The organism is Phocaeicola faecium (genome assembly GCF_014837055.1).
Taxonomy (GTDB): domain Bacteria; phylum Bacteroidota; class Bacteroidia; order Bacteroidales; family Bacteroidaceae; genus Phocaeicola; species Phocaeicola gallinarum.
On the sequence record NZ_JACSPQ010000001.1, the window covers coordinates 1,212,673 to 1,313,273 of the forward strand.

At 45.0% G+C, this 100,601-nt stretch carries 76 protein-coding genes, 2 tRNA genes, 1 rRNA gene and 1 pseudogene; 44 read left to right on the forward strand and 36 right to left on the reverse strand.

Translation table 11 applies throughout. The features are described 5' to 3' along the window. Nucleotide 1 precedes the first annotated feature (1 nt). Nucleotides 2-1,945, forward strand: coding sequence for a RecQ family ATP-dependent DNA helicase (locus tag H9626_RS05260; protein ID WP_191709783.1), 1,944 nt, complete (start codon nucleotides 2-4; stop codon nucleotides 1,943-1,945). Here H9626_RS05260 and H9626_RS05265 read toward each other — a convergent pair. Further along, entirely contained in the window at nucleotides 1,896-2,414 is a 519-nt protein-coding gene (locus H9626_RS05265) for a hypothetical protein (RefSeq protein WP_191709784.1), read from the reverse strand. The genes H9626_RS05260 and H9626_RS05265 overlap by 50 nt on opposite strands. Nucleotides 2,415-2,709: 295 nt before the next feature. Between H9626_RS05265 and H9626_RS05270 the strand changes: the two genes are divergently transcribed. From H9626_RS05270 to mnmA, 6 genes are all read left to right on the forward strand, one after another. Then, the gene (locus H9626_RS05270) at nucleotides 2,710-3,522 is read left to right on the forward strand and encodes a helix-turn-helix domain-containing protein (RefSeq protein ID WP_178256034.1); all 813 of its coding nucleotides are present in this window, start codon (nucleotides 2,710-2,712) and stop codon (nucleotides 3,520-3,522) included. Nucleotides 3,523-3,926: 404 nt separating this feature from the next. After that, on the forward strand, nucleotides 3,927-4,598 hold the full coding sequence (locus H9626_RS05275; protein ID WP_191709785.1) for a RibD family protein: 672 nt from the start codon (nucleotides 3,927-3,929) through the stop codon (nucleotides 4,596-4,598). Between the two features lie 60 nt (nucleotides 4,599-4,658). Continuing rightward, complete coding sequence (locus tag H9626_RS05280; RefSeq protein WP_191709786.1) at nucleotides 4,659-5,273, forward strand: flavodoxin family protein; 615 nt, start codon at nucleotides 4,659-4,661, stop codon at nucleotides 5,271-5,273. A gap of 15 nt (nucleotides 5,274-5,288) precedes the next feature. Further along, entirely contained in the window at nucleotides 5,289-6,365 is a 1,077-nt protein-coding gene (locus H9626_RS05285) for an alpha/beta hydrolase (RefSeq protein WP_191709787.1), read from the forward strand. A 6-nt stretch (nucleotides 6,366-6,371) separates the two neighbouring features. Continuing rightward, the gene (locus H9626_RS05290) at nucleotides 6,372-7,199 is read left to right on the forward strand and encodes an aldo/keto reductase (RefSeq protein ID WP_191709788.1); all 828 of its coding nucleotides are present in this window, start codon (nucleotides 6,372-6,374) and stop codon (nucleotides 7,197-7,199) included. 95 nt (nucleotides 7,200-7,294) lie between these two features. Next, a complete protein-coding gene (gene mnmA, locus H9626_RS05295; protein WP_191709789.1) occupies nucleotides 7,295-8,356 on the forward strand; it encodes a tRNA 2-thiouridine(34) synthase MnmA in 1,062 nt (353 codons plus the stop codon). A gap of 26 nt (nucleotides 8,357-8,382) precedes the next feature. Here the strand turns inward: mnmA and H9626_RS05300 are convergent, their stop codons facing one another. Beyond that, the gene (locus tag H9626_RS05300; RefSeq protein WP_178255993.1) at nucleotides 8,383-8,982 is read right to left on the reverse strand and encodes a MarC family protein; all 600 of its coding nucleotides are present in this window, start codon (nucleotides 8,980-8,982) and stop codon (nucleotides 8,383-8,385) included. 187 nt (nucleotides 8,983-9,169) lie between these two features. Here H9626_RS05300 and H9626_RS05305 point away from each other — a divergent pair, with 187 nt between their 5' ends. The 6 genes from H9626_RS05305 (at nucleotide 9,170) to H9626_RS05330 (ending at nucleotide 15,221) form a co-directional block, all read left to right on the forward strand. Beyond that, complete coding sequence (locus tag H9626_RS05305) at nucleotides 9,170-9,868, forward strand: Crp/Fnr family transcriptional regulator (protein WP_178255992.1); 699 nt, start codon at nucleotides 9,170-9,172, stop codon at nucleotides 9,866-9,868. Nucleotides 9,869-9,929: 61 nt separating this feature from the next. Beyond that, nucleotides 9,930-11,969, forward strand: a complete 2,040-nt coding sequence (locus H9626_RS05310; protein WP_191709790.1) for a M3 family metallopeptidase — start codon at nucleotides 9,930-9,932, stop codon at nucleotides 11,967-11,969. A gap of 10 nt (nucleotides 11,970-11,979) precedes the next feature. Then, the gene (locus H9626_RS05315) at nucleotides 11,980-12,441 is read left to right on the forward strand and encodes a DUF4847 family protein (protein WP_178255990.1); all 462 of its coding nucleotides are present in this window, start codon (nucleotides 11,980-11,982) and stop codon (nucleotides 12,439-12,441) included. Nucleotides 12,442-12,444: 3 nt separating this feature from the next. Next, entirely contained in the window at nucleotides 12,445-12,885 is a 441-nt protein-coding gene (locus H9626_RS05320; protein WP_178255989.1) for a dCMP deaminase family protein, read from the forward strand. 1 nt (nucleotide 12,886) lies between these two features. Next, a complete protein-coding gene (locus tag H9626_RS05325; protein WP_178256033.1) occupies nucleotides 12,887-14,530 on the forward strand; it encodes a S41 family peptidase in 1,644 nt (547 codons plus the stop codon). A 130-nt stretch (nucleotides 14,531-14,660) separates the two neighbouring features. Further along, nucleotides 14,661-15,221, forward strand: a complete 561-nt coding sequence (locus H9626_RS05330) for a 5-formyltetrahydrofolate cyclo-ligase (protein ID WP_178255988.1) — start codon at nucleotides 14,661-14,663, stop codon at nucleotides 15,219-15,221. On the opposite strand, the gene H9626_RS05335 is transcribed toward H9626_RS05330, so the two are convergent. Together H9626_RS05335 and recF are read right to left on the reverse strand one after the other, a co-directional pair. Beyond that, nucleotides 15,208-15,498, reverse strand: coding sequence for a DciA family protein (locus tag H9626_RS05335; protein WP_178255987.1), 291 nt, complete (start codon nucleotides 15,496-15,498; stop codon nucleotides 15,208-15,210). The two genes, H9626_RS05330 and H9626_RS05335, sit on opposite strands and share 14 nt — an antisense overlap. Next, nucleotides 15,485-16,609 carry a DNA replication/repair protein RecF gene (gene recF, locus H9626_RS05340; RefSeq protein ID WP_191709791.1) on the reverse strand — a complete coding sequence of 375 codons (1,125 nt, stop codon included), beginning with the start codon at nucleotides 16,607-16,609 and terminating at the stop codon, nucleotides 15,485-15,487. The genes H9626_RS05335 and recF overlap by 14 nt, the downstream gene beginning before the upstream one ends. 150 nt (nucleotides 16,610-16,759) lie before the next feature. Between recF and H9626_RS05345 the strand changes: the two genes are divergently transcribed. The 9 genes and pseudogenes from H9626_RS05345 to H9626_RS05385 all read left to right on the forward strand — a co-directional run bounded on the left by H9626_RS05345 (nucleotide 16,760) and on the right by H9626_RS05385 (nucleotide 24,791). Beyond that, the gene (locus H9626_RS05345) at nucleotides 16,760-17,437 is read left to right on the forward strand and encodes a tetratricopeptide repeat protein (protein ID WP_178255985.1); all 678 of its coding nucleotides are present in this window, start codon (nucleotides 16,760-16,762) and stop codon (nucleotides 17,435-17,437) included. Between the two features lie 106 nt (nucleotides 17,438-17,543). Continuing rightward, a complete protein-coding gene (ribH, locus tag H9626_RS05350) occupies nucleotides 17,544-18,038 on the forward strand; it encodes a 6,7-dimethyl-8-ribityllumazine synthase (protein ID WP_191709792.1) in 495 nt (164 codons plus the stop codon). Nucleotides 18,039-18,100: 62 nt separating this feature from the next. Then, nucleotides 18,101-18,183 (forward strand) — tRNA-Tyr (locus H9626_RS05355). 19 nt (nucleotides 18,184-18,202) lie between these two features. Continuing rightward, nucleotides 18,203-18,275 (forward strand) — tRNA-Gly (locus H9626_RS05360). 145 nt (nucleotides 18,276-18,420) lie between these two features. After that, a pseudogene (locus H9626_RS05365) lies at nucleotides 18,421-19,020 on the forward strand (putative polyvalent protein kinase domain-containing protein). An 80-nt stretch (nucleotides 19,021-19,100) separates the two neighbouring features. After that, a complete protein-coding gene (locus H9626_RS05370; protein WP_191709793.1) occupies nucleotides 19,101-19,598 on the forward strand; it encodes a GNAT family N-acetyltransferase in 498 nt (165 codons plus the stop codon). An 88-nt stretch (nucleotides 19,599-19,686) separates the two neighbouring features. Continuing rightward, nucleotides 19,687-21,252, forward strand: a complete 1,566-nt coding sequence (locus H9626_RS05375; RefSeq protein ID WP_438616937.1) for a dipeptidase — start codon at nucleotides 19,687-19,689, stop codon at nucleotides 21,250-21,252. Between the two features lie 103 nt (nucleotides 21,253-21,355). Beyond that, nucleotides 21,356-22,540, forward strand: a complete 1,185-nt coding sequence (locus H9626_RS05380; RefSeq protein WP_191709795.1) for a C1 family peptidase — start codon at nucleotides 21,356-21,358, stop codon at nucleotides 22,538-22,540. A 16-nt stretch (nucleotides 22,541-22,556) separates the two neighbouring features. Next, nucleotides 22,557-24,791 (forward strand): S9 family peptidase, encoded by a 2,235-nt coding sequence (locus H9626_RS05385; protein WP_191709796.1) that lies wholly within the window; start codon nucleotides 22,557-22,559, stop codon nucleotides 24,789-24,791. A gap of 235 nt (nucleotides 24,792-25,026) precedes the next feature. Here the strand turns inward: H9626_RS05385 and H9626_RS05390 are convergent, their stop codons facing one another. Continuing rightward, on the reverse strand, nucleotides 25,027-26,550 hold the full coding sequence (locus H9626_RS05390) for a DUF4301 family protein (RefSeq protein ID WP_191709797.1): 1,524 nt from the start codon (nucleotides 26,548-26,550) through the stop codon (nucleotides 25,027-25,029). 131 nt (nucleotides 26,551-26,681) lie between these two features. Here H9626_RS05390 and H9626_RS05395 point away from each other — a divergent pair, with 131 nt between their 5' ends. Continuing rightward, the gene (locus tag H9626_RS05395) at nucleotides 26,682-28,898 is read left to right on the forward strand and encodes a RelA/SpoT family protein (RefSeq protein WP_178255884.1); all 2,217 of its coding nucleotides are present in this window, start codon (nucleotides 26,682-26,684) and stop codon (nucleotides 28,896-28,898) included. A gap of 76 nt (nucleotides 28,899-28,974) precedes the next feature. Then, nucleotides 28,975-29,376, forward strand: a complete 402-nt coding sequence (locus tag H9626_RS05400) for a DUF1573 domain-containing protein (protein ID WP_178255885.1) — start codon at nucleotides 28,975-28,977, stop codon at nucleotides 29,374-29,376. 256 nt (nucleotides 29,377-29,632) lie between these two features. Here the strand turns inward: H9626_RS05400 and purN are convergent, their stop codons facing one another. The 7 genes from purN to H9626_RS05435 all read right to left on the reverse strand — a co-directional run bounded on the left by purN (nucleotide 29,633) and on the right by H9626_RS05435 (nucleotide 37,120). Beyond that, on the reverse strand, nucleotides 29,633-30,196 hold the full coding sequence (gene purN / locus H9626_RS05405) for a phosphoribosylglycinamide formyltransferase (protein WP_191709798.1): 564 nt from the start codon (nucleotides 30,194-30,196) through the stop codon (nucleotides 29,633-29,635). A 132-nt stretch (nucleotides 30,197-30,328) separates the two neighbouring features. Next, nucleotides 30,329-31,099: a phosphate ABC transporter ATP-binding protein PstB gene (gene pstB / locus H9626_RS05410; protein ID WP_178255887.1), complete on the reverse strand. Its 771-nt coding sequence runs from the start codon at nucleotides 31,097-31,099 to the stop codon at nucleotides 30,329-30,331. Next, complete coding sequence (pstA, locus tag H9626_RS05415) at nucleotides 31,087-31,956, reverse strand: phosphate ABC transporter permease PstA (RefSeq protein WP_178255888.1); 870 nt, start codon at nucleotides 31,954-31,956, stop codon at nucleotides 31,087-31,089. Before pstA ends, pstB begins: the two co-directional genes overlap by 13 nt. A 21-nt stretch (nucleotides 31,957-31,977) precedes the next feature. After that, entirely contained in the window at nucleotides 31,978-32,835 is an 858-nt protein-coding gene (gene pstC, locus H9626_RS05420; protein ID WP_178255889.1) for a phosphate ABC transporter permease subunit PstC, read from the reverse strand. 19 nt (nucleotides 32,836-32,854) lie between these two features. Continuing rightward, entirely contained in the window at nucleotides 32,855-33,910 is a 1,056-nt protein-coding gene (gene pstS / locus H9626_RS05425) for a phosphate ABC transporter substrate-binding protein PstS (RefSeq protein WP_178255890.1), read from the reverse strand. Nucleotides 33,911-33,938: 28 nt separating this feature from the next. Further along, nucleotides 33,939-34,931: a hypothetical protein gene (locus tag H9626_RS05430; RefSeq protein ID WP_178255891.1), complete on the reverse strand. Its 993-nt coding sequence runs from the start codon at nucleotides 34,929-34,931 to the stop codon at nucleotides 33,939-33,941. Nucleotides 34,932-35,581: 650 nt separating this feature from the next. Beyond that, the gene (locus tag H9626_RS05435; protein WP_178255892.1) at nucleotides 35,582-37,120 is read right to left on the reverse strand and encodes an alpha-N-arabinofuranosidase; all 1,539 of its coding nucleotides are present in this window, start codon (nucleotides 37,118-37,120) and stop codon (nucleotides 35,582-35,584) included. Between the two features lie 93 nt (nucleotides 37,121-37,213). Here H9626_RS05435 and H9626_RS05440 point away from each other — a divergent pair, with 93 nt between their 5' ends. Next, on the forward strand, nucleotides 37,214-37,351 hold the full coding sequence (locus H9626_RS05440; RefSeq protein ID WP_191709799.1) for a hypothetical protein: 138 nt from the start codon (nucleotides 37,214-37,216) through the stop codon (nucleotides 37,349-37,351). Between the two features lie 36 nt (nucleotides 37,352-37,387). Then, on the forward strand, nucleotides 37,388-38,401 hold the full coding sequence (mltG, locus tag H9626_RS05445) for an endolytic transglycosylase MltG (protein ID WP_191709800.1): 1,014 nt from the start codon (nucleotides 37,388-37,390) through the stop codon (nucleotides 38,399-38,401). 24 nt (nucleotides 38,402-38,425) lie between these two features. On the opposite strand, the gene H9626_RS05450 is transcribed toward mltG, so the two are convergent. The 7 genes from H9626_RS05450 to H9626_RS05480 all read right to left on the reverse strand — a co-directional run bounded on the left by H9626_RS05450 (nucleotide 38,426) and on the right by H9626_RS05480 (nucleotide 53,276). Continuing rightward, nucleotides 38,426-42,487: a hybrid sensor histidine kinase/response regulator transcription factor gene (locus H9626_RS05450; RefSeq protein WP_191709874.1), complete on the reverse strand. Its 4,062-nt coding sequence runs from the start codon at nucleotides 42,485-42,487 to the stop codon at nucleotides 38,426-38,428. Nucleotides 42,488-42,618: 131 nt separating this feature from the next. Then, nucleotides 42,619-43,941, reverse strand: coding sequence for a Na+/H+ antiporter NhaA (gene nhaA / locus H9626_RS05455; protein WP_178255894.1), 1,323 nt, complete (start codon nucleotides 43,939-43,941; stop codon nucleotides 42,619-42,621). Between the two features lie 229 nt (nucleotides 43,942-44,170). Next, nucleotides 44,171-45,061, reverse strand: a complete 891-nt coding sequence (locus H9626_RS05460; protein ID WP_191709801.1) for a carbohydrate kinase family protein — start codon at nucleotides 45,059-45,061, stop codon at nucleotides 44,171-44,173. Between the two features lie 12 nt (nucleotides 45,062-45,073). After that, nucleotides 45,074-46,237 (reverse strand): MFS transporter, encoded by a 1,164-nt coding sequence (locus H9626_RS05465; protein WP_191709802.1) that lies wholly within the window; start codon nucleotides 46,235-46,237, stop codon nucleotides 45,074-45,076. Nucleotides 46,238-46,258: 21 nt separating this feature from the next. Next, on the reverse strand, nucleotides 46,259-48,013 hold the full coding sequence (locus H9626_RS05470) for a glycoside hydrolase family 32 protein (protein ID WP_225230896.1): 1,755 nt from the start codon (nucleotides 48,011-48,013) through the stop codon (nucleotides 46,259-46,261). A 344-nt stretch (nucleotides 48,014-48,357) separates the two neighbouring features. Next, a complete protein-coding gene (locus tag H9626_RS05475) occupies nucleotides 48,358-50,127 on the reverse strand; it encodes a RagB/SusD family nutrient uptake outer membrane protein (RefSeq protein WP_191709804.1) in 1,770 nt (589 codons plus the stop codon). 23 nt (nucleotides 50,128-50,150) lie between these two features. Further along, the gene (locus H9626_RS05480) at nucleotides 50,151-53,276 is read right to left on the reverse strand and encodes a SusC/RagA family TonB-linked outer membrane protein (protein WP_191709805.1); all 3,126 of its coding nucleotides are present in this window, start codon (nucleotides 53,274-53,276) and stop codon (nucleotides 50,151-50,153) included. Nucleotides 53,277-53,550: 274 nt separating this feature from the next. Between H9626_RS05480 and radA the strand changes: the two genes are divergently transcribed. Genes radA through H9626_RS05495 form a run of 3 tightly spaced genes read left to right on the forward strand, consistent with a single transcriptional unit; the run spans nucleotide 53,551 to nucleotide 57,053 of the window. Next, nucleotides 53,551-54,924, forward strand: a complete 1,374-nt coding sequence (gene radA, locus H9626_RS05485) for a DNA repair protein RadA (RefSeq protein ID WP_191709806.1) — start codon at nucleotides 53,551-53,553, stop codon at nucleotides 54,922-54,924. 57 nt (nucleotides 54,925-54,981) lie between these two features. Beyond that, the gene (locus tag H9626_RS05490) at nucleotides 54,982-55,362 is read left to right on the forward strand and encodes a GxxExxY protein (RefSeq protein WP_191709807.1); all 381 of its coding nucleotides are present in this window, start codon (nucleotides 54,982-54,984) and stop codon (nucleotides 55,360-55,362) included. 44 nt (nucleotides 55,363-55,406) lie between these two features. Further along, nucleotides 55,407-57,053 (forward strand): NAD(P)/FAD-dependent oxidoreductase, encoded by a 1,647-nt coding sequence (locus H9626_RS05495; protein ID WP_191709808.1) that lies wholly within the window; start codon nucleotides 55,407-55,409, stop codon nucleotides 57,051-57,053. Between the two features lie 110 nt (nucleotides 57,054-57,163). Here H9626_RS05495 and cydB read toward each other — a convergent pair whose 3' ends face one another. The 3 genes from cydB to H9626_RS05510 are packed head-to-tail and all read right to left on the reverse strand — an operon-like array spanning nucleotide 57,164 to nucleotide 60,075. Then, nucleotides 57,164-58,315 (reverse strand): cytochrome d ubiquinol oxidase subunit II, encoded by a 1,152-nt coding sequence (cydB, locus tag H9626_RS05500; protein WP_191709809.1) that lies wholly within the window; start codon nucleotides 58,313-58,315, stop codon nucleotides 57,164-57,166. Between the two features lie 37 nt (nucleotides 58,316-58,352). Further along, complete coding sequence (locus H9626_RS05505; RefSeq protein WP_191709810.1) at nucleotides 58,353-59,843, reverse strand: cytochrome ubiquinol oxidase subunit I; 1,491 nt, start codon at nucleotides 59,841-59,843, stop codon at nucleotides 58,353-58,355. 16 nt (nucleotides 59,844-59,859) lie between these two features. Then, nucleotides 59,860-60,075, reverse strand: coding sequence for a DUF4492 domain-containing protein (locus H9626_RS05510; RefSeq protein WP_178255905.1), 216 nt, complete (start codon nucleotides 60,073-60,075; stop codon nucleotides 59,860-59,862). Between the two features lie 146 nt (nucleotides 60,076-60,221). Here H9626_RS05510 and H9626_RS05515 point away from each other — a divergent pair, with 146 nt between their 5' ends. The 6 genes from H9626_RS05515 to H9626_RS05540 all read left to right on the forward strand — a co-directional run bounded on the left by H9626_RS05515 (nucleotide 60,222) and on the right by H9626_RS05540 (nucleotide 66,875). Next, nucleotides 60,222-61,565, forward strand: a complete 1,344-nt coding sequence (locus H9626_RS05515; protein WP_178255934.1) for a TolC family protein — start codon at nucleotides 60,222-60,224, stop codon at nucleotides 61,563-61,565. Nucleotides 61,566-61,584: 19 nt separating this feature from the next. After that, entirely contained in the window at nucleotides 61,585-62,814 is a 1,230-nt protein-coding gene (locus H9626_RS05520) for an efflux RND transporter periplasmic adaptor subunit (protein ID WP_191709811.1), read from the forward strand. Nucleotides 62,815-62,833: 19 nt separating this feature from the next. After that, nucleotides 62,834-63,580: an ABC transporter ATP-binding protein gene (locus tag H9626_RS05525; protein WP_178255907.1), complete on the forward strand. Its 747-nt coding sequence runs from the start codon at nucleotides 62,834-62,836 to the stop codon at nucleotides 63,578-63,580. Nucleotides 63,581-63,717: 137 nt separating this feature from the next. Next, nucleotides 63,718-64,938: an ABC transporter permease gene (locus H9626_RS05530; protein WP_191709812.1), complete on the forward strand. Its 1,221-nt coding sequence runs from the start codon at nucleotides 63,718-63,720 to the stop codon at nucleotides 64,936-64,938. 160 nt (nucleotides 64,939-65,098) lie between these two features. Next, nucleotides 65,099-66,154: a sensor histidine kinase gene (locus H9626_RS05535; RefSeq protein WP_178255909.1), complete on the forward strand. Its 1,056-nt coding sequence runs from the start codon at nucleotides 65,099-65,101 to the stop codon at nucleotides 66,152-66,154. Nucleotides 66,155-66,158: 4 nt separating this feature from the next. Next, nucleotides 66,159-66,875 (forward strand): LytR/AlgR family response regulator transcription factor, encoded by a 717-nt coding sequence (locus tag H9626_RS05540; RefSeq protein WP_178255910.1) that lies wholly within the window; start codon nucleotides 66,159-66,161, stop codon nucleotides 66,873-66,875. 462 nt (nucleotides 66,876-67,337) lie between these two features. Here the strand turns inward: H9626_RS05540 and dnaA are convergent, their stop codons facing one another. From dnaA to gdhA, 9 genes are all read right to left on the reverse strand, one after another. Further along, nucleotides 67,338-68,744 (reverse strand): chromosomal replication initiator protein DnaA, encoded by a 1,407-nt coding sequence (gene dnaA, locus H9626_RS05545; RefSeq protein ID WP_178255911.1) that lies wholly within the window; start codon nucleotides 68,742-68,744, stop codon nucleotides 67,338-67,340. Between the two features lie 470 nt (nucleotides 68,745-69,214). Further along, nucleotides 69,215-70,474 (reverse strand): ABC transporter permease, encoded by a 1,260-nt coding sequence (locus H9626_RS05550; RefSeq protein ID WP_191709813.1) that lies wholly within the window; start codon nucleotides 70,472-70,474, stop codon nucleotides 69,215-69,217. A gap of 12 nt (nucleotides 70,475-70,486) precedes the next feature. Then, nucleotides 70,487-71,662, reverse strand: coding sequence for an ABC transporter permease (locus tag H9626_RS05555; RefSeq protein ID WP_178255913.1), 1,176 nt, complete (start codon nucleotides 71,660-71,662; stop codon nucleotides 70,487-70,489). Nucleotides 71,663-71,668: 6 nt separating this feature from the next. Then, nucleotides 71,669-72,655, reverse strand: coding sequence for an HlyD family secretion protein (locus H9626_RS05560; protein WP_178255914.1), 987 nt, complete (start codon nucleotides 72,653-72,655; stop codon nucleotides 71,669-71,671). Nucleotides 72,656-72,664: 9 nt separating this feature from the next. Beyond that, entirely contained in the window at nucleotides 72,665-74,161 is a 1,497-nt protein-coding gene (locus H9626_RS05565) for a TolC family protein (protein ID WP_178255915.1), read from the reverse strand. A 341-nt stretch (nucleotides 74,162-74,502) separates the two neighbouring features. Next, nucleotides 74,503-75,894, reverse strand: coding sequence for a S41 family peptidase (locus H9626_RS05570; protein WP_225230882.1), 1,392 nt, complete (start codon nucleotides 75,892-75,894; stop codon nucleotides 74,503-74,505). A gap of 7 nt (nucleotides 75,895-75,901) precedes the next feature. Beyond that, on the reverse strand, nucleotides 75,902-76,774 hold the full coding sequence (locus H9626_RS05575) for a DUF8429 coiled-coil domain-containing protein (RefSeq protein ID WP_178255917.1): 873 nt from the start codon (nucleotides 76,772-76,774) through the stop codon (nucleotides 75,902-75,904). A gap of 89 nt (nucleotides 76,775-76,863) precedes the next feature. Beyond that, nucleotides 76,864-78,603, reverse strand: a complete 1,740-nt coding sequence (locus H9626_RS05580) for a hypothetical protein (protein ID WP_191709814.1) — start codon at nucleotides 78,601-78,603, stop codon at nucleotides 76,864-76,866. 158 nt (nucleotides 78,604-78,761) lie between these two features. Next, nucleotides 78,762-80,099 (reverse strand): NADP-specific glutamate dehydrogenase, encoded by a 1,338-nt coding sequence (gene gdhA / locus H9626_RS05585; protein WP_191709815.1) that lies wholly within the window; start codon nucleotides 80,097-80,099, stop codon nucleotides 78,762-78,764. A 236-nt stretch (nucleotides 80,100-80,335) separates the two neighbouring features. On the opposite strand from gdhA, the gene H9626_RS05590 reads away from it, so the two are divergent. Continuing rightward, nucleotides 80,336-83,293 (forward strand): PEP/pyruvate-binding domain-containing protein, encoded by a 2,958-nt coding sequence (locus tag H9626_RS05590; protein WP_178255920.1) that lies wholly within the window; start codon nucleotides 80,336-80,338, stop codon nucleotides 83,291-83,293. Between the two features lie 659 nt (nucleotides 83,294-83,952). Here the strand turns inward: H9626_RS05590 and H9626_RS05595 are convergent. Next, nucleotides 83,953-84,798, reverse strand: coding sequence for a helix-turn-helix domain-containing protein (locus tag H9626_RS05595; protein ID WP_191709816.1), 846 nt, complete (start codon nucleotides 84,796-84,798; stop codon nucleotides 83,953-83,955). 219 nt (nucleotides 84,799-85,017) lie between these two features. Here H9626_RS05595 and H9626_RS05600 point away from each other — a divergent pair, with 219 nt between their 5' ends. From H9626_RS05600 to H9626_RS05630, 7 genes are all read left to right on the forward strand, one after another. Further along, nucleotides 85,018-85,797 (forward strand): DUF4493 domain-containing protein, encoded by a 780-nt coding sequence (locus tag H9626_RS05600; RefSeq protein ID WP_191709817.1) that lies wholly within the window; start codon nucleotides 85,018-85,020, stop codon nucleotides 85,795-85,797. A 27-nt stretch (nucleotides 85,798-85,824) separates the two neighbouring features. After that, nucleotides 85,825-87,129: a DUF4493 domain-containing protein gene (locus H9626_RS05605; protein ID WP_191709818.1), complete on the forward strand. Its 1,305-nt coding sequence runs from the start codon at nucleotides 85,825-85,827 to the stop codon at nucleotides 87,127-87,129. Between the two features lie 21 nt (nucleotides 87,130-87,150). Then, nucleotides 87,151-88,935, forward strand: a complete 1,785-nt coding sequence (locus tag H9626_RS05610; RefSeq protein ID WP_191709819.1) for a DUF4493 domain-containing protein — start codon at nucleotides 87,151-87,153, stop codon at nucleotides 88,933-88,935. A gap of 105 nt (nucleotides 88,936-89,040) precedes the next feature. Further along, on the forward strand, nucleotides 89,041-89,787 hold the full coding sequence (locus H9626_RS05615; protein ID WP_178255925.1) for a hypothetical protein: 747 nt from the start codon (nucleotides 89,041-89,043) through the stop codon (nucleotides 89,785-89,787). A gap of 18 nt (nucleotides 89,788-89,805) precedes the next feature. Then, nucleotides 89,806-91,458, forward strand: a complete 1,653-nt coding sequence (locus H9626_RS05620; protein ID WP_191709820.1) for a PCMD domain-containing protein — start codon at nucleotides 89,806-89,808, stop codon at nucleotides 91,456-91,458. Then, the gene (locus tag H9626_RS05625) at nucleotides 91,451-93,643 is read left to right on the forward strand and encodes a DUF4493 domain-containing protein (protein WP_191709821.1); all 2,193 of its coding nucleotides are present in this window, start codon (nucleotides 91,451-91,453) and stop codon (nucleotides 93,641-93,643) included. Before H9626_RS05620 ends, H9626_RS05625 begins: the two co-directional genes overlap by 8 nt. A gap of 11 nt (nucleotides 93,644-93,654) precedes the next feature. Then, nucleotides 93,655-94,341 carry a DUF4493 domain-containing protein gene (locus H9626_RS05630; protein ID WP_191709822.1) on the forward strand — a complete coding sequence of 229 codons (687 nt, stop codon included), beginning with the start codon at nucleotides 93,655-93,657 and terminating at the stop codon, nucleotides 94,339-94,341. A 67-nt stretch (nucleotides 94,342-94,408) separates the two neighbouring features. Here H9626_RS05630 and H9626_RS05635 read toward each other — a convergent pair whose 3' ends face one another. Further along, nucleotides 94,409-95,110: a Crp/Fnr family transcriptional regulator gene (locus H9626_RS05635; protein WP_178255929.1), complete on the reverse strand. Its 702-nt coding sequence runs from the start codon at nucleotides 95,108-95,110 to the stop codon at nucleotides 94,409-94,411. 118 nt (nucleotides 95,111-95,228) lie between these two features. Here H9626_RS05635 and H9626_RS05640 point away from each other — a divergent pair, with 118 nt between their 5' ends. After that, nucleotides 95,229-97,424, forward strand: coding sequence for a DUF5686 family protein (locus tag H9626_RS05640; protein ID WP_191709823.1), 2,196 nt, complete (start codon nucleotides 95,229-95,231; stop codon nucleotides 97,422-97,424). A gap of 210 nt (nucleotides 97,425-97,634) precedes the next feature. On the opposite strand, the gene lysA is transcribed toward H9626_RS05640, so the two are convergent. The 3 genes from lysA to rrf form a co-directional block, all read right to left on the reverse strand. After that, nucleotides 97,635-98,795 (reverse strand): diaminopimelate decarboxylase, encoded by a 1,161-nt coding sequence (lysA, locus tag H9626_RS05645; protein ID WP_178255931.1) that lies wholly within the window; start codon nucleotides 98,793-98,795, stop codon nucleotides 97,635-97,637. 3 nt (nucleotides 98,796-98,798) lie between these two features. Then, nucleotides 98,799-100,121: an aspartate kinase gene (locus tag H9626_RS05650; protein WP_178255932.1), complete on the reverse strand. Its 1,323-nt coding sequence runs from the start codon at nucleotides 100,119-100,121 to the stop codon at nucleotides 98,799-98,801. Nucleotides 100,122-100,352: 231 nt separating this feature from the next. Further along, nucleotides 100,353-100,461 (reverse strand): 5S ribosomal RNA (gene rrf, locus H9626_RS05655). Nucleotides 100,462-100,601: the final 140 nt, after the last annotated feature.

Consider the following 100,601-nt stretch of genomic DNA (forward strand, 5'->3'; position numbering starts at 1 on the left):
CATGGACTACAAAAGCATCTTAAAGCAATATTGGGGGTACGATAATTTCCGGGGGATACAGGAAGACATCATCCGGAGCATCGGAAGCGGAAAAGATACACTGGGACTTATGCCTACGGGAGGGGGCAAATCCATAACTTTCCAAGTACCGGCACTTGCACGTCCGGGCTTGTGTCTGGTCATTACTCCGCTCATTGCTTTGATGAAAGACCAAGTGCGCAACCTGCGGGCAAGGGGCATTAAAGCTACGGCGGTGTATTCGGGCATGACGCGCGAGGAAATTATCATTGCGCTCGAAAACTGTATCTTCGGAGATTACAAATTCTTATACATCTCACCCGAACGGCTGGGGACGGAAATCTTTCAAATCAAGTTACGCAGCATGAAGGTAAACATGATTACCGTCGACGAATCTCACTGTATTTCGCAATGGGGGTATGATTTCCGTCCGGCATATCTGAAGATTTCCGATGTCCGTAAGCTCCTGCCCGACGTTCCCATCCTTGCTCTCACCGCCACGGCTACTCCGGAAGTTGTCAAGGATATCCAACTGAAACTGGCTTTCCGCGAAGAAAACGTATTCCGCATGAGTTTCGAGCGGAAGAATCTGGCGTATATCGTGCGCCGTACAGAAAATAAAGCCGAAGAGTTACTTCATATCCTGAATAGCGTACAAGGTTCAGCTATCGTTTATACGAGGAACAGGAAGAAAACCAAAGAAGTTTCTCTGTTCTTGAATGACCACGACATTACATCGACTTTCTATCATGCCGGATTAAGCAACGAGACTAAAGACCAGCGGCAGAAAAGTTGGCTTACAGGAGAGCACCGTGTCATGGTGGCTACCAATGCGTTTGGTATGGGTATTGACAAGCCGGACGTGCGCATTGTGATTCATGTGGATTTTCCCGATTCGCCGGAGGCTTATTTTCAGGAGGCAGGACGTGCAGGGCGCGACGGACAGAAAGCCTACGCTGTACTTCTTTATGCGCGAAACGACAAGACTGTTCTTCGGAAACGGATTTCGGATACCTTTCCCGAAAAAGACTATATCCGCAAAGTTTACGAGGACATTAATTTCTACTACCAGATGGCAATGGGCGACGGATTGGGATGTACTTATGCGTTTAACATCGACGAGTTTTGTCATAACTTCAAGCATTTTCCCATTCAGGTAGACAGCGCGCTGAAGATTCTCACACGCGCCGGATATCTGGAGTATACTGACGAACAAGATAATGCATCGCGCATCATGTTTACCTTACGGCGCGACGAGTTATACCGCATCCATGAAAACAGTCCGGAGACAGAAAATCTTATCCGCAACATTTTGCGGCTTTATACCGGAGTGTTCAGTGATTATGCCTATATCAACGAAGAAACGCTGGCTCTGCGCACAGGGATTACCCGCCAGCAGGTATACGAAACGTTGGTGCTGCTTACCAAGCGCAGGATTTTGCATTATATTCCGGGGAAAAAGACACCGTATATCATTTATACGCGCGAGCGGCAGGAAACCGAACGCATCCATCTGAGCCGCGAGGTATACGAAGACCGGAAAGAGAGTTACATCCGCCGCATCGAGGCGATGTTGGAGTATGCCGATACAGACAACAAATGCCGTAGCCGGATGTTGCTACATTATTTCGGAGAGAAAAATGAGCACAACTGCGGACAGTGTGACGTGTGCCTCAGTAAGCATCGGTCGGGGTTGCGGCAAAACACATATTCTGAACTTGCAGACCGCATTTGCCAACTGTTATCCAATGCTCCCCTTTCTGCCGGGGAATTAGTTGCCGCATTGGGAGATGCCGAAGAAACAGACCTCAGGCAGACACTCTCCTATCTTCTTGCCGAAGAGCAAATACGGCAAGAAGACGGAAAGCTGTATCTTGTTACTTCGCCGGCTCGGAAGGAGCAGGACAAAAGTCATGACAATGCATAAACTGTCCGGGACATGCATCCGGTCTTCCCGGACGGAATTTGTTATTCCGTGCAAACGGCATCGGGCGGCGATGTCCGGCTTTAAAAACTTCCGCCAGTTGGCGTGCCGTCAATATTTCAGAAAATTTATCCAGATACTTCTCTTTCGTTTCTACCACTGCACGCTGCGTTTCCAGTCGCTTTTTCAGATTCTCTTTTATCTGCGCGTCAGTCAGTTCACCTTTTTGTCCGTCCTTCTGAGGAGTTTGACGGCACGACTGCAAGGCTTGCAGGTATTCTTTATAAAGCGGAATGAACTTGGCAGACGTGTTTTCGTCTAACATCAGGCGCTGTTCCATGCGTTTTGCCTGCAACTCAATCCGCTGTTCGGGTGTCAGCTTTTTCTTTTCCGGTTGGTTATTTTGCGCAAAAACATTGCTTCCACTCATCACAATCGCTACGGCTATTGCCAAAAATAAATGTTTTTTCATCTTCGTAATACTTTTAATTGTTTTACTTTTCTTTTTCAATACAACTTGTACAAGTATTGTCTTTGTTGGGTTAGAGCTGAGAAAAAGGAAATAGTTTATCCGCTTTTCTTTGATTTAACATTTTCACAACGGCTTGCGAAGAAATCTTAAACACCGGCATACGTTCCGTAAACGAATGTAAAACCGTGAGCTTTTGAGAAAGATTCCACTTTCTTTCACTATCTTTGTCTGCCGTAAAACCATTAGTAATCAAGCCGACATGAAACAAACGCAAACCAATGAGCCAACCGACCCGATGAAGGTTATATTTAACTATAACAACGTGTTTTTCAGTTTCTTTTACGATGACAACAGCCTGTGTGTACACCGTTCGCGCGAGTTTGCCATGAATTATGTGTATTCCGGCGAAATGATTCTCGACAATGGGGGCGAGCCTATCCACGTGGGCAAGGGGGAATGTGTGTTCATCCCGCGCGACCATCATATCACGATGCGCAAACAGTCGTGTAACGGGGAGCGTTACTGCGGTATTTTCCTGAGTTTTACCCGCAACTTCCTGCGCGAGATGTACGGACGGTTTGAGCAATACCGCGTTCCGGCAGACACCCCCAAGCTCGATGCAGGAGTTATCAAACTGCCGAAAACCGCCGAAATAGCCAGCCTCTTTGCTTCGATGACTCCTTATTTCGACCCCGAAGTGAAGCCGCAAGATGATTTCATGCAGCTCAAGTTACAGGAAGGGTTGCTTGCCTTGCTTCATATCGACCGGCGTTTCGCTCCCACGCTCTTCGATTTCAACGAACCGTGGAAAATAGACATCATGGAGTTTATGAATCAGAACTATATGTATGAGTTCACGCTCGAAGACCTCGCCCACTACACAGGGCGCAGCCTTGCCACATTTAAGCGCGACTTTAAGAAGCTGAGCGACCTCACGCCCGAAAAGTGGCTGATACGCAAGCGGCTCGAAGTGGCATACGCGCTGATGAAGGAAGGCGGCAAGAAGATAGTCGACGTGTACGCCGAAGTGGGCTTCAAGAATCCGTCCCACTTTTCCACGGCATTCAAGCGGCAGTATGGCATCCCTCCCACCGCTGTCTCTGCCTAATATTCGTCTGATTATACATTTTCCTCATGGAAAAAAACAGAAAAGAGCCCACGTTTTTAAGAAGAAATTTTCCGCCAACATACCCCCGAGTAACGCTACCGTTAGCGTTACTCAGTCCATGCGGATGCGTTGACCATTTCTTCCCATAGTGTTGACGGGTTCTACCGTTAGCGTTTTCTAAGTCCCAAGCCAAACCGGAAAAGGCTTTAAATAAGCTCTTTACAATTTTAGAGGCTGTTTTAAATTTCCCAATAAAATAAGAGTTAAATTTAACAGGCTCTAAGGTATCTCCTTAATAAATGCGCCGTGAACTTTTCAGAAACATGCTTTTGAGCTTTTCAGTAACGTCTTTATCCGCATTTCGCCCTATCTTTGCTATCGTAATCGAAATAACATATTATCTTATGAAACCATATATTATTTGCCACATGATGGCATCTGTAGACGGTCGTATCGACTGCGACATGACCGAACGCATCGGCGGTAACGAGTATTACGATGCATTGGAACAGCTTCATTGCGATTCTGATATATCCGGACGGGTTACGATGCAGAAACATTTTGCCCTGCCCGAACTTTTCGAGGCTAAAGACTTTACTCCGATAGGCAAACCGTCATTTTACAAGGCGTGCGACGCTGAGGGATATACCATCGCTGTCGACTCGAAGGGACGGTTGCGCTGGCCTGCCAACTGTTCGGAAGGACGACCGCTGTTGGTCATCACGGGCGAAAATGCTCCGAAAGAGTATGCAGAGGCGTTGCGCCAACAGGGTATTTCGTGGATAGCCGCCGGAAAAGATGAAACCGACCTTACGCAAGCCGTAGAGATATTAAGCAAGGAGTTCGGCGTACAGAGGCTTGCCGTGGTAGGAGGCGGAATAATCAACGGGGCGTTCCTCAAAGCCGGACTGCTGGACGAGGTGAGTGTTGTAGTGGGTGCGGGAATTGATGGACGCAAAGGGATGACGGCTGTGTTCGACGGTATCGACGACCCTTCTTTCCCTACTACCATCTTAAAGCTGAACAGCGTAGAACGCATCGGCGATAACTCTGTCTGGCTGCGTTACTCTTTTTAGAAACAAAATATTTTTGGCTGCGTTATATATACACTTTAACCAACTAAAAGACATAACATCATGAAAGTATTATTAATCAATGGAAGTCCGCGCAAAGAGGGAAATACGTACCTCGCCTTGTCGGAAGTGGCATCGGCTTTACAGGCTAACGGAGTCGATACGGAAATCGTTTCTATCGGAGCAAAAGCGGTTCAGGGATGTATCGCTTGCGGACGGTGTGCTGAATTGGGACGGTGCGTATTCAAGGATGCACTTTACGAGAAAGTGAGGGCAGCGATAGAAACAGCGGACGCACTGGTGGTAGGCTCGCCGGTGTATTACGCCGGACCTAACGGCTCGCTGTGTGCCTTGCTCGACCGTTTGTTTTATTCTTCTTCGTCTTACCTGCAATACAAGCCTGCGGCAGCCGTGGCTGTCTGTCGGCGGGGCGGCGCAAGTGCCACGTTCGACCGCTTAAACAAGTATTTCACGATAACCAACATGCCCGTAGTGTCTTCTATCTACTGGAACAGCGTACACGGACGCACGCCCGGCGAAGCCTTGCAAGATGCCGAAGGGCTTCAGGTGATGCGGACGCTGGGGAACAACATGGCGTGGCTGCTGAAGAACCTGAAAAACGGAGGACAGCCCGTACCGGAAGCAGAACAGCGAATCATGACAAATTTTATCCGATAACATCAGTTTCAAGCCATGAAAAACATTATCTGTCAGTTACATATCATTCTACTGGCTGCCTGTATGTTTGGTTCAGGCAGCCTCAACGCTGAAAATAATCTTTCTAAAAATCATAGCACCATGAACGAGAATTTGAACTTAACACAAGAATGGGACAAAGTTTTCCCGCAGAGCGACAAAGTGAACCACTGCAAAGTTACCTTTCATAACCGCTATGGTATTACGCTGGCGGCAGACTTATACGTGCCCAAGAACGCAACGGGCAAACTGGCGGCTATCGCAGTCAGCGGCCCGTTCGGAGCTGTAAAAGAACAGGCTTCGGGACTGTATGCGCAAACACTGGCAGAACGCGGATTTCTGACTCTTGCATTCGACCCCTCGTACACCGGAGAAAGCAGCGGAGAGCCCCGTTATGTGGCTTCGCCCGACATCAATACCGAAGATTTTTGTGCAGCCGTCGATTACCTCTCTACCCGTGCTGACGTAGACCCCGAACGCATCGGAATCCTCGGTATTTGCGGATGGGGAGGCATGGCTATCAATGCGGCGGCAATCGACACGCGCATCAAAGCCACGGTAACAGCCACAATGTACGACATGAGCCGTGTAACGGCAAACGGCTATTTCGATGCTCTGGATGCCGACGGACGTTATGAACTGCGCAAACAACTGAACGCACAGCGCACGGAGGATTATAAAAACGGCACGTATGCTCTTGCCGGAGGTGTAGCAGACCCGCTGCCTGCCGATGCTCCCCAGTTTGTAAAAGACTACCATGCGTATTACAAAACGTCTCGCGGTTATCACAAACGTTCGTTGAATTCGAATGGCGGGTGGAACAAAACGTCGTCACTGTCGTTCCTCAATATGCCTATTCTGACGTACAGCGACGAAATCCGCAGCGCGGTACTGGTTATCCACGGCGAAAAGGCTCATTCGCGCTACTTCAGCGAAGATGCTTTCAAGAAACTGAAAGGCGACAACAAGGAGTTGCTTATCGTTCCGGAAGCCAACCATACCGACCTTTACGACAACCTTGACAAGATTCCGTTCGACAAAATCGAACAGTTCTATCACACTTACCTGAAATAGCGTAGTATGGAACGGACTATCACGTTTGCCGATGGAGTGAAGGTATGTACACTCGGACAAGGAACGTGGAAAATGGGACAATCAGCCTCACGGCGCAACGAAGAATTAAAAGCCTTGCGCCGGGGGCTTGACTTAGGGTTAAGCGTTATTGACACCGCAGAAATGTACGGCAATGAAGAGTTTGTAGGCGAAGCGATACGGGGACAGCGCGATAAAGCATTCATCGTGAGCAAGGTGCTGCCAAGTAATGCAAGTTATAAAGGTACGAAGCTGGCTTGCGAAAGAAGCCTCCGGAAATTGGGGATAGAATGTATCGACCTCTATCTGCTGCATTGGATAGGGCATCACCCTTTCGCAGAAACCGTACGCGCGATGGAAGAACTCCGGCAAGCAGGTAAAATAGCACGCTGGGGCATGAGCAATCTGGATGTAGCGGACATGGAACGGATTCTTTCGCTGCCGGGAGGAACGCATTGCGCTGCCAATCAAGTGCTTTATAACCTGAAAGAGTGGGGTGTAGAGTTTGACCTGCTTCCGTGGAGTATGCGTCATGCCATGCCCGTCATGGCATATACGCCCATCGGCGAAGGCAGTCTCCGGAATCACCCTCTTTTAAAACGGATAGCCCAAAAACACAACGCCACGCCTACGCAAATTGCCCTTGCATGGGTTATGCGCAATCCGGGGGTTATGGCTATCCCCAAAGCCTCCGGCATCGGACATGTGGAGGAAAATTTCCGCAGCCTTTCCATCTCGCTGTCGGAAGACGACTTGGATGAACTGGATTCGGTATTTCCTGCACCTCAACACAAAATTCCGCTGGCAGGATGGTGAAATAACAGATTAATGCCATTATACCTCAAATAAGGTATTCCAAAACCGGAAGAAAGGCTGTAACTTTGTGCGCAAAACTAAACGATTACAGACTTATGGAGATAGCTGCTTTAATTTCGGGAGGTGTAGACAGTGCCGTAAGTGTACACCTGCTTTGCGAACAAGGTTACAAGCCTCATCTTTTTTACATCAAAATAGGGATGGATACCGACGACGGACTAACCTGTACGGCGGAAGAAGACATCGAACTGGCAGAAGCCACTGCACGGAAATACGGGTTGGATTTTGACATCATCGACTTACAGAAAGAGTATTGGGAACGGGTGGTGGCTTATACCATCGATAAGGTGAAACAAGGACTTACTCCCAATCCCGATGTAATGTGTAACAAACTGATAAAATTCGGATGTTTTGAGGAAAAAGCGGGATATGCTTACGACAAGATTGTAACAGGGCATTACGCTTCGACCCGCATCATCGACGGACAGACGTGGCTGGCTACGGCAAAAGACCCGGTAAAAGACCAAACCGACTTCCTTGCCCAAATCGACTATTTACAGGTATCCAAACTTATGTTCCCGCTGGGAGAGTATATGAAAGAAGACGTGCGCCGGATAGCCAAAGAAGCCAAACTGCCCAGCGCACTGCGGAAAGACAGTCAGGGTATCTGCTTTTTAGGCAAGATAAACTACAACGACTTTATACGCCGGTTCTTGGGTGAGCAGACGGGAAAAATTATAGAAATAGAAAGCGGACGGATTATCGGCACGCACCGGGGCTTCTGGTTTCATACCATCGGACAGCGCAAAGGACTCGGACTGAGCGGAGGCCCGTGGTTTGTAATAGATAAAGATGTAGAGCAAAACATCGTTTATGTTTCACGGGGATATGACACCGAAAAGCAATATGGGAATACATTCCGGCTGGCAGGTTTTCATTTTATCACTGCCAATCCGTGGACAGAGGGAAAAGAAACCGAAATCCGTTTCAAGATACGCCATACCGACACGTTCGGCACGGGGTATATTGTGAAAGAGAACAATCATTACCTCGTAACAAGCAATGAAAAAATACAAGGCATAGCTCCGGGACAATTCGGGGTTATCTACGATAAAGACGCACAATTATGCATCGGCAGCGGAGAGATACGGCGATAAGCCTATCTCCCCGCTTTCCGTTTTGTTTATTTTACAGCTTGAAACTGCTCTATCAGTGAAGTAATGTTGGCTGTAAACAAGCGGGCAGCAATCGCCAACAAAATGATTCCGAAAAATTTGCGGATAATATAAATTCCTCCCTTACCTAAAAGCCGTTCCACACGGTCGGTCATCTTCAGAACAATAAATACCCACACCATATTCAGCGTTAAGCCTATCAGAATATTAAGAGTAGAATACTCGGCACGCAGCGAAAGCAATGTGGTAAACGAACCGGCACCCGCCAGCAAAGGAAACACCAACGGAACCAATGTCGCCTCTTTGATAGGACCCAAGTTCTTAAATATCTCTACATCGAGAATCATCTCAAGCGCCATCATAAATAAGATAAATGCACCCGCCACAGCGAAAGAAGCAATATCTACCTGAAACAAACGCAATATCATATCGCCCGCAAAAAAGAACGCCAACAATAAAGCGAAGGCTATCAACGTAGCTTTCATGGGATTTACCGAACGACCTTTCTGCTTTAAATCTAACACAATAGGAATTGCTCCTATAATATCAATGACAGCGAACAATACGATAAATGCACTCAGCATCTCTTGAAAGTCAAATCTTCCCATAAGCCTATAATTTTAGTTTCTAATGCAAAGTTATCGTTTTTTTATTCACCACACAATATTCCGGCAAACATTATCAGACTGTAAGAAACAATAAAAAAGTTAAAACAAAAAGAAGCATGATACAGGCTATCGAATTTAATCATTACTTTTGTTTGTTAATAAGGTAACTTAATAAAGTTAATAGAACATGGAAACGACAATGTACGATAAGCTTTTACAGCTCCCTCTCTTTCAAGGATTATGCAAGAGCGACTTTACCAACATTTTAGAGAAAGTTAAGTTGCATTTTCATAAATACAATAAAGGAAGCCGCGTAGTAAAACAAGGAGATACGTGTAATCAACTGATTTTTATCCTCGGCGGACAAATCATGTCTGAAGCAATCGATGAAGGACATTTGTATGTGCTAAACGAAATACTCGACAGTCCGAGTATCATAGAACCTTATTCGCTTTTCGGTATGCACACACATTATACGGCTTCTTATTGGGCTGCTACCGACATACACGTATTGAGCATCGATAAATCGTATATTCTTTCCCAACTGACAAAATATGAAATATTCAATCTGAATTATCTCAATATGCTCAGTAACCGTGCTCAAACGGTATATTACAAATTATGGAATACCCATATAGGCAATACACAAGAAAAAATAGCCAACTTCTTACAACTGAGATGCAGTGTTCCCATGGGCACCAAAACTCTGTCTATCAAAATGGAGGATTTGGCACAACTCATTGACGACACACGTATCAATGTATCGAAGATTTTAAATGACTGGCAAAATAAAAAACTGATAAAATTAAGCCGGAAAAAGATTATTATCAATGACCTCAAAGCATTGATAGAAAACATTGATTCCAATTCGCCAACCGAATTGTGATTGTTATCGAAAACGTTTTTTTAGTTACAACTGTTATATTTCGAGATAAAGAGAAACAAATATGACACAGAATCCATTTTTACATACTTACCATACCCCACATCAAACCACTCCGTTCAACCTCATCCAACTATCCGACTATGAGCCTGCCATCCGAGAAGGCATGAAAATAGAAGATGAAGAAATCAAAGCCATCACCGATAACCCGGAACCTCCCACGTTCAGTAATACAGTGTTGGCACTCGAACGGGCCGGACAATTACTTGATCGCGTTACAACCGTTTTATTTAATCTGATGAGTGCCGAAACTTGCGATGAAATGGAGGCTATTGCTGAAAAAATGATGCCCGAACTTTCGGAACACAGCAACAATATCAGCCTCAACGAAAAGTTGTTCGAACGAATCAAATGTGTATATACACAGCGAGAATCACTCAACCTCACTCCGGAAGAACGCCGATTGTTGGAGAAAACATACGATGGCTTCATACGTAACGGTGCGAACCTCTCGGATGCCGACAAAGAAACATTCCGTAAGTTAAGCATGGAGCTGAGTACGCTGACGCTTCGCTTTTCACAAAATCATCTGAAAGAAACCAATAAGTATGAACTGGTTTTAACCTCTGAGGCAGAACTGGAAGGATTACCGGAAAGCATTATAGAAGCTGCAGCTCATACGGCTAAAGAAAAAGGTAAAGAAGGGTGGATTATCACATTACAGGCTCCAAGCTATGTGCCTTTCATGAAATACAGCAGCAACCGAAACCTGCGTAAAGAACTGTATATGGCATATAATACCCAATGTACGCATCGTGACGAACTGGATAACACGGACATCGTGAAGCAGTTGGTTAACCTGCGCATGGAACTTGCACAACTGTTGGGATTTACCGATTATGCCGATTATGTTTTACGGAAACGCATGGCTGAAAACAGCGAGCATGTATACCAATTACTGAATCAGTTATTAGACGCTTACACACCCACAGCCCACAAGGAGGTAGCCGAAATCGAAGCATTGGCGCAAGAGATGGAAGGTAAAGATTTCCGACTCATGCCGTGGGACTTTTCTTACTATGCCGAAAAACTGAAGAACAAGAAATTCAATTTAGATGAAGAAGCCTTGCGCCCGTACTTCGAACTGAGTAAGGTGAAAGAGGGAGTATTCGGACTTGCCACGAGGCTGTATGGCATCACGTTCCGAGAGAATAAAGACATTCCGGTTTACCATCCCGACGTCCAAGCATACGAGGTATTCGATAAAGACGGAAGTTACCTTGCCGTACTTTACACCGATTTCCACCCGCGTGCAGGAAAACGTTCGGGAGCATGGATGACCGAATATAAAGAACAGTGGATAGACGAAAACGGAAATAACAGCCGGCCGCACGTATCGGTTACCATGAACTTCACCAAACCTACTGCCGAAAAACCGGCATTGCTGACGTTCTCTGAAGTTACCACTTTCCTGCATGAATTCGGACATGCTCTACACGGTATGTTTGCCAATACGCATTTCCAAAGCATGAGCGGAACAAACGTTTACTGGGATTTTGTTGAACTTCCCTCACAAATCATGGAAAACTTTGCGGTAGAAAAAGATTTTTTAAATACCTTTGCCCGTCATTATCAAACAAATGAGCCTATTCCGGAAGAGCTGGTTAAGCGAATTGTAGATGCTTCTAACTTTAATGTAGCTTATGCTTGCTTGCGCCAAGTCAGTTTCGGACTGTTGGATATGGCATGGTATACACGACGCACTGCTTTCGACGGGGATGTGAAAGAGTATGAAAAAGCATCATGGACACGTGCCCAAATTCTTCCGCAAATAGACGAAACGTGTATGAGTGTTCAGTTTGGTCACATTATGTCTGGAGGTTATTCTGCCGGATATTATAGCTATAAATGGGCTGAAGTGTTAGATGCTGACGCTTTCTCGGTATTTAAAGAAAAAGGGATATTCAATACGGAAGTGGCACAGTCGTTCCGCGACAATATTCTGTCGAAAGGGGGTACTGAACATCCCATGACGCTTTATAAGCGTTTCCGAGGACAAGAACCGACCATCGATGCACTGTTAATCAGAAACGGAATTAAATAACATACATTATATGAAACGACTTATATACTTGATACTTGTCGCCTTTCCTCTGATGTTCTGCGGCTGCCAAGACGACGATGTTTTTGAAATTTTTGCAAGCGGGCAATGGAGGGTGGTAAACTATTACGTAGAAGCTGATTGGAATGCAACTTACGACAATCATGCCAAAGCGCTTTATACTCCGACAAGTGATGAGTTGAGAAACCTCCAAGACTTTACGATTACTTTCAACGAAGACGGAAGTCTGACCGGCTATTTGGATAATCAGTCATTTACCGGGCGATGGTCTGCCAACCCCAAAGACCGCTCGGTTTCTATCACCCAACTAAGTGTTTCTTCGGCAAACCTTAGCGGTATGAGACGAGACTTTATACAAAAGTTAGAGAATGTGCGCTACTACCGGGGCGACAGCCGGACGCTGCAACTGGCTCCCGAATCAAGAAACAATTTCGTGCAATTTACACATTATTAATATATGGACACTTCTGAACATAAACAAGAAATACTTGACCGACGCTACATGCGCATGGCTTCCATCTGGGCGGAAAACTCTTACTGCACGCGCCGCAAGGTGGGAGCACTGATTGTGAAAGATAAAATGATTATCTCTGACGGTTATAACGGTACACCGTCGGGGTTTGAAAACGTATGCGAAGACGAGAACGGGCTTACAAAACCTTACGTGCTTCATGCCGAGGCAAACGCCATTACCAAAATAGCACGCTCAAGCAACAGCAGCGAAGGGGCTACCATGTATGTCACGGCATCGCCCTGTATCGAGTGTGCGAAACTGATTATCCAAGCGGGTATCAAGCGGGTGGTTTACGCAGAGAAATATCGGCTGGAAGACGGTTTGAATTTATTGAAACGTGCCAATATTGAAGTGGTTTACATTAATCCTAACGACGAAGAATAGCATTATGAAAAATAATACTCGATTTATCCCTTTCCTTTTAGCTATTTGCTTAGTGGCAGGTATCGGTATCGGTACATTTTACGCCAATCATTTTTCGGGAAACAAATTAGGCATCATCAACACATCGTCTAACAAACTGAATGCTTTGCTGCATATCATCGACGACCAGTATGTAGATACGGTAAAAGTCAATGATTTGGTGGAAGAAACCATGCCTTTGATACTTTCCGAGCTCGACCCGCACTCGTCTTACATCCCTGCCAAAGACCTTGAAGCTGTTAATTCGGAACTGAAGGGTAGCTTCAGCGGCATCGGAATCCAGTTTACCATTCAGGATGATACCATCCACATCAACAGTGTGATAAAGGGAGGTCCCTCGGAAAAAGTGGGACTGATGGCAGGCGACCGCATCGTGGAAGTGGACGACTCGGCTTTCGTGGGTAAAATAGTGACCAACTTCGAAGCAATGAAACGTCTGAAAGGCGAAAAAGGAAGCAAAGTGAAGTTAGGCATTTTCCGTCCCGGCGAAAAAGAAATACTTGATTTTACCGTCATACGCGGGGATATCCCTGTCAAGAGCATTGATGCCGCTTACATGATTAACGATAAATTCGGATATGTAAAGGTCAACAAGTTTGGAGAGACCACTTACCCCGAATTGCTGATAGCACTTGCCAAGCTGAACCAAGAAGACTGCAAAGGAATGATTATCGACCTGCGCGGAAATACCGGAGGTTATATGGCTGCTGCCATCCAGATGATTAACGAGTTCCTGCCCGGAAACCGACTGATAGTTTACACACAGGGACGCAAATCGCCACGCGAAAACTATACGTCGAACGGTTCGGGAAGCAGCCAGCAAATGCCGCTTATCGTGCTGATTGATGAGATTTCGGCATCGGCAAGCGAAATCTTTGCCGGAGCCATTCAAGACAATGACCGGGGTACGATTATCGGACGACGTTCGTTCGGGAAGGGACTGGTTCAACAGCCCATCGAGTTCAGCGACGGTTCTGCTATCCGACTGACCATCGCGCGTTACTACACCCCCTCCGGACGCTGCATCCAAAAGCCGTACGAAAAAGGCAAAGACGAAGAATATGAATTAGATTTGCTTACGCGCTACGAACACGGAGAGTTTTTCTCGGCAGACAGCATCAAGCAAAACGAAAACGAGGTTTACCATACCAGTTTAGGACGTCCGGTATACGGCGGAGGAGGCATCATGCCCGACATTTTTGTACCTCAAGACACTACGGACATGACTTCGTATTTCCGCATGGCGGCAAATCGCGGTTTGATTATCCGTTATAGTTTCGATTATACAGACCAAAACCGCAGCGATTTACTGCAATATGAAACGCCCGACCAATTAGTAGATTACCTGAAGACTCAAAAACTACTCAACAAATTTGCTGCATGGGCAGAGAAAAAAGGACTGAAACGCCGTAATAACCTGATGCAGAAATCTAAAAAATTATTTGAACTGAGCCTGTACGGAAACATTATCTATAACATGCTGGGAATGGAAGCCTATATACAATACCTGAACCAAACAGACAAAACGGTTTTAAAGGCATTGGAAGTGCTTGAAAAAGGAGAGTCGTTCCCGAAAGCTCCCGAAGAGACGGAAAGCCCCCAATAAGCCTTTCCGACATGCTTCTAAACTCTATGGGATGAAACGTCTGACACAAGCCGATGCGTTCAGTAACATATCGGCTTGTGTCAGTTAACACATGCGGATAAGTTTTTCATTTACCAAATCCCTGTTTATCATGCTATTAACAAAACAACAAATTCGCACTCACATAGCCCGAAAGAAAAAACAGCAAAACGGGTTTCAACTCAGCCAATGGTCGGTCAATCTCCTGAAAAAACTGGAAGAACATCCGCGTTTTCGGCAGGCAAAAACCCTTTTACTTTATTATTCTTTACCCGATGAAGTACAAACACACGACTTTGTAGAACGTTGGAGTAAGAGCAAACAGATTATTCTGCCGGTTGTGAAAGGAGATGAATTGGAGTTACGCCAATATACCGGAAAACAGGATTTACAAAAAAGCAGTTACAACATTTACGAACCTACCGGAAAAGAGCTGACACAGGTAAACGAAATAGACCTTGCGCTTATCCCCGGTGTGTCATTCGACCTGCAAGGGAACCGGCTCGGCAGAGGGAAAGGTTACTATGACCGCCTGCTTCCACGCCTGCGTTCTTATAATATAGGTATTTGTTTCGGCTTCCAGATCAGCGAAGCAATCCCCACAGAAACATTCGACCGTCCGATGGACGAAATATGGACGGAGAACGGGTGTGTTTACGTCAACGAAAAATAATATTCACTATCACCTGCGAACCAACACGGGCATTCAGGTTACGTACAAGCATCTCGCGCCCCATCATCAGTTCCTGACGGATAACAGACGAAGCCAGGTGAACGTATAATATTTGATTTTTAATATACAGATTCGTGGTATACCGGGCTATCACCTCTCCCACCACGTCTTTCCAAGCATCGACCAGCCGATACTCGTTCAGCGGCGTTTCTAATCCCTCCTGACGGAGAAACTGGCGGATAACGTCGCCTATCAGTTCCGTGTTATTCCGCTTCATCGTCCGCCTCCTTCCGTTCCGATACCTCGCCGTTGTCTACCTCAAACAACTTATAATCGCCCTCTATCTTGCGCAGAATTTTATCTAAATGGTCGCGATTGGTATCGGTGATGAAAATCTGTCCGAAATTATCGCCCGCCACCAACTTTACAATCTGTTCTACCCGCGAAGCGTCCAACTTGTCGAATATATCGTCGAGCAAAACCAGTGGAGTAGTACGACTGCCCGTACGTTTCAAGAACTCGAACTGAGCCAGTTTCAAGGCAATCAGATAAGTCTTATTCTGTCCCTGCGAGCCTTCACGCTTGATGGGGAAATCGCCCAACAACATCAGCAAGTCATCTTTATGCACTCCCTTCAGCGAATATCCCATAATGCGGTCTCGCTGACGGCTTTCGCGTAACAAAGCCAGCAAGTCCCCCTCTGCCACATGCGACTGGTAGGTCAGGCTAACCTGCTCTCTATCTTGCGAGATATAAGAATAATAGGACTGGAAAATAGGAATAAACTCTTCGATAAACGCAAGGCGTTTACGATAAACCGTTTCACCGGCAGAAGCCATCATTTCTTCCCACACCTCCATCAGTGCGTCTTCAGGTTCTGCCTCCGATTTAAGCAACGTGTTACGCTGCACCAAAGCCTTGTTGTAACGAATCAGCGCATCCAAATATTCGCGGTCGAACTGCGAAATCACCACATCCATAAAACGCCTGCGCTCTTCGCTTCCGCCGGCAATCAGCAGCGAGTCTGCCGGCGAAACCATCACCAGCGGAATCAGCCCGATATGGTCGGAAAGACGGGTATATTCTTTCTTGTTCCGCTTAAACTGCTTCTTCTGCCTGCGCTTCAGTCCGCAATACACTTCTTCCGGCTCGCCGTCATCGGTTTCATAAAAACCCTGAATAACAAAAAAATCTTGCTCGTGACGGATATTCTGCGAATCGATGGGATTGGTAGAACTTTTACAAAACGAAAGATAATACACCGCATCCATCAGGTTGGTTTTCCCCATCCCGTTCTTGCCGATGATACAATTCATTTTGTGCGAAAAGGCAAGCTCTACTTGCTCTAAATTCTTATAATTTAATATGGAAATGCGTTTCAGCCACATAAATCAGTCTGTATTTCAAGCACAAAATTAGTAATAAAAGCACGATTGCTAAAAAAACCTGCCCGCAAATTTCATTTATAAACATAAATAAATTACTTTTGCTGTCCAAAATGCACATCCAACCGGAAATAATAAAAAAACGATATAAAAATGACTGAACAGAAACACACTCATGAGCCAATGAATGTAGACGAAGCACTGATTACTTCGGAAGCATTTTTAATTAAGTACAAAAACGTAATGTTAGGGGCGGTAGTCGCATTGATAGTAATCGTTGGCGGCTATTTGGGATACAAACATTTCATTTCTGATCCGAAAGAAGCAAAAGCGTCGGAAGCCATCTTCAAAGGCGAACAGTATTTTGGAGCTTCCAATTACGAAGCAGCCTTAAACGGAGACAGCCTCGGCTATGCAGGATTTATCAAACTGGCAGATGAATTCAGCGGAACAGATGCCGGAAATCTGGCAAATGCATACGCCGGAATTTGCTATGCCCAGTTAGGCAAATACGAAGACGCTACAAAATATTTGGATAAATTCAGCGCAGACGACCAGTTGGTGGCTCCTGCCATCTTGGGAACAATGGGAAACTGCTATGCACAGATGAATCAGCTTGACAAAGCTGCCGCTACATTGCTGAAAGCAGCCGACCGTGCCAACAGCAATGCGCTCAGCCCGGTTTACCTGATTCAAGCCGGTCAGATTTTAGAGAAACAAGGCAAAAATGCAGAAGCATTAGAAGCATACAAACAGGTAAAGGTTAAATATCCGAACTCTTTCCAAGCTATGGATATTGACAAGTACATCGACCGCGCTTCTATTAAATAATAATTTTTTATTCACCTTTAGGCACGCATTCCGCCACAGTCACGGACAACGCTTTATCTCCGTGAAAAGACAACGGAGTACGTGCCTAAACTATTTTTTAACGACTATGGCAACAGCTTTCCACAATTTATCCGATTATGATTTCAACTCCGTCCCCGACGCATCCGGTATGCGTTTCGGCATCGTAGTATCCGAATGGAACGAAAACATTACAGGCGCACTGCTGAAAGGAGCTGTCGATACGCTGAAAAAACACGGGGCGAAAGACGAAAACATTCTGGTGCAAACCGTACCGGGCAGTTTTGAACTGACTTTCGGCTCGGCTCAAATGATTAAGAGCGGAAAAGTAGATGCAGTCATCGCATTGGGATGCGTAGTACGCGGCGACACTCCTCACTTCGATTACGTATGCGCCGGAGCCACGCAAGGCATCGCCTATCTGAACGCAACGACCGATACGCCTGTTATTTACGGGCTGATAACGACCAATGACATGCAGCAGGCGGAAGACCGTGCAGGCGGAAAATTGGGGAACAAAGGCGATGAATGTGCAATAACAGCAATAAAAATGATAGACTTTGCTTGCAAATTAAAAAAATAATCGTACCTTTGCAGCGCATTTGAGAAAACAAGTCGCCAAAAGCGATATATTTAGATGCGAAAGGGCAAGTACCAGAGTGGCCAAATGGGGCAGACTGTAAATCTGCTGGCTTACGCCTTCGGTGGTTCGAATCCATCCTTGCCCACAAAAAACTTTAAACTAATGCGGAAGTAGCTCAGTTGATAGAGCATTAGCCTTCCAAGCTGAGGGTCGCGGGTTTGAGTCCCGTCTTCCGCTCTAAGAAAATCCTGAAAGTCGAATCGGCTTTTAGGATTTTTCTTTTATGCCACTATTGGAATTGGATATTTGCAGCGGATTGGCTATTTTTGCTTTAAACTTATATCACTCGATTTATGGAATACATCTATGAATTTCACAAACAATGGATGGAGAAAACATGCCAATCAATAACCTCTTGGAGCAAACAGCCTGTATCGTCAGAAAATGTAAAAAAACAACAGGAGAAATTGAACAAACAGAGGGCTATAAGAGAAGGCAAATCAAAAAACTTATAGAATTTGCCAATGATAAGAATCTATGGATTGACTTATCACGCCTCAACCTAACTTATATGGATAAAGGTGGTGAGAATGAAGTGTCTCATGACGGCAATGTATCCGTCATAAAACTGAATAACTTTGAATATGCTGGTGATGACTTAGAAAATTTCTTCATCCGCATTGATACACACAATAAGTTTTTTGGCAATGTGCCTTACCAGTTGATAGGGCTTTCTTACAACAGTCAACAAGAGTTTTGTGCAGTTCTTTACACAACCTTATGTCTTAGCCGAACGAGAAGCCACAGAAGAAGAAATAATGATTTATATGCAAGCATTAGGTTTTGAAATGGATTATTACGATGAATGTCACAATGCGATTATGAAGTGTTTGATGTAGTCCCCAATAATATACTCTACGGCATTGATAAAAATTTATACTTCATCAATACACAAATAAAATTGAGAATACAAGAATTATAAAAAACTCAGATAAAAATATCCATTTATACATACATACTTATTCAATGTTTTTGTCTAAGTTTGCAAGAAAATAAAGACCTATGTTTACTATCAGAAAAGCAACTACAGCCGATATTCCGGTTATCAACAAACTGGCATGGGAAATTTTTCCCGAAACTTACAAAAACATTCTTACAAAAGAGCAGACTGAATACATGATGGAATGGATGTACTCGCCGGAGAATCTGCACAAACAGATGGAGGAAGAGGGACACATTTATTATATAGCCTACGAGGAATGTGAACCTGCCGGATATGTTTCCATCCAGCAAGAGGGAGAGCATCTTTTTCATCTTCAGAAAATCTATGTCTTGCCGTATTTCCAGAAGTATGGGTTAGGAAAACTTTTGTTCCGCAAAGCCATGTCTGCCATCAAGGAATTGCATCCCGCTCCTTGTCGCATGGAGCTGAATGTAAACCGCAACAATCCGGCTTTGGGATTTTATAAGCACATGGGGATGGAAAAGGTACGCGAGGGAGACTTCCCGATAGGCAACGGATTTTATATGAATGACTATATCATGGGGATAGAACTTTAAACAAAAGGAAATATTTATTACTTTTGGGCCATTATTACACTTTAATACTTTAATCATGAAAATACATAGCACTTTGTTTGTCATTGGGATGGCTTTTTCTCAAATCATAACTGCACAAACAAACTTATTTCACGACCCGGACTGCTGTACCAGTATCATGGTAGGACGAGAGGCTTCTGCCGATGGTTCGGTCATGACAAGCCACACTTGCGACAGTTGGTATCGGACTTGGGTTAATGTAGTTCCGGCACGGACTTACGAGCGAGACACGACCATGAACATCTATAACGGACGGATGCACACGGAGTTTCCGGAAGACCAGACAAACCTGACCGTAAAGGGTACAATCCCTCAGACTAAACATACCTACGCATTCCTTGATACGTCTTATCCGTGTCTGAATGAAAAACAGTTGGCTATGGGAGAAACAACCATCAGCGGACGCGACACGCTGCGCAACGAAAAGGGGATGTTTATGATTGAAGAGTTGGCACGGGTAGCATTGGAGCGTTGTTCTACTGCCCGACAGGCTATCCGGCTGATGGGCGAACTGGTCAAAGAATACGGCTATGGCGATTACGGAGAATGCCTGACCATCGCCGACCCGAAAGAAGTATGGCATTTCGAAGTATTCGGAGAAGGTCCGGACAAAGTGGGCGGCGTATGGGCTGCGGTACGTATCCCGGACGGAGAGGTAGGCATATCTGCTAATATTTCACGCATCAGTACGTTGAATTTGAAGGATAAAGACAATTACATGGCTTCGGACAACGTATTTGATGTGGCTCGGAAGCTGAAACTATGGGATGGCAAAGAACCGTTCAAGTTCTGGCGAGCTTACGGAGGTCCGAATTATGCCGGCAAGTGGCAATCGTTCAGCATCCGCGAATATTTCGTACTCAGCCGGCTGGCACCGTCATTAAAACTGAGCATGGATTCGGAGGAGCTTCCGCTCAGTGTTAAGCCGGAAAAGAAACTCAGCGCGGCGGATGTCATGGCTCTTTTACGTCAGACGTATGAAGGAACGGAATGGGACGTTACACGCAACTTGAAAGTGGTGAAAAAAGACTACAAGACAGGACAAACCGATACGATTATCAGTCCGAGGGCCAACCCGTGGATGCGTTCCGACGAAGTGCAAATGCTGAATGGCATTAAGAATGGGGCTGTTACATCATATCGCAATATCTCTGTACCGCAATGTGCATATTCTACCGTCATTCAGCTCCGCAGTTGGTTGCCCGACGCCGTGGGAGGTGTATGCTGGTTCTCTATGGACAATCCGGGACAAAGTCCGCGTGTACCTATCTTCTGCGGAACAACCGACCTGCCTGCCATTTATAAAATCTGCGGAAACCATCGTTACCGCGAAGATTCGGCTTTGTGGCATTACCGCCGCGCGAACAAACTGGCTACGGTACGCTGGGGAAACGCACGCGGTATCATGGAGGCAAACATCCGTCACTTCGAAGAAAAAGGATTCAACGAACTGCCGATGGTAGAAGCACGTTATCAAGATTTGCTGAAAGCCAAAGGAGAAGAAGCTGCAAAGGCCTATCTCACCGATTATACCAAAGACTTTATCGGAGCCACTATTTTGCGCTGGGATGAAATGGCGGCTAAATACTGGAACGATTACCGTTTCGGATTTTGACAGTGTTTGTCGGAGTCCGGATGAAACGTCGCTTGCTGCCCGTGTGTATGTAAGCGGAGGGTTTCGTTTATTCGTCTTAATATAAAATCACTATCATAAAACCATGAAAACAAGAGCTATAACTTTTGCCGTTTTATTGGCAGCATCAGCCTCACTTGGGGCACAACAGACCGACGGATATCAATTCACTACCGTTGTTAATCAGAAAGTAACTCCCGTAAAAAACCAAGCTGCATCCGGAACATGCTGGTGTTTCGCCACTACTTCGTTCATCGAAGCCGAATTGTTACGCATGGGCAAAGGTGAATACGACCTTTCGGAAATGTTTATCGTCCGTCAAAAATACATGAACCAGTTGGACGACAACTACCTGCGTCACGGACGGGGAAACATCGGTCAGGGAAGCATTTCCCCCAGTTGGTTTACAGCGTTTAATCAGGTAGGTATTGTCCCCGAAGAGGTTTACTCAGGAATCAATTACGACTCAAAGACGCATAATCACACAGAACTGGAAAGCTATATGGCTGCCATAGCCGGACAAGCTGTGAAGTTACGCAAACGCAGTCCGGAATATAAAGAACTCATCAACAGCTTATTCGATATTTATATGGGCAAATTACCTGAAACTTTCGTCTACAAAGGGAAGGAATATACGCCGAAATCGTTTGCCGAAAGTCTGGGTATCGATGAAAACAATTATGTGATGATTACCAGCTTTACGCACAAACCTTATTACCAGACATTCGAATTGGAAATTCCCGACAACTGGGAACATGCGCAGATGTATAATTTACCGCTCGACGAGATGATGGCTGCTGCCGACCATGCGCTGCAAAACGGTTATACCGTGGTATGGGACGGCGATGTAAGCGAAAAGGGATTTGCATACACTCACGGCGTTGCCATTAATCCGGAGGTGGAAAAAGCCGACGATTACAAAGATACCGACTTTGCCCGCTGGCAGAAAATGGATGAAAAAGATCGTCTTGCCGAGGTTTTTAAATTCGAACGCCCCTACCCTGAAGTCAACGTTACGCCGGAAGTCCGTCAGGAGGGTTACGAGTCGTTCACTACTACCGACGACCATTTGATGCACCTCACCGGAATTGCCAAAGATCAGAACGGTACGAAGTATTACATCACCAAAAATTCATGGGGAACGGAACGCAATGATTTCGGAGGCTATCTGAACATGTCGGAAAGTTTCGTGCGTGCCAAAACCATTTTTATCATGATGCACAAAGATGCATTGACCAAAGAGATGAAAAAGAAATTAGGTATCCAATAATAATTCTTATCGACCCATGAGAAAAAGCATATTCATAACGGCCGCAGCCCTGCTCTGTCTGTTAGGAACGGGCTACGTACAGGCGCAACACGTCCCTACGCTGGACGAAGTGGTTTACGGCGGACTGATTCACACCAAAGGCAGCACTTACGTCAACTGGTTAGAGGACGGCGAACATTACTCGAAGACTGAAAAAAATCCGGCAGGAGGTTACGACATCGTGTCTTACCGGGCAAAAGACAACAAGAAAGAGACGCTTATCCCGGCTTCGATGCTTGTGAAACCGGGTACAAACGATACGCTCTCGGTGCGCAGCTTTACGTTTAATGCCGACCATACGCTGGCGTTGATTTATACAAACACGCGCCGGGTTTGGCGTTACGATACGCGCGGCGATTACTGGGTGTTAGACATGAAGGGCGGAACGCTGAAACAGTTGGGTAAGGGAATGCCTGAAAGCAGCCTGATGTTTGCCAAATTCTCGCCCGACAGCCGTCGCGCCGCTTACGTGAGCCGGAACAACATCTACGTGGAAGACCTAAGCACGGGAGTGATTACGCCCGTCACTACCGACGGAACGGCGGAAATCGTGAACGGAACGTTCGACTGGGTGTATGAAGAAGAATTCTTCTGTCGCGACGGATTCCGTTGGAGTCCCGACAGCAAGTACATCGCTTACTGGCAGAGCGATACGAAAGGTACGGGGTGGTTTGACATTATCAACAACGTTGATTCGCTGTATCCTAAAATTTCCCGCTTCCCCTACCCGAAGGCAGGAACTACCAACTCAGCAGTAAAGGTTGGCTATGTGTCGGCCGACGGCGGAGCCACCACGTGGATAAACATTCCCGGAGACCCGCGTAACCATTACATCATGCGCATGGACTTTATCCCCGACAGCAACGAGTTGTTTATCCAGCAGATGAATCGCCCCCAGAATACCAACAAGGTCTGGATTGCCTCAATAGGAAACCCCGAACCGCGCAACATTTTTACCGATACCGATGCAGCGTGGTTAGAAACAAACGATAACGTAACGTGGCTGAAAGACAACACGTGGTTTACGTGGGAAAGCGAACGAGACGGCTGGCGGCACTTGTACCGCGTGAGCCGCGACGGTAAACAGATAGTGCCCATCACGAAAGGAGATTTCGATTACATTGAGCAAGCGGGTATCGACCTGAAGCGGGGTGTGGTTTACTTTATCGCTTCGCCCGATAACTTTACGCAGCGTTACCTGTATTCTGCCAAGCTCTTTGGCGACGGAACGGTGAAACGTCTCAGCCCTACTGACGAGGCAGGGCAACACCAATACAACATTTCGCCCGACGGAAGCTGGGCGGTACACGCTTTCAGCAACGCGGTCACGCCGCCGGTTATCGACATGGTTTCACTTCCTTCCCACAAAAGTGTACGCACGATTGAAGACAACGCCCAAGCGAAAGCCGAATACGATGCATTGAAATTACAGCCGAAAGAGTTCGTAAAGACCCGTTCGGGCGAATTGGAATTAGACGCATGGATGATAAAACCGATTGATTTCGACCCTGCGAAGAAGTATCCGGTAATTATCGACGTTTACGGCGAACCGGGCAGCGCAACGGTGCAAGACGTTTGGGGCGGAGGCGACTTGTGGCATCAGTATCTTGCCAATCAGGGATACATCGTGGTGAGTATAGAAAACCGGGGCGCACGCACGCCGAGAGGCCGCGAATGGCGCAAGTGTATCTACGGCGAGGTAGGCACATTCGCCAGCCAAGACCAAGCGCAAGGCATATTGGACTTGGCGCGTCAATACAGTTTCATCGACACTTCGCGCATCGGCATCACCGGATGGAGCGGCGGAGGCAGTCAGACGCTGAACTGCATGTTCCGCTATCCCGATGTTTTCCACACAGGTATTGCCATCGCTTTCGTGGCAGACCAACGTCTGTACGACACCATTTATCAGGAACGTTACATGAATACGCCGCAGAACAATCCCGACGGCTATCGTAAAGGTTCGCCCATCTCGTATGCGGAAGGACTGAAAGGAAACCTGTTGCTGATTCACGGTACGGGCGATGACAACGTGCATTACCAGAACTGCGAACGGTTGGTAAACGAGTTAGTCCGTCACGGAAAGATTTTCTCGCAAATCTCTTACCCGATGCGCACGCACAGCATCAGCGAGGGAGAGGGAACCACCATGCACCTGCGTAAAACGATGACCGATTACTTCTTGAAGCATCTTCCGGCAGGAGGCAGATAAGATTCTTATTTCAGACAAATCATTAGGGCGGGACAATGAAAAACATCGCATCGTCCCGCCCTATTTTTACTTCTCCAAACGCTAACGGATAGACTAAGCATTTCTACCCATAGTGTAGACCAATTCTACCGCATGGGTTGAGGAGTCCATGCGGTAGAAAAAAAGCCAAGCGTGCAAACAATTCACGCTTGGCTCTTTGTATTAAAAATCAGGATATATCAATTATAAAACCACCTTATTGATGCTGTTCGCGCAACAGGTCGTTTACTGTCTTGACCGGATTAAACGTGGTGAGCGGAACTTCTACGAATACGGTGTTCCAATCGCTCATCGAACCGTTCCACAAGCCCGGAAGTTCGAGCGCTTTCAGGTCTTTTCCGTTCTTCGATTTGTAGGAAATGAAGCCCGTTGCCTTATCCACGTAGTTCAACAGGTTGAACTTGTTGCCTTTGTAATCGCGAACGGCGCAAACCAAATCTACCGGATTGAAGTGCGTGCCCTGTTCGAACATGGCTTTCTTTTCCGGATCTTTCATGTCTATCTGCGAGCTTTCCAGAATCTGCAATGATACTGTTCCGTCGGGGTTATATGCCAAGAACGGGCCTCCACCGGGTTCGCCTACGTTTTTCACCATACCGCAAACACGCATCGGGCGGTTCAGCTTCTTGCGCAGGTAGATTACGAGGTCGGCATCCTCCAGATTCTTGATGTCGCTCTTGCGGCAACGCAAATCGTGTTGAACGAAACGGATGATTTCTTCCAGTTCATCGTGGCGATAGTGTCCGCTGTCAAGCAGTTCGAGGTATTTAAATGCCTGTTGCTGCAAAGTAACCAGCACGCCAGCCAAGAGTTTCTTATAAGTTACAGTATCGGCTTTCAAGCGGTCGGGAACTACGTTGTCGATGTTCTTGATGAACACGATGTCGGCATCCAAATCATTCAGATTTTCAATTAGTGCACCGTGGCCTCCCGGACGGAACAACAACTTGCCGTCTTTGTCGCGGAAAGGTTTGTTATCCATGTCGGCAGCTATTGTATCGGTGCTGGGCTTTTGTTCTGAGAAACTGATATGATATTGGATTCCGTATTTAGCCGCATATTCGCCCACTTTCGCATCGACCAACTTTTGGAACAAATCGCGGTGTTCGGTAGATACCGTAAAATGAACATTCACTTCCCCGCTCTTTCCGGCTGCATAGAGTGCGCCCTCTACCAGATGTTCTTCCAGCGGCGTACGTACTCCATCGGCATAGCGGTGGAATTTCAATAATCCTTTCGGCAGCGAACCGTAGTTCAAGCCTGCTGCTTCAAGCAGATTGGATACCACGGCTTTGTAGTTGTGTTCAGCCAACAAAGCATCGATATTCTTGCCCGTATTATCCATACAAGCTGCATTCAGGTCGTTGTAAAAAGCAAAATTGTGAATGTGATCGAAAAATTTCTTTTCAAAATCCGTAGTAGGAACATCGTAATCCGCTCCCAAGAACTCGAACATGTTTTTGAACATACGGCTTGCTGCTCCCGAAGCGGGTACAAATTTCACAATCTTCTTGTCGCCCTGCTTATAAGCGTCCCATACATCCAAATACTTCTGTTGCTCATCACCCGTCGCAGTCATGATACCGCCGTTTTCCACCGATGCGGCAGCAGCCAACTGTAAAAACGGGAAACCTTTTTCAAAACAACTAAGCTGTTCAGCAATCTGGGCCTCAGAAATTCCTTTCTTTGCCAATAGTTCTTTGTCTTCGTGTGTTAACATAAATGTATATTTTAGGTAATGAAATTCACTTGTCGCGGTCAATGCTGCTCAAAAATATAAAAAATACCGAAAGATTGTGCCAAACAAGCAGAAAAAAAGTATCTTTACCATCGAAGAAAAACAAAAAGACCATGGAAGAGAATGTTTTTTTCACACCTGAAGAACGTGTTCAGCTTATACCGTTGTATAAAAAGCTTCTGCGTTTATCTAAAGATACTTTACAGAAAGACGACTGCCATAAGCTGAAAAACCATTTTATCAAAGCCATGTCGGAAGGCAGTATTCCCCGAAATGTGTTCGGCATGAACCCCATCATCAAAGACATGCAAACGGCGATTATCGTTGCCGAGGAAATCGGAATGCGCCGGGCTTCTATCTTGGGTATCATGCTTCACGAGTCGGTAAAATATCATTTATGCAGCTTAGAGTCTATCAACGAAGAATATGGAGAAGACGTAGCCGGAATCATCCGGGGACTGGTAAAAATAAACGAACTTTATTCTAAAAGTCCTACTATTGAATCGGAGAATTTCCGCAACCTGCTGCTTTCGTTTGCCGAAGACATGCGGGTGATTCTGATTATGATAGCCGACCGCGTAAACCTGATGCGCCAGATAAAAGACAGCCCCAACGAGGAGGCGCGTCTGGAGGTATCCAATGAGGCTGCCTATCTGTATGCTCCGCTTGCCCACAAGTTGGGACTGTACAAGCTGAAATCGGAATTGGAAGACCTTTCGCTGAAATATACGCAACACGATGTATATTATCATATAAAAGACAAACTGAATGCCACGAAAGCAGCACGCGACCGCTATATTGAGGCGTTTATCGAACCGGTTCGCAAGAAGCTGGAGGAAGCGGGATTGAAATTCCACATCAAAGGGCGTACCAAGTCTATTCACTCCATCTACCAGAAGATGAAGAAACAGGGATGTCCGTTTGAAGGGGTGTACGACTTGTTTGCCATCCGTATCATTCTCGATGCTCCGCTCGAAAAAGAGAAGCAGGAATGTTGGCAGGCTTATTCCATCGTAACGGATATGTACCTGCCTAACCCGAAACGTCTGCGCGACTGGCTGTCGGTTCCTAAAAGCAACGGATACGAATCATTGCATATCACGGTTATGGGACCGGAAGGAAAATGGGTGGAGGTTCAGATACGTACCGAACGCATGGACGAGATAGCCGAGAAAGGTCTCGCCGCACATTGGCGATACAAAGGTATCAAGGGTGAAAGCGGCTTGGACGAATGGCTGAACACCATCCGCGAAACGCTGGAGAATGCAGACAATGACCTCGATGTAATGGATCAGTTCAAACTCGACCTTTACAAAGACGAGGTGTTTGTGTTTACGCCCAAAGGAGATTTGTACAAGCTGCCTCAAGGCGCAACGGTACTTGATTTTGCTTTTTCCATTCACTCAAACTTGGGATGCCGGTGCATCGGAGCGAGGGTAAACGGAAAGAACGTACAGTTACGGCAGACGCTGAACAGCGGCGACCAAGTGGAAATCATGACCTCGAACACACAGACTCCGAAACGCGACTGGCTGAATTTTGTCACCACCTCGAAAGCACGTAACAAAATCCGCCAAGCGTTAAAGGAAATCGCCGCCAAGCAGACGCAGTTTGCCAAAGAAACACTGGAACGCAAGTTCAAGAACCGGAAGCTGGATTACGATGAAGCCATACTGATGCGCCTCATCCGCAAGATGGGATTTAAAACCGTAACCGACTTCTATCAGAACATAGCCGACGAGTCGACCGACATCAACGAGGTTATCGACAAGTATCTGGACATGCAGAAGCGGGAGACGGAGCAACGCGATGAGGTTACTTACCGCAGTGCAGAGGGATATAACCTGCAACAACCGTCGGACACGAAAGATTTCTATAAAGACGATGTACTGGTTATCGACCGAAACCTGAAGGGGTTGGACTTTACGCTGGCAAAATGTTGTAACCCGATTTACGGCGACGACGTGTTCGGATTCGTCAGCGTTTCGGGCGGAATCAAAATACACCGTTGCGACTGCCCGAATGCCAAAGAGCTCCGTTCGCGTTTCCCCTACCGCATCGTAAAGGCACGCTGGGCAGGCAAGAGTCAGGGTAAGCAATATCCTATCCGCCTGCGCATCGTAGGGCATGATGACATCGGCATCGTGACCAACATTACTTCTATCATCAACAAAGAAAATGACATATCGCTGCGCTCTATCAGCATCGACTCCAACGATGGGCTATTCTCAGGAATGCTGACCGTAATGGTAGACGATACATCGAAACTGGAGGCACTGATAAAGAAGATAAAGACGGTAAAAGGAGTAAAACAAATAAACCGGGGTTAAAAAACCGCGTAACAGTAACACGCCTAACGATTAATTACTTAACTTTGTAAATATAAACAGAAAACAACATAGCGCAATGAAAAAGATTTTTATCACCACTGCTTTAGTCGTAATGAATATCCTGTGGGTGTTGGCTCAAGGAACGGCAGACATTACATTCGAGAAAACCAGCCATAACTTCGGGGCATTCTCTGAATCCAACCCGAAAGTAACGTGTACCTTCAAGTTTAAGAACACGGGAGACGGACCGCTGGTTATTCACCAAGCCATCGCTTCGTGCGGATGTACTGTTCCGCAATATCCCAAAGAGCCCATCAAACCGGGTGAAAGCGGAGAAGTGACCGTAACTTACAACGGTGCCGGAAAATTTCCCGGACACTTCCGCAAAACCATTACATTACGCACAAACGGTAAAAATGAAATAACCCGTTTGGTCATTGAAGGTGACATGACACCTGCTTCGGCGGATGCAAAATAATCACCTGAACGGACTCAAAAGAACAAATAAAATAAACCATTCCGTACTCACGTTATTAAGAAATTTTATCCGAATCAAGAGCCCGAAAACACTACCCATAGAACGCATCAACGCTATGGGTAGAATCGGGCAACTCTACCGCATGGACTGACCAACACTAACGGTAGCGTTTTTGGGGGTATAACGGCAAGGATTTTTCCTATATCTCCGCAAACGGGAAAGTTCGGAAAACTTATTAATAATGAGTACGGAATGGTTATTTTTTTATCAGTTTCTCTATCACCTCCGGATAATACCGATATTCCAACTCATGCACGCGGGCTGCAAGCGTATCGGGAGTATCATCGGAAAGTACCGGACATTTGGCTTGGAGGATGAATGCTCCTTCATCGTATTTCTCGCTGACGTATTGAATGGTTATGCCGCTTTCCGTCTCTCCGGCTGCCAATACTGCCTCGTGTACGTGCATTCCATACATTCCTTTTCCTCCGAATTTGGGGAGCAATGACGGATGGATATTCACAATCTTTTGGGGATAAGCGTGTACAATCTCGTCGGGAACGCGCGACAAGAATCCGGCGAGCACTATAAAATCTATTTCATTTTCTTTCAGAAAGCGGAATGCTTCGCCCGAAGCAAAGCCGTCGGGAGTTATCACCTTACACGGGACATGCAGCCGGGCTGCACGCTCTATCACTCCTGCCGAAGCACGAGAGGCTATAATCCACGCTACTTCTGCTGTTCCTTTTTCCTGAAAATAACGGACAATCCGTTCGGCATTCGTCCCTGTACCCGATGCTAATATGGCTATTCTTTTCATTGCTCTTGATTATTTTTATGCCTAAGATAAACATATTTTGCGGGATATCGGGTACGGAAATAAAAAAAATCATTCAGGGCTTTGGTTATCATGCCCCGAATGATTTCAAAGGATAATTCCTTAGCGAAACAACTATCCCATTTTCCCTGTCAAATAAGAGCGTGTACGCTCATCTTTCGGATTTTCAAACATCTTTGCCGTATCGTCGTACTCTATCAGTTCACCCAAAAACATAAACATGGAGCGGTCGGATATACGCATTGCCTGCGACATGTTATGTGTTACAATCAAAATCGTTACTTCTTTCTTCAGGTTTTCCATCAATCCTTCGATGTGCTTGGTAGCGATGGGGTCGAGCGCAGAGGTGGGTTCGTCCATCAGCAGGATATCAGGCTGGAGTGCCAGTGAGCGGGCGATGCACAAACGCTGCTGCTGACCTCCGGAAAGGAATGTTCCACGTTTGGTCAGTGAGTCTTTCACCTCGTCCCACAGTGCCACATTGCGCAAGTTGCGTTCTACGATTTCATCTTTCTGGCTTCTTGACAGGCGGATACCGTTTAAGATATATCCGGCAAGTACATTATCGTAGATGTTCATCGTGGGGAACGGGTTCGGACGCTGGAACACCATACCAATGCGGCGGCGTTCTTCCATCGGCGGCATCTGAAGCACGTTTTCTCCGTTCAGCAGGATTTCGCCCGTAACGCGGATGTTTTTATACAATTCGTGCATACGGTTTACAGCACGCAGCAAGGTACTTTTACCGCATCCCGACGGTCCCATGATGGCTGTGATTGAATTTTTCTCAATATCGGCGGAAACATGCTTTACCGCCATCACATCGCTGGTATACGATATACAAACGTCTTTTATCTGAAGAATCGGGTCTTTTATATTTTCCATTTCTTTGCAATTCGTTTAGCTAATAAATTCAATAATAACACAAAAGTAAGCAGGAACAAAGATGCTCCCCAAATCAGACTTTGCAGGTTGGGGTCGTTAAAGAATTCCCATATAAGCAAAGGTACTGCCGACATGGGTTTGGTTACGTTCCAACTGATGGCTGCACCGCCCAAAGCAGTAAACATCAACGGGGCCGTTTCGCCTACCACACGTGAAATTGCCAGCAAAATACCGGTAAAAATACTTCCCAATGCCGAGGGGAGCATTACTTGCAGCATTACCCGCCAGTAGCTTCCTCCCAATGCCAATCCGGCTTCTTTCAGTGTTTCGGGCAGAACTTTCATGGTTTCTTCGGTAGAACGGATAATCAGCGGAAGCATCATGATAAACAAAGCAACGCTGCCGGCAAGTGCCGAATATCCTTTCATCGGAACCACAACCCATATATAAGTAATAATACCTATGATGATAGAAGGAGTACCTTGTAATAAGTCCGTCAGATAACTGACCACTGTAGCAAACCAGCTTTTACGATATTCAGATAAACAGATTCCGCAGAATATACCGATAGGGATGGCTACCAGTGCAGCGATAATCAACATCAAGAATGTTCCTATAATACCGTTGGCAATACCTCCGGGTATCGGCTCGCCGGCGGAAACCGCCATCATGGCTTTATAGGCATTCGGAGTAGCTTCTGTAAAGAATGCCCAACCCAACTGTCGCCAGCCTTTTATCAACACTTCACCTAAGATAGCCAATAACGGAATAGCAGTCAATCCGGAAAACACACATACCGTGATATAAAGCAAACGGCTCTTGGCTATTCGGATACGTACATTATTTAATTGTATCATACTAAAAACCTGTTTATAGAATCAGACGCGACGAGCACGACGAATCAAAATCTTACCAATTATATTAATAACAGCCGTTATCAGGAACAACAACAGTCCGATGGCAATCAGTGAAGAAAGTTTCAAACCGTCTGCTTCACCAAACTGATTGGCAATGATACTCGCCATCGTATTTCCTGTGGTACGTAACGTGTCGGGCATCTGATTGGTATTACCGATAAGCATTGTTACCGCCATCGTTTCTCCCAAAGCACGTCCGATAGCCAGAATATAAGCCGAGAAGATACCGGAGCCTGCCATCGGGAAAACTACTCGCCGGATTACTTCGGCGCGTGTGGCTCCCATAGCGTAAGCTCCTTCTTTTAAATCAGAGGGAACCATCTTGATGAACTCGGAACTTAACGAAGCAGCATAGGGAACGATCATGATTGCCAATACGAATGCTGCCGTAAGAATTCCTGAACCCTGCGGCGAGAAGTTTAACTCCATAAACAAACCGCGCAACACGTAAAATCCCCACAAACCGTAGATGATAGAAGGAATACCTGCCAAAAGGTCGGTTACCGTACCTAAAAAGGTTGCAATCTTCTTTCCACGGAAATATTCTCCTGTAAACAATGCCACGGGCAAAGAAAAAGGAATACACATCAGCAATGCCAAAAAAGTGGTAAGAAGAGTTCCCGTTATAAAAGGAAGTGCGCCGTACTTTTCTTTTCCTGCCGTCGTTACCCAATCATCCGAGAATACGAAGTTCCAAAATCCGAACTCCTCAAAAGCTCCCGTTGAGTCAACAGTGAGGGAATAAATAATTCCCCCACCAATGAGCGGTATAACGATAGCTGAAAGAATAAGCAAAACTCGAAAGATTTTGTCTTGCATAAACTTTGCTATTTTAATATTACTTCAAAATCGGTTGTCCGTCGTAAGTCACAGTCTTCAGGTTCTGAAGGCTCTGTTCTACGGCTTTCTTAGGCAGCGGAGCATAGTGAACCGTGGCAGTGGTCTGCTGGATGCTGTCGCTCAGCATGTATTTCATCAGGTCAAGAGTAGCTTCAGCCTGTGCTTTGCTACGGCTTGCATAGTTTTGTTCTTTGTAAATCAGCAACCAAGTAAAACAGCTGATAGGATAAGCACCTTCGGCATCTGCATCGGTGATAGAGCAACGGGTGTCTTGCGGAATGTCGCCCGCAGCAGCCGAAATGGTTTCGGTAGACGGAGTGATTGATTCGCCGCGCTTGTTAACCACACTTGCATAAGGTATGTTTTGGGCGAAAGCGTATTCAGAACCGATGTAACCCAATGAGTAAGGTGTCTGGGCGATGATACCCGCTACACCCGGATTACCTTTAGCTGCCTGACCCACTTTGAAGTCGACCGTTTTACCGGCTCCGTAAGTTTTCTTCCAGTCTTCGCTAACTTTTGACAGGTAATCGGTAAACACGAATGTGGTACCACTACCGTCTGAACGATAGGCTACAATGATATCCTTTGCGGGGAGTTTTACGTCCGGGTTCAGCTTCTGCAAACGTTCATCGTTCCATTTAGTGATTTTTCCGGCATAAATATCTGCGATAACATCTCCCGCCAAGTTCAGTTTAACCACATCAGGCAAGTTATATGCCAATACCACCGCACCCATACAGGTCGGGATATGTACTACGGGTTGCATTTCCTTCATTTCTTCATCAGTCAAGAAAGCATCGCTTCCTGCAAAATCCACAATACCGTCTTTCAGGTTACGTACACCACCGCCGCTTCCGATGCCTCCGTAAGAAACCTTGTCATTATGAGTAGCGCTATAATTCTCGAAAGACATATTATAGAAAGGCAAGGGGAATGTAGCTCCCGCACCTGTCAATTCGACCGATTCATCTCCCTGTTTCGATTGTCCACCGCAAGCAGCAAATGCTATCGCCATCGCGCCTGCAACTAAAGGTAAATAAAACTTTTTCATTGCTTTTTAATTTATGATAATATTTTGATTACAAAGAAAATGATGCATTCAGATAACCATAGAAGCGGTTAGGAAGGTCGGCTTGTTTTGGCGACCATACACGGAAGTTGGGAGCCAGCTTGATGTATTTTCCCAATTTAAATTCTGCACCTACTACCCCCGCCATTCCATCGTCAGACAGATTCCAATCGTTCTTCGAAGTCAGATAGTCCCAACGTCCGAAAACGCCTATATTTTTATTACATTTTATCGTAGCGTAGGCCGACACACCGCTTTGGTCTTGTCCGTCGGTGTACGACGCATTTGTCTGGTAGTTATATTCTGCCGCTACCGAAAAACGCTCATGCTTATATCCGGCAAAAGCAGCCAGATTGGTAATTCCTTTTTGTCCGTCTTCCGAGGCTTCGTTAAAAGAGCCGTAAGCCCGCAAGATAAGTCCCTTAACCGGCGTAACCGAAACACCGGCTCCGTACTGCAATCCGTCTTTTACTTGCACCTTCTTATACCCTTCGCCGTTGGCAAGTATAACGTCTGCCGACACATATTTATTAAACCGGTAAGCAGCCGATACAGCAAGGTCGGCACTGCTACCGAATTTATATTCGTCTTGGAAAGACTTCATGATGTAACGTTTACCCCAAAAATCTTCTTGAGTTTTAAACTGAGTGGTGGATATCAAACCTCCGTTCAATGTCCAATTACCATGCTTCCATGTGACTAGTGCATTTTTAACATATCCGATACGCTGATAGTCTCCCACTTCTTTCGACTGGCCGAAGTCCATCACAGCCTTTAGTTGTAATCCGTGAGGCAATGAATACTGATAACCAATATAAGCCCGGTCTAAATCGAAACCGCGATCGTCGTTCGCCGTTCCGAACCCTGTGTGAAAGTCTGAGAATATCGTTATTATGGCTTGGCCTTTTTTAGAATCCTCTTTTTCTTTTTCCCCTTTCTTGCTTGCAGATACCGGCAAAGCCATACAGCCTATCACTCCGGCAATAATCCATCGATTAATCATTAGAACTGTCTCATTTTTTAACGCTACAAAGGTCGGGCTTTGATATTACAAACCTGTTTCAAAAAATTAAAATTCATGTAACATTTATGCAGAAACCAAGAACAACCTCTTCAGAAACAGACAACGGGCATCTCCACGCTTGGAAACGCCCGCCGTAATTTATTTTTCCCACTTACAGGCAATGATAAATAACATGACAATACAAACCGCTATCACCCACGGCATGATACATTTATCTAAACCGTTATCTCCCAAACATCGGACAATAATCGGTATTAAAATACAAACAAGCAAAAAGGATGCAACAATTACAACGATTTTAGATTTCATAAAACCTCCGCTTTTCAGGTAACATTTGTAAAGATACGGAGAAAAAGCATATATTATGCTCTAAATCTTCTATTTAACCATTTGGAAGAGCAAAAGGAATACATACGAAAAACACAAGCGGATAAACCAGTCAACTCATGCGGTAGTGTTGATGAACGCATCCGCATGAGTTGGCTGACTTATCCGCATAAAAAATCAGGCATGGTTTATCGGGATTTACACAGCTGTTTTGGTTACTCAAACCGACTGCGGATAATCACGTAAACCACGCCTGAACAAGAAAAATACCACAATTTATCTATGAAAAACGATTGGAGTTTTTATTTCACTTCCAAAACCACGATTGACTTGGCGGGCAGGTTGATTTGCAAACCGTTTTTCGTAATCTTCGCACCCGTAAACGTTTTCGGAGTTACCACGTCGGGATTGTCGAACGAGTTGTAATCATCGATGCGGTCGGCGGTCAGGATGCGTCCCGTTACCGATTTGGCTTTCACGTCGTCGAGCGTCAGGGTGATGTCTTGCGATTCTTCCAAGTCGATGTTCGACAGAGAGATGTGGATAACACCTGCTTTGTCGCGCGAAGCAGTTGCACTTACCAACGGAACGATGCGGTCATCGCGCACAATTTTGCGTTCGCACTGCAAGTCGAGCGGCAGGTAAGTAGCGTCTTGGTGTACGTTATACATTTCGAACACGTGGTAAGTCGGCGTAAGCACCATCTTGTCGTCTTTAGTCAGAATCATAGCCTGAAGTACGTTTGCCACCTGAGCAATGTTCGTCATCTTGATACGGTCGGTATACTTATGGAAGATGTCCAACGTAAGCGATGCCACGAATGCGTCGCGCAAGGTATTCTGCTGGTACAAGTGTCCCGGAATCGTACCCGGTTCTTCGTCCCACCAAGTACCCCACTCGTCTACCATCAAACCTACACGCTTTTCGGGGTCGTACTTATCCATGATAGCAATATGGCGTTTCACCACGTCTTCTATCTCGCGGCATTTGCCCATCGTCCAGTAATAATCTTCGGTAGTAAACTTCGTAGCCGAACCTTTGCTTCCGGTCCATCCGGGCACGGTGTAGTAATGAAGCGAAAGTCCGTTCATCAGGTTACCTGCCTTCTGCATCAACACTTCCGTCCAGCGATAATCATAATCGCTCGCACCGCTGGCTATTTTAAACAACTGGTTACCGTCGTAGTTACGGCAGTAAGTCTGATAACGGCGATACAAATCGGCATAATATTCAGGCAGCATATTTCCGCCGCATCCCCAGCTTTCGTTACCTACACCGAGGTATTTCACTTTCCACGGTTTCTCGCGTCCGTTCTCCTTACGCAGTTTCGCCATCGGGCTTCCTTGTTCCGAAGTCATGTATTCCACCCATTTGGCAAGTTCTTCTACCGTTCCGCTACCTACGTTTCCGCTGATGTAAGGCTCGCAGCCCAACATTTCACACAGATTCAAGAACTCATGCGTACCAAAACTGTTGTCTTCTACCGTACCACCCCAGTTGTTGTTTACCATTTTAGGGCGTTTCTCACGCGGACCGATACCGTCCATCCAGTGATATTCGTCGGCAAAACATCCTCCCGGCCAGCGCAATACGGGAACTTTCAGCTTTTTCAACGCCTCGAACACATCCGTACGATACCCCTTTACATTAGGTATGGGTGAATCTTCTCCTACCCAAAGTCCACCATAAATACACGTACCGAGATGCTCGGCAAACTGTCCGTAAATTTCCTTATTGATAACTTGTTTTCCCTCGGCGGGATGAATAGCCACGGTAGCTTTCTGTTGAGCAAACAATGGCATTGCGGCACAAAACGCCAAACCTAAAAGTGCATTTTTCATACTTATTAGTTTTCTTTTGATAAATAAATAATCCATATCACATTAGCAGCAGACAAACCCACAGCGGCTTGTCTGTTGCAAATGTAGGGAAAAATGAACATACGCGAAGTGGACAAAAAAATCAAAATAGAGGACAAAAAGGTATATACAGACGAAAAAGCCAAAGATTTACCTATTTTCTGTCTGCAGAACTTTGTTATGGAGAAAAGATACTTGGCGGAAGAAGAATAAAAACTATCTTTGCACCGCAAAATTTCACGAAACACAATGAAGAATAAAAAACTGATTTTATTTATCTGCATATTTCTGGTGATTATAGCCGGAGGCGGAATCGGCGTAACCGCCCTGTTATTTAATCATCCGTTCAACGTATCAAAGCCTACATTTATTTATATAGACGAAAACGATAATACCGATTCGGTTTTAGTCAAACTGGAAACTCAGCTGAACGCTTCTACCCTTACCGGTTTTAAGATGCTTATCCGCCTGAACGGATATACCGTACGAACGGGAGCTTACCGGCTGGCGGCAGAACAAAATACGCTTACCGCTTATCGGTTACTGAGCCACGGACACCAAACTCCCGTAAAACTGATAGTCCCAAGTGTGCGCACGATAGGTCAACTCTCACGTACCGTAGCCCGACAAATCATGGCAGACTCGGCAAGCATCTCTACGCTGCTGACCGACAGTCTGTACTGCGATTCGTTAGGTTATACGCGCGAAACAATAGCTTCGCTTTTCCTTCCTAACACATACGAAGTTTATTGGAACATGACGGCACAAGGATTCATTGCCCGAATGCAAAAAGAATATGCGCGATTCTGGGATAAAAACAGACGGGCAAAAGCCTCCGAAATCGGGCTCACTCCCACCGAAGTCAGTACGCTCGCCTCTATCGTGGAAGAAGAGACGGCAAACCGTGCCGAAAAACCAACGATAGCCGGACTGTATTTGAACAGGCTACGCATCGGGATGCCTCTGCAAGCCGACCCTACCGTTAAATTTGCCTTGCAGGATTTCGGGTTAAAACGAATCTTGTATAAGCATCTGGAAACGGAAAGTGCGTATAACACGTATAAGCATCCGGGGCTTCCGCCGGGACCTATCCGTATTCCTTCCATCGAGGGAATAGAAAGCGTACTGAACTATGCGCCTCACAATTACCTTTACATGTGTGCGAAAGAAGATTTCTCAGGCACCCACAATTTTGCTGCGACCCTTGCGGAACATCAGGTTAACGCCCGAAGGTATCAAGCCGCACTGAACCGAATGAGATAAGCATCCGTGTCCGGCTAACCGGCTTTAACAGAGCTTATCCGATGAAGGGGCTTTCAACTGTTTCACATAATCGGAAGGAGAAATGCCAAATTCGTCTTTGAAGCATTGGCGGAAATAGCCTGTACTGTTCATGCCGACCATAAACGCTATATCAGATATCGCATATTTACCTTCCAACAACAGTTTTTCGGCATTTCTCATCTTGACTTTTCTTACGTACTCATTGGTAGAAAGTCCGGTCAGCGCTTTCATTTTCCGGTACAGCGTAGAGCTACTCATACAAAGTTTATCAGACAAGTATTTCACGTCTACCTTTTCTTGCGAAAGGTTTTCTTCTATCAGCTGTGTCAGCTTCGCCAAAAATTCATTGTCGAGCTTCGAACAGTTTTCGGCTATCACGGTCTTTTTAATCTCCATCGAAGAAGCTCCAGACACACGTTCCACTAACCTGCGCCTCATCTCCAGCAGGTTATGAATGCGTGTACGAAGCAAAGATGCACTGAAAGGCTTCGTCATGTAAGAGTCTGCCCCGTATTGATAACCGGCTTCCTTATCCGACAATGAATCTTTTGCCGTCAAGAGAATAACCGGGATGTGGCATGTACAGATATTATCTTTTATTTTCCGGCACATTTCTATGCCATCCATTACGGGCATCATCACATCGCTCACGATAATATCCGGGACCCATTTTACAGCCGATTGCAATCCGACTTTCCCGTTTTCGGCAATCCGCACATCAAACTCCTCAGACAAAGATTCTGCAATATACTCGCTTATGTCTGCATTATCCTCAACCACCAAAACGATAGGCTTGTTATTCTGCGACTCTTCTTTCACATCTTCCGCCTCTGCCGCCGCTCCGTGCGTTTCGTTTTCCATATTCTCGCCATGCAACGCTTGCGGATAAACGTAATCTGCCTGTAATAATATCGTAAAGATGCTTCCTTCGTTTAATTTGCTTTCTACTTCGATCTGTGCTTCATGCAGGTTTACCAAGTTTTTTACCAATGCCAACCCGATTCCCGTCCCCGATGCCTGATGTTCGCTCCGCTCCTGATAATAACGTTCGAAGATATGGGGAAGTGCCTCAGCGTCTATTCCATATCCGGTATCGCTCACGCTGATTTCGGCATACTTGCTGGCGTTTCGTTCTTTCCACCGAAGCATCAGGGTAATCTTTCCTTGTTCGGTGTATTTCAAAGCATTTGAAATCAGATTGTCCAACACGATGGTAATCACTTCCTTGTCGAAGAAAAGCTGCATGTTGTCTGATTCGGTTTCTATTAAAATATCGACAGATGGTTTGCGGTTCAACTCTTTATACTTTAAACCTATCTCATGAACCACGGCAGCCAGATTCCCCTGACTTACACAGAGCTGCCTGTTCTGAGTTTCCGCTTTACGGAATTCCAATAACTGATTAATCAAGTTCAATAAACGGACAGCACTCTGATGGATAACCGAAATCTTCTGTTTGTCTTTCGGAACCAATGAATGACTTTTCAACAAGTCTTCCAACGGACCTAATATCAGGGTGAGAGGCGTGCGCAGCTCGTGAGTGATGTTGGTGTAAAACCGCAGGCGTTCTTGCGTCAGTTCCCGCTCCTGAATGCGATTACGCTTCTCCGACTCGTATAAATAAATCAGGTTCAAACGGCGGCGATAGAACATCAATGCACCTACGGCCAAGCCCAAAGCTACCAATACATAAATTGTTTTGGCCCACCATGTAAGCCATAACGGGAAAGCGATTGAGATAGGTAAGGAAACGATTTTATCCGACCACTCCTGATTGCGAATCCTTGTTTTGACAAACAATTCATAATTACCCGGTGGCAGACTCCGGAAAACCACATTGTCCGGCTTGTCTACCGTATACCACGAACTTTCCAAACCTTTCAGCATATAGGCATATTCCACCTGGTCTGCCAGCGCATAATTCAGCACATTAAATGATACAGCCAACGTATTCTGATCGTATTTCAGACGGACCGTTTCGCCTTGTTTCGGAAATATATTCCGCTCGCCAAGCTGCTGGTCTTCCAATGGTTCAAATATCTTTATCTGTGAAATAACGGGCATGGGAGACTCACGGCGAGCCAAAACATATTCGGGATTAAAATAACACAATCCGTCAGTCGAGCCGAAATAAATCGTTCCGCTTTTATCTACCGTCACACATCCGTTATTGAAACTACCTAACGGAACGTGATACGATTCATCGTAAGACAAAAACGTATCCGCTGTTTCGGGCAGGCAATAAATGCCGTGGTTCGTACTGACCCAAATGTTGTTTTTTCCGTCGTCCACTATCGCGTGGATGTGTACATTGGCTAAACCATGCTTACGGTGATACACCCGATAATCTTCCAATGCGCCCGGCTCAAAGCATACCAGCCCCTCTCCCGTTGCTATCCACATACAGTGTTTACGGTCTTCATACACCTGATTCACTGTATTCGAGGGAAATCCCGATTCCACATCGAATAATCTGATACGCTTCATCGACTTATCGTAAACCTCCAATCCGCCGCCAAACGTACCGACCCACAAATTGCCATTCCGGTCTTTCCGTATGCTTCGTACCAACGAATGTCCCAGTTCATAATGTTCTATAATAGATAGCGTTTCGCCGTCTACCTTATAAATACCTTTGCTTGTAGAAAGCCAGATAACGTGGTCATTGTCTTCATAAATCTCGCGGACGTCTGTTCCTGCCTTGCTTTTCGGAAATAGCTGGCGAAAAACGTGAGTACGTTCATCATACAGATTTACTCCGCCGCGAAACAGCCCGAACCACAATCGCCCTTTCGAATCGCATAATGACGACTGCACGATATTCACACGATAATCGCCCGTAGTGTTTGTCAACGTGGCGATGCGTTTTCCATTTTGAAATATATTCAAACCTTCATTGGTGCCTACCCATATCTTACCTTCCTTGTCGCAACAAACAGACATTACCACGGGGTCGCTCAACACGACATCGGATGCCTGAAAAGGAGAATAGTTGTAAATACCGAAAAGAGAGGGAACACTGCTGAAGAAACGAATGTTTCCGCCCCATACTCCTGCCCAGACATTGTTAAACGAGTCTTGATACAAACAGCGGATACTGGAATTGGATAGTCCGTAAAACTCATTCCCGTCATCAACAAATTCAAACTTAAAATTATCCGGAGCAACAAACATGCGCTGCGACAAGTCGAGTATCGCTATTCCGCCCAACTCCATCGCTATCCATAACTTATTGTCAGCAAACTGGCAAAGATCAAACACGTACCGGTTTAATCTGCCTTCGCGGTCTTTGAAAGCAACAAATTTCCCGCTCTGAGGGTCGAAAAGCGCCAATCCCCGGTTTGTGCCAATCCAAATATTCCCGTTCAAGTCTTTGCATACGCACTTGACTTCGTTTCCCGGCAGGGCATTCGGATTTTCCGAATCCGCTTTATAATTGCGTGCCGTTCTGTCTTTTATAGAAAGCACTGTAAATCCATCGGATACATGACCTATATATAAATAACCGTCTTTCCCGTCAAGAATCGACCATACCTGATTACTAACCAGTCCTGAAACGTTGTCTTGATTATAATGTATAAACTGTTTCTTCTGCTTATCGAAATATTCTATTCCACTCCAATATGTAGAAATCCAAATATTCCCATCCGCAGCCGGAACAATATCGGTAATATCGTTGGTTATCAAACTGTTCGAATCGCCGTCAATGTGGCGATAATAAGTAAACCGGTCGTTTGCGTAATCATACACATTCAACCCGGCACGCTGAGTTCCTATCCAAAGCAAAGAATCCGCAGGGTCATCCAACAGACAGTTTAACTCGTTTCCCGTCAGCCCTCCTTTTTCCTCTTTATAATAAGAGATGAAGCCGCTCCCGTCAAAACGATTCAGCCCCTCTTCGGTAGCAAACCACAACCGCCCCCGTTTATCTTGCACGATGTCTACCACGTTGTTATTCGACAATCCCTGCTCCATACCTAATTGCCGAACGGCATAAAACGGATTAGCCTTTATGCCTAAGATAATCCCCAGCAAAATATAAATCAATAATCCCAACCGCTTCATGTTGTTTTTCAAAGATTTTAACGGAACAAAAATACGGATAAAGTTTTACCTATACACAGAGAAAACATTCAAAAAAATGATTGATAACAGGATTTTATATTTGCATATATCATAACATGGACTCTTTTTATTTATGATTTCTTTTTCAACAGTTGATATCCGATGATTCCACCAATGATGGAGGCTGCAAAGATTCCTACTTTTGCCTGCATGTGGTTATCGGCCGACTGAAAAGCAAGTACGGTTACGAACATTGACATCGTGAATCCGATAGAAGCTAAAAAGCCCAATCCTGCCACTGTACGCCACGTCATCGAACGCGACCGCTTTCCTATTCCCATCGTTTCTGTCAGCCATACCGCGAAAATGATTCCTAAGGGTTTACCCAACAGCAGTCCCACCAGCACACCGATAGCTACATTATTGGCACTCAGTACACTCAAATCCATGTCGACAAACGATACTCCGGCGTTGGCAAGGGCGAAAACCGGCATAATGACGAAGGATACCAACGGATGAAGACTGTGTTCGAGACGTTGGAGCGGAGGGGTTGCCTGTAATGAGCCGGACTTGACTTTCGACAAGATTTCTACTTGGTCGGGCTTCAACATCTTTATGTCACCGGAATCAACTTGCTCAAATTGTCGGATAAGTTTCTTCGCACGCGCTATAAATGCAGCTTCGGGGATGTGTGAGTCTGCCGGAATAACCATAGCTGCTAAAACGGCAGAGATTGTGGCGTGGATACCCGATGTCAGAAACGCTACCCATACACCTCCGATTCCCAGAATACCGTAGAACCAAATGTTTTTCACTCCAAGTCTGTTGCCGAGGAACATCACGCCCAAGAAACACAGACCGATCGCCAAATTCCACAAAGAGATATGAGACGTGTAGAAAAGGGCAATCACAACCACCGCTCCCAAATCGTCCACGATGGCAAGTGTGGTCAGAAATACTTTTGCCGACATCGGTACGCGGTCGCCAAGCATATAGAGGACGGCCAAAGCAAAAGCGATATCTGTGGCCATAGGCACTCCCCAACCATCCACTGCGGGAGTGCCGAAGTTGAATAACAGATAAAAGGCAGCGGGGAAAAGCATTCCGAAGATGGCTGCCGCCACGGGCAGGGTCACCTTGCGTATATGACGCAGTTCGCCGTCGATAAACTCGCGCTTCAGCTCCAAGCCTATCACGAAGAAAAACATCGACATCAGCCCGTCATTAATCCAATGCTCTACGCTGAAGTTGAAGAACGGTTGGTCGTTGAATACAAAACCGAAATGATACTTCAATACCGAAAAATAGCTCTCGCGAAAGGGTGAATTAGCAAGTATCAATGCCAAAATAACAGAAACTGCTAAAATAATGCCACTCGACTTCTCACGTTGTAAGAATAGTTTTGTAGGAATAATCAAACGATTCTCAATGTTTCTTTGGTAATACTCTCTCATCCTGTATAAATGTTATGGTATATACTCAATAAAAAACAATCCGACCTACCTGCAGGACGGTTAACAAGTTATTGCAAAACTAATTAAATATTCTGAGATATACAAACATATATAAATGCCCTATTAAAAAGTCACAAAAAGAGCTGTCTCAAATTTCACTTTGACACAGCTTCTTATTTGTTTCAGTACCCACAAGCACTGTTTTATTCAAAATTTATGTCTAACTTGCTCATTTAATTCTGCTTTTCAGATAAACCGGTAATTCGGGCATTGCACCGTTTTGGGTACAAACGTATGCCGAAACTTCTACAGCCAGTTTGTGTGCCTCACTCACCGGTTTCCCTAACAGAATAGCGGCCACAAACGTAGCAGTAAATGAATCTCCCGCCCCTACCGTATCGGCAACTTCTACTTTCGGGGTTTCTACAAACGAAATTTCTCCAGGAGTAAACACATAACTTCCGTTCACGCCACAAGTAAGAATTAACATTTTAAGGTTATATTTTGCCAACAGAATCCAACATTTGTCTTGCAAATCAATACCCGGATAACCAAACATACGGCTGATGGTTACTAACTCTTCATCGTTGATTTTTAATATATTGCATTGCCTCATGGAGTTACAAAGAATTTCTTTCGTATAAAAACCTTGACGCAGATTTACATCGAAAATCTTGTATTGGCCTTCACCATCGGGCATTGCGCTCAAAAAGCGGTTGATAGTTTCGCGAGACACCACACTTCGTTGTGCCAATGAACCGAAACATACCGAACGAGTCTGGCGTGCCAACCCCTCCAGTGCCGGAGTGTATGGTATATTGTCCCACGCCACCCCTTCTTTGATGTCGTAACACGGTACTCCCTCGGCATCAAGTTCTACCTGAACCGTTCCGGTTGGGTAAGGCACGGTTTCAATCATGCAATTTAGTTTCTTTTCACGGAAATTGTCTAATATTTCCATGCCCAGTTTATCATCGCCTACCGCACTCACTACACAACTGTTTAATCCGAACTGTGATACATGGTATGCAAAATTTGCCGGTGCACCACCTATTTTCTTTCCTTCCGGAAGCACGTCCCAAAGTGCTTCTCCCATTCCAACTACAAAAGTGTTATCCATAAATATTACTTTTTAATGTTTAATTTTCAATGTATAAAACAAAAGGTAAATCACTCCTACCGTCATAACAGCCACAGCACCGTCTTGACCGATAGCATCGCTAGCAAATCCCATAAATAATGGGAATACTGTTCCGCCAAACAAACCCATAATCATCAGTCCTGACACCTCGTTTTTCTTATCAGGTCTGTTGAGCAAAGCTTGTGAAAAAACAATAGAGAATACATTCGAGTTACCAAAACCTATCAATGCGATACACACGTAGATAATAACCAGCGAATGGAATGCAAACAGCCCAACCATAGCCAATAACATGCAGCAGACACTTATCAGGAAAAATCGTTTGGCCGACATCACGCGTAAGATGAACGCTCCGGAAAAACATCCTAAAGTACGGAATATGAAATACAAACTGGTAGCAAATCCGGCTTCTGTCAGTGTCATACCCACACGTTCCATCAGGATTTTAGGTGCCGTAGTATTCGTTCCTACATCAATGCCCACATGACACATAATACCGAGGAATGACAAAAGTATAAAAGGTTTTCCCAACAGCTTCAAACAATCCATGAATCCGGAAGCACTATCAGCTTTTTCTTCCTCAATCGGAGTAACCGACAGAAACAAAATTGCAAAGATGGCAATCACCATATAAATCGGGAATAACATCCGCCAACCCAATCCGAAAGTGGGGATAGCTTGCAAAGACCCCCACATAGCCAAATAAGGAGCAAGAAACGAAGCGATAGCTTTTACAAACTGTCCAAAAGTCAAAGTACTAGCCAAGCGATCGCCCGAAATAATGTTGCTCAACAACGGATTAAGCGAAGTTTGCATCAGAGCATTACCGATGCCCAACAAAGAGAACGAGCAAAGCATTACCCCATAGCTGTCTCCGAAAATAGGAATCAGTAACGATGCAAATGTCACTACAAGACTAAGTAATACTGTTTTCTTACGTCCTATTTTATTCATCAATACTCCCGTAGGTACAGAGAATATCAAAAACCAAAAGAATACGAGCGAAGGAAATATATTCGCTTCCGAATCTGTCAGTCCTAAATCGGCTTTCACATAGTTGGACGCGATTCCCACCAAGTCAACAAACCCCATCGCAAAGAAACAGAGCATCACGGGAATCAGTTTTCCATACTTTATTTTATTATCTATTGTCATAATTCGTCACTTATTCGTTCGTTATTTGTTGTTTCCTAATTTATACACATCCATCGACTTGACGGTAAAGTTACCGCGCACAGAAACAAAAGACATCTTGTTATAGGGTTCCGTAGGGAATACTTGGTTAGTCATTACAAACTTGCCGCCTTCCCCGAAAGCCTCTATGCTGGTACGGTCGACAAACAGGCGGAGACGGATATTGTCGGTGTCATACACGGGAGCCACCGTCACGGCAGGGAAATCTACGCTGAAATCCACTTTCCCGCTCTCGCTTCTGTCCATTACAAACTGTTTGCGCATGATGTCGTAATACATGTTCACCTTTTCCCCTTTGTCGTTTGACAGGGTAAACATGATTTTCGATGCACCCGAGTTTTTGATGGTCATGTCTATTTCATAAGCTCCGTCGTTACCTTCTAACAGCGATGCCAAATCATACGAGTCACTCACCTTAAACGAAGGTACGCTTACTTTCTGCATCCGTGCCTTTTCTATTTCGGGTGAGGGAGCACATCTCAGCAGCAGTTCCCCGTCTTGACGGTAAAGGGTGAGGTCGCGGGCTATCGTGTTCGAGCCTCTGTACTGCAAGGTAGGAAGCACGGTCTGGTATTGCCAGTTGCTCATCCATCCCAAAGCGATGCAACGTCCGCCTGGGGCATTGCTGAAAGTTACCGTGGCGTAATGGTCTTTCCCCCAGTCCATCCATTTGGTTTGGGTAGGCGATTCGTTCACAAACTTCTTTCCATCAAACGTTCCCACGAAATACTGAGCTGCATTTCCTCCGAAAGGACCGCCGGGGTTAATGTTACAAATCAACACCCATTTCTTTTCTTTCGTACCTTCTACGGGCAACTCGACCAAATCCGGACATTCCCACACACCGCCGTGAGCACCTTGTTTTGCCCCGAAACTACTTTCGTATTTCCAATCTTTCAGATTCTTTGAAGAATAAATATCCATTTCCTGACCGCCGGCAAGAATCATCACCCAATGTTTGTCGGGGGCATACCAAAATACTTTCGGATCGCGAAAATCACGCTTAGAGGAAGTTACAACAGGATTATACGCATATTTCACAAATGTTTTCCCGTTATCAAGGCTATAAGCCATACTTTGCGACTGGGTATCTCCCCACGGACTGGACTTTGCCGAAGTATAAAAAGCTACCACCGCGTTTTTCCCAAAACCGGCTGTATTGTCATAATCTACCACAGCCGAACCACTGAAAACAGCTCCCCACGCATCTGGCTTTATGGCAAGTCCTTCATAATTCCAGTTCACCAAATCCGTGGTCGTGGAGTGTCCCCACGTCATGTTTCCCCACGTAGATCCGTAAGGATTATGCTGGAAATACAAATGATACACCCCGTCTTTATAGAACATTCCGTTCGGGTCGTTCATCCAGCCGTAAGCAGGGGTATGGTGATAAACAGGACGGAATTTCTCACGGTTCGTCATATCAAACGTATCTGAAAGGCTCATCTTTTCCCAGCAGAGAGAAGATTCGGGCATCCCTTGAATATCGACGGAAATGTCTTTTCCCTCGTATGCCGACAAGTCGAACGGTATATAATAATCTACCTGATCGCGTGCCAAACGTACATTGGCCACAACTCCCTGCTGCCGGTTATCCACTACTATGCAAACCTTGCTCTCGGGTGCATTATCTTGCACGGGCAACAACAGGTATTTCTTGGCTCCTTTAACAAAAACAATATTCTGCTCGTTTGCCAAATGACGGACAGACACGGACGACTCCGCAGCATTCGCCATCGCGCCCCAACCAATCAACGAACACAAACATGCCGCTTTCATGGTATTTACAATGCTCTTTTTCTTTAACTCAATCATGTTTTAAGGTCTTAAAGATTAATAAATTACAAAGCCTGCCTAAACCTGGTTCAAACCTCATTCCAGCGTTTGAAAAATTCTACCCGAAGTGTAAATAAATCCTTCGGGTAGAACCGAGAAATTCATCCGCATAAAATTAAAAAACTAACCGTAGCGTTTTACAAGGCAAACCCGTTGCTTTGTTTCTTGTTTATAGTTCGATTGTCAAATTTAAGCAAGCTCTGTTTAATATGCAATTTTTAGTTTGATATAAAACCATACTTCGATTATTCATATCCCTTGTTTTGGGTGTACAACCCGGGGATGTAGAACATCTGATTGTAAGGTATCGGGAAAAATTCATTCTTCCCTGCCGTATAATGGGCATCCTTATAATACAACCCGTAGGTTTGGTTTACGGTTTCACCAGATTGGTTTACATACGTATATACCGACTTTTGTTCGCTTTCAAAATAAGCATTCAGCGTTTGAGAAGCTATGCCCCAACGGCGCAGGTCGAAATAACGTCCGTTTTCCATAGCCATTTCCAAACGCCGTTCCCAGCGCAAACACTTACGTGCTGTTTCTTTGTCTGAAAAATATCCGGCAGGATAAAGGGCTATTTCACACTGGTCGGCGGCATACGCTATATGCTTGCTGACAGAATTGGCTGCACGGCTACGGATATCGTTTACAATATCTTCAGCCTCATCCAAACGGTTCAACTCAATCAATGCTTCGGCGCGCATCAACATCACATCCGTATAGCGGAACACATAATCGTTCATTGCAAAAGCCTGCCAAGAGCCATTGAAAGTTTCGCCTTGCGAACGTTGCGGGACTTCTTTCAAAGATGTGTAGAAACCGTACTCGCTCGGTGTACGCGAGTTGCCGGTAGTCATCATGTATTGTTCTTCATATTTGTAAGGGAATGTAGGCATCCCGACAGTATGGAACAAACGCGGATCCCATTTCTGGTCGGTAGGCTGACCATTAATCGGATAATCGATTTCATCGTTATAGTCATCGAACATCGGCAGACCGTTTTTCGTCTTGAATGCGTTCACCAAGTTCTGAGAAGGTTTATGGAAATCCCATCCACAAGACCACATTCCCCAGCAGCCGTTCAATGTATTCGACCAGTTGGCGCGTCCGTAAGTAGTATTATCATCTTCGTAATCGGAAGTTTGAACGGCAAATACCGATTCTTTGCTGTTCTTATATTCAGGAAGGAATATGTCGCCGAAATCTTCCATGTAACCGTATTGCGAGTTTATTACATCATCAGTATAGTCTACTACCTTCTGCATATATTCATTATTGATATGGTTTACGCCGGTAGTAGCTTCATACCCATCACCCCAAGCCAAATTCAAATAACACTTAGCCAAATAGGCTGCTGCCGCAATCTTATTGGCACGTCCGTCTTCACCGGGTCCTTTTTCCGGCAACACGTCATAAGCAGCTTGAAAATCATCAATCACATTCTGGAACAGTTCTTCATAAGTAAGGGCATCATTGCGAACCTGTTCGAATGTTTGGTTCTTATACACCTCTTCGTCAATCCACGGAATTTTACGGAAAACAGTGAGCAGTTTATAATAGAAATGTCCGCGCAAGAATCTGACTTCTGCCACACGCTGGTTAGTGGTTTCTTCTCCCAATGCGGAAACGCCGTTCTGCTCCAAAGAAACCAACGCACGGTTACAACGTGATATAGCACAGTACAAGCGATACCATAATTCATCCATCTCGCCCGGAGTGGTAGGAGTCAAGGTTGTCCAAATATCAAAGGCATGATAACCGGTGTCGGTACTACCCGATCCACCTTTCAAGCAATCGTCGGACGTAATGTCGCCATACGGGAACAGGTTGAACGGGTAAGTGTACCAGCAGTCTCCCAGCATAGCGTATGCAGCATTAACCATAGATTCCGGTTCTGCAAACGCTTTGTCTTCGTCTACCACTGCGGTAGGGTTGTAATCCAAGAAATCATTACAGCCTGTAAAACCTAATCCTAAAGCACAGGCAAAAACGTATGTATATATTTTTTTCATGACAAAATCCTCATTAATTTAAATTAGAAACCTATTTGTAAACCAAATGAAACCGATGTAGCCAACGGATAATTCCAATCCGGATTTTCAGGGTCAGGGCAAGTCAAGCTCTTGCTCTTGATGGTCAGCAAGTTCTGTCCTGATACATAGATACGGGCACTACTCATCTTAAACTTAGACAGGAACATATCCGGAACATTGTAGCCCAACTGCAAAGTACGCAGTTTCAGGTAAGAACCGTTTTCAACGAAGTAACTTGAAGCGCGTCCTTCGTCTGCCGTGTTTGAGGTGGTCAGCATCGGAATCGTTGAACCGGTATTGTTGGTATTCCAAGCATTCAACAAACGATTACCTTTGTTAGAACCGGCATCCGTCACACTCCAAAAATCGGTCTGGAATTTCTGGTTGTTATAAACATCCTTGTCGCAAACGCCTTGCCAAAACATGCTGAGGTCGAAGTTCTTATAATTCAAAGCAATATTAAGTCCGTATGAGAATTTGGGAACCGGATTGTAAACCCAATCTTGATCATCTGCATTAATCACACCATTCTTATCCAAATCAGCATACTTTAATCCTCCTACACGTGCGTTAGGCTGTCCCGACGCATCTACTTCCGCTTGAGTTTGGAACAAGCCCTCTACCACATATCCTACAATTGAACCGTATGGCATACCCGACTGTACTAAGTTTTCCTTAGAGGTATGGGCGTATGAACCGGTAGTAGACGATGGCAAATAAGTCACCTTGTTACGGAAGAAGTCAGCGTTTGCGCTAATATCCATTCCTAACCCACAAGCAAGATTCGTACGGTAGCCCAAAGCAAACTCCATACCCCAGTTACGCAACGAAGGACCATTCAACCAAGAAGCACCGCCTTCTCCGATCGCACCTAAATAAGAAGGAGTTATCAACATATCATCTACATCCTTGATATATCCGTCAATAGACCCATACAGGCTTCCGTGAAGGAGTGTAAAGTCAGTACCTATATTGTATTGCGTAGCCGATTCCCATTTCAAGTTCGGATTGGCAAGCTGAGTGGCGCGATAACCAGAGGGGAACGTGCCCGAGCCTTGCAAGAACAAATCGTAAGCAGTAGAAGTTACACGATCCAAACCATAATCTACAGTGTACAAACCAAATTGCGCATTATTATCGATGGCTTGGTTACCGGTCTCACCCCAAGAAAGGCGAATCTTCCAGTCATCCATCCAATCTTTTTCCAACAATTTAGAAATACGGAAACCCAACGTTGCTGCCGGGAAAGTACCCCAGCGGTTATCTCTACCAAAACGGGAAGAACCATCACGACGGATTGTAAATGAAGCCAAAATCAAATCGTCATAATTATAATCCACCTTTCCGAAGAAAGAAGCCAAACGGTAACCAAACTTAGCACCACTGTTTCTCATCGAACCGGTAGCGGCATTCGGCCACATATAATCAGGATCTTCCAATGCATAGCCTTCTGAATAAGCCGTAAAATCAACCGTGCTTTCTTTCGACATTTCAGCACCGAGCAAGACTGTGATATCGTGTTTGTCTGCTACCTTGAAATTATAGTTTGCTGTATTCGACCACGTCCAATTCACCTGATTCCGATGCGACAAATTGGTCTTAGCAATATCATTGTTCACAATATCCGAATGGAACGTAGGAGTCATCGAGTTGATGAATGACAAATACGTGTCCAAGCCAAAATTAGAACGCAAAGTCAATCCTTTTATCGGTTTGATTTCAACGTAAGCATTACCAAACAGACGCCAGTAATCCAAATGGTTGTTGCGGTTATCGTATTGTTCGCGCACCGGATTCTGACGGTCGCTCATACCTCCCACAGGTCCGGCAAACGTAACTCCATCTTCTTCATAAACCGGTACAGTAGGAGCCATCTTCAATGCGTTTTCCATTGGGGCGCAATCAACTTGTTTAGAATAAGTAACCGTAAAGTTTTCGCCTACAGACACATATTTATTAATATTGTACGAGGAGTTCATACGAGCTGAGAAGTTCTCAAAACTTGTATAATTCAATATACCATTATTCTTTTTATAACCTAATGAAAACATTGTTGAATGTTTGTCTGTGGCGTGCGATAAAGACAAATCGTATGTTTGGGCAAAACCTGTGCGTGAAATTTCGTCAAGCCAATCGGTATCCGAGTAGCGCATCGTTTTCTTGCTGTTGATATATCCGTCATATAACCCATTGACCGTGTAATTAACATAACTGCTGGTAGCCGGATTCCATACAGTAATCGGAGTTCCTGTAGCAGCGTTCAGGTTTAAACCGTAATTGCCTGCGTAAGTCACCGGGTCAAGTCCGTCATTCAATGCTGCCTGTGCCATCGCTGTAGCATATTCAGCAGAGTTCAACAATTTCATAAACGATTGCGATGTATAAAACTGTGCCGTCAGATTAGCCGAGAAGTCTACCTTAATCTTATCTCCTTTCTTACCTTTCTTTGTAGTAATAATGATGACACCATTCGAAGCACGCGAACCGTAAATAGAAGCCGAAGCAGCATCTTTCAATACCTGCATACTTTCAATATCATTCGCGTTCAAAGAGTTTAAAGCCTGATTTGTAGGTACACCATCGATTACATACAACGGGTCTTGTGAAGAATTGAATGAACCAATACCACGGATACGCACCGTACCGGTACCGATAGGAGAACCATTTGTGGTGATAGTCATACCCGGAACTTTACCTTGCAAAGCCCTCATCGGATCCATGTCCGGACTGGTCTTTAACTCCTCCGTAGAGACTACCGCTACCGAACCGGTCAAATCGGCTTTACGTTGGGTTTGATAACCCGTTACCACCACTTCATCCAACATTTCGGAATCTTCTTCCAAAACAATCTTCATTACTTTTTGCGCTTTCAGGGTTTGAGTCTTACACCCTACATAAGAAATGGAGATTTCCGCTCCTTCTTTAACCGTTAGCGTAAAGTTTCCATCGAAGTCGGTTATGATACCATTGGTATTGTTGCCCACTTCAACGACAGAAGCACCGATAACCGGCAGTCCGTCTGATTTAGCAATCACTGTTCCACTTACCTGTAAGTTTTGGGCTTGCACCGATACACATAATCCTATAAGGAAAAGTGTAAAAAGGAATGTTCTTTTCATGCCTTTCATTACATATTAAATTTAAATTGTTAAACATTTGTTTTATCAATCTTTATTCTGATTGAGCATTGCAAATGTATTACTTACAGACATAAACAAATAAAAAGAATGTTGCATCAACGTGTAATTTTGTGTACTTGCAACATTTGTAACAACATAAGAAACATTTTTATTAGTCCTCTCTTTCATGGAACGGGATAATTTCGGGGAACATAAAAAAATATAACCTTATTTTCGTACCTTTGTATCAGAAAGGAGCATTCATAAAAGCAAAATAAATAGTATGGGTAAAGAGAAAACCGTGTACGTATGTACCAACTGCGGACAGGAATCACCGAAGTGGGTGGGAAAATGTCCTTCGTGCGGACAGTGGAATACATTTGTAGAAGAAGTGGTACGCAAAGAAACGCCCGTAGCCAAACACGTGGCTCACGGAATAGAGTCGGTACGCTCGAAACCTCAATATCTGAAAGAAATCATATCGAGTGATGAGCAACGTATCGACATGCAGGACGATGAATTGAACCGCGTGTTGGGAGGCGGACTGGTGCAAGGGTCTCTTACCTTAATCGGCGGCGAACCGGGCATCGGTAAATCAACGCTCGTACTGCAAACCGTGTTACGGTTGTCGAATCAAAAAATCCTGTATGTGTCGGGCGAGGAAAGCGCACGCCAGCTGAAACTGCGTGCCGACCGTATTCCGCATCCCGAATCGGGTAATCTGCTTATCGCCTGCGAGACTTCGCTGGAACAAATCTTTACCCATATCAAAAACACTGCGCCCGACTTGGTGGTCATCGACTCCATCCAGACCATTTCCACTGAAAACATCGACTCGTCGCCGGGTAGCATCGTACAAGTGCGTGAGTGTTCGGCGGCCATCCTGAAATTTGCCAAAGAAACGGGCACTCCCGTCATCCTCATCGGGCATATCAACAAAGAAGGGAGCATTGCAGGACCGAAAGTATTGGAGCATATCGTAGACACGGTGCTTCAGTTTGAAGGCGACCAGCATTACATGTACCGCATCTTGCGCAGCATCAAGAACCGTTTCGGGAGCACTGCCGAACTGGGCATTTACGAAATGCGGCAAGACGGTTTGCGTCAGGTAAGCAATCCTTCGGAACTGCTGCTGACACAAGACCATGAGGGCATGAGCGGGGTAGCCATCGCCTGCGCGGTAGAGGGCATCCGTCCGTTCCTAATCGAGGTGCAGGCACTGGTCAGCACCGCTGCTTACGGAATGCCTCAACGCTCTGCTACGGGTTTCGACCTGCGCCGCATGAACATGCTGCTGGCGGTACTCGAAAAGCGTGTAGGATTCAAGCTGGCGCAAAAAGACGTATTTCTGAACATTGCGGGAGGTCTGAAGGTGAACGACCCGGCTATCGACCTCGCCGTTATCAGTGCCATTCTTTCCAGCAACATGGATGCTGAGATAGAGCCGGGAGTCTGTATGGCGGGCGAAGTGGGGCTTAGCGGTGAAATCCGTCCGGTAAACCGCATCGAACAGCGCATCGGTGAGGCGGAGAAGCTGGGTTTCAAGCGTATGCTCATTCCGAAACATAACTTGCAGGGACTGGACCGTACGAAGATTCATATTCAGCTAATACCGGTGAGAAAAGTGGAAGAAGCTTTCCGTGAGCTGTTCGGATAGATTCTCTTCACCACAGATTACACAGATTTCACCTATTATCATTTCAACTTATATTTCATGACAACCCCAGAATTAAACAAAATATCATACGACATCATAGGCTGTGCATACAAAGTACACAAAGCATTAGGTCCGGGCTTATTGGAAAGTACATACGAAACTTGCCTATGCTATGAGTTAGAAAAAAGCGGATTACGTTACGAAAGACAAAAAGAACTTGGTATCAATTATAACGGAATCCTCCTGCCTAATACATACAGAATAGACATTTTAGTAGAAAATAAAGTGATGGTTGAGCTGAAATCCGTAGAAAATCTGTTACCGATACATACTGCACAGTTATTGACTTACTTGAAATTATCAAACATTCATTTAGGATTACTAATTAACTTCAACACAGAAAACTTACAGAACGGCATCAGAAGGTATGTAAAATAACTTGAGATAATCTGTGTAATCTGTGGTGAAATAAAACAGAATATATGATTCACGAATATCAATTACGCGCTTTGCCTGAGCAGGCAGTAAGCGAACAGACATTAAAAGAATACATCAGTCGCGAAAAAGGGCTCGACATTCGTACCATCCACGCTGTACGCACGCTGAAACGAAGCATCGATGCACGCCAGCGAACGATTTACATCAATCTGAAAGTGCAGGTGTTTGTCAACGAAGACCCTGCAGACGAGCAGTTTGTACGTACCGAATATCCGAACGTGGAGGGGAAGCAACCGGTCGTCGTGGTGGGGGCAGGTCCCGGCGGACTCTTTGCGGCGTTGCGACTCATTGAATTAGGGCTGCGTCCCATCGTGGTGGAACGCGGAAAGAACGTACGCGAACGGAAAGAAGACTTGGCACGCATCAGCCGCGAACATAAGGTGGATCCGGAATCGAATTACAGCTTCGGAGAAGGCGGTGCGGGTGCTTATTCCGACGGCAAACTGTACACACGCAGCAAAAAGCGTGGCAACGTGGACAAGATTCTGAACGTGTTCTGCCAGCATGGTGCAAGCACTTCCATCCTGATTGATGCACATCCGCACATCGGTACGGACAAGTTGCCTCGGGTAATCGAAAACATGCGGAATACAATTTTGGAATGTGGAGGCGAAGTTCATTTCCAAACGCGCATGGACGCACTGATTATCGAAGGAGACAAGGTAACGGGCATCGAAACGAATACGGGAAAAACATTCCGCGGACCGGTTATCTTGGCTACGGGACACTCGGCACGCGACGTTTACCGCTGGCTTTACCGAAACGGTGTACAGATGGAAACAAAAGGCATCGCCGTGGGTGTCCGGTTGGAGCACCCTTCGATGTTAATCGACCAGATACAGTACCACAGCCGGAAAGGACGCGGTAAGTATCTGCCGGCAGCGGAATACAGTTTCGTTCAGCAGGTAGACGGACGCGGGGTATACAGTTTTTGCATGTGTCCGGGAGGATTTGTAGTCCCTGCCGCCAGCGGGCCTCATCAGTTGGTGGTAAACGGAATGAGTCCAAGTAACCGGGGCACCAAGTGGAGTAATTCGGGCATGGTGGTAGAGATACGTCCGGAAGACTTACTCGACCCCTCGCTGCAACTTCCGGCGTGTGAATCTTTCCCCAATTCGGCTGAAGCAGAAACCGAAGAACTTATCCGGCAGGGCGATAAACTACAAGAAAATACCGTACATACGCTTGCCATGATGCGTTTCCAAGAACAAATGGAGCAAATATGTTGGCAACAAGGATGTATGCGCCAAACGGCACCTGCCCAACGCATGGTTGATTTCACCCGAAAGAAGCTGAGCTACGACCTTCCTCCCAGTTCGTACAGCCCGGGACTGATTTCTTCGCCGCTTCATTTCTGGCTTCCTCCTTTCATCGGTCAGCGCCTGAACAAAGGCTTCCAGCAATTCGGCAAACGTTCCAACGGATTTCTGACCAACGAGGCGGTGATGATAGCCATTGAGACACGTACCTCTGCCCCGCTCCGCATCTTACGCGATGCAGACAGCTTACAGCACGTCACGGTTAAGGGACTATTTCCCTGCGGAGAAGGTGCGGGTTACGCCGGAGGCATTGTATCTGCCGGAATCGACGGAGAGCGGTGTGCCGAAGCGGTAGCTGCTTATCTGGGTTGAGACGAGCTACTCGCAGCAAACAGATAATACAAACAAAAAAAACTCCGGTTGCAACAGTTTTGATTTGCAACCGGAGTTTTTTGTTTTACCGCTCTATGCGAAGCAAAGAATCAATACTTGTGTCCGTCGTTTTCCAACTCTTCCATCGTTATCGGCTTGCGGTCGATGGCGCGCCATGCGTAGACGATGTAAGCCAATACAAAAGGAACGAGGATGGAAACGTATGTCATTGTTTTCAGCGTAAACTCACTGGAACAACTGTTGGCTATCGTCAACGAGCTTTGTGCATCGACCAACGAAGGATAGTATGCCGTATTGTTATATCCTACGGTAAGCAGCAATGCCAGAACGGTAAGAACAGTTCCTATTCCGGCAAACCAGATACCGCGGGTATAGGTATTACAGAAAATGCTTTTCCCTATGCCGTATAATACTCCCACCACTCCTATCAGGAACAGCACGAGCAGGTAAGGCATTTCTATCAGATTATTAAAATACTTATACGGTTCCATGAATACGGCTCCGCTCGTTGGGTCGACCGCAAAACCGTCTTTCAGCAACGTGCGGATGACAAACCACAAGAAGAAGAACAGAAACAGAACGGCGTCTACCCGCAACTGCCGACGACAACGACCGATCAGTTCATCGTTACGGATGTTATTGATGAAATACAGATTTCCCAATATACGGGCGAGGAAGAACACTGCTATGCCGAGAATCAGATTATAAAGGTCGAGCAATGCGTCAAGTCCGTGCCAATTATTTGCCCACTGGCTGATAACGGGCATCATCTGGTCGGTCAGATTACCCTTGCTCACAATGAAGTTAGAACCATTGAAAAACGTGGCTACCGCCGTGCCCAGCAGCAGTGGACCAACCAGTCCGTTCAAAACAAGGAAATATTGATATGTACGTTTGCCCAACAAATTTCCTAACTTCGACTGAAACTCATAAGACACAGCCTGAAGCACGAAGCTGAACAAGATTATCATCCAAAGCCAATAAGCTCCGCCGAAGCTGGTGCTGTAAAACAGTGGGAAAGAAGCAAAGAAAGCTCCGCCGAAGGTTACAAGGGTAGTAAAGGTAAACTCCCATTTGCGTCCGGTAGAGTTAACCAGCAAGGAACGTTCTTGTTCTGTACGTCCTAACAGGAAAAGCAAAGAATTTCCTCCCTGAACAAACAACAAAAATACCAGCAAAGCTCCCAATAGGGATACTAAAAACCACCAATAGTGTTGCAAGAATATATAGGTTGAATCCATAAATTTTAGATTTTAGATTGATTGTTTCTTTTGTTTTTTATTCTGCTCCTTTCTTTATCGCCTTCACCATGATACCTATTTCGGCTATCAGCAGCAGGGTAAACATCACAAGGAAGATAAAGAAGGTAGTCTGTACAGAACCTGCCTCCAGTTTTGACACGGCGGCATTGACCGGCAACATGTCTTGGATAGTCCACGGCTGACGTCCTACTTCTGCTACAATCCATCCTGCATGGCTGGCGATGTATGCCAACGGAATGGTCCACAAGGCTACGTAATGCAACCAGTTTATTTCGCCCAGACGTTTCTTATAACTCAGGAACAGTATCAGGGCAAAGAAGGCTATGAAATACATTCCCAGTCCTACCATAACACGGAAAGCCCAGAACATCGTTCCTACATGAGGAACAAGTGTGGCTGTATCTTTAATGTATCCGTAACCGAAATAAGGCATGTTTTCTTCGATGGTTTGAAGTGCTTCGGCAGCGGCGGCCTCATCGCCCGACTGCTTGGCACTGCGGAAATCGGCAAGAGCCGAAATTGCTTTTTTACCGCGTACTATCTTTTCTTCGGCTGACAGGGCTACAGAACCGTCGGGCTGCTCATAGCCTCCATTCAGAATATTATTGATGCCCGGCACGTAACCCGATGCTTCGCGCGTGGCAAGGAAAGAAAGCATCTGAGGTATCTTGATAGGTCCTACTACGGTAAGCGGCTGATTGGTGCCTCCGTCGTACAGTCCTTCCATCACTGCCAGCTTCATCGGCTGCACTTGTGCCACCTGATAAGCGGATTTATCGCCCGTTGCAGCTGTAACCAATGCGGCAAACAGCCCCACACAGGCAGCCACACGGATACTGGCAAGCGCCAATTCTTTTTCGCGTTTCCGAAGCAAATACCACGCACTGACGCCGACAACAAACGCCGCACCTACAATCCAGCTGCTCAGTACCGTATGAAGAAATTTCATAACAGCCACAGGCGAGAATGCCACAGCCATAAAATCGACCATCTCGTTACGCATTGTTTCGGGGTTGAACTCCATTCCCACGGGATATTGCATCCATGAGTTTGCAACCAAAATCCACCAAGCCGATATGGTTGCACCCAATCCGGTGAGCCATGTAGATGCCAAGTGGAACTTCTTGCTGACTTTGTTCCATCCGAAAAACATCACAGCCACGAAAGTAGCTTCCATAAAGAAAGCCAGAATACCTTCTATCGCCAGCGGTGCACCGAATATATCGCCTACAAACCATGAGTAATTGCTCCAGTTCGTACCAAACTGAAATTCCAGTATTAACCCCGTAGCCACACCGATGGCGAAATTGATACCAAACAACTTCATCCAAAATTTGGCTGTCCGTTTCCAAAACTCATTTCCGGTGGTAACGTAAAGTGTTTCCATAATACCCATCACGACTGCCAGTCCTAACGTCAGAGGAACAAACAGCCAATGATAAATGGCAGTCAAGGCAAACTGTGCCCGTGCCCAGTCAATCATCGAAGTGTCAATAGTTTCTAACATAAAAATTCTCTTTTGTTTATTTCATTCTGTTGATTAATTCTGTTCCTACATAATCTTGTTTTTCTTCCGTACTCTTTCCTTTCAAGAACGAAGGAAAGAAAAAGAGTTTCAGGATAAAAAACATCACGAACAGCTTTATCAATATTATGGCCCACAAAGTACGCCCCCATGTCATCTCTTTGAAGCCATCCCGATAAAACCGATAAACGCTAATAAACTTTTCTTTAATCATAATCTATTTTTATAATGATTACAAAGGAAAGAATTTATCGGGAAAAAACAAGGGTTTGTCCCGATAAATTGTGCGAAAATCTATCTCTTTTGTATTTCCGATGACAGACGTTTAGTTTTGCATCAGATAATTTAAAAAAGAGAATGATGAAACAACAAAGTCTGTTATTTACCGCTTTGCTTACTTCTGCCTTGTCACTGTCGGCTCAAGAAGATAAGCAATGGACATTGGAAGACTGCATAAACTACGCATTGGAGAAAAACATCCAACTCCAACAAAACAAAATTTCGTTGCAAGAAAGCGAAGAAGACGTTAAGGAGGCTAAAGCTGCGCTCTTTCCGAGTCTGTCTTTCAGTACAGGACATAACGTAGTAAACCGCCCTTACCAAGAGAACAGTTCAACGGTGAGCGGTACGGAGATTATCAGCAGCGACAGCAAAACTACATACAGCGGAAACTATGGGCTGAATGCACAATGGACGTTATGGAACGGAAACCAACGTTTGAACAACATCAAACAGCAGAAAACCAACCGCGAGATTGCCCAACTGACTGTTGCCGAAACCGAAAACATGCTGAAAGAACAAATAGCACAACTGTTTATCCAGATTCTTTATGCGGATGAATCGATTGCCATCAACAAAGGCACAGTGGAAGTAAGCCGCGCTACTTACGAACGTGCACAAGAGTTGTTTAAAGAAGGAAGCATCTCAAAAGCTGACTTGGCACAACTCGAAGCGCAGCTCAGTAACGATGAATATCAACTGGTTACTTCGGAATCGACTTTACGCAACTATAAATTGCAGCTGAAGCAGCTTTTAGAGCTGGATAATACGAAAGAAATGAGTCTTGTGCTTCCGCATATCAGCGATGAGCATGTGATGGAGTTACTTCCTTCGCAGACGGATGTATACCAGACGGCACTGGCTACGCGGCCGGAGATAAAAAGCAGCAAGCTGGACATTGACAATGCCAAACTTGCCATTTCTTCTGCCAAAGCGGGATACATGCCTACCATCAGCCTGTCGGCATCTACTTCGAGCACGACAAACAGTTCGAGCAGTAACAACTGGACGCAGCAAATGAAATACGGATGGAACAACATGATAGGATTGAGCCTGAGTCTCCCTATCTTCGACCAACGGCAGACGAAAACCTCCATACGCAAGGCACGCCTCCAGTACGACACCACGCAGCTCAACCTCATCAATGCGCAAAAGGAGCTTTACTCCACCATTGAAAGTCTTTATTTAGATGCACTGAATGCGCAACAACAATACGTGGCGGCTGAAACAAAACTGAAAAGCAGCCAGACTAGCTTCGACATGGTAAGCGAACAGTTTAATTTAGGCATGAAAAACACCGTAGAACTGCTTACCGAAAAAAACAACTTGCTCAGTGCGCAGCAACAGCGCATACAGGCTAAGTATATGGCAATACTGAACCGAACCTTACTTAATTTTTATGCCGGTCAAGAAATTGAATTATAAAAAATAACGAACTAAAGATATGAATAAAAAGAAAGTCATTATCACAGTTACCGCAGCCGTAGTCTTGATTGCCGGCGGAGTGTGGATATTCGGCGGACAAAAGGCGCAAAATAAGGTAGACTTTGTTACCGAAGCCGTCCAAAAAGGAAATGTCAGCAATTCAATTACAGCAACAGGAACCATCGAGCCTGTAACGGAAGTTGAAGTAGGTACGCAGGTATCGGGTATCATCGATAAAATTTACGTCGACTATAACTCGGTGGTAAAAGAAGGCGAGGTTATCGCTGAAATGGATAAGGTAACGCTGCTAAGCGACCTTCAGTCGGCTAAGGCTTCGTACGACGGGGCTAAGGCGGAATATGAGTACCAAGAAAAGTTGTACAAGCGTAACCGCACACTACACGAAAAACAGCTTATCAGCGATACCGACTACGAAGAAAGCGTTTATAACTACCAGCGTGCGCTGGCCACTTACGAGCAGAACAAAGCGGAGCTGGCTAAGGCAGAACGAAACCTGTCGTACGCCACAATCACTTCGCCCATCAACGGGGTAGTAACCAGCAAAGATGTGGAAGAAGGGCAAACCGTTGCGTCAGGGTTTGAAACTCCGACACTGTTCAACATCGCTGCCGACCTGACCAAAATGCAAGTAGTAGCAGATGTAGACGAGGCTGACATAGCCGGGGTGAAAGACAGCGCGCGCGTAACATTTACCGTCGATGCTTACCCCGACGATGTATTCGAAGGCATCGTCCGCCAGATACGTTTAGGAAGCACAAACAGTTCATCGAGCAGTAGCAGCAGTAGCAGCACAAGCGAAACGGTGGTTACCTACGAAGTGGTGATAACAGCCGATAATCCCGAACTGAAACTGAAACCCCGACTGACAGCGAACGTAACCATCTATACCAACTCGCGCGAAAACGTACTCGTGGTGCCTAACAAAGCCTTACGCTTTACACCGGAAAAATCGCTTGCCGGGAAACGGGCCATCAACGACTGCGAAGCGCAATATAAAGTGTGGACCATGGATGAAACGGGCTTTACGGCGCACCCCGTTCAAACGGGTATAAGCGACGGGATTCATACCGAAATAACCGGCGGCATCAGCGAAGGTACGGAAGTGGTAACCGAAACGGTACTGAAGAACGAAATGCCCGCCATAGAATCTGCTGAAGGCGAAAGCGAACGCAGCCCATTCATGCCGGGACCTCCGGACAGAAACAAGAAAGACAACGATAAAAAATAAGCGGCAGGAGGAACATGCCATGAGCAAAACTGTTATTGAACTGCAAAACATCAAGCGCAACTTCCAAGTGGGCGATGAAACGGTACACGCACTGCGGGGCATCTCGTTTTCCATCCAAGAGGGCGAGTTTGTTACCATCATGGGTACGTCCGGCTCCGGCAAGTCTACGCTGCTGAACACGTTAGGATGTCTTGACACGCCTACAAGCGGCGAATACCTGCTCGACGGGGTAAGCGTGCGCACCATGTCGAAGCCTCAACGGGCTATCCTGCGTAACCGGAAAATCGGGTTCGTATTCCAGAACTATAATTTGCTGCCGAAAACCACGGCTGTGGAAAACGTGGAATTGCCGCTGATGTATAACTCATCGGTTTCGGCAGCCGAACGGCGCAAACGTGCCATCGATGCACTGATTGCCGTGGGACTGGGCGATAGGCTGGAGCATAAGTCGAATCAGATGTCGGGCGGACAGATGCAGCGCGTGGCAATAGCGCGCGCACTGGTCAACAACCCCGCCGTTATCCTTGCCGATGAAGCAACGGGAAACCTCGACACACGTACTTCATTCGAAATTCTGGTACTTTTCCAGAAGCTACACGCCGAAGGACGTACCATAATCTTCGTAACCCATAACCCGGAAATTGCACAATACAGCAGCCGAAACATCCGCTTGCGCGACGGACATGTGATTGAAGATAAAACCAATCCGAAAATCCTTTCGGCAGCCGAAGCATTGGCCGCTTTGCCCGTCAGCACAGACGACTGAAAAAACATGCGGAAGAACCGAGGCTAACAAGCCGATGCGTACATGAACACTACGGGTAGAACCAACCAACGCTACCCGAAATGTTTTCATGAACATCAGGTACACGGTATATACTTATATTTCAATTAGTTACATATATGAACGGAACAAATCTTTTCAAAATAGCACTTCGAGCGTTGGCAAACAATAAAACGCGAGCCTTCCTCACCATGCTGGGCATCATCATCGGTGTAGCAGCCGTAATAGCCATGCTCGCCATCGGTCAAGGCTCGAAACGAAGCATACAAAAGCAAATCTCTGAAATGGGCTCGAACATGATTATGATTCATCCGGGAGCTGAAATGCGTGGAGGTGTACGCCAAGACCCGTCGTCAATGCAAACGTTGAAACTTGAAAACTACGAAACGCTGCGCGACGAATGTATGTACATTTCTGCCATCAGTCCCGATGTCTCTGCTTCCGGACAGCTTATTTCAGGTTCAAACAACTATCCTTCTTCGGTCAGCGGCGTGAGTCGCGGATACCTTGACATCCGACAGCTCAGCGTGGAACAGGGAGAGATGTTTACCGACGAAGACATCCGTACGGCTGCCAAAGTATGCGTTATTGGTAAAACGATTGTAGATAACCTCTTTCCCGATGGCACTGACCCTATCGGGAAAGTAATCCGTTGCAGCCAAGTTCCATTGCGTGTGGTAGGCGTACTGAAATCGAAGGGTTACAACTCAATGGGTATGGACCAAGACGATGTGGTACTGGCACCTTACACCACGGTGATGAAACGACTGTTGGCACAGACGTATCTGGGCGGCGTATTTGCTTCGGCTCTGACCGAAGACATGACGGAAGAAGCCGTAGACGAAATAACAACCATCTTGCGCCGCGAGCATAAACTGAAGGAAACAGACGATGATGACTTTACCATACGCACACAGCAGGAACTGAGCTCGATGCTGAATACTACTACCGACCTGATGACCACGCTGCTGGCTTGCATAGCAGGCATCTCGCTGGTGGTAGGCGGCATCGGTATCATGAATATCATGTATGTTTCGGTAACGGAACGTACGCGCGAAATCGGGCTGCGCATGTCGGTGGGAGCACGCGGGATTGACATCCTGTCGCAATTCCTCATCGAGTCCATCCTAATCAGCATAACGGGCGGAATCATCGGGGTGATACTGGGCTGCGGAGCAAGTTTCGTAATCAAGTCGGTAGCACACTGGCCGGTATTCATACAGCCGTGGAGTGTATTGCTCTCGTTTGCGGTATGTACGCTTACCGGAGTATTCTTCGGATGGTATCCGGCGAAAAAGGCGGCCGACCTCGACCCCATCGAAGCGCTCCGCTACGAATAACATCGGAACTACTTTGTTCTTCATAACTTTGGTTTCCTGAACCGGCTGCATGTGATGACACGGAATATGTTCTCCATCGTACTTCTCTGTCGATAGCAGCCGGTTCTTTTTTTTAATGAAAAACATTTATCTTTGTATATCCAATCCTACTCAGAAACTTATGAAAACAATCAACTCTATCCACCGCAGTCCGTTCATACCTCTTATCCATGTCATTTGCTGGGGAATGGTTTTCTTTTTCCCGTTGTTTTTCACCCAGCGAGACAACGGTACTATCGACTGGTATGCTTTCTGGCATCACAGCCTGATGCCCATTACGCTATGTACCATCTTCTACCTGAACTACTTTTTATTCATTCCCCGGCTATTATTCAGCAACCACCAGAAACGTTTCTTGCTGGTTAATTTGGTCGTAATATGCCTGCTCACGTTAGGGATGCGTTATTGGAACAATATCCACTTCCCTCCCCCTCCTCCTTTCGACCGGCACATACCTCCGCAGTATATATTCTACCTGCGCGATATGGCGAGCCTCATATTCTGTGCCGGACTAAGCGTTGCCATCCGCATGAGTATGCGCTGGAGCGAAGCCGAAGAAGAACGCCGCGAAGCTGTGAAAAGCCGTACGGAAGCGGAACTGAAAAACCTGCGCAACCAGATGAATCCGCATTTCCTGCTCAACACGCTGAATAACATCTATGCCCTGATAGCCTTCGACACCGAAAAGGCACAACAGGCGGTGCAGGAGCTTAGCAAACTGCTGCGCTACGTGCTGTACGACAATCAGCAGATGTTCGTCCCTCTGAGCAAAGAAATAGAGTTCATCCGAAACTACATCGAACTGATGCGCATCCGCATGTCGCCTTTGGTACGCATCGAAACCCGATTCGACGTTAAGCCAGACAGCCAGACGCTTATCGCTCCGCTAATCTTCATCTCGCTGATTGAAAACGCATTCAAACATGGCATATCGCCTACCGAACCCAGTTTTGTGAGCATCTCCATCAGCGAAACCACAGGACAAATCTCCTGCCTGATAAGAAACAGCAACTATCCCAAATCGGTAACCGACAAAAGCGGTTCGGGTATCGGATTGGAACAGGTAAGAAAGCGTTTGGAACTGATATACTCCGGACATTATTCATGGAACCGGAGCATAAGCGATGATAATAAAGTATACGAATCTTCAATAACCATAACCCTTAATCCTGCATAAAACCATGACTTTACGTTGCGCCATCGTAGACGATGAACCCCTCGCCCTCGGACTATTGCAAAGCTATGTTCAGAAAACTCCCATGCTGCAATTATGTGGCGCCTATTCCAGTGCAATCCAAGCAATGAAAGCACTCCCCGAAAACCCCGTAGATTTATTATTTCTCGACATACAAATGCCCGATTTAAACGGTTTGGAATTTTCCCGGATGGTTCCTGCCACTACCCGTATCGTATTTACCACAGCCTTTGAGCAATATGCCATTAACGGCTATCGTGTAAACGCCCTCGACTATCTTTTAAAGCCTATCAGCTACACAGATTTCATGGAAGCGGTCAATAAAGCAATCCAATGGTTCGAATTAAGTCCCAAAGGAAACACTTCGCCCGTAACAGACTCTACTTACATTTATGTGAAAAGCGATTACAAACTGATACAAATAGAACTTGATAAAATACTTTACATCGAAGGACTGAAGGACTATATAAAAATTCACACCGAAGACAATCCCCGCCCCGTACTTTCTTTGGTCAGCATGAAAGTAATGGAAGAAAAGCTACCTTCCGAACGTTTTATTCGTGTACACCGTTCTTTTATCGTACAAAAACAAAAGATAAAAATCATAGACAAAGGACGGATTGTTTTCGGGAAAGAATACATCCCAATTTCGGACAGTTACAAGCAAGAGCTTCAAAATTATGTTAACGAACATATAATTTGAAGTGAAGTTAAATATTTAACGTTTTTTTACCGCACAAAATAAACTTTTTTGTGCATGACCTTTGCTTGGTATAAATTTAAGGTCTATATTTGTGGTGTACATAATACGGAAGTTGTGAAACTTCCCATTTTAGAATAGTTTAGTTAAGTCTAGTTTAGTTTTTGTGTTGTGATACTCCAACCATTAGAGAATGGCTGGAGTATCTTTTTTTCAGTACTTCAGAAACTAGAGAAAAGGATTTTCAGAACCCCAAAAAGCTACCGCATAGTAGTCTGCTAAGTAGATAACAATCATATAGAACAATCTTTCATCGGGAAAGTCTCCCTACGTAAAATAAAAGAATGCTTTTGGAGAAATATTCAAGAAAAAAATAAGATAGGTATAGGAATAATATAATTTTGCCGGAAATACACGAAGTACCTTATCGTTCGTATCATTACTTCGTATAGTTCCGGCAAAGGGTTATCTGCTTCTTAAGCTGGCTTCTATTTCTTCTATTTCAGCTTTAAATGCTTTGTCTACTTCTACTTGGTCTTTTACTATCTTACAAGCATGAAGCACCGTAGCGTGGTCTTTATTGCCAATCATCTGACCAATCTTCGATGAAGAGGTATCCGTATGTTTCTTTGCAAGATACATGGCTACTTGGCGAACCTGTACTACTTCACGTTTACGGGTCTTGGTATGAATGGCAGCCGTATCGATTTTAAAATGCTCACAAACCTTTTCAATGATATCGTTTATACCAATCGGCTTAAATTCGGCGCAGCGTACAGCCTTGTGTACGATACGTTGCGCTAAATCTAAATCTACCTCGCGCTTGAACAAGATAGATTGTGCCAAAAGTGAATTGACGATACCTTCAAGCTCGCGGACACTTTCGTTTACGTTTTCGGCTATGTAACTGATTACTGATTCAGGTATAGAAAGTCCGTCACGACGAATCTTATTGCGCAAAATGTTTTTACGCAGTTCAATGTCGGGTTTCTCCAATTCAGCCACCAATCCCCACTTGAAACGTGTCAGCAAACGGTCTTCCATACCCTGCAACATAACAGGAGCACGGTCGGACGTCAGAATAAGCTGTTTTCCGTTCTGATGTAAATGATTGAATATATGAAAGAACGTATTTTGAGTTTTTGTCACACCGGCAAACTCCTGTATATCGTCGATTATCAACACGTCGATAGTTTGGTAGAAGCTGATGAAATCATTGAAATGATTGGTACGCACAGAATCGGTATATTGTACCTGAAACAAGTGTGCAGACACGTAAAGCACACGTTTCTCCGGATAAAGTTCCTTGATACGTGTACCGATAGCATTTATCAGATGAGTTTTACCCACACCCGAAGGACCGTAAATAAAAAGCGGATTAAAGGTGCGTGCCGGATTCTGCGCAACGGTTTCGGCTACAGTTCTCGAAAACTCGTTGCTGTTTCCTTTGATAAAGTTCTCAAAGTTATAATTGGGATTCAGATGAGGATCTAAATCCTGTACCGGAGGAGCAATAGGACCCGGTGCTTTATTACCTCCCTGTATATTTTTAGGCTCAGGCAAAGCCGTTGAGCGGTCTGTTCCTTTTCTGTCTACGGTAATATGGTTCGTCTTGTCGACAAGGATAGAATACATCAACTCCGTACCCTCTCCAATCTCTTTATAGATGGCAGCACGCAGCAAACCCACATACTTTTCTTCCAGATATTCATAGAAGAAAGGACTGGGAACGCCAATAGTCAATGCCTTCTCCTCGTATTTCAAGGGGACGATAGGCTCGAACCACGTTTTAAAAGCCGTTGCATTTACGTTGTCTCGTATAAAGAGAAGGCAACGTTGCCATAATGCAACAACTTGGCTGTTTTCAATCATTACATACGTTGTTTTAATAAAGCGATACTTCTACCGCTGCAAATTTCGGAATGAATTTTTATAAAAACAAATGCTGTTTTCCTTTGATTTTTAATCTTTTATTTAAGGTTTTGATAGTTAGCAGCTTATTACAACTGTGTTTCACGAACACAGTTACGCCTGTTTGCTTAATTACAATTCCTTGTTTTTCAAATTATTACACCTCAACTACTTATCATGACCACTTCTACAACCATACTTATATTACACTAATAATCAACCACATAGACTACTTTTACAAATTCATCCGCTCACCACTCTTTATTTAGACAATTTCTATATTACACCTAAATGCGACTATTTTTCGCTGCAGAGAAATACCGTTCACCGATGTGTAAAACAGAGTTTTCAAAACCTACTGATGCAGCTGCAAACATATAGACTTCTGCAAAGGAAACGAGCCGATGAGCAGACAAGATTAACCCGTGTTTTTATCGTTTTTTTAAATCGTACTGACAACGGCGTAACCGGATCTGTTTCAAACGCTGAATGGCACGCTGGCGACTTAACAAAATCTGACGACGGTAAACAAGGCAAGCTATAATGAAATAAATACCTGTTTGCAACCATAAAGCGCGGTATTCGGGCAATATATCATAAAGGGTAGCTCCCATCGTATTGATTCGCACATAACCGTTTATGCCAAATGTTGAAGGGAACAGCCATGAAACAACTTTCCAGAAATCGGGAATAGCTGCTCCCGGCCAAGATATACCAGAAATAAACAGCAAAGGAATGGAGGTAAATACGTATACCATCATGCAGGTTTCGCGGTGACGAATAAACACAGAACAAACCATTGCGAAGAAAATACATGCCAACACGTAGGGTATGGCAAAAGCCAACAGTGTAGACGGATTAGCTATCTGAACCAGACGGAACAGCTTCGGAACACAGCAAAGAACGTATGCCGAGATTATGGAATAAATCAAAAAGTAAGCGGCCGATTTACCCAAAACGACACGCAATGTTCCCTGATAATAGCGACCGGGAGGTATCAAATTACGAAAACGGCTGTTCTCGCGAGCTGTTCCTGCTGAAAGTCCGATTCCCAACAAAAGCGTTTGCTGGATAATCAGAATCAGTACTGCCGGTATAAGGAAGCTGGCAAAACCATCCTGAGGATTAAACAATGAAATGTCTTCATACTCAATGGGAGACGTACTTATTTCGTCTTGACGGTCGGTAGTATTTCCCAATCGTTTGATCTGAATCTGCTTGTTCATGTCTAACGAAGCGTTGGTAGAAGCAAGTAAAATGGCTTTATAATAAAGCATACCGCTCATATCACAGTAAATACTTACGGTAGTCTGGCGGCCGGCAGCAATGTCGCTGCTGAAACTTTCGGGCAAATAAATAACGCCATATACTTTGTTTTCTTTCAACAAGGTTTTAGCTTCCTCCATGTCGGCACAATAAGACTGTATATGAACATCGGCGCTGGCATCGACAAAGCGCACAAACTTGCGGCTTAACGATGATTTGTCGGCATCGACAACAGCCGCCGGTACGTCGCGCACCACTTCGTTTGTATATATGAAAGCATATATCAAAGGGTAAGCCAGAGGCACCAGAATAAGAAAAATCAAGACACCTTGGTCTCTAAACGCAACTTTCAACTCTTCAACGCAGATATGGAAGAGTCCGGAAAAGCCCTGTCGGATAATATGATAGAACGAATCGGTTTTCATGATTTCTTTTCGTTAAGGGATATAGACATAATGTAACATGGCTGTCCGCAACTTCTTGAGTATGAAAAACGGAAGCAACATGAATATTAACAATGCCACCACTGAATGCCAAGCATAAATCAGCGGATAACCGTTTAACGCAAGGTCAACATAAATTAAAAAGTAGTGGCGCAATGGGAATAAGTTTGCAAGTGCCTGAAGCGTTGGGTGCATTGCCATCACCGGAAAAGTAAATCCCGATATAGAAAAAGAGATTACCCCCCACAACGAAGCTGCACTCAAGGCAAGACGAAGCGAGCCAAACAACCCGAACAAAAATACGCCGAATGCCTGTGAAGCCAGTACAAGTAACAACCCTGCCAACAGCATTGGGAAAATACCACTATTACAGGGGTAATGTAAAAAGCCGTACAAATAGACGTTATAAAATACAGCGATTATGAAAAAAACAATCGTATGAGGAAAGAGTTTTCCTGTCAGCGCTGTAACAATCGAATTGCCGGATTCTTTCATTAATTGTCCGGCGGTATTTTCTTTTAACTCCGTTCCCAGTGCATAAACCGTAGTCAGAAAAATAAGCAGCATCAGCAAACCGGGGAACAACGTATTACACAAGTAAACCGAATAGTTCAGCCACGGATTGTTTAATGCGTGGGTTTCAATAACAATCGGCTGCAAAAAAGCCATTGCCTGACTCTCGGTAGCTCCCTTAGCATACAGTGTTGCCCGCCCGATGGCTCCCGACGCCAATTCAGACATCGTACGCTGGTCTTTATAAAGCAACGAACCAGCTATCAGGTAAGAGTAATTGACATAAAACGATACTTTGGGCTGACGGTTGGCAAGTGCCTTTTCTGTTGTTCCACGAGGGATATAATAAAAAGAATAAATCTCTCCACGCTGAATGGCTTTACGCGCTTGGCTTACACTTTCATAATGAGCTACAATTTTTATTTCCTGAAAGGCATCCAAATTACGTATGATATTACGAGTGGTAGCCGTATTATCCAAATCGACCACTCCAGCCGGAAGATTGGAAGGTAACCCTTTCTCCATCAACGTAGAAAAAAATACAAAACAAAATATCGGAGCTATCACCATGCAAAACAGGTAAATAGGCTGAGAAGTCAAACGAAAAACTTCTCGCTTGGCTATTCGCAGGAAACGTTTATGGACGGTTACAGACATGATATTTTATTTTTCAACAATAGCCGACATACCCGGACGCAGATTTTCCACCGGCTGAACAGGGCGTGCTTTTACTTCAAATGTTTTCAAATCAAACTGACCGGTTGTCTTGGTCGCCTTCCATGCGGCATACGTTCCGAGGTCTTTCATATAAGTCACTTTAAATGTGACATCTTTCTCTAAAGCCGGGATATATGCCGTAATCTCACCACCAACGGTAAAATCCTTCAAAAAATCTTCACGCACATTGAGCGTTATCCACATATCATCGAGTTGGGCTACATTCATAATCGGCGCTCCCGTTCCCACCAATTCTCCTACCTTCGGGAATATTTCGGTTACTTCTCCGTCGGCAGAGGCTACAAGATATGTCTCGGCAATGTAAGAGGAAACCTCTGCCACCGCACCTTTTGCCCGCTCTACCTGAGCAGCGGCAGCAGCCTTGTCTTCACGTTGTGCGCCGTTTTTCGCCATCGTATATTGGGCATGAGCAGCACGCTCCGTAGCCTGCATTGCATCATACTGTGCCTTAGCCTCATCGCGCTTTTGAGCTGTCATCACTCCGGCTTCGTACAAACGATTAACCCGGTTATATGACTTTTCAGCGATTTCAAGTCCGGCTTTTGCCTTCTGCCACATTTCAAATGCAGCCTGAAGTTGCTCGCTTCGCGTACCTCTTTGGGCTTTCTCGCTCAAAGCCTGCGCAGCCTGTTCAGCGGCTTGTGCCTGCATCAGCTTCGCCATAACATCGGGAGCCTCAAGAATAGCCACCGTATCTCCGGCTTTCACCTTGTCTCCTTCCGAAACGAAAAACTTCAAAACACGTCCCGGCACCTTGCTTGAAACTCTATATTCGGTTGCTTCCGCCTGACCTTGAATAATTTCCGGTCCTTTTCCTAACGTAAAGAATCCGATAACGCTGACTATAATTACGGCAGCCGCCAAAGTAAAAAATGCCAGCATAATATTGTTGCGTTGTGTCTTTTCTACCATAATCGATTATTATTTTAAAGTTCCCATTGATTTATTCAAATATAATTCACTCATTTTCAAGTCAATCTGAGCATCTATCTTACCCGATTGCGCCGACAGCCAAGCTGTTTGGGCTTCCAGCACGTTACTGGTGGGTATGACCCCTTCTTTAAATCCCAAGTTAGCATATCTCAAATTTTCTTCTGCCTTTTCCATGTTTTTTTCTGCCATCGCCAGTTTCTTGGTGGCTTCGTTTACCTTATACGAACTTTGCGTAACCTGTAATTCTACTTTTTCTTTCACATCTTCCAGCCGATAGCGGGCTATATTTGCTTCGGCTTTGGCTGCCTTTACTTTATAGATACCTTCTCCCCAATGAAGTATAGGTACAGAAACAACCACGCCCGCTGCCCACATACCGCGAAATTTGTTTTCAAAACCGTTAACCAGCGAAGGGTTAGTTACCAGATAATTGGCAGTAATAGCCACAGAGGGAAGAAACTCCGAACGCGCCACATTGACTTTCTGGCGATAGATTTGAGAGGCAAGTTCCAAACTCTTTAACTCTTCGCGGTTGGCGAGTGCCGTACTGACGTTACTTTCGACGTATGTATTGGGAAGTGTCAGATTTTCCATGTCTTCATCAGCCAGCCGGATATCTGCATCCAGTGGCAGGCCGCATAACTGACAAAGCAACATTTTCGAAAGACTTAATCCGTTATCCACCTGCGTAAGTGTCATTTCCGCCTCGTTTACTTTCACCTTGACACTCAGCCCGTCTGCTTTGGTAGCAACTCCTTCCGCCACCATTTGCTGAACATCCGAATCCAACTTCTGAACCAATTGCAAAAAGCCCTCAGCCAGTTTCTTCTTGTTGACCAGCGAAATGACCTGCCAGTATGCTTGGTCTGTGTTCAAAATCAGATCTTCCATACCGGTAGCGTGCTGCGATTCAGCCAAACGTTCTGCATATTTGGTTATCTTATTGTAAGCTATGATTTTTCCGCCCATAAACAAGGGTTGGGTAAGCGTTACAGCCCCTACCGTCAGATTTCGGGTATCTGTATGCAGCGCATCCACAAAACTTTGACCCACTCCGTTCAATCCGGTAGTCAGTCCCGAAACCATTCCCGGCAACAATCCTTGCAGTCCGGCAGCCAAGCCCGGATTAGAGGCAGCAATCTGCTTCATTGCAGCCTGAAAGTCAGCCGACTGCATAATTTGCTGAAGCTGGTTTCCGGTTGTAGTCCCGATGTTTCCGATTGTTTGTTTTTGCTCATCGCTGAGCAAAGAAACTTCTTTTTGCGTACGTATATATGCGCCCGTCAAATCTACCTTTGGTAAAAAATTAGTAAATGCCGCTTTTTTCTGATAATGCGCAGCATTTATTTTTTCTTGGGCAATACGCAATTCTTTATTATTGGCAAGTGCCAACGAGCGGCAGCTATCCAATGTAAGTATTTGCTGAGCATACCCATTGAAGATAACCCCCACGTATAATACAAAAAAACTAAGAATTTTTTTCATGCCTTATTCAGTCTTTGTTATTTGGTTGCTTATGCAACAGGACAAATTTATGCTTTTAAAACAAACTGGCAAAAGAAATTGTTGAAAAGAATGTAAAAGAAAAGTAACTCTTTACTCTAAGAGGCTGTTTAAATTTTCCGATTAAGAGCCTTAAATTTTGCTCTGCCTCAGTTTGAGGCAAGAACTCTATTCGAAAAGAGGAGGAGTCTTCCGAATAGAAAAGGACAACTTATCCGCATGAAACCAGCAACACTACCCATAGTATTTCGAGAGGTAGAACGGCCACAGATTTTCCTATCCGGAAGTCAGGGAGACGAATAAAAACAGGATTAAAAAACCAATTATCTGAACTTATTCAGTTTGGGTTTCCGGTCGATAGAATTGGAAAGAACTTTCCACCCGCTATTATAAACACGACTGCTTCTTGCGCTGACCGCAGAACCGGTGGATGTTGCCGACGGGAAAGCTCCATTCGAGACATGATAAAGAACTGTTTGCAACAGAGCCTCATCTTCTGAACCAAGTTCATACAAATCACCCCCGAAATCTTCTTCTATTTCAAAATCGGGAGCCAATCCATTATCGTAATAATCAGAAAAGTTCTCGCTATTACTTAATAAAGAGGTAGTAAGCCAAAGTTCTAAATAGGGAGATGCTTCGTTTGTAAAACATTGCTGGGCCACATTTTTACCAAACGTGGCAGTACCTACCTGAAACAGGCGACCTTCCATATAAGGTTTCAAGCAATTAATTACAATTTCGGAAGCCGAAGCAGTGTTTGACGATGTAATAATATACAAGTTACGATAAGACAGCGGCGCTCCTCCGCTTAACAAGCTGGCATCAAAAGTCAAAGTCTCCGTCTTATTAATCTTGTCATTATAGGTCATATTCAGAAAAGTTTGCCCGACAGCGCTTTGAGGTGCCAACAATGTACTCAATATCTGTGAAGTAGAAACATATCCTCCGGGATTATAACGCAAATCGAGGATGATGTCATCAGAAGAAGAAATTCCCGAAAAAGCAGATTGCAGTTCGTCACCGTCTTCACCAAACTCATTATAAAGCATATAAAAAGCCCGATGACCGTCTGATGTGACCAGCGTATTCGTCGTCAAAATATTATGTTGTTCTATATAACGCGGCGCTGCAAGTTCTACCGTCCCTATCGTATCAAATTCCACATACAATTCCTCGTCTTCATTTTCATCGTAAGGATTATACGAACCTAATGTAAAGGAATGTGCTTGGGTAGGGCGACCTACATACTCCTCATAATCGTTGGACGAAATTTCATTGCCATCCACGGCTATAATCCAGTCTCCACGTTTCAGTCCCGCTTCGGTAGCCGGAGAATCCGGTTCCACATAGATAACACGCAGCGCATTTCCACTGTTGGTACGCACGGTAGCGGCTTCAAAACCAAATGTAGGATATTCACTCATCGCACGTGACACGCTTACCGAATCGACGTGAGAAAAATAAGTTCCGTTTTTTTGGTCACTTTGCGAAGAAGCACTCCTTAAAAATTCATCCGGCTTATCGAAGAAATTCAATTCGCTCTCAGCAGGAATATCTTCATAAAAAAGATAATTCTGCTGCATGGTTTCATAAATCCACGTTTTATCTGCAATCAACGCATAATACTCCCCCGAACGGTCTACCCCGCACGAAGCCAACAGGTATATAAGCGTCAGACCTGCCCAAGCCGTATGAATAAATTTCATTTTCATATTCCGATTACTTCATGCTGAACGAGCCTTCGCCAATCATATTTCCATCTGCAAATATATAAACATGATATGTACCGGCGGGAAGGAACTCTTCTATATCCCAATACACAGTGACATTTTGTTCTTCACCAGTATACTCGATATACTTCTTTATAGAATAGCTGATATTTTGGTTTTCGTAAGCGAATGTATAACCAGAACCTTTAGTTAAGACTTCGTTATCGGGTTTAGCAATCCGAACATACAGCGTCTTATTGCCCGTCTCTGCTGTTATGTTCTTCACGATAGTAAATGAAACAGATAGTTTTTTCGCCCTGCTCACCCGATTGGTTTCTCTTCCGCGTTTGTTCAATGCCACCACATTGATGTTTGTTGCATCCAGTTGAGCCGCAAGCGATACTTTTTCATTCAAGTTCTTCTTTTCTTCAGAAAGCGTATTAATCCGCACGGTAGCAGCAGAATATTTGCTTTTCACCGCTTCGTTTTCTTCTTTCAATGCAGCATTCAATCGGTTTAAAGAATCTATCTGAATAACATAGCTTCTCAATACGGCACGCACCGTCTTTAATTCTTTCTTCAAACGCATGATTTCAGCGGCATTGCTGCTTTTTACCTGACGCAATTCTTCCAACAGGCGTTGGGTCTTGAGCTTCTCGGTTTCCAGTTTTTCACGCAAAGAGTCATTATTTATCTGTACTTGCAGCTCGTCATATTGGGTGGCAAATGTACTATACTCATTTTCCATCTCCTGCTTTTCGATGGCAAAAAGTTCGGTCATTTCCTTGTTCTTGTGCATTTCATTAAAAGCAAAGAACGATACCCCGGCTATAATGACAATCAATGCCGCTATTACTATTATCAGTTTTTTATTCTTTTCCATTGTATTTTTTCGTTTGCTGCAAAAATACAATATTTTATTGAACGCATATACAGTGTTTTCATTTTTTTAGCGGACAAGAGTTACAACTTTCATTTTTCCCCTATAACTAATGTAATCGGAGGATTGTCTTTCTTTTCCCAGTTTAAAAACAGAGGGCTTGGAGAAAGAGCATTGATGCTGTCTGCCCACTCATTCAACAGTCGCAACAGGCGGGGAATGGCATCTGTTCCATAATAATTTACAAAATCCTTTTTATTGCCTTCTCCCTGAGATGAAATCGAATTTATATATGAATCTTCCGGATAGTAACAATGGCTAAACGTGCTATTGGTCGCTGTATTTGCCAAGCTGTAAAATTTGTCATTCTCTCCATAAACATAGCAATTCGATATTTCACCTCCATAACACTGATAGGTCATTTCTCCGCCTTTCGTAGTTTTCATATAAGTGCTGTTGGCAATATAACAATTCTGTATCTTGCCTTGATTGATGTAAACGAATCCGGCGGCAAGTTCCAATGCCGAAGCAAGGGTATGGTCTTCCACGCTACTGTTACGTATAACACCCCTGCTGATTCCAACCAACCCGGCAACAGTAATATCCGACTTCTTCGCCCGAACGACGCTGTTCTTCAAATGACAATTATCTACGATGCCTTCGTTTACACCGCTCAACAGTCCATTGTTATTCCCGTCATTGGTAATATTACAGGTAATGTTCTCCAATCTGAGATTTTTCACCACACCGGTATTCCCAATATAAGCAAAGAGTCCGTTAGAACCTTTATTTTCCTTACTGGCAGGAAGAGCTATATTATATAATGTATATCCACATCCATCAAATACATCTGAAAACGGATTTTTCTGCGTATTAGAAACAAATCTACCGATAGGCATAAGCCGTTCTGATTCTGCATCAGTAAATACGATATCGTTTTTCAGTCTATATGTAACAATGCCATTAGAGGTTATTCCAAATTCTTCCAAACTTCTATTCCCGTAGGTTTCGCCATTTATAAGATGAGAAAATGCAATAAAGTCTTCTGCCGTACAGATTCCGGCAGTTCCGTCATCATATAAAATATTACACTGATAACATACTCCCGCACTAAAATCTGATGCAGCGAGCTGTGTCCGGAAAGTCTTCTCTGAAGATATTACAATTTCAATATCAACATTTACAGCCTTAACAGAAGGCACAAGAAAGGTATAAACGCCATCAGCGTGTTGTGTAAAACAAATAGTAGGAGCCGACTCAGCGTCATCGTATTCAAACAAAGCTGTCTCTGTATCGAGATACAAGACACGAACAGAAGGAGTAAAACGAACTTGAGTGATTTGTTCGTTCAAGTTTTTATCAAGACGGAATGAAAGGCATGAAAAAAGATGTTTAAAACCCAGTGTTATATCTTTCCCCCACGGACACTCTTGCTTCACGAAAAGAATGTCTTTCAGATTCCCATCCTCTAAATAAAATTGTTGTTCATCCTCAAAGACCGGCGGAGCAAATGCCGTAACAGTTGCAGGCTGTTCATCCGATTGCCATTGGTCGTCCGGTAATCCGTTCCATTGACTGCCGTCGTAAGTCAAGAGTGCTCCTTGACAATCTATTCCTCCTTTACTATAAAAAGAAATCGTACTCCCTTCTTTTATTTCTGCTTCAACAAACGAAGTTGATGGAGAATTATTGTTCGACCGAAGATAATCTACCGCACTATTTCCGGTTATACTTACACGAAACGGTGTTACAGAAGTTGCATCATCGGAAGTGCAGGCAAAAAGGCCTAACATAACCAACAATAAATAAAAGCAAGCCAATCTTCTTTTCATACGAATAGCGTTTTTAACTAAAAGAACGAAGACCAGCCGAAACGTTTACTTTCACAACAATAAAAAAGCCGCCCACCTTCACAGGCAGGCAGCTACATGTACAAATACAAAATACAAATACAACTAAACGAGAATATCTTTTGTCTTCTGAAACTTTATCAAACGATTCCTTGAGCCAACATAGCATGAGCCACTTTCATAAAACCGGCGATGTTTGCCCCTTTCACATAATTAATATAACCGTCCGGTTCTGTGCCATACTTCACGCATTGTTCGTGAATATTGTGCATAATCTGGTGTAACTTGTCATCTACTTCCTGAGCCGTCCAGCTTATGTGCATGGCGTTCTGACTCATTTCCAATCCCGAAGTAGCCACACCGCCTGCGTTCACTGCTTTTCCCGGAGCATACATAACCTTATGTTCCACAAAAGCATCGATAGCTTCCGGTGTACAGCCCATATTCGAAATTTCGCCCACACAGAGTACATTATTATTAATAAGCATGGCAGCGTCTTCGCCGTTCAGCTCATTCTGGGTAGCACACGGCAGAGCGATATCTACCTTCACTTCCCACGGACGCTTACCGGGTACGAACGTTGCGCTCGGATAGCGTTCTGCGTACGGAGCCACAATATCGTTGCCCGAAGCACGAAGTTCAAGCATGTAATCTATCTTTTCGCCACTCACGCCATCGGGGTCATAGATGTATCCGTCAGGACCGGAAAGCGTAACTACCTTTGCTCCTAATTGAGTTGCTTTGGTTGCTGCCCCCCATGCCACGTTTCCGAAACCGGAAATAGCAACTGTCTTGCCTTTGATGTCGATATCTTTCTTATCCAGCATGTGTTTTACAAAATACAAGCCGCCGAATCCTGTTGCCTCCGGGCGTATCAGCGAACCGCCGTATTCCAAACCTTTGCCCGTAAACGTACCTGTAAATTCACGGGTCAGCTTTTTATACATACCAAACATATAACCTACTTCCCGACCGCCTACGCCAATGTCGCCTGCCGGTACATCCATATTAGGTCCTAAATGGCGCCACAACTCCAGCATAAATGCCTGACAGAACCGCATGATTTCGGCATCGCTCTTTCCACGCGGTGAGAAATCGGAGCCGCCTTTACCTCCGCCCATCGGCAAACTGGTAAGTGCATTTTTGAAAGTCTGTTCAAATCCCAAGAATTTCAAAATGGAAAGATTAACCGAAGCGTGGAAACGAATACCGCCTTTATACGGGCCAATGGCATTGTTAAACTGTACACGGTAACCCAAGTTGGTTTGCACTTCACCTTTATCGTCAACCCAAGTTACGCGAAACGTAAAAATGCGGTCAGGTTCAACCAAACGTTCAATGATTTTAGCTTTTTCAAATTCGGGATGCTGGTTATACACATCTTCTATAGAAAGTAATACTTCTCTAACAGCTTGCAAATACTCTGATTCACCCGGATGCTTAGCCTCCAAAGATGACATAATCCGATTAATATCCATACTTCTTATTATTTAAGGTCTGACAAAATGAAATGTTTTGTAAGTGCAAAGATAAGTAATTATTGAAAACAGCAAAATTTTCCCTCCGCTTTTTGCTTTAAATAATGATAAAAAGAAAGAAGGCACCCAATACAGCCATTCATCATATTGATTACTAATATTTTCATTTTAGTTGCATTCGTTTGCATAAATCATCAGAAATACCGACATTTGTTTGCAAATCAAATCGGAAAAACATGCTTAGCAAATTAAAACTGAATCAACTCTATTTTAAGGATACACAATTCGTCAACCTGATGACGAAACGGATTTTCAATGTGCTGCTCATAGCCAATCCTTACGATGCTTTCATGCTGGAAGATGACGGCCGCATCGATGAAAAGATTTTCAATGAATACATGAGCCTCAGCCTCCGTTATCCGCCCCGGTTTACACAAGTGTCTACCGCAGAAGAAACGTGGGAGAAGTTGAGCGAAACCATGTTCGACCTTGTTATCTGTATGCCTGCATCGGACAACAGCGATACGTTCGACATCGCCCGCGAAGTGAAAGAAAAGTATCCGCACCTGCCGTTAGTGGTGCTGACTCCTTTTTCGCATGGCATCCGCAAACGCATGGAGCATGAAGACCTGAGTATCTTTGAGTATGTTTTCTGTTGGCTGGGAAATACCGACTTGCTGGTGTCTATCATCAAGTTGATAGAAGACAAGATGAATTTGCAGCATGACATTGAGGAAGTAGGTGTGCAGATGATTATGCTGGTAGAAGACTCCATCCGTTTTTACTCGTCCGTGCTGCCTAACCTTTATAAATTTGTATTGCAACAGAGTCAGGAGTTTGCTACCGAAGCGCTGAACGAACACCAGCGCACGCTGCGTATGCGCGGACGTCCGAAAATTGTACTGACACGCTCGTATGAGGAGGCGATGGGGCTGTATCAGAAATACAGTCATAACATGCTGGGAATTATTTCGGATGCGCGTTTCCCGCACGATGGGGTGACCGACCCGCTGGCGGGTATCAAACTGCTGACGGAGGTGCGTAAGCAAGACCCGTTTATTCCGCTTATCCTTCAGTCGGCGGAAGAAAGCAACCGGGCGTATGCCGACCAATTAGAGGCGCAGTTCATCGACAAGAATTCAAAGAAAATGAATATCGACTTGCGCGAAGCGGTTTCCAATAACTTCGGATTCGGCGATTTCATTTTCCGGGACCCGAATACGATGGAAGAGGTAGCACGCATCCATAACCTGAAAGAGCTTCAGAACACACTATTCTCTATTCCCGCCGAATCGTTTCTGTACCACATCCGCCATAATCATATCTCGCGGTGGCTGTATTCGCGCGCCATGTTCCCGCTTGCAGAGTTCGTAAAACAAATGAGTTGGGATTCGCTGCAAGACTTGAATGCGCACCGCCAGATTATTTTCGATGCCATCGTAAAGTACCGCAAAATGAAGAATCAGGGAGTGGTTGCCATTTTCCAGCGCGACCGTTTCGACCGTTATTCTAACTTTGCCCGTATCGGCGACGGTTCGCTGGGCGGAAAGGGACGCGGACTGGCGTTTATCGACAACATGGTGAAGCGGCACCCCGATTTCGAGGAGTTTGAAAATGCCACAGTGGTTATCCCTAAAACGGTGGTACTGTGTACCGACATTTTCGATGAGTTCATGGATACCAACCGGCTCTATCAAATAGCTTTGAGCGATGCCGATGACGATACGATTCTGCGAGCCTTTCTTCACGCCAAGCTGCCCGACCGGTTAGTGGAGGACTTCTTTGCTTTCTTCGAAGTAGTGAAATCTCCCATCGCCATCCGCTCGTCCAGCCTGCTCGAAGATTCCCATTACCAGCCCTTTGCGGGAATTTACTCTACGTACATGATTCCGTATCTTGATGATAAATACGAGATGTTGCGTATGCTGAGCGATGCCATCAAGGGGGTATATGCTTCGGTGTATTATAAAGACAGTAAGGCGTATATGCAGGCTACGAGCAACGTCATCGACCAAGAGAAGATGGCGGTTATCTTGCAGGAAGTGGTGGGTACGCAGTACGGCGACCGGTATTATCCTGCCATTTCGGGCGTGGCGCGTTCCGTCAACTACTATCCTATCAACGACGAGTTGGCAGAAGAGGGCACGGTAAGCCTTGCGTTGGGATTAGGAAAATACATTGTCGATGGCGGGTTGACCTTGCGGGTCTGTCCGTATCATCCCAATCAGGTATTGCAGACCAGCGAAATGGAGATCGCCTTGCGCGAAACGCAGACCCGCTTTTATGCGCTCGACCTCAAAAACATGGGCGAAAACTTTTCATTAGACGATGGGTTTAACCTGCTGAAACTCCACGTGAAGGATGCCGAAGCCGACGGTGCACTGAATTACATCGCCTCAACCTACGACCCCTACGACATGGTAATCCGCGACGGTATTTATCCGGGAGGGCGCAAGCTCATCACCTTTGCCAATATCCTCCAGCACGATGTATTCCCGCTGGCGCGCATCTTGCAGTTAGTGCAGAAATACGGACAGGGCGAAATGCGCCGACCCGTAGAAATCGAGTTTGCCGTCAATTTCAATGCCCGTACCAAGAACGGCGTATTCTACCTGTTACAGATACGCCCGATGGTAGACATGAAAGCCGACTTGCAGGAAAATTTAAATGCCATCCCCGACGACCGCCTGCTTTTGAAGAGCGAAAACTCGTTAGGTCACGGCATCATGGAAGATATTCAAGACGTAATCTACGTAAAAACCGATGGTTACTCGGCATCGAACAACCAGTTGATTGCTTACGACATTGAGAAACTGAACCGCCGTTTCTTGGATGAAGACAAGCATTACGTTCTTGTCGGTCCCGGACGCTGGGGAAGCAGCGACACGTGGCTCGGCATTCCCGTTAAATGGCCGAACATCTCCGCTGCCCGCGTCATCGTAGAAGCCGGATTGACGAATTACCGTGTAGACCCCAGTCAGGGTACGCATTTCTTTCAGAACCTCACTTCGTTCGGAGTAGGTTACTTTACCATCAATGCGTATATGAACGACGGCATCTATAATCAAGCCCTGCTCGACAGTATGCCTGCCGTAGAAGAAACCAAGTTCCTGCGCTGGGTACGCTTCGAGCGTCCGCTCACGGTTAAGATGGATGGTAAAAAGAAGATTGGAGTAGTGATGTTCAATGAATAAACCATACCGTGAAGTTACTATTCCGCATAAACAGTAAAGCCTAACTGATTATGACAGCCTGTGTAGGGGCGTATCGCATACGCCCCAAAGCACTCGCACGGATAAGTTGATGTATTCAAGGGCGTATGCCATACGCCCCTACATCGGCTGCCGGCAGGTATACCGCTCCGCTGTTGGCGTTACATCACACCGGAAATTTATGAATCAGCAGCACCCTATTTCCGTTATCCAACGCATTTTTTACCGTATCGGGCAATGATTCGTAATCTACTCGCCTGTTACGCGCAGAAAAACATTCGCTTTCGCCTCAAGAGTTTTTTCCCCGTGCGATAGCCGACAGAATAAATAAATTCCGTAATCCTTGCCGAACTCTTCGATGAGAATATTCTTAATCTTTATAGCCAGTTCCGAAACAGCCGTTTCGGAACTACAAAAATAACACATTTTCTCGATAAGACATGCCTATTGATACCGATATACAAATAAAATGATTTAAAACCTTTATTTAATAATGTAGGAGTCGGTTACAGGCATTCATTTCACCCCCAAAACAGCCCTCTAAAATTCTATGGGAAGCGTTACCTTACGCTACCGCATGGGAGGAGGAGTCTTACCCATAGAACGCACCTGCGCTATGGGAAGCGTTTGAAGACGGATTTTCAACCCTTATTCCGGTACTCTAACGGGCTCATTCCCACGTAGCGTTTGAAGTATTTCCCGAAGAAAGACATGTTTGCAAAGTTCAGCGAATCGGAGATATCCTGTATCGAGAGGTGGGTGGACTTTAACTGCGACTTGGCGTCCATGATGACCATTGACGATATGATGTCGACGCACGTCGTACCCATTACTTGCTTTACCGTGGTACAGAGGTGGGCATGAGTGATGCCTAACTTCTCGGCATACCATGACACGTTCCGGGTCTGACTGTAATGCAACATGACCAGTTGCGTAAAATTACGGCAGATTTGCTCGCTTTTCGTAAGCGACACTTTCCCGTAATTCTTACTTTTATAAAGTATAGAAATTCCCTTATGTATGTCTGCATAGAGATTTGAAGTTATCTCATTACGTATCTTCTCCGACATTCCTTCGTACATGCGGATTAAGAACTGCAAATACTCTTCCAGCATCTTTGCTCCCTCCGGCTTCAACGTAATGATAGGACGTCCAAGCGTAGAGTAAATCGCCTCCAGCATAGAATGTGCTTGGCTTGCCTGCTCAAGATACTGCGAAGAAAATCCCAAGAAATAAATTTTCAAATCGCCGTTGATACTATGAACCTGAAAAATACTTCCGGGCATAAGTGTAATCACATCGTTCCCCCTCACCGAAATATGGTTCAGGTTTACCGACGCTTCTACTTCTCCTTCCATACAGAGTACAAATATCTCACATTTCAGCCGCACGGGGTAGTTCGTATATAAACTGAGCAGCTCTTTATTGATGTCTGTCCCGATGACCCAGTCTTCGGGCAAATCGATTTTAGGCAAGTCTTTTTCCATGACAATCGTATTTATATTTCCTCATACACAAAAGTAATGAATTTGAAATTTAGACTATAAAAGAAAGAATGAAAAATGTATAAAATCGCGAAAATAGGGTATTTATGACAAACAAAAATATGTGCACGTAAAAAACAGAACAAAAATAATAAAAATTGACCTTGTGAGTTTTTTAGCTTTGCCATTACTTTGCACCGAAATTTTAATAACGGTAATTATATGGATATGAAGTTTTTTTCTTTTTGTTGCCTGATGGGAGCGGGAGCTTTAATGGCATCTTGCTCTTCTGAAAACGACGCACAGCCGTCGGGAGAGGGCACTATTTCGTTGAATGTTACGGCTGAAACGGGGTTTCAGTCGCGTGCGCTTGACGAGTCCGACTATCAGAACCTGAACAACTATACGGTTCAGCTGATAAAGGAGTCGGCAGTTCTGAACACTTGGAATTATGCGGATTTGCCTTCTTCCATCAAGGTGGATGCCGGAAATTATCAGGTGAAAGCCTTTTACGGAGAAGATCAAGCCGTATCGAGAGAAAGTATGTATGTAGAGGGCGTAACCGACGTTACCGTTACTCCTTCGACCGGTGAAGAGGCTGCTACTCAAACCGTTTCGGTTACTTGCAAGCCGGTTTGCGCAAAGGTAAGCGTGAAGTTTGCCGACAGCATGAGCGAGTATTTCAGCGATTACTATGTTACGTTTAAAACAACTGCGTTAGGCGACGAGACTTTTGTATGGAGTAAAACCGATACCGACCCGGCATACCTGAAGGTGGAAGAAAACGAATCGGTGAGCGTAACCATTTCTACAACCAAAATCTCTGACAGCTCACAGTCTACCACCAACAAGACTTACACAATGAGTCCGCAAACGGGATTGACCATCAACGTGTCTCCGAAAGCTCCGGATGCTGAAGGCAATATTTCTATTTCGGTAAAAATCGATACTTCAACTGTCGACCACGAGCAAGACATCGAAGTTCCTAACGATTGGATTTGATTGATTAAAAACTAAACTTACGATATTATGATGAAAAAATTAAATATATTTACGCTGGGCATGGCGCTGGTAGCCGGATTGTCCTCGTGTGAAATGGCAGACGAAATGAGAGGCAACGGATCTTCCACCGAAACAGGAAGTCTGGAATTGTCGGTGGCTGTGGCTCAAACAGAAAGCCGTGCTGATACGGGAAGCAGCATTTCTACAGATAACTTCGACGTGGTAATCACGAATACGGAAAATGCAGAAAATACGTACACTTATACTTACTCGGAACTGCCTAAGCCTTTAACTCTGCCGACAGGTACGTATACGGTTTCGGCAAGTACGGAAGGCGATATCCAAACACAAATGAGTGCCCCGTATTATGAAGGCACCGAAACGCTGACCATAACCAACGGAGTAACGTCGCAGGTAGAGGTGGTTTGTAAAATGGCAAACACCAAAATCGACATGGGTTACAGCGATGATTTTAAAAGCATGTTCCAATCATGGACTATTAACATTGACGACGGAGACAGCCATGTCATTACTTTCTCTAACGAGAACGTAAACGACACCATTGTTTACTGGCATTTGGGCGACAATGTTACGACCATGACGATGAATATCGAAGCCACTACGACCGATGGTACGAAAATCACCGACCAGAAACAATTCACCAAAGCGGATGCTGACCAGTCGTATGGCGACGACAGCGACAACTTTACGGGAGGCGATGTACTGAATATCAACATCGACATCGATGAAAACGAACCTTCGGAAGATAACCGTCCGCAGATTGGTTTCATTATCAATGTTGACATTACTTTCAGTGATACCAACGAAACAGTTGAAATCCCGGTAGAGGATGTACCGACTGAACCGGAAGAACCGGGGGATGAAAATGCACCGACCATGCAAATGCCAAGCGATGGAAATATTGTTTATACGCTGAATGGCAGCGATCAGCCTGCAAGTGCAGATGTTATTATCAGCGCCCCCAACGGACTGAAGTCTATGATCGTAAAGATTGTTGCCGGAAATGAAGATTTTGGAACAACCATCAGCGATTTAAGCAGATTGGGATTGGATTTTGTAAACGGAGTTGAGATGGTAGGTAACGAGATAATAGGAGAGGTACTCGGAGCATTTTTAGGTGATTCATCTGTAAGCGCTCCCAGTGTAGACGATACTTCTTATACATTCCCGGTAGGAGCTTTCTTCAATTTAATGAATGGATTTGGAGCCACAGCCCCGAACGCACACACATTCCAAATCACATTGGAAGATCAAAAAGGCAATAAAGTAGAAGATGAACTGCGGGTTACTATCAATCCGGCAGCAGAATAACCGTCAAAAAGATTAGTGAATATGAAAAAAATAGTATCAATTATATGCTCGATGTTTGCGTTCGTCTTATTGATGGCATCTTGTCAAAATGAAGATGAATTGTCAAACAGCAACGTGGGTTACTTGCGCCTGAACTTAGGCGTCAACACCTCTGTCACCACCCGTGCCGATGAAGCACCTTACAACCCCGAACAGATAGGTATTCAGATTGTTTCGGCAGATGGAGAAGTGGTTAAAGAAACATCGAATTGGACCGAATGGGAAGGTCAGCAAATCGCACTGGCTACGGGTACTTACACACTGAAAGCCTCATCTGCCGGATTCGACGGTGCAACTTCCGGATTCGACAAACCGTATTATGCCGGAAGTGCGGAAATTACGATTGAAAAAGATAAGGAAGTAAACCAAACCATCACTTGTACGCTTGCCAACGTCAAGGTTACGGTAAACTTCGACCAATCGTTTATCGATGCGTTCACGGCAGCCAACGTGGAAATCGACGACAATGCCGACAATACCGGTATCGACCCGCTGACTTTCATCATGGGACAAGAAAACCCATCGGGTTATTTCCCTGTAACCGACCTGAAAGCAACGGTATCTGTAACCAATAAAGACAACGAGAACTTTACGCAAAACGATATAATTAAAGGTGTACAAGCACGCGACCACTACATCTTGAATTACAAGGTGAGCGAAGGCAGCGGTGAGGGAAACATTTCAATCAGCGTAGACCCAAGCACCAAAGAATATACGTATACGTTCTATATCAAAACCACGCCTGACTCAGCTCCGCTTTCAGCTCCTACGGCAAATGCGTGGGCGAAACTGGTTTACCTGACCGGACAAGCATCAAGCAGTGAGCTGACTCCGGAAAACATCACATTCCAATACCGTGAAAAAGACGCTGCGGAATGGACTACGGTAGCTGCAACGCAAGACGGTGAAGACTACAAGGCAACCATTACTTCGCTGCAACCGAACACAACGTATGAAAGCCGCATGGCATATAATGATGAGCAATACAGTGAAATAACAGAGTTTACCACAGAAGATGCTACAGAACTATATAACGGTAATTTCGATAATTGGTATCAAGCCAGTGGTGTTTGGTATGCAGTTGCCGAAGCCAACTACAACAACGGGAATGCTTTCTGGGATTCAGGAAACAAAGGAGCTTCCTTGATGTCGAAGAACCCCACTTCGCCTGAAGAAGGAGTTGTTCATACAAATGGAGGAAAATCGGCTAAATTGCAATCGCAGTTTGTTGGAGTTGGAGGATTTTTAGGCCAATTTGCAGCCGGTAATCTTTACACAGGACACTTTGTAAAGACAATCAGCATGAGTGGAGCAGAAATCCAATTTGGTTCTGAGTTCACAGCGCGTCCGACAGCTTTGCACGGATGGTTCCAATATACATCGGGAACAGTAGACTACTACGGGGATTCAACTCCTTCGGATGCACTTGTACAAGATGGTGGAACAGATATGTGTGCCATCTATATAGCCCTTAGCGATGCAGATGAACCTTATACCGTAAATACAAGTGAAGGTAACTTTGTTGATTACGCCAACGACCCGAATATCATTGCATACGGAGAACTTCCGATAACAGACTGTGTTACCACAAGCGATTGGAAAGAATTTACAATCAACTTAACGTACCGCGATCTGACCCGTAAACCTAAATACATCATCGTAGTAGCTTCGGCAAGTAAATACGGAGATTATTTTACGGGAAGTACAGGCAGTTTGATGTATCTTGACGACTTCTCTTTGGTATACGATGGCGAACCGGCACATTAAACCAAAAAGAGACACCATTTGTTTACAAGAATTATAAATCTTATAACCCTAACCGGAAGAGGGAATCTGAAACAGGATTTCCCCTTTCGGTTATCCTTATGAAGAATGAAAACTAAACTTTTAACATTTATTCTGCTATCGGCAAGCGTAATAACCGCTTCAGCCATCAATCCTCACCGCGTAAAACGTATCGATCGCGGCATTCATGAATCCGTATTTGTCCCGAAAGGGCAATGGATGGCGGGAGGTACGATTTCTTACTCGGAACATAACGAAGATAACCTGAACTTTACAGTCTTGAAAAACATTGAAGGTAAAGGGTATGATTTCAAGGTAAGTCCTTTTGTAGGATATTTCTTCCGAGATAACATGGCTGCCGGTCTCCGCTTCGGGTATAATCGGACGTACTTAGACTTAGGCAACCTCGACTTAAATCTGGGTGAAGATTTCAACATCAGCTTAGACGATGTGTATTACTTGGAACATAAGTATGAGGTAGCAGGCTTTTTACGTACTTATCTTCCGGTAGGGCGCAGCAAGATATTCGGTCTGTTTAACGAGTGCCGTATCACTTACGGATATGCACGCGGAAAAAACTCCACCGGTTCGGGAGCGCAATACGACGGTACGTTTGAAACGACCCATAACTTGGAAATCGGTTTCGCACCGGGTGTTACTGCTTTCATCACCGACTGGTCGGCAGTGGAAGTTTCGATGGGTATCATGGGATTTGATTTCAAATGGAGAGATCAAAAAACAAATCAGGTGGAAACAGGAAAGCAACGGACTACTTCCGGAAACTTTAAAATCAATTTGTTTTCCATCAACATTGGTATGACTTTCTATTTATAACCCCTCATGGATTAAAGTATGACGAAAAAGATTGTTTATATAGCAGCCGGACTATTGGCGTTGAACGCTTGTAAAATAGAGAATGACATTCCTTATCCGATAGTGGAAGGCAATATCGAATCGTTTGCCGTAGAAGGACAGTGTGCCGCCCCCGACGGTTCGGGCAACCAAGCTGTTATCAGTACCTCTAATCGGACAGTAACGCTATACGTAGACGATACGGTAGACTTAACCAAGTTACGCATCACCCAGTTTGCAGTTTCTTCGGAAGCTACCATACAGGTAGACTCAAGTGTTTGTGTAGACTATTCCAAATTTCCCACTACCGGGTTTGAAACGCTCGACAATACAGCAGATACACGGGTAAACTTTACGAATCCGGTGAAATTTACCTTGCAAACTTATCAAGATTACCAGTGGACGGTAAACGTTACTCAAATCATCGAACGAAACATCGACGTAACCGGACAAATCAGTTCGGTAATAGACACGGAAAACCGTATTGCCATTATTTATGTATCGACAGATACTGACTTGTCGAACATCCAAGTAAATACCATGAACTTGGGCGGAGCTTCGGGCACAGTTACTCCCGACCCTACCACGGTGCATGACTTCAGTTCGGCTCAGCAATTCTTAGTATCGCAAGGATGGGAAGATACAGCAAAAGAATGGACTGTTTATGTGTATCACAGCGAAGGAAGCACTTCGACGGCAAGCATTTTTCCCCGAACTACCAGTGCTACGATAAGCGGAAACATACAGAGCGGTCAAACTCCGGTAATTTCTTACAAAGAAACCAGTGCGTCCAACTGGACTGAGCTTTCATCTTCGGCTGTTACGGTAAGCGGAACCAGCTATTCGGCGGATATCACAGGACTGACCGGCGGAACCAGCTACCAATACCAAGTAGCAATAAACGGATCAACCGTAACTTCCGAATCGTTTACCACAGCTCCCGCCACCCCGCTGACGAACGGAGGATTCGAAGACTGGTGGAGCGAAACAACAAGCAGTGGAAGAACGTTATGGCATCCGGGAGTACAAGGTGAAAATACGTATTGGACTACCGGAAACGAAGGGGCAACAATCATAGCAAACAGCAACTCCGTCCCCGAAACAGAAATTGTATACAGCGGTACAAGGGCTGCCTGCTTACAAACGAAATGGCTAACAATGAAACTGGCAGCAGGAAACCTTTTTACCGGAGATTTCCAAACAGACGGAACGCATGGTATCTTAACCTTAGGACGTGAATTTTCTGCTTTCCCTTCTACTTTACGGATGCACTTGAAATACACTACTTCTACCATTAGCCGGACTCCTACAGAACGGGATGATTGGGATTACATGAAAGGACAGAACGATACATGCCACGTTTACATTGCGCTAACCACAGAAAAAATAGAACTTCGCACCCGAAGATATGATATATTCAACAAACGAGCTTCTTCTGTCATTGCTTATGGGGAATACCAATCGGGAGTAGATGTATCAGGCAGTGAACGTAACGGATATGCACAAATTGACGTTCCTTTGGAGTATTACCGCACAAACGTAACACCGCAGTATTTAATTATAGTATGCAGTTCCAGCAAATACGGAAACTTGTTTGTAGGAGGTGAAAGCAGCACAATGTATTTAGACGAAATGGAATTAATATATGAATAAAATTCAAGTTTATCTCTCTTTATTGGTATCTGCACTGACATTTGCAGCTTGCAGTCAGACAGACGACCTCAACTCTTTATCGGGCAAAACGGGATTTTTAGTATCGCTCACCGACCCGGTTACCGTAACCGTATCGCGTGCCACTCCGCAAGAATTGGGAGCGGCAGCAGAAAACTTTCAGATAAAAATTACACGCAGCGCCACGGGAGAAGTGGTGTACGACGGTGGATATACTTCTGACGTGATTCATGCCGAAGCCGGATTTTACGAACTTGCGGCAGTGTGTGGCGAAAACCCCGCATTGGCGTTGGATGCACCTTACTACGAAGGGAAAGTGAGTGCCAAAGAAATAAAGACCAACCAAGTAACTGCCGTCAGCATCCCCTGTAAGGTGGCAAACTCGTTGCTCTCAGTAAAATATAACGAAGAGAAAAAGAAATTCAGCGACGTTTACAGCAACTGGTATGTGGAGGTGAAAGTAGAAAGCGACACGGTACACATTCAAGATACAACGAAGAGTGCTTATTTCCGCGCCGGGTCATCGTTTGAGGTGTATTTCCATGCTGTCAAATCGGGAGAGACAGAAGAAAAATCCATTCAGATTGAAGGTATCTCTACCTCGCTTCAGGCTGCCGAGCACCTGATTCTGACTTTGTCGCCCGAACCGGACCGTTATGAGATTCCGCTAACGGTAACGAAGGCAGAAATCAAACAGGTAACCGTATCGGAAACCCTGCCTGAAACGTGGCTGCCGAAACCGAAACTGGAAGCGGAAGGATTTACCGACAACCAGCTCTCGTTCGCCGAAACAGAGACTCCCACTGCCGTTATCAAACTGAATACCGCTTCTGCCTTGCAGGACATGAAGCTGAAATTCCATTTCGAAGATGAACAATTCACATCGCTGAACGGCGATAAAACCTATGTATTGTCCGACGAAGCGGATAAGAAAGCGGTAGAAGACGCGCTGGGCATCACGCTCCCCGCCGTAGGAAGCGAATCGGCAAGTCTTGACCTGTCTCCGTTAGTTGCTCGTATGCAGACCAATGCGGGCACCACCACTGCCAACACCATCGAAGTAGATGTACAGGCTAACGGACGCTGGAGCAGCGAGGATGAATCGGCCAATCGGGTTTATACGTTGAATTGTAGCAGACCGGAATTTAGCGTTACCGTCAATCCGAACAATATTTGGAGCAAGGAGTTTACCATCGATGAAGCAACCGTTACCATGGGCAACGCAGAAACGATAAAAGCCAATCTGAAGTATCAGTATCGCGAAAGTGGAACGGAAGCATGGACAGACTGCGATAATTTGTTAGTACAGTTCGCCGAACATCCGACGAATAAGACTTACCAAGTTCGCGGTTTCTACCGTAAGGGCATAGCCAGCGAACCCGTCGATATTGAACTTGAAACTCCAATGCAGTTGCCTAACTCGAATATGGAAGAATGGAGTACATCAAAAGGAGAAGAATTTACAGTTTCTGACAGTTGGTTTACAAAGAAAACATATTACTATTTTTACCCATATACTGCCAATCTGAGCGATAATTGGTGGGATACAAACAATTTACGCTCCCAAGATGGAAATATTATTTTGGGAATGGGACATCCTGTATGTTTTGCCCCATGTGTAAGTTATTCAGAAACCATCAAACATGGAGATAACCGTTCCGCACTAATTTATACTTCGGGACACGGAGGAGGTTATACCTCCACAGGTGAAGTAATCTACGAAGAAGGCGCATTTGCCGGTAGTTTATTTATCGGTTCTTACAGTTGGAGTGATGGTACAGAGACCATAAATCAAGGACATGCTTTCTCGGTACGTCCATCAGCATTTACTTTTTATTATCGCTACTACCCCAAAAACACCGATACATTTAAAGCCTATATCGAATTAAAAAATGGAGATGAAGTTATAGCAAGCGGAACTTTTATTCCGACTGAATCTTCGGAAGATAGCGATTGGCGGCAAGCTACTGTTGCTATTGATTATGTAGAAACTCCCAAAACAGCGACTTCGGTATTCGTACAATTCTTATCTACAACTAAAACTGAATTTACAAAAAACGATTTTGATAGAAAGAAATCAATCTCTTTCCCTGTAATGGGTGATTGGAATGCACATATCGGCAGTATGCTTTACATCGACGACATCTCATTAGTTTACGATAAATAAAAACAGAACCTATGAAACATCCCCTACTATACTGCATATTCGGAACCTTCTTGTTGGCAAGCTGCCAGCAAGAAGAAACTCCTGAAACAAACGGATACGGCTATCTGTCTATCAGCGACATTGCCGTACAGACTGTGAATGAAAGCATCGTTGCTACCCGTAGCGGAGAAGAACCGCTGACGGTGGAAATCTGGCAGGACGGCAGTTTGCTGCAATCGCTTGACGACACAGCCGATAAGGTGAGACTGGAAAGCGGAAGCTACACGCTGAAGGCGTACAGCAGCAGTTACGAAACAAACTCGTCGTGGACGAACAGCGAAAAGGGCGAACCGGTGTACTACACCGAACAGGCATTTACCGTAGAAGCCGAACAGACCACTTCGGTGGAAGTCAGCGTACCGATGATAAATTTCGGGGTAACATTCAGCCTGCCGGAAGAGTATAGCGGCTACTTCTCTTCATGCACCTTTACAGCCACCGTAGGCGAACGTTCCGTCAGTCTGCAAGAGGGTGAAACGGCCTATTTCTCTTACACCGAAGGTGCTGCCTTCAGCTATACGCTGAATGCCACCAACTCCGACAACGAGCCGTTTAACCAATCGGGCAGTTACGGTGGAGCAGAAGCAGGCGAAACCATTTCGTCCGGCACGGTATACACAGTAACCTATAACGTAGAGACACGTCAGTTTGATATATAAAACGTAGGGGCGTATCCGCAAATACGCCCCTATAATCTCTTTACCTCTTCCGACGAAGGAACAGGCTTTATCCTATTTTACTGATTTTCTTCAGCTTTTCTTCCTCTAAAAGTTTTATCTTCCGACCGTCGATAATTATAAGTTTCTCAGCAGCAAAGTTCGACAATGTACGGATGGCATTCGAGGTTGTCATGTTCGACAAATGCGCCAAATCTTCACGCGAAAGATAAATACTCAGCGTACATTGGTCTTCTTCCACCCCGTATGTATCTTTTAAAAACAGCAACGATTCGGCAAGACGCCCGCGAATATGTTTTTGGGTAAGGCTTACGGTACGCTCATCAGCTATGCCCAAGTCTTTAGACAGCTGACGAATGAAGAACATGGAAAGTTCGGGATTTTCTCTCAGCAGCGTAATGATAACAGGCATAGGTATGAGGCAAATGGTGCATGGCTCAAACGCAGCAGCAGCGGTAACGTAGTTTTCTTCGGCAAAGTAAGCCCGATAAGCAAAATACTCCTGACTCTTGATTACACGGATAATCTGGCTACGCCCTCCTACCCCGTCTTTATAGATTTTCACCTTTCCGTTCAGCAAGCACATCAAATACATGGGGGTTTCTCCCTCGCAGTAAATTGTTTCATTCTTCTTATACTTCTGAACCACAAAATTTTGGGCAAGATAATCACGTTGCTCCTGTGTCAAAGGTTGCCATAAATCGGGAATACATTTGGCAACTTCAGCTTCAGTCAGTTCCTTTTTTACCATAAGCGTTCGAGAAAACATGTTATTCAGCACAAAGGTAAAAATAATATATTTAATTTGTCCTTTTTTATTAATAAAAATATCCACTCCAAAGTCATTTGTTATATATTTGCCCCGAATTATGTACACTTATCGTTTATATGTGGCCTGCTGGATGATAATGCTCGTGTTAGGCTTACATCCGATTACTGGAGAAGCACGCAACCAAGTTGCGTCTCTTCCTGAAAAATCGTTTGTTCCAGACTCTGTATTGGAGCATATTTTCAATTCGGCTACATTCTATTCGCAAGAAGTAAAAAGCTATAAGGGTGACTTGTACCTGAAGGGACAGTTACAGATACACAAACAGAATCGCATTATCCGCTATATCCCGTCGATGTTCCGGCTCGAAAAAGGGGTAAACAATTATTTACACGAATCTATCAGTGAGTTCCATTATACGGCTCCTTCTATCTACGACCGGAAAATCAGGGCTGTTTCGAGTACGTTTCCCAGTAACCGGGGACAAATATTCGACATATTCGACTACATGAAATTCAATCTTTATGCGCCTTCGGTGATGGAAAACAAAATATTATCTCCCCTTAACCGCAGTGCTAAAGTGCATTATTACTATTTGCTCGACTCGATCAGCCCTCAATTAGGCAGCAACCTGTATAAAATCCGGTTTATACCCCGCTATCACAGCACGCAACTCTTAGAAGGGTTTATTTGGATTTCATCGGAAGACTGGGCCATACGTTACGTAAACGTCAGCGGGAAGTATGACCTGATACATTTTCATCTTTCCATGAAAATGGGGGATACGGAAGAGAGCAAATACCTCCCTATCTTACTAAACTTGACACTGAACTTTAAGTTTCTGCGTAACCATCTGACTATGAAATATACAGGATGGATGAAGTATAACGAAATCGTACTGAGGAAACCGGGTGAAGATTTGGCAGTATTCAGAAAGCAGAAAAAAGAACATTACAATTTGTCGCAATCGTATACGCTAACCTGCGATACAAGCAGCCTGATTTCAGACCGGGATTCGTTTAACCGCATCCGTCCCATCCCGCTAAGTGCAAGTGAAGACTCTTTGTACTGGATGGCTGACGAACGGCAACGGCAAAAAGCGGCAGATACGCTTGACGCAAAACCTTCAAAACGGAAAAAGAACCTTGTTTATTTAGGACAATTAGGTGATGCCTTGATAAGCAGTTACGACATCGACATCTCCAAATTCGGAACAGTGAATTGTTCGCCTCTGATAAACCCGCTGCTAGTCAGTTACAGCCACCGCAACGGTATTTCATACAGGCAGGTATTTAAATATAACAAACTGTTTCATGACGGCAGGCTGTTACGCATCGCTCCCCAAATAGGTTATAACTTTACGAAAAAAGAGTTTTATGCAAAAGCAGACGTAGAGTATGTTTATAATCCTCGACGCCACGGCTCTATCGAAGTACATGCCGGAAACGGTAACCGCATTTACAGCAGTGTGGTGCTCGATCAGTTGGCTGCGCTCCCCGACAGTGCTTTTTCATTCGAAGGGCTGGAGTTAGACTACTTTAAAGATATTTATTTAGACGTCTCACACAATATCGAAATAATAAACGGACTGAACGTATGGGCGGGTATAGCCATGCACTGGCGTTATACCAAAAGCACTCCGGAGGTAGAAGCCCGCGTACGCTCGCGCTACAACAGTTTTGCTCCGCGTATCCGTATACAATGGACGCCGGGCATGTATTATTACATGAACGGAAACCGTAAAATAAACGTAGGTTCTTACTATCCCACCCTGACGTTGGATTACGAACGGGGAATACGTATTTTAAACAATTCGGGGGAATATGAGCGCATAGAGTTCTCGATAGAACAGATGATCCGGTTACGGAATGTGCGCACCCTTTCTTACCGCCTCGGTGCGGGATTTTTCACAAATCAAAACCGTTCGGATATGTATTTCGTTGATTACGTTAACTTTGCCAACCGGAACTTGCCACAGGGATGGAATGATGACATAGGCGGAACTTTTCAGACGCTGGATTCGCGGTGGTATAACGCTTCGAACCACTACGTAAACGGAAATTTAACTTACGAAGCTCCTTTCATATTACTTTATCCGGTCTCGAAGTTGCTTTCTTTCATCCAAAAAGAGCGTCTCTATGCGGGTATCCTGTTCGTACCTCACTTGAATCCTTATATCGAATTGGGATATGGATTTGGCACACATATCTTTGATGCGGGTGTCTTTATAGGAAATGAAAAAGGTAAATTCACATCAGTAGGATGTAAATTTACCTTCGAACTATTCAATAAATAAGACTACTTAAACTTTCTTACCTGCGAAAGCAAAAGGAGAAATTCTCCGCCTGTATATCCCTCAAAACACTACGGGTAGCATTACTCATCCCATGCGGTAGCGTTTGCTGTTTCTACCCATAGAACTGACCAACTCTACCGTTAGAATTTTGAAGACCCCGGCTTAAAATAAACTCTTTATCTATTTTATCAATTTATCCGATAAAATGACTCAGACTAATTCATCTGATGTATAACCAAGCGGAAGTTCGCGGCAGTTATACCCCGATGCCATAATTTCTCCGTAAGCTCCGGCAGAGCGAAGTGCAATCAAATCTCCTCGCTTAACCCGGTTAAGGTCGATGGCTTTACCAAATACGTCTGACGATTCACAAATCGGCCCTACTACATCGTAAGTTTCCACCGCTTCATCCGAGCTTATGTTTTCTATCTTATGATATGCCTGATACAAAGCCGGACGAATCAAATCTGTCATACCTCCGTCTACGATGGCAAACTGTTTGTTAGTCCCCTGCTTTACGTAAATAACCCGTGTTATAAGGCTTCCACACTGCCCCACAACGGAACGTCCCAACTCGAAATGCAACGTTTGCTGAGGACGCAAGCGCAAATGCTTGTGGTATGTAAGGAAATATTCAGCAAAGTTCGGAATCGGCTGGCGGTTAGGATGTGAGTAATCAATGCCTAAACCTCCACCTACGTTAATATGCTCTACTATAATCTGGCGCGCGAAAAGTTTTTCCTGCAACTCATTCACACGGTTACACAGTGCAATGAAGTCTCCCATGTCTAATATCTGCGACCCGATATGGAAATGTAACCCGACGAACTTTACGTTATTCATCTCTAAAGCTCTATCTATTACTCTATCCATGTCTGCCATGCTGATACCAAACTTGTTCTCTGCCAACCCCGTTGTGATATTAGCATGTGTATGTGCTCCTACATCGGGATTGATACGGAAAGCTACTCGTGCAATTTTCCCTTTAGCGGCAGCCAATTCGTTAATCACTTCCAGTTCAGGAAGCGACTCTACATTAAAGCAGAAAATATCATAATCCAAACCTAAATTGATTTCCCAATCGGTTTTTCCCACACCGGCGTATACGATTTTGCTGGCAGGAAATCCGGCCTTGATTGCCGCTTTAATCTCTCCCCCGCTTACGCAGTCGGCTCCTAACCCGCTTTCACGAATAATTCCAAGCACTTTGGGATTGGCATTCGCCTTAACTGCATAATGCACGCAAAACTTATTATACTTAGCAGTTTCTGCCTTGATAGCCGCTAAGGTATCGCGCAGCAAACCTGCATCGTAATAATAAAAAGGAGTTTTTAATCCTTGAAATTTATCAATCGGAAATATCCCTTTCATAATTTAATTCTTCCCGTTAAACAAAGCATCACTCAAAGATTGCAAAGCACGCTTCTTATCTGACTCACGAATTAAGAAGGAAATATTATAGTTGCTTCCGCCGAACGAAATCATCCGTACCGGGATATCGCGCATCGCATCCAATGCTTTAGCTTCGAAACCAACGTTCTCCCATTCCAAATCGCCTACCACGCAAATGATGCACATGTCATGGTCGACAGTCACCGTACCGTATTTCTTCAAATCGTCTACGATTTCATTCAGATGCTTGGTATTGTCTATCGACATCGATACCCCAACTTCTGAAGTACATACCATATCAATAGGAGTCTGGTAACTTTCGAAGATTTCAAATACTTTGCGCAAGAACCCATGAGCCAACAGCATCCGACTCGACTTAATCTTAATAGCTGTTATGTTGTCTTTGGCTGCTACTGCCTTGATTTTACCTTTCTCCGTATCGTTGGAAATCAATGTTCCCGGAGCCGAGGGCTCCATTGTATTCAGCAAGCGCACGGGGATATTGGCATACTTGGCCGGCTGGATGCAGGTTGGATGAAGAATTTTCGCACCGAAATAAGCCAGTTCTGCAGCTTCTTCGAAATGCAACTGACGTACGGGCGAAGTCTTATCCACAACGCGCGGGTCGTTATCGTGCATACCGTCAATATCTGTCCAGATTTGAATTTCTGAAGCATTGATGGCAGCACCAATCAATGACGCGGTATAATCACTTCCGCCACGCAAAAGGTTGTCTATCTCGCCATAAGCATTGCGGCAGATAAATCCTTGCGTAATGTAAATTTCATAATCCGGATTAGCTTCCAACTGAAGGTTTAACTTCTCGCGAATATAAGTCAAGTCCGGCTCACTGTTCTTATCTGTACGCATAAAATCCAACGCAGGAATAAGCGCAGTTTTTACACCCTGTTCGCAAAGATAATTTGTCATCATATTCGTAGAAATGATTTCCCCCTGAGCCAAAATTACCTTTTCTTCAAACAGCGTAAAAATATCTTTGGTATACGAACGAATATAATCAAACACAGATTTTACAAATTCCAACGTCTTCTGCTTATATTCTTCCGTAGAATAAAGTTCATCAATATGCTGTTTATACTTAGCTTCCAACCTATTGATAATCTCATTTGCACCATCAGAATTCTTCTTGTACAAGTAATCCGAAATTTCAACCAGCGTATTGGTTGTACCCGACATAGCAGAAAGAACTACTATTTTCTGTTCACCGTCAGTAATCAATTTGGCTACATCTTTCATTCTCTGTGCAGATCCGACAGACGTTCCTCCAAACTTTAAAACCTTCATTTTTCGTTCCGAATTTTAATTTGTTCGTTAATTAGTTATTTTTCGAGTACAAATGTAATAATAAAATGCTGATTTTTGGCTCTTTCACAAAAAAAACGATTAAATCCTATGATTTTATTTGTGACAGCCATAAAAAAAGTAAACAAAAAGGAGTTTATTCGGAGGGGAAGAAATAAAAAAAGGCAGAGTTCGCATCGGGGTTTCTACACCCACCGGAACTCTGCCCTGTCAAAACGGCGGCGACCTACTCTCCCGCTTGCGCAGTACCATCGGCGTGGCGGAGCTTAACTGCCCTGTTCGGAATGGGAAGGGGTGGAACCTCCGCGCCAAAGCCACCTCAATTTCATTGCGGCCGTGAAAGACAAACATACAAACACGACAAGATTTGGAAAAAACGCCAAACACGGAAATTTCGGGCAATTAGTAACGCTCGGCTGTGGTGTCTCCACCTATACACCTGCGTCCTATCAACGTCATAGT

Coding starts and splice junctions, on each gene's coding strand:
- H9626_RS05260 (WP_191709783.1), top strand. CDS start 2: ATGGACTACAAAAGCATCTTAAAGCAATATTGGGGGTACGATAATTTC.
- H9626_RS05265 (WP_191709784.1), bottom strand. CDS start 2,414: ATGAAAAAACATTTATTTTTGGCAATAGCCGTAGCGATTGTGATGAGT.
- H9626_RS05270 (WP_178256034.1), top strand. CDS start 2,710: ATGAAGGTTATATTTAACTATAACAACGTGTTTTTCAGTTTCTTTTAC.
- H9626_RS05275 (WP_191709785.1), top strand. CDS start 3,927: ATGAAACCATATATTATTTGCCACATGATGGCATCTGTAGACGGTCGT.
- H9626_RS05280 (WP_191709786.1), top strand. CDS start 4,659: ATGAAAGTATTATTAATCAATGGAAGTCCGCGCAAAGAGGGAAATACG.
- H9626_RS05285 (WP_191709787.1), top strand. CDS start 5,289: ATGAAAAACATTATCTGTCAGTTACATATCATTCTACTGGCTGCCTGT.
- H9626_RS05290 (WP_191709788.1), top strand. CDS start 6,372: ATGGAACGGACTATCACGTTTGCCGATGGAGTGAAGGTATGTACACTC.
- mnmA (WP_191709789.1), top strand. CDS start 7,295: ATGGAGATAGCTGCTTTAATTTCGGGAGGTGTAGACAGTGCCGTAAGT.
- H9626_RS05300 (WP_178255993.1), bottom strand. CDS start 8,982: ATGGGAAGATTTGACTTTCAAGAGATGCTGAGTGCATTTATCGTATTG.
- H9626_RS05305 (WP_178255992.1), top strand. CDS start 9,170: ATGGAAACGACAATGTACGATAAGCTTTTACAGCTCCCTCTCTTTCAA.
- H9626_RS05310 (WP_191709790.1), top strand. CDS start 9,930: ATGACACAGAATCCATTTTTACATACTTACCATACCCCACATCAAACC.
- H9626_RS05315 (WP_178255990.1), top strand. CDS start 11,980: ATGAAACGACTTATATACTTGATACTTGTCGCCTTTCCTCTGATGTTC.
- H9626_RS05320 (WP_178255989.1), top strand. CDS start 12,445: ATGGACACTTCTGAACATAAACAAGAAATACTTGACCGACGCTACATG.
- H9626_RS05330 (WP_178255988.1), top strand. CDS start 14,661: ATGCTATTAACAAAACAACAAATTCGCACTCACATAGCCCGAAAGAAA.
- H9626_RS05335 (WP_178255987.1), bottom strand. CDS start 15,498: ATGAAGCGGAATAACACGGAACTGATAGGCGACGTTATCCGCCAGTTT.
- recF (WP_191709791.1), bottom strand. CDS start 16,609: ATGTGGCTGAAACGCATTTCCATATTAAATTATAAGAATTTAGAGCAA.
- H9626_RS05345 (WP_178255985.1), top strand. CDS start 16,760: ATGACTGAACAGAAACACACTCATGAGCCAATGAATGTAGACGAAGCA.
- ribH (WP_191709792.1), top strand. CDS start 17,544: ATGGCAACAGCTTTCCACAATTTATCCGATTATGATTTCAACTCCGTC.
- H9626_RS05370 (WP_191709793.1), top strand. CDS start 19,101: ATGTTTACTATCAGAAAAGCAACTACAGCCGATATTCCGGTTATCAAC.
- H9626_RS05375 (WP_438616937.1), top strand. CDS start 19,687: ATGGCTTTTTCTCAAATCATAACTGCACAAACAAACTTATTTCACGAC.
- H9626_RS05380 (WP_191709795.1), top strand. CDS start 21,356: ATGAAAACAAGAGCTATAACTTTTGCCGTTTTATTGGCAGCATCAGCC.
- H9626_RS05385 (WP_191709796.1), top strand. CDS start 22,557: ATGAGAAAAAGCATATTCATAACGGCCGCAGCCCTGCTCTGTCTGTTA.
- H9626_RS05390 (WP_191709797.1), bottom strand. CDS start 26,550: ATGTTAACACACGAAGACAAAGAACTATTGGCAAAGAAAGGAATTTCT.
- H9626_RS05395 (WP_178255884.1), top strand. CDS start 26,682: ATGGAAGAGAATGTTTTTTTCACACCTGAAGAACGTGTTCAGCTTATA.
- H9626_RS05400 (WP_178255885.1), top strand. CDS start 28,975: ATGAAAAAGATTTTTATCACCACTGCTTTAGTCGTAATGAATATCCTG.
- purN (WP_191709798.1), bottom strand. CDS start 30,196: ATGAAAAGAATAGCCATATTAGCATCGGGTACAGGGACGAATGCCGAA.
- pstB (WP_178255887.1), bottom strand. CDS start 31,099: ATGGAAAATATAAAAGACCCGATTCTTCAGATAAAAGACGTTTGTATA.
- pstA (WP_178255888.1), bottom strand. CDS start 31,956: ATGATACAATTAAATAATGTACGTATCCGAATAGCCAAGAGCCGTTTG.
- pstC (WP_178255889.1), bottom strand. CDS start 32,835: ATGCAAGACAAAATCTTTCGAGTTTTGCTTATTCTTTCAGCTATCGTT.
- pstS (WP_178255890.1), bottom strand. CDS start 33,910: ATGAAAAAGTTTTATTTACCTTTAGTTGCAGGCGCGATGGCGATAGCA.
- H9626_RS05430 (WP_178255891.1), bottom strand. CDS start 34,931: ATGATTAATCGATGGATTATTGCCGGAGTGATAGGCTGTATGGCTTTG.
- H9626_RS05435 (WP_178255892.1), bottom strand. CDS start 37,120: ATGAAAAATGCACTTTTAGGTTTGGCGTTTTGTGCCGCAATGCCATTG.
- H9626_RS05440 (WP_191709799.1), top strand. CDS start 37,214: ATGAACATACGCGAAGTGGACAAAAAAATCAAAATAGAGGACAAAAAG.
- mltG (WP_191709800.1), top strand. CDS start 37,388: ATGAAGAATAAAAAACTGATTTTATTTATCTGCATATTTCTGGTGATT.
- H9626_RS05450 (WP_191709874.1), bottom strand. CDS start 42,487: ATGAAGCGGTTGGGATTATTGATTTATATTTTGCTGGGGATTATCTTA.
- nhaA (WP_178255894.1), bottom strand. CDS start 43,941: ATGAGAGAGTATTACCAAAGAAACATTGAGAATCGTTTGATTATTCCT.
- H9626_RS05460 (WP_191709801.1), bottom strand. CDS start 45,061: ATGGATAACACTTTTGTAGTTGGAATGGGAGAAGCACTTTGGGACGTG.
- H9626_RS05465 (WP_191709802.1), bottom strand. CDS start 46,237: ATGACAATAGATAATAAAATAAAGTATGGAAAACTGATTCCCGTGATG.
- H9626_RS05470 (WP_225230896.1), bottom strand. CDS start 48,013: ATGGCGAATGCTGCGGAGTCGTCCGTGTCTGTCCGTCATTTGGCAAAC.
- H9626_RS05475 (WP_191709804.1), bottom strand. CDS start 50,127: ATGAAAAAAATATATACATACGTTTTTGCCTGTGCTTTAGGATTAGGT.
- H9626_RS05480 (WP_191709805.1), bottom strand. CDS start 53,276: ATGAAAGGCATGAAAAGAACATTCCTTTTTACACTTTTCCTTATAGGA.
- radA (WP_191709806.1), top strand. CDS start 53,551: ATGGGTAAAGAGAAAACCGTGTACGTATGTACCAACTGCGGACAGGAA.
- H9626_RS05490 (WP_191709807.1), top strand. CDS start 54,982: ATGACAACCCCAGAATTAAACAAAATATCATACGACATCATAGGCTGT.
- H9626_RS05495 (WP_191709808.1), top strand. CDS start 55,407: ATGATTCACGAATATCAATTACGCGCTTTGCCTGAGCAGGCAGTAAGC.
- cydB (WP_191709809.1), bottom strand. CDS start 58,315: ATGGATTCAACCTATATATTCTTGCAACACTATTGGTGGTTTTTAGTA.
- H9626_RS05505 (WP_191709810.1), bottom strand. CDS start 59,843: ATGTTAGAAACTATTGACACTTCGATGATTGACTGGGCACGGGCACAG.
- H9626_RS05510 (WP_178255905.1), bottom strand. CDS start 60,075: ATGATTAAAGAAAAGTTTATTAGCGTTTATCGGTTTTATCGGGATGGC.
- H9626_RS05515 (WP_178255934.1), top strand. CDS start 60,222: ATGAAACAACAAAGTCTGTTATTTACCGCTTTGCTTACTTCTGCCTTG.
- H9626_RS05520 (WP_191709811.1), top strand. CDS start 61,585: ATGAATAAAAAGAAAGTCATTATCACAGTTACCGCAGCCGTAGTCTTG.
- H9626_RS05525 (WP_178255907.1), top strand. CDS start 62,834: ATGAGCAAAACTGTTATTGAACTGCAAAACATCAAGCGCAACTTCCAA.
- H9626_RS05530 (WP_191709812.1), top strand. CDS start 63,718: ATGAACGGAACAAATCTTTTCAAAATAGCACTTCGAGCGTTGGCAAAC.
- H9626_RS05535 (WP_178255909.1), top strand. CDS start 65,099: ATGAAAACAATCAACTCTATCCACCGCAGTCCGTTCATACCTCTTATC.
- H9626_RS05540 (WP_178255910.1), top strand. CDS start 66,159: ATGACTTTACGTTGCGCCATCGTAGACGATGAACCCCTCGCCCTCGGA.
- dnaA (WP_178255911.1), bottom strand. CDS start 68,744: ATGATTGAAAACAGCCAAGTTGTTGCATTATGGCAACGTTGCCTTCTC.
- H9626_RS05550 (WP_191709813.1), bottom strand. CDS start 70,474: ATGAAAACCGATTCGTTCTATCATATTATCCGACAGGGCTTTTCCGGA.
- H9626_RS05555 (WP_178255913.1), bottom strand. CDS start 71,662: ATGTCTGTAACCGTCCATAAACGTTTCCTGCGAATAGCCAAGCGAGAA.
- H9626_RS05560 (WP_178255914.1), bottom strand. CDS start 72,655: ATGGTAGAAAAGACACAACGCAACAATATTATGCTGGCATTTTTTACT.
- H9626_RS05565 (WP_178255915.1), bottom strand. CDS start 74,161: ATGAAAAAAATTCTTAGTTTTTTTGTATTATACGTGGGGGTTATCTTC.
- H9626_RS05570 (WP_225230882.1), bottom strand. CDS start 75,894: ATGAAAATGAAATTTATTCATACGGCTTGGGCAGGTCTGACGCTTATA.
- H9626_RS05575 (WP_178255917.1), bottom strand. CDS start 76,774: ATGGAAAAGAATAAAAAACTGATAATAGTAATAGCGGCATTGATTGTC.
- H9626_RS05580 (WP_191709814.1), bottom strand. CDS start 78,603: ATGAAAAGAAGATTGGCTTGCTTTTATTTATTGTTGGTTATGTTAGGC.
- gdhA (WP_191709815.1), bottom strand. CDS start 80,099: ATGGATATTAATCGGATTATGTCATCTTTGGAGGCTAAGCATCCGGGT.
- H9626_RS05590 (WP_178255920.1), top strand. CDS start 80,336: ATGCTTAGCAAATTAAAACTGAATCAACTCTATTTTAAGGATACACAA.
- H9626_RS05595 (WP_191709816.1), bottom strand. CDS start 84,798: ATGGAAAAAGACTTGCCTAAAATCGATTTGCCCGAAGACTGGGTCATC.
- H9626_RS05600 (WP_191709817.1), top strand. CDS start 85,018: ATGGATATGAAGTTTTTTTCTTTTTGTTGCCTGATGGGAGCGGGAGCT.
- H9626_RS05605 (WP_191709818.1), top strand. CDS start 85,825: ATGATGAAAAAATTAAATATATTTACGCTGGGCATGGCGCTGGTAGCC.
- H9626_RS05610 (WP_191709819.1), top strand. CDS start 87,151: ATGAAAAAAATAGTATCAATTATATGCTCGATGTTTGCGTTCGTCTTA.
- H9626_RS05615 (WP_178255925.1), top strand. CDS start 89,041: ATGAAAACTAAACTTTTAACATTTATTCTGCTATCGGCAAGCGTAATA.
- H9626_RS05620 (WP_191709820.1), top strand. CDS start 89,806: ATGACGAAAAAGATTGTTTATATAGCAGCCGGACTATTGGCGTTGAAC.
- H9626_RS05625 (WP_191709821.1), top strand. CDS start 91,451: ATGAATAAAATTCAAGTTTATCTCTCTTTATTGGTATCTGCACTGACA.
- H9626_RS05630 (WP_191709822.1), top strand. CDS start 93,655: ATGAAACATCCCCTACTATACTGCATATTCGGAACCTTCTTGTTGGCA.
- H9626_RS05635 (WP_178255929.1), bottom strand. CDS start 95,110: ATGGTAAAAAAGGAACTGACTGAAGCTGAAGTTGCCAAATGTATTCCC.
- H9626_RS05640 (WP_191709823.1), top strand. CDS start 95,229: ATGTACACTTATCGTTTATATGTGGCCTGCTGGATGATAATGCTCGTG.
- lysA (WP_178255931.1), bottom strand. CDS start 98,795: ATGAAAGGGATATTTCCGATTGATAAATTTCAAGGATTAAAAACTCCT.
- H9626_RS05650 (WP_178255932.1), bottom strand. CDS start 100,121: ATGAAGGTTTTAAAGTTTGGAGGAACGTCTGTCGGATCTGCACAGAGA.